Source organism: Frateuria defendens (assembly GCF_001182895.1).
GTDB lineage: Bacteria > Pseudomonadota > Gammaproteobacteria > Xanthomonadales > Rhodanobacteraceae > Frateuria_B > Frateuria_B defendens.
On the sequence record NZ_LFQR01000007.1, the window covers coordinates 1 to 112,630 of the forward strand.

The 112,630-nt window shown below is 70.0% G+C and carries 104 protein-coding genes, 1 tRNA gene and 1 pseudogene (1 of these 106 cut by a window edge); 71 read left to right on the plus strand and 35 right to left on the minus strand.

Going from position 1 to position 112,630, the window contains the following annotated elements; translation table 11 throughout:
• The 8 genes and pseudogenes from ACH65_RS20520 to recO form a co-directional block, all read left to right on the plus strand.
• A pseudogene (locus tag ACH65_RS20520) lies at positions 1-285 on the plus strand (sigma-E factor negative regulatory protein); the annotation flags it as partial.
• A 111-nt stretch (positions 286-396) separates the two neighbouring features.
• Positions 397-1,842, plus strand: coding sequence for a DegQ family serine endoprotease (locus ACH65_RS02060; protein WP_049620915.1), 1,446 nt, complete (start codon positions 397-399; stop codon positions 1,840-1,842).
• Positions 1,843-2,008: 166 nt separating this feature from the next.
• Positions 2,009-3,799 carry a translation elongation factor 4 gene (gene lepA, locus ACH65_RS02065; RefSeq protein WP_049620916.1) on the plus strand — a complete coding sequence of 597 codons (1,791 nt, stop codon included), beginning with the start codon at positions 2,009-2,011 and terminating at the stop codon, positions 3,797-3,799.
• Positions 3,800-3,913: 114 nt separating this feature from the next.
• Positions 3,914-4,804, plus strand: a complete 891-nt coding sequence (lepB, locus tag ACH65_RS02070; RefSeq protein WP_049620917.1) for a signal peptidase I — start codon at positions 3,914-3,916, stop codon at positions 4,802-4,804.
• Positions 4,805-4,934: 130 nt separating this feature from the next.
• On the plus strand, positions 4,935-5,315 hold the full coding sequence (locus ACH65_RS02075) for a DUF4845 domain-containing protein (protein ID WP_049620918.1): 381 nt from the start codon (positions 4,935-4,937) through the stop codon (positions 5,313-5,315).
• A 4-nt stretch (positions 5,316-5,319) separates the two neighbouring features.
• Positions 5,320-5,973 (plus strand): ribonuclease III, encoded by a 654-nt coding sequence (gene rnc, locus ACH65_RS02080; RefSeq protein WP_049620919.1) that lies wholly within the window; start codon positions 5,320-5,322, stop codon positions 5,971-5,973.
• A 96-nt stretch (positions 5,974-6,069) separates the two neighbouring features.
• A complete protein-coding gene (gene era / locus ACH65_RS02085; RefSeq protein WP_049620920.1) occupies positions 6,070-7,008 on the plus strand; it encodes a GTPase Era in 939 nt (312 codons plus the stop codon).
• Between the two features lie 93 nt (positions 7,009-7,101).
• Positions 7,102-7,812, plus strand: coding sequence for a DNA repair protein RecO (gene recO / locus ACH65_RS02090; RefSeq protein ID WP_049620921.1), 711 nt, complete (start codon positions 7,102-7,104; stop codon positions 7,810-7,812).
• A gap of 3 nt (positions 7,813-7,815) precedes the next feature.
• Here the strand turns inward: recO and ACH65_RS02095 are convergent, their stop codons facing one another.
• The gene (locus ACH65_RS02095; protein WP_049620922.1) at positions 7,816-8,562 is read right to left on the minus strand and encodes a response regulator; all 747 of its coding nucleotides are present in this window, start codon (positions 8,560-8,562) and stop codon (positions 7,816-7,818) included.
• 46 nt (positions 8,563-8,608) lie between these two features.
• Here ACH65_RS02095 and ACH65_RS02100 point away from each other — a divergent pair, with 46 nt between their 5' ends.
• From ACH65_RS02100 to ACH65_RS02140, 9 genes are all read left to right on the plus strand, one after another.
• Positions 8,609-10,630: a hypothetical protein gene (locus ACH65_RS02100; protein WP_049620923.1), complete on the plus strand. Its 2,022-nt coding sequence runs from the start codon at positions 8,609-8,611 to the stop codon at positions 10,628-10,630.
• 46 nt (positions 10,631-10,676) lie between these two features.
• Entirely contained in the window at positions 10,677-11,282 is a 606-nt protein-coding gene (locus ACH65_RS02105; RefSeq protein ID WP_049620924.1) for a YdbL family probable chaperone protein, read from the plus strand.
• 70 nt (positions 11,283-11,352) lie between these two features.
• Positions 11,353-12,663: a 23S rRNA (uracil(1939)-C(5))-methyltransferase RlmD gene (gene rlmD / locus ACH65_RS02110; RefSeq protein WP_049620925.1), complete on the plus strand. Its 1,311-nt coding sequence runs from the start codon at positions 11,353-11,355 to the stop codon at positions 12,661-12,663.
• Positions 12,664-12,721: 58 nt separating this feature from the next.
• Complete coding sequence (locus tag ACH65_RS02115) at positions 12,722-13,252, plus strand: CYTH domain-containing protein (protein ID WP_049620926.1); 531 nt, start codon at positions 12,722-12,724, stop codon at positions 13,250-13,252.
• On the plus strand, positions 13,252-14,271 hold the full coding sequence (gene nagZ / locus ACH65_RS02120) for a beta-N-acetylhexosaminidase (protein ID WP_049620927.1): 1,020 nt from the start codon (positions 13,252-13,254) through the stop codon (positions 14,269-14,271). The genes ACH65_RS02115 and nagZ overlap by 1 nt, the downstream gene beginning before the upstream one ends.
• Entirely contained in the window at positions 14,268-14,819 is a 552-nt protein-coding gene (locus tag ACH65_RS02125) for a hypoxanthine-guanine phosphoribosyltransferase (protein WP_049620928.1), read from the plus strand. Before nagZ ends, ACH65_RS02125 begins: the two co-directional genes overlap by 4 nt.
• A gap of 67 nt (positions 14,820-14,886) precedes the next feature.
• A complete protein-coding gene (locus ACH65_RS02130) occupies positions 14,887-15,441 on the plus strand; it encodes an NADPH-dependent FMN reductase (protein ID WP_049620929.1) in 555 nt (184 codons plus the stop codon).
• A gap of 26 nt (positions 15,442-15,467) precedes the next feature.
• Complete coding sequence (locus ACH65_RS02135) at positions 15,468-16,217, plus strand: S-methyl-5'-thioinosine phosphorylase (protein WP_049620930.1); 750 nt, start codon at positions 15,468-15,470, stop codon at positions 16,215-16,217.
• A gap of 155 nt (positions 16,218-16,372) precedes the next feature.
• Positions 16,373-16,579 (plus strand): cold-shock protein, encoded by a 207-nt coding sequence (locus ACH65_RS02140; protein WP_049620931.1) that lies wholly within the window; start codon positions 16,373-16,375, stop codon positions 16,577-16,579.
• 88 nt (positions 16,580-16,667) lie between these two features.
• Here ACH65_RS02140 and ACH65_RS02145 read toward each other — a convergent pair whose 3' ends face one another.
• From ACH65_RS02145 to ACH65_RS02155, 3 genes are all read right to left on the minus strand, one after another.
• Positions 16,668-18,428 carry an ABC transporter transmembrane domain-containing protein gene (locus tag ACH65_RS02145; protein WP_049620932.1) on the minus strand — a complete coding sequence of 587 codons (1,761 nt, stop codon included), beginning with the start codon at positions 18,426-18,428 and terminating at the stop codon, positions 16,668-16,670.
• A 200-nt stretch (positions 18,429-18,628) separates the two neighbouring features.
• Entirely contained in the window at positions 18,629-20,623 is a 1,995-nt protein-coding gene (locus tag ACH65_RS02150) for an OPT family oligopeptide transporter (protein WP_049620933.1), read from the minus strand.
• A 248-nt stretch (positions 20,624-20,871) separates the two neighbouring features.
• On the minus strand, positions 20,872-21,477 hold the full coding sequence (locus tag ACH65_RS02155; protein ID WP_049620934.1) for an IMPACT family protein: 606 nt from the start codon (positions 21,475-21,477) through the stop codon (positions 20,872-20,874).
• A 228-nt stretch (positions 21,478-21,705) separates the two neighbouring features.
• Between ACH65_RS02155 and ACH65_RS02160 the strand changes: the two genes are divergently transcribed.
• Both ACH65_RS02160 and tadA read left to right on the plus strand, forming a co-directional pair.
• The gene (locus tag ACH65_RS02160) at positions 21,706-22,329 is read left to right on the plus strand and encodes a cation efflux transmembrane domain-containing protein (RefSeq protein ID WP_049620935.1); all 624 of its coding nucleotides are present in this window, start codon (positions 21,706-21,708) and stop codon (positions 22,327-22,329) included.
• A gap of 487 nt (positions 22,330-22,816) precedes the next feature.
• On the plus strand, positions 22,817-23,290 hold the full coding sequence (gene tadA, locus ACH65_RS02165) for a tRNA adenosine(34) deaminase TadA (RefSeq protein ID WP_425478251.1): 474 nt from the start codon (positions 22,817-22,819) through the stop codon (positions 23,288-23,290).
• Between the two features lie 130 nt (positions 23,291-23,420).
• Here tadA and ACH65_RS02170 read toward each other — a convergent pair whose 3' ends face one another.
• The 3 genes from ACH65_RS02170 to ACH65_RS02180 form a co-directional block, all read right to left on the minus strand.
• Complete coding sequence (locus ACH65_RS02170; RefSeq protein WP_049620936.1) at positions 23,421-24,254, minus strand: NAD-dependent protein deacetylase; 834 nt, start codon at positions 24,252-24,254, stop codon at positions 23,421-23,423.
• Between the two features lie 91 nt (positions 24,255-24,345).
• The gene (locus ACH65_RS02175; protein WP_049620937.1) at positions 24,346-25,782 is read right to left on the minus strand and encodes a hypothetical protein; all 1,437 of its coding nucleotides are present in this window, start codon (positions 25,780-25,782) and stop codon (positions 24,346-24,348) included.
• A 230-nt stretch (positions 25,783-26,012) separates the two neighbouring features.
• Positions 26,013-26,483 carry a VOC family protein gene (locus ACH65_RS02180; protein ID WP_049620938.1) on the minus strand — a complete coding sequence of 157 codons (471 nt, stop codon included), beginning with the start codon at positions 26,481-26,483 and terminating at the stop codon, positions 26,013-26,015.
• Between the two features lie 255 nt (positions 26,484-26,738).
• Between ACH65_RS02180 and ACH65_RS02185 the strand changes: the two genes are divergently transcribed.
• Entirely contained in the window at positions 26,739-27,512 is a 774-nt protein-coding gene (locus ACH65_RS02185) for a YdcF family protein (protein ID WP_049620939.1), read from the plus strand.
• Positions 27,513-27,516: 4 nt separating this feature from the next.
• On the opposite strand, the gene ACH65_RS02190 is transcribed toward ACH65_RS02185, so the two are convergent.
• On the minus strand, positions 27,517-28,575 hold the full coding sequence (locus ACH65_RS02190; RefSeq protein WP_049620940.1) for an NAD(P)-dependent alcohol dehydrogenase: 1,059 nt from the start codon (positions 28,573-28,575) through the stop codon (positions 27,517-27,519).
• A 236-nt stretch (positions 28,576-28,811) separates the two neighbouring features.
• On the opposite strand from ACH65_RS02190, the gene ACH65_RS02195 reads away from it, so the two are divergent.
• Entirely contained in the window at positions 28,812-29,690 is an 879-nt protein-coding gene (locus ACH65_RS02195; protein WP_237561417.1) for an AraC family transcriptional regulator, read from the plus strand.
• A 147-nt stretch (positions 29,691-29,837) separates the two neighbouring features.
• Here the strand turns inward: ACH65_RS02195 and ACH65_RS02200 are convergent, their stop codons facing one another.
• Both ACH65_RS02200 and xseA read right to left on the minus strand, forming a co-directional pair.
• Entirely contained in the window at positions 29,838-31,268 is a 1,431-nt protein-coding gene (locus tag ACH65_RS02200; RefSeq protein ID WP_049620942.1) for an aldehyde dehydrogenase family protein, read from the minus strand.
• Between the two features lie 147 nt (positions 31,269-31,415).
• Positions 31,416-32,765 (minus strand): exodeoxyribonuclease VII large subunit, encoded by a 1,350-nt coding sequence (xseA, locus tag ACH65_RS02205; RefSeq protein ID WP_049620943.1) that lies wholly within the window; start codon positions 32,763-32,765, stop codon positions 31,416-31,418.
• 261 nt (positions 32,766-33,026) lie between these two features.
• Here xseA and ACH65_RS02210 point away from each other — a divergent pair, with 261 nt between their 5' ends.
• Entirely contained in the window at positions 33,027-33,506 is a 480-nt protein-coding gene (locus ACH65_RS02210) for a molybdopterin-binding protein (RefSeq protein WP_049620944.1), read from the plus strand.
• 70 nt (positions 33,507-33,576) lie between these two features.
• Here ACH65_RS02210 and ACH65_RS02215 read toward each other — a convergent pair whose 3' ends face one another.
• Positions 33,577-34,062: an Lrp/AsnC ligand binding domain-containing protein gene (locus ACH65_RS02215; protein WP_049620945.1), complete on the minus strand. Its 486-nt coding sequence runs from the start codon at positions 34,060-34,062 to the stop codon at positions 33,577-33,579.
• Positions 34,063-34,217: 155 nt separating this feature from the next.
• Here ACH65_RS02215 and ACH65_RS02220 point away from each other — a divergent pair, with 155 nt between their 5' ends.
• The 3 genes from ACH65_RS02220 to alr all read left to right on the plus strand — a co-directional run bounded on the left by ACH65_RS02220 (position 34,218) and on the right by alr (position 37,012).
• Entirely contained in the window at positions 34,218-35,471 is a 1,254-nt protein-coding gene (locus tag ACH65_RS02220; RefSeq protein WP_049620946.1) for a D-amino acid dehydrogenase, read from the plus strand.
• A gap of 39 nt (positions 35,472-35,510) precedes the next feature.
• Positions 35,511-35,864 carry a RidA family protein gene (locus tag ACH65_RS02225; protein ID WP_049620947.1) on the plus strand — a complete coding sequence of 118 codons (354 nt, stop codon included), beginning with the start codon at positions 35,511-35,513 and terminating at the stop codon, positions 35,862-35,864.
• Positions 35,865-35,941: 77 nt separating this feature from the next.
• Complete coding sequence (alr, locus tag ACH65_RS02230; protein WP_049620948.1) at positions 35,942-37,012, plus strand: alanine racemase; 1,071 nt, start codon at positions 35,942-35,944, stop codon at positions 37,010-37,012.
• 88 nt (positions 37,013-37,100) lie between these two features.
• Here the strand turns inward: alr and ACH65_RS02235 are convergent, their stop codons facing one another.
• A complete protein-coding gene (locus ACH65_RS02235; RefSeq protein ID WP_049620949.1) occupies positions 37,101-38,558 on the minus strand; it encodes a phospholipase D-like domain-containing protein in 1,458 nt (485 codons plus the stop codon).
• Between the two features lie 103 nt (positions 38,559-38,661).
• Here ACH65_RS02235 and ACH65_RS02240 point away from each other — a divergent pair, with 103 nt between their 5' ends.
• The 3 genes from ACH65_RS02240 to ACH65_RS02250 all read left to right on the plus strand — a co-directional run bounded on the left by ACH65_RS02240 (position 38,662) and on the right by ACH65_RS02250 (position 42,976).
• Positions 38,662-40,605: an acetyl-CoA hydrolase/transferase C-terminal domain-containing protein gene (locus tag ACH65_RS02240; protein ID WP_153242428.1), complete on the plus strand. Its 1,944-nt coding sequence runs from the start codon at positions 38,662-38,664 to the stop codon at positions 40,603-40,605.
• 130 nt (positions 40,606-40,735) lie between these two features.
• Entirely contained in the window at positions 40,736-41,995 is a 1,260-nt protein-coding gene (gene ispG / locus ACH65_RS02245; protein WP_049620951.1) for a flavodoxin-dependent (E)-4-hydroxy-3-methylbut-2-enyl-diphosphate synthase, read from the plus strand.
• A gap of 147 nt (positions 41,996-42,142) precedes the next feature.
• Positions 42,143-42,976, plus strand: a complete 834-nt coding sequence (locus ACH65_RS02250; protein WP_049620952.1) for an HD-GYP domain-containing protein — start codon at positions 42,143-42,145, stop codon at positions 42,974-42,976.
• A gap of 1 nt (position 42,977) precedes the next feature.
• Here the strand turns inward: ACH65_RS02250 and aat are convergent, their stop codons facing one another.
• From aat to trxB, 3 genes are all read right to left on the minus strand, one after another.
• A complete protein-coding gene (aat, locus tag ACH65_RS02255) occupies positions 42,978-43,709 on the minus strand; it encodes a leucyl/phenylalanyl-tRNA--protein transferase (protein ID WP_082190092.1) in 732 nt (243 codons plus the stop codon).
• Complete coding sequence (locus ACH65_RS02260; RefSeq protein WP_049620953.1) at positions 43,706-44,845, minus strand: GNAT family N-acetyltransferase; 1,140 nt, start codon at positions 44,843-44,845, stop codon at positions 43,706-43,708. The genes aat and ACH65_RS02260 overlap by 4 nt, the downstream gene beginning before the upstream one ends.
• 119 nt (positions 44,846-44,964) lie before the next feature.
• Positions 44,965-45,927, minus strand: a complete 963-nt coding sequence (trxB, locus tag ACH65_RS02265; protein ID WP_049620954.1) for a thioredoxin-disulfide reductase — start codon at positions 45,925-45,927, stop codon at positions 44,965-44,967.
• Between the two features lie 288 nt (positions 45,928-46,215).
• Between trxB and ACH65_RS02270 the strand changes: the two genes are divergently transcribed.
• Positions 46,216-48,540: a DNA translocase FtsK gene (locus ACH65_RS02270; RefSeq protein WP_049621000.1), complete on the plus strand. Its 2,325-nt coding sequence runs from the start codon at positions 46,216-46,218 to the stop codon at positions 48,538-48,540.
• A 57-nt stretch (positions 48,541-48,597) separates the two neighbouring features.
• Here ACH65_RS02270 and ACH65_RS02275 read toward each other — a convergent pair whose 3' ends face one another.
• The 3 genes from ACH65_RS02275 to ACH65_RS02285 form a co-directional block, all read right to left on the minus strand.
• Positions 48,598-49,347 carry an SDR family oxidoreductase gene (locus ACH65_RS02275; RefSeq protein WP_049620955.1) on the minus strand — a complete coding sequence of 250 codons (750 nt, stop codon included), beginning with the start codon at positions 49,345-49,347 and terminating at the stop codon, positions 48,598-48,600.
• Positions 49,348-49,411: 64 nt separating this feature from the next.
• Positions 49,412-49,993, minus strand: a complete 582-nt coding sequence (locus ACH65_RS02280; protein ID WP_049620956.1) for a TetR/AcrR family transcriptional regulator — start codon at positions 49,991-49,993, stop codon at positions 49,412-49,414.
• A gap of 117 nt (positions 49,994-50,110) precedes the next feature.
• Positions 50,111-50,701 carry a histidine phosphatase family protein gene (locus tag ACH65_RS02285; protein ID WP_049620957.1) on the minus strand — a complete coding sequence of 197 codons (591 nt, stop codon included), beginning with the start codon at positions 50,699-50,701 and terminating at the stop codon, positions 50,111-50,113.
• 247 nt (positions 50,702-50,948) lie between these two features.
• Here ACH65_RS02285 and lolA point away from each other — a divergent pair, with 247 nt between their 5' ends.
• From lolA to ACH65_RS02325, 8 genes are all read left to right on the plus strand, one after another.
• Positions 50,949-51,611, plus strand: coding sequence for an outer membrane lipoprotein periplasmic chaperone LolA (gene lolA, locus ACH65_RS02290; RefSeq protein ID WP_049620958.1), 663 nt, complete (start codon positions 50,949-50,951; stop codon positions 51,609-51,611).
• A gap of 55 nt (positions 51,612-51,666) precedes the next feature.
• Positions 51,667-52,341 carry a YoaK family protein gene (locus ACH65_RS02295; RefSeq protein WP_049620959.1) on the plus strand — a complete coding sequence of 225 codons (675 nt, stop codon included), beginning with the start codon at positions 51,667-51,669 and terminating at the stop codon, positions 52,339-52,341.
• A gap of 195 nt (positions 52,342-52,536) precedes the next feature.
• On the plus strand, positions 52,537-53,877 hold the full coding sequence (locus ACH65_RS02300; RefSeq protein ID WP_049620960.1) for a replication-associated recombination protein A: 1,341 nt from the start codon (positions 52,537-52,539) through the stop codon (positions 53,875-53,877).
• 179 nt (positions 53,878-54,056) lie between these two features.
• On the plus strand, positions 54,057-55,097 hold the full coding sequence (locus ACH65_RS02305) for a glycosylasparaginase (protein ID WP_049620961.1): 1,041 nt from the start codon (positions 54,057-54,059) through the stop codon (positions 55,095-55,097).
• Entirely contained in the window at positions 55,094-55,828 is a 735-nt protein-coding gene (locus ACH65_RS02310; RefSeq protein ID WP_049620962.1) for a copper homeostasis protein CutC, read from the plus strand. Before ACH65_RS02305 ends, ACH65_RS02310 begins: the two co-directional genes overlap by 4 nt.
• 108 nt (positions 55,829-55,936) lie before the next feature.
• Positions 55,937-56,515: a hypothetical protein gene (locus tag ACH65_RS02315; protein WP_049620963.1), complete on the plus strand. Its 579-nt coding sequence runs from the start codon at positions 55,937-55,939 to the stop codon at positions 56,513-56,515.
• A gap of 106 nt (positions 56,516-56,621) precedes the next feature.
• Positions 56,622-57,902: a serine--tRNA ligase gene (gene serS, locus ACH65_RS02320; RefSeq protein ID WP_049620964.1), complete on the plus strand. Its 1,281-nt coding sequence runs from the start codon at positions 56,622-56,624 to the stop codon at positions 57,900-57,902.
• A 91-nt stretch (positions 57,903-57,993) separates the two neighbouring features.
• A tRNA-Ser gene (locus ACH65_RS02325) sits at positions 57,994-58,083 on the plus strand.
• A 411-nt stretch (positions 58,084-58,494) separates the two neighbouring features.
• Here ACH65_RS02325 and ACH65_RS18700 read toward each other — a convergent pair.
• Complete coding sequence (locus tag ACH65_RS18700; protein ID WP_153242430.1) at positions 58,495-58,743, minus strand: transposase; 249 nt, start codon at positions 58,741-58,743, stop codon at positions 58,495-58,497.
• A gap of 99 nt (positions 58,744-58,842) precedes the next feature.
• Positions 58,843-59,040: a transposase gene (locus ACH65_RS21120; RefSeq protein ID WP_082190094.1), complete on the minus strand. Its 198-nt coding sequence runs from the start codon at positions 59,038-59,040 to the stop codon at positions 58,843-58,845.
• Positions 59,041-59,247: 207 nt separating this feature from the next.
• On the opposite strand from ACH65_RS21120, the gene ACH65_RS18710 reads away from it, so the two are divergent.
• Positions 59,248-61,149: an AAA family ATPase gene (locus tag ACH65_RS18710; protein ID WP_153242431.1), complete on the plus strand. Its 1,902-nt coding sequence runs from the start codon at positions 59,248-59,250 to the stop codon at positions 61,147-61,149.
• A gap of 153 nt (positions 61,150-61,302) precedes the next feature.
• On the opposite strand, the gene ACH65_RS19535 is transcribed toward ACH65_RS18710, so the two are convergent.
• A complete protein-coding gene (locus ACH65_RS19535) occupies positions 61,303-62,193 on the minus strand; it encodes a hypothetical protein (RefSeq protein ID WP_153242432.1) in 891 nt (296 codons plus the stop codon).
• Between the two features lie 290 nt (positions 62,194-62,483).
• On the opposite strand from ACH65_RS19535, the gene ACH65_RS02335 reads away from it, so the two are divergent.
• Positions 62,484-62,819, plus strand: coding sequence for a 2-hydroxyacyl-CoA dehydratase (locus tag ACH65_RS02335; protein ID WP_336884793.1), 336 nt, complete (start codon positions 62,484-62,486; stop codon positions 62,817-62,819).
• A 56-nt stretch (positions 62,820-62,875) separates the two neighbouring features.
• Here ACH65_RS02335 and ACH65_RS02340 read toward each other — a convergent pair whose 3' ends face one another.
• Positions 62,876-63,739 (minus strand): RluA family pseudouridine synthase, encoded by an 864-nt coding sequence (locus tag ACH65_RS02340; protein ID WP_049620966.1) that lies wholly within the window; start codon positions 63,737-63,739, stop codon positions 62,876-62,878.
• Between the two features lie 384 nt (positions 63,740-64,123).
• Between ACH65_RS02340 and ACH65_RS02345 the strand changes: the two genes are divergently transcribed.
• The 5 genes from ACH65_RS02345 (at position 64,124) to ACH65_RS02365 (ending at position 68,037) form a co-directional block, all read left to right on the plus strand.
• A complete protein-coding gene (locus ACH65_RS02345; RefSeq protein ID WP_082190096.1) occupies positions 64,124-64,537 on the plus strand; it encodes an OsmC family protein in 414 nt (137 codons plus the stop codon).
• A 19-nt stretch (positions 64,538-64,556) separates the two neighbouring features.
• A complete protein-coding gene (locus tag ACH65_RS02350; protein ID WP_082190097.1) occupies positions 64,557-64,970 on the plus strand; it encodes an OsmC family protein in 414 nt (137 codons plus the stop codon).
• Positions 64,971-65,053: 83 nt separating this feature from the next.
• Positions 65,054-65,395, plus strand: coding sequence for a putative periplasmic lipoprotein (locus ACH65_RS02355; protein ID WP_153242433.1), 342 nt, complete (start codon positions 65,054-65,056; stop codon positions 65,393-65,395).
• Between the two features lie 498 nt (positions 65,396-65,893).
• Entirely contained in the window at positions 65,894-67,237 is a 1,344-nt protein-coding gene (locus ACH65_RS02360) for an NfeD family protein (protein ID WP_336884794.1), read from the plus strand.
• A gap of 23 nt (positions 67,238-67,260) precedes the next feature.
• Positions 67,261-68,037, plus strand: a complete 777-nt coding sequence (locus tag ACH65_RS02365; protein ID WP_082190105.1) for a slipin family protein — start codon at positions 67,261-67,263, stop codon at positions 68,035-68,037.
• 112 nt (positions 68,038-68,149) lie between these two features.
• Here the strand turns inward: ACH65_RS02365 and ACH65_RS02370 are convergent, their stop codons facing one another.
• The 3 genes from ACH65_RS02370 to ACH65_RS02380 form a co-directional block, all read right to left on the minus strand.
• Complete coding sequence (locus ACH65_RS02370) at positions 68,150-69,322, minus strand: acetate/propionate family kinase (protein ID WP_082190106.1); 1,173 nt, start codon at positions 69,320-69,322, stop codon at positions 68,150-68,152.
• Positions 69,319-71,700, minus strand: a complete 2,382-nt coding sequence (locus ACH65_RS02375; RefSeq protein WP_049620970.1) for a phosphoketolase family protein — start codon at positions 71,698-71,700, stop codon at positions 69,319-69,321. The genes ACH65_RS02370 and ACH65_RS02375 overlap by 4 nt, the downstream gene beginning before the upstream one ends.
• Before the next feature lie 114 nt (positions 71,701-71,814).
• Positions 71,815-72,615 carry a universal stress protein gene (locus ACH65_RS02380; RefSeq protein WP_049620971.1) on the minus strand — a complete coding sequence of 267 codons (801 nt, stop codon included), beginning with the start codon at positions 72,613-72,615 and terminating at the stop codon, positions 71,815-71,817.
• Positions 72,616-72,739: 124 nt separating this feature from the next.
• On the opposite strand from ACH65_RS02380, the gene ACH65_RS02385 reads away from it, so the two are divergent.
• The 9 genes from ACH65_RS02385 (at position 72,740) to ACH65_RS02420 (ending at position 82,050) form a co-directional block, all read left to right on the plus strand.
• On the plus strand, positions 72,740-73,501 hold the full coding sequence (locus ACH65_RS02385; protein ID WP_049620972.1) for a glucose 1-dehydrogenase: 762 nt from the start codon (positions 72,740-72,742) through the stop codon (positions 73,499-73,501).
• A gap of 19 nt (positions 73,502-73,520) precedes the next feature.
• Positions 73,521-73,958 carry a universal stress protein gene (locus tag ACH65_RS02390; RefSeq protein ID WP_049620973.1) on the plus strand — a complete coding sequence of 146 codons (438 nt, stop codon included), beginning with the start codon at positions 73,521-73,523 and terminating at the stop codon, positions 73,956-73,958.
• Positions 73,949-76,231, plus strand: coding sequence for a heavy metal translocating P-type ATPase (locus ACH65_RS02395; RefSeq protein ID WP_202594122.1), 2,283 nt, complete (start codon positions 73,949-73,951; stop codon positions 76,229-76,231). The genes ACH65_RS02390 and ACH65_RS02395 overlap by 10 nt, the downstream gene beginning before the upstream one ends.
• Before the next feature lie 115 nt (positions 76,232-76,346).
• The gene (locus tag ACH65_RS19540) at positions 76,347-76,505 is read left to right on the plus strand and encodes a hypothetical protein (protein WP_153242434.1); all 159 of its coding nucleotides are present in this window, start codon (positions 76,347-76,349) and stop codon (positions 76,503-76,505) included.
• Positions 76,506-76,639: 134 nt separating this feature from the next.
• A complete protein-coding gene (locus ACH65_RS02400) occupies positions 76,640-77,206 on the plus strand; it encodes a GNAT family N-acetyltransferase (RefSeq protein WP_049620974.1) in 567 nt (188 codons plus the stop codon).
• Between the two features lie 13 nt (positions 77,207-77,219).
• Positions 77,220-78,116 (plus strand): universal stress protein, encoded by an 897-nt coding sequence (locus ACH65_RS02405; RefSeq protein ID WP_082190098.1) that lies wholly within the window; start codon positions 77,220-77,222, stop codon positions 78,114-78,116.
• A 13-nt stretch (positions 78,117-78,129) separates the two neighbouring features.
• Positions 78,130-79,680 carry a thymidine phosphorylase family protein gene (locus ACH65_RS02410; protein WP_053096115.1) on the plus strand — a complete coding sequence of 517 codons (1,551 nt, stop codon included), beginning with the start codon at positions 78,130-78,132 and terminating at the stop codon, positions 79,678-79,680.
• Positions 79,677-80,579 carry a ribose-phosphate diphosphokinase gene (locus tag ACH65_RS02415; RefSeq protein ID WP_049620975.1) on the plus strand — a complete coding sequence of 301 codons (903 nt, stop codon included), beginning with the start codon at positions 79,677-79,679 and terminating at the stop codon, positions 80,577-80,579. The genes ACH65_RS02410 and ACH65_RS02415 overlap by 4 nt, the downstream gene beginning before the upstream one ends.
• 76 nt (positions 80,580-80,655) lie before the next feature.
• A complete protein-coding gene (locus ACH65_RS02420) occupies positions 80,656-82,050 on the plus strand; it encodes an MBL fold metallo-hydrolase RNA specificity domain-containing protein (protein ID WP_049620976.1) in 1,395 nt (464 codons plus the stop codon).
• A gap of 104 nt (positions 82,051-82,154) precedes the next feature.
• On the opposite strand, the gene ACH65_RS02425 is transcribed toward ACH65_RS02420, so the two are convergent.
• A complete protein-coding gene (locus ACH65_RS02425) occupies positions 82,155-82,964 on the minus strand; it encodes a universal stress protein (RefSeq protein WP_049620977.1) in 810 nt (269 codons plus the stop codon).
• A gap of 634 nt (positions 82,965-83,598) precedes the next feature.
• Between ACH65_RS02425 and ACH65_RS02430 the strand changes: the two genes are divergently transcribed.
• Together ACH65_RS02430 and ACH65_RS02435 are read left to right on the plus strand one after the other, a co-directional pair.
• Positions 83,599-84,573 carry a hypothetical protein gene (locus ACH65_RS02430; protein ID WP_049620978.1) on the plus strand — a complete coding sequence of 325 codons (975 nt, stop codon included), beginning with the start codon at positions 83,599-83,601 and terminating at the stop codon, positions 84,571-84,573.
• A 332-nt stretch (positions 84,574-84,905) separates the two neighbouring features.
• On the plus strand, positions 84,906-86,213 hold the full coding sequence (locus ACH65_RS02435; protein ID WP_049620979.1) for an MFS transporter: 1,308 nt from the start codon (positions 84,906-84,908) through the stop codon (positions 86,211-86,213).
• On the opposite strand, the gene ACH65_RS02440 is transcribed toward ACH65_RS02435, so the two are convergent.
• Both ACH65_RS02440 and ACH65_RS02445 read right to left on the minus strand, forming a co-directional pair.
• A complete protein-coding gene (locus ACH65_RS02440; RefSeq protein ID WP_049620980.1) occupies positions 86,188-87,366 on the minus strand; it encodes a cation:proton antiporter in 1,179 nt (392 codons plus the stop codon). The genes ACH65_RS02435 and ACH65_RS02440 overlap by 26 nt on opposite strands.
• A gap of 55 nt (positions 87,367-87,421) precedes the next feature.
• Entirely contained in the window at positions 87,422-88,882 is a 1,461-nt protein-coding gene (locus ACH65_RS02445; protein WP_049620981.1) for an MFS transporter, read from the minus strand.
• A gap of 213 nt (positions 88,883-89,095) precedes the next feature.
• Between ACH65_RS02445 and ACH65_RS18430 the strand changes: the two genes are divergently transcribed.
• Together ACH65_RS18430 and ACH65_RS19545 are read left to right on the plus strand one after the other, a co-directional pair.
• A complete protein-coding gene (locus ACH65_RS18430; RefSeq protein WP_153242435.1) occupies positions 89,096-89,965 on the plus strand; it encodes a DUF4189 domain-containing protein in 870 nt (289 codons plus the stop codon).
• A 15-nt stretch (positions 89,966-89,980) separates the two neighbouring features.
• Positions 89,981-90,136 carry a hypothetical protein gene (locus ACH65_RS19545; RefSeq protein WP_153242436.1) on the plus strand — a complete coding sequence of 52 codons (156 nt, stop codon included), beginning with the start codon at positions 89,981-89,983 and terminating at the stop codon, positions 90,134-90,136.
• Between the two features lie 64 nt (positions 90,137-90,200).
• Here ACH65_RS19545 and ACH65_RS02450 read toward each other — a convergent pair whose 3' ends face one another.
• Positions 90,201-90,587, minus strand: coding sequence for a hypothetical protein (locus ACH65_RS02450; protein WP_053096120.1), 387 nt, complete (start codon positions 90,585-90,587; stop codon positions 90,201-90,203).
• A 122-nt stretch (positions 90,588-90,709) separates the two neighbouring features.
• Here ACH65_RS02450 and ligA point away from each other — a divergent pair, with 122 nt between their 5' ends.
• Positions 90,710-93,103: an NAD-dependent DNA ligase LigA gene (gene ligA / locus ACH65_RS02455; protein ID WP_049620982.1), complete on the plus strand. Its 2,394-nt coding sequence runs from the start codon at positions 90,710-90,712 to the stop codon at positions 93,101-93,103.
• A gap of 26 nt (positions 93,104-93,129) precedes the next feature.
• Positions 93,130-94,074 carry an EF-P lysine aminoacylase EpmA gene (gene epmA / locus ACH65_RS02460; protein WP_153242443.1) on the plus strand — a complete coding sequence of 315 codons (945 nt, stop codon included), beginning with the start codon at positions 93,130-93,132 and terminating at the stop codon, positions 94,072-94,074.
• A 23-nt stretch (positions 94,075-94,097) separates the two neighbouring features.
• On the opposite strand, the gene ACH65_RS02465 is transcribed toward epmA, so the two are convergent.
• The gene (locus ACH65_RS02465; RefSeq protein WP_049620984.1) at positions 94,098-98,384 is read right to left on the minus strand and encodes a transporter substrate-binding domain-containing protein; all 4,287 of its coding nucleotides are present in this window, start codon (positions 98,382-98,384) and stop codon (positions 94,098-94,100) included.
• A gap of 29 nt (positions 98,385-98,413) precedes the next feature.
• Here ACH65_RS02465 and ACH65_RS02470 point away from each other — a divergent pair, with 29 nt between their 5' ends.
• A complete protein-coding gene (locus ACH65_RS02470; RefSeq protein ID WP_049620985.1) occupies positions 98,414-99,055 on the plus strand; it encodes a response regulator in 642 nt (213 codons plus the stop codon).
• 38 nt (positions 99,056-99,093) lie between these two features.
• Here ACH65_RS02470 and ACH65_RS02475 read toward each other — a convergent pair whose 3' ends face one another.
• Entirely contained in the window at positions 99,094-99,282 is a 189-nt protein-coding gene (locus tag ACH65_RS02475; protein ID WP_049620986.1) for a hypothetical protein, read from the minus strand.
• 315 nt (positions 99,283-99,597) lie between these two features.
• Between ACH65_RS02475 and ACH65_RS02480 the strand changes: the two genes are divergently transcribed.
• From ACH65_RS02480 to ACH65_RS18715, 8 genes are all read left to right on the plus strand, one after another.
• Entirely contained in the window at positions 99,598-100,155 is a 558-nt protein-coding gene (locus tag ACH65_RS02480) for a fimbrial protein (protein ID WP_049620987.1), read from the plus strand.
• 68 nt (positions 100,156-100,223) lie between these two features.
• Positions 100,224-100,943, plus strand: a complete 720-nt coding sequence (locus ACH65_RS02485; RefSeq protein WP_049620988.1) for a fimbrial biogenesis chaperone — start codon at positions 100,224-100,226, stop codon at positions 100,941-100,943.
• Between the two features lie 272 nt (positions 100,944-101,215).
• Positions 101,216-103,807, plus strand: a complete 2,592-nt coding sequence (locus ACH65_RS02490; RefSeq protein ID WP_161805576.1) for a fimbria/pilus outer membrane usher protein — start codon at positions 101,216-101,218, stop codon at positions 103,805-103,807.
• A 290-nt stretch (positions 103,808-104,097) separates the two neighbouring features.
• Positions 104,098-104,610 (plus strand): Dps family protein, encoded by a 513-nt coding sequence (locus tag ACH65_RS02495; RefSeq protein WP_153242437.1) that lies wholly within the window; start codon positions 104,098-104,100, stop codon positions 104,608-104,610.
• A gap of 592 nt (positions 104,611-105,202) precedes the next feature.
• A complete protein-coding gene (locus ACH65_RS02500) occupies positions 105,203-105,517 on the plus strand; it encodes a YadA-like family protein (RefSeq protein ID WP_049620991.1) in 315 nt (104 codons plus the stop codon).
• A gap of 96 nt (positions 105,518-105,613) precedes the next feature.
• Positions 105,614-106,390, plus strand: coding sequence for an EAL domain-containing protein (locus tag ACH65_RS02505; protein ID WP_161805577.1), 777 nt, complete (start codon positions 105,614-105,616; stop codon positions 106,388-106,390).
• Positions 106,391-106,562: 172 nt separating this feature from the next.
• The gene (locus ACH65_RS02510; RefSeq protein WP_202594123.1) at positions 106,563-107,639 is read left to right on the plus strand and encodes an N-acetylmuramoyl-L-alanine amidase; all 1,077 of its coding nucleotides are present in this window, start codon (positions 106,563-106,565) and stop codon (positions 107,637-107,639) included.
• Between the two features lie 60 nt (positions 107,640-107,699).
• Positions 107,700-108,728 (plus strand): fimbrial protein, encoded by a 1,029-nt coding sequence (locus ACH65_RS18715; RefSeq protein WP_082190102.1) that lies wholly within the window; start codon positions 107,700-107,702, stop codon positions 108,726-108,728.
• 217 nt (positions 108,729-108,945) lie between these two features.
• Here the strand turns inward: ACH65_RS18715 and ACH65_RS02520 are convergent, their stop codons facing one another.
• The 4 genes from ACH65_RS02520 to ACH65_RS21125 all read right to left on the minus strand — a co-directional run bounded on the left by ACH65_RS02520 (position 108,946) and on the right by ACH65_RS21125 (position 111,327).
• Positions 108,946-109,374: a hypothetical protein gene (locus ACH65_RS02520; RefSeq protein ID WP_049620994.1), complete on the minus strand. Its 429-nt coding sequence runs from the start codon at positions 109,372-109,374 to the stop codon at positions 108,946-108,948.
• A gap of 150 nt (positions 109,375-109,524) precedes the next feature.
• The gene (locus ACH65_RS02525) at positions 109,525-109,770 is read right to left on the minus strand and encodes a hypothetical protein (protein WP_153242438.1); all 246 of its coding nucleotides are present in this window, start codon (positions 109,768-109,770) and stop codon (positions 109,525-109,527) included.
• Positions 109,767-110,549: a rolling circle replication-associated protein gene (locus ACH65_RS02530; RefSeq protein ID WP_049620996.1), complete on the minus strand. Its 783-nt coding sequence runs from the start codon at positions 110,547-110,549 to the stop codon at positions 109,767-109,769. Before ACH65_RS02530 ends, ACH65_RS02525 begins: the two co-directional genes overlap by 4 nt.
• Positions 110,539-111,327, minus strand: a complete 789-nt coding sequence (locus ACH65_RS21125; protein WP_082190103.1) for a VC1465 family Xer recombination activation factor — start codon at positions 111,325-111,327, stop codon at positions 110,539-110,541. The genes ACH65_RS02530 and ACH65_RS21125 overlap by 11 nt, the downstream gene beginning before the upstream one ends.
• A 94-nt stretch (positions 111,328-111,421) precedes the next feature.
• On the opposite strand from ACH65_RS21125, the gene ACH65_RS19550 reads away from it, so the two are divergent.
• The 3 genes from ACH65_RS19550 to ACH65_RS21130 form a co-directional block, all read left to right on the plus strand.
• Positions 111,422-111,724, plus strand: coding sequence for a hypothetical protein (locus tag ACH65_RS19550; protein ID WP_153242439.1), 303 nt, complete (start codon positions 111,422-111,424; stop codon positions 111,722-111,724).
• Positions 111,708-112,169, plus strand: coding sequence for a hypothetical protein (locus tag ACH65_RS19555; RefSeq protein ID WP_153242440.1), 462 nt, complete (start codon positions 111,708-111,710; stop codon positions 112,167-112,169). The genes ACH65_RS19550 and ACH65_RS19555 overlap by 17 nt, the downstream gene beginning before the upstream one ends.
• Positions 112,170-112,531: 362 nt before the next feature.
• Positions 112,532-112,630, plus strand: partial view of a transposase gene (locus ACH65_RS21130; protein ID WP_161805579.1) — the beginning only. The gene runs 129 nt beyond the window's last position; only the first 99 of its 228 coding nucleotides appear in the window; its start codon is at positions 112,532-112,534; the stop codon falls past the right edge of the window.

A 112,630-nucleotide genomic window follows, 5' to 3' on the forward strand; every position in this document is an offset into this window, starting at 1 on the left:
GGCGAGCGCGCGGCCGCCGAGTCGGTGGCGGCCGCGGCGCCGGCGGAGCAGGGCGCCTCGCCCGCGGCGGTGCCGTCCTGGCTACTGCTGGGCGGCAACAGCGCGTCGCGCTACAGCCAGCGGGCGTCCGCCACGCTGGGCGAAGGCAACAGCGCGCCTCCGCTCTCGGCCTACCAGTTGCACCGGCCTTACGCGCCCGGCAACGACGGCAGCTACCTGCTGCTGATCGACGCGCCGCGGGCGGCCGTGCGCCAGCCGCCGCGCCAGGCCGCTGCCGGCCAGTAACCCGGTGCCGCGTGAGGCTGCCGCGGTGCCTTTCCCCCGTTTTGTCTTCGCCGGCCCGCGTCTCGATCGCGGGCCGGCGCGTGTCAGCGCCATCGCACAAGGAGAACACCCATGACCCGTCCGAAACTGCGCTCGCTCGCCGCCGGCATGCTGGTTGGCCTGGCCCTGGCCGGCGGCGTCCAGGCGCAGACGGCGCCTGCCGCCGCCACGCTGCCGGACTTCACCGGCATCGTGCAGAAGAACGCGCCGGCCGTCGTGCACGTGGAGGCCAAGTACAGCGGCAAGCGTGCCAGCCGCGCGGCGACCACGCAGGACGACACGCCCGACGATCCGCAGGAGGAATTCTTCCGCCGCTTCTTCGGCATGCCGGCGCCGCCTTCGCCGGAAGACCAGCAGCGCACCTCGCTCGGCTCGGGCTTCATCATTTCCGGTGACGGCTACATTCTCACCAACAACCATGTGGTGGACGACGCGGACGAGGTGACCGTGCGCCTGCAGGACCGCCGCACGCTGACCGCCAAGGTGGTGGGCAGCGATTCGCAGTACGACATTGCCCTGCTCAAGGTGGACGCGGGCAACCTGCCGGCGGTGAGCCTCGGCGATTCGCGCACGCTCAAGCCCGGCCAGTGGGTGCTGGCGATCGGCTCGCCGTTCGGCTTCGATTACACGGTGACCCAGGGCATCGTGAGCGCGGTGGGCCGCAACCTCGGCAGCGGCGACCAGCCCTACACCTCCTTCATCCAGACCGACGTGCCGATCAACCGCGGCAATTCCGGCGGCCCGCTGTTCGACCTGCAGGGCCGGGTGGTCGGCGTCAACTCGCAGATCTATTCCAACACCGGCGGCTACCTCGGCGTGGCATTCTCGATCCCGATCGACGTGGCGATGAACGCGGTGCAGCAGATCAAGGCGCACGGCTACGTCACGCGCGGCCAGCTGGGCGTGCAGGTGCAGGCACTGACCGACGACGTGGCCAAGGGCTTCGGCCTGCGCGACGGCAACGGCGCCGTCGTCGCCAGGGTCGACGCGGGGAGCGCGGCCGACAAGGCGGGCCTGCGGGCCGGCGACATCATCCTTTCCTACAACGGCCAGTCGATCGGCCAGCCCGGCGACCTGCCGCCGCTGGTCGGCCTGACCAAGCCGGGCACCAAGGTGCCGGTGGCGATCCTGCGCGACGGCAAGCGCCAGACCGTGGAGGTCACCGTGGGCGAGGCGCCGCGCGACAAGAAAGCCGGCGGCGGCAGCCAGCCGGCGCCGGCCAAGGGCGGTGCCTCCGCGCTGGGCTTCGCGGTCGAGGCGATCGACGCCGACACGCGCCAGCAGCTCGGCCTCAAGGCCGGCGAGGGCGTGGTGATCGGCCGCATCACCGGCCAGGTGGCGGCGCGCCAGGGCCTGCAGCCGGGCGACGTGATCCTGATGGTGGGCCAAAAGCGCATCGGCAGCGTGGCCGACTTCGAGGCCGCCACCCGCGGCGTGAAGCCGGGCAGCACCGTGCTGCTGCTGGTGCGCCGCGGCGACCAGAGCCAGTTCATCGGCCTGACCGTGCCGGGCAAGTGAGCCCGGCCGTGCCGGTGGCCCGCAACGCAACGGCGGCCGCCGGCACGATACGGCCACGCATGCCGGCGGCCGCGATGACGCGGCGTTTCCATGCGATAATGCAGGGTTCGTGTCGCCATCCCGGCGATACGCTGCCTTCGCGGCAGCAACACGACCTGCGCATGCCATGGAACTGATTCGCAACTTCTCGATCATCGCCCACATCGACCACGGCAAATCCACGCTGGCGGACCGCATCATCCAGATCTGCGGCGGCCTGACCGAGCGCGAGATGGAAGCGCAGGTGCTCGACAACAATCCCATCGAGCGCGAGCGCGGCATCACCATCAAGGCGCAGTCCGTCTCGCTGCCGTACAAGGCGCGCGACGGCAAGACCTACCAGCTCAACTTCATCGACACGCCCGGCCACGTGGACTTCTCCTACGAGGTGTCCCGCTCGCTGGCCGCCTGCGAGGGCGCGCTGCTGGTGGTGGACGCCGCCCAGGGCGTGGAGGCGCAGTCGGTGGCCAACTGCTACACGGCGGTGGAGATGGGGCTGGAAGTGGTGCCGGTGCTCAACAAGATCGACCTGCCCACTGCCGACCCGGAGAAGGTGAAGGGCGAGATCGAGGCGGTGATCGGCATCGACGCCTCCGACGCGGTGGCGGTCAGCGCCAAGACCGGGCAGAACGTGGTCGAGGTGCTGGAGGCCATCGTCGCCCGCATCCCGCCGCCCAAGGTCCGCGACACCGACCGCCTGCAGGCGCTGATCATCGACTCCTGGTTCGACAACTACCTCGGCGTGGTGTCGCTGGTGCGCGTGATGCAGGGCGAGATCCGCCCCGGCGAGAAGCTGCTGGTGATGTCCACCGGCCGCACCCACGAGGTGGGCGACGTCGGTGTGTTCACGCCCAAGCGCAAGAAGCTGGAGAAACTCGGCGCCGGCGAGGTGGGCTGGATCAACGCCTCGATCAAGGACGTGCACGGCGCGCCGGTCGGTGACACCCTGACCCACGCGGGCAAGCCCGCCGAGCATCCGCTGCCGGGCTTCCAGACCATGCAGCCGCGCGTGTTCGCCGGCCTGTTCCCGGTCTCCGCCGACGACTACCCGGCGCTGCGCGAGGCGCTGGACAAGCTGCGCCTGAACGACGCGGCGCTGTTCTTCGAGCCCGAATCCTCCGAGGCGATGGGCTTCGGCTTTCGCTGCGGCTTTCTCGGCATGCTACACATGGAGATCGTGCAGGAGCGCCTGGAGCGCGAGTACGACCTCGACCTGGTCACCACTGCGCCCACCGTGGTCTACGAGATCTTAAAGACCGACGGTGAGGTGGTGGCCCTGGACAACCCGGCCAAGCTGCCGGCTTCGCCGCAGGTGCAGGAGATCCGCGAGCCGATCATCGTCGCCAACATCCTCACGCCGCCGGACTACATCGGCAACGTGATCACGCTGTGCGAGGAGAAGCGCGGCGTGCAGCGCGGCATCCAATACATGGCCACGCAGGTGCAGATCAGCTACGAGCTGCCGCTGGCCGAGGTGGTGCTGGACTTCTTCGACAAGCTGAAATCGGTCTCGCGCGGCTACGCCTCGATGGACTACAGCTTCGAGCGCTTCGACGCCGGCCCGTTCGTGCGCGTGGACGTGCTGATCAACGGCGACCGCGTGGACGCGCTCTCGCTGATCGTGCACCGCAGTCATGCCGACCGCCGTGGCCGCGACCTGGTCGAGCGCATGAAGGACCTGATCCCGCGCCAGCAGTTCGACGTGGCGATCCAGGCCGCCGTCGGCGCGCAGATCATCGCCCGCTCCACGGTGAAAGCATTGAGGAAGAACGTGCTGGCCAAATGCTACGGCGGCGACGTGAGCCGCAAGAAGAAGCTCTTGGAGAAGCAGAAGGAAGGCAAGAAGCGCATGAAGCAGGTGGGTCGGGTGGAGATCCCGCAGGAGGCCTTCCTGGCGGTGTTGCGGACGGATAAATAAGTGGAGCGGGGAACGGGGAGCGTGGCACGGGAAACAGGCGGCGCGAGGCGGATCGCCCGGCTCCTGTTCACCGTGCCCCGCTTCCCGTTCCCCGCCCTTCGATAGGAGCAAGGCATGGAATTCGATTTCTCGGCGATTCTGCTTGGCCTCACCGTGCTGTTCGGCGTGGTGTGGGGCCTCGATCGCCTGCTGCTGTACAAGAAGCGCAAGGCGCGGCTCGACGCCGAGGGCAAGGAATACCGCGACCCGGCGCCGGTGGACTGGGCGCGCTCGCTGTTCCCGGTGGTGCTGGTGGTGCTGGTGCTGCGCTCCTTCGTGGCCGAGCCGTTCCGCATCCCGTCCGGCTCGATGATGCCCACGCTGGACGTGGGTGATTTCATCCTGGTCAACAAGTTCGCCTACGGCCTGCGCCTGCCGGCCTTCAACAACAAGTTCCTCGATCTTGGCGAACCCAAGCGCGGCGACGTGGTGGTGTTCCGCTTCCCGGGCTACTGGTGCGAGGACGGCGGCAAGCTGGTGCGCAGCGGCGACCAGAGCTGCATGGACCCGCACGCGCCGGTGCCGAACCAGAACTGGATCAAGCGCGTGATCGGCCTGCCGGGCGACACCATCGAGTCGCACGGCGACGAGCTGCTGATCAACGGCAAGCCGGTGCAGGCGGACGAGGTGGGGCCGTACGAAGGCGATCCGCGGCGCGACGAGTCCAAGCTGATGATCGACTACGGCGCCACCGTGTGGAACGAGCACCTGATCCGTGAGGACGGCCAGGTGGTCAACCACCTCACCGCGCGCATGTCGGCCTACAGCACGCCGTTCCCGCTGCCCAACGCCAAGGTGCCCTCCAAGGTGCCGTCGGGCTGTTACATCGTGATGGGCGACAACCGCTACAACAGCACCGACAGCCGCTGGTGGGGCTGCCTGCCGGAGCAGAACCTGGCCGGCAAGGCCTTCCTGATCTGGCTTAACTTCTACAGCCTCAAGCGGATCGGCACGCTCATCCATTGAGCCGACTGCGATGCGGCGCACGTGACCGCGCGCCGCATCGCAGGCAGAATCCGCAGGGGCGCCGCCGCGGCGGCGCCGGTGGTAGCAGGCGGAGAGTGGCGTCGCGCGAGCGCGGCATAGCGAGGGGACTATGAAATCGAAGCAGACGGGCATTACCCTGATCGGGTTCCTGTTCATCCTGTTGGTCGTGGGCTTCTTCGGCTACATGGCGATGAAGCTGGTGCCGGCGTACACCGAATACATGGGCGTGACCAAGGCGATGAACCAGGTGGCCAGCGGCAGCATCGAAGGCCAGTCGCTCGAGACCATCCGCGCCGACCTGCTGCGCAAGATGGACTTCCAGTACGTCGACGACGCCACCATCCGGCCCAAGGACATCACCCTCTCGCGCGCCAACAACGCGGCGGTGCTGCAGGTGTCCTACGACAAGGTGATCCCCTTCATGTACAACATTTCCTTCCTGCTGCACTTCGAGAAGAGCGTGCCGCTGCAGGGCAACGTGGGCCAGTGATCCCTTGAAGCTGGACTACCGTTTCCGCGACCCCGCGCTGGCCGAGCTCGCGCTGACCCACCGCAGCATCGGCAAGCCGAACAACGAGCGGCTGGAGTTCCTGGGCGATGCGCTGCTCGGCGCGGTGGTCGCCGAGATGCTCTACGAGGCCCATCCGCGGGCCAGCGAGGGCGAGCTCTCGCGCCTGCGCGCGCAGCTGGTGAACGGCCAGGCGCTGGCGGTGATCGCCCGCGAGCTGGAGCTGGGCGAGGAGTTGAAGCTCGGTCCCGGCGAGCTCAAGAGCGGCGGCTTCCGCCGCGATTCCATCCTCGCCGACGCCTTCGAGGCGCTGGTCGCCGCGGTCTACCTGGACGGCGGCTTCGACGCCTGCCGCGGGACGGTGCGCGGCCTGTTCGAGGCGCGCGTGGCGGCCCTGCCGCAGTCCTCCAAGGACGCCAAGACGCGCCTGCAGGAATGGCTGCAGGGCCGCGGCCTGCCGCTGCCGAGCTACGAGCTGAAGGCCAGCCACGGCGAGGACCACGCCAAGGTCTTCGAAGTGGTCTGCGTGATCGCCGAGCCGGCCACGCTCCAGGCGGAGGCCAGCGGCCCCAGCCGCCGCGCGGCCGAGCAGGACGCGGCCGAGAGCGTGCTGGCCCAGCTGGCGGTCCTGCCGCGCTAGGACCCCGATCCGGCGCGACAACCCCGACGCGACGCCCCGCTGGCGTCCGCGCGGCCGTCGCGCCATGCTGTCACCCTGACCCCAAGAATCGCTTGCATGAATGACGAACTCGAAACCGGCGCCGACGCCGCCGCGCTGCCGCGCGAGGATTTCCGCTGCGGCCTGGTGGCGCTGGCCGGCCGCCCCAACGTGGGCAAGTCCACCCTGCTCAACGCGCTGATCGGCTTTCGCCTGTCCATCGTCAGCCCGCGGCCGCAGACCACGCGCCACCGCATCCTCGGCATCGCCACCAGCGAGGCGGGGCAGATCCTCTACGTGGACACGCCCGGCCTGCACCGCGGCGCCAAGCGGGCGATGAACCGCAGCCTCAACCGCGCCGCGCGCGCGGCGATCGGCGAGGTGGACCTGGCCGTGCAGGTGATCGAGGCCGGCCGCTGGACCGACGAGGACGAGGCGCTGTACGCCGCGCTCGACGAGCAGAAGGTGCCGCGCCTGCTGGCGATCAACAAGGTCGACCTGGCCAAGGACAAGGCGGCCCTGCTGCCGTTCGTGGCCGAGCTTTCCGCCACCCACGCCTTCGAGGCGGTGCACTACGTCAGCGCGCTCAAGCGCAAGGGCCTGGAGCAGCTGGAGCGGGACATCCTGGCGCGCCTGCCGGTGCAGCCGCCGGTGTTCGGCGAGGACGAGGTCACCGACCGCAGCGAGCGCTTCCTCGCCGCCGAGATGGTGCGCGAGCAGTTGATGCTGCGCCTCGACCAGGAGCTGCCCTACGCCACCACGGTGGAGATCGAGCAGTTCAGCGACCGCCCCGACGGCGTGGCCGAGATCCATGCCGTGATCTGGGTCGAGCGCGACGGCCAGAAGGCGATCGTGATCGGGCAGGGCGGCGCCCAGCTCAAGGCCATCGGCACCTCGGCCCGGCGCATCATGGAGAAGACCTTCGAGCGCAAGGTCTTCCTCAAGCTGTGGGTGAAGGTGCGCGAGGGCTGGGTGGACGACGAGACGGCGCTCAAGCGGTTCGGCTATACGGATTGAGGGGAAGGGTGAAGGGCGCTCGCGCCTGCTGCGCGCGCCCCATGCTCTTCACATTCCCCAATCCCGATTCCCCATTCCCTGCCTTGCAGCGCCATGCGCCTCGACCAGCAGCCCGCCTACGTCCTCCACGCGCGGCCCTACCGCGAGACCTCGCTGCTGCTCGAATGCCTGACCCGCGACCAGGGTCGCCTCGGCGTGGTCGCGCGCGGCGTGCGCCGCGAACGCGCGCGCACGCCGCGCTCGCAGCTGGAGCCGTTCCAGCCGCTGGCGCTGGATCTCCTGCTGCGCGGCGAGCTGGCCACCCTGGTGGCCGCGGAAAGCAGCGGCGCGCCGCTGCGGCTGACTGGCGACGCCGGGCTGGCCGGGCTCTACCTCAACGAACTGGTGGTGCGCCTGACCGGCCGCCAGGACCCGTACCCGGGCCTGTTCGACGCCTATGCGCGCACGCTGCCGCGCCTGGTGGAAACCGCCGAGCTCGGCTGGTCGCTGCGCCGTTTCGAGCGCGACCTGCTGGAACAGCTCGGCTATGGCCTGCAACTGGATGCCGAGGCGGACAGCGGCGAGCCGCTGGATACGGCGGGCTGGTACCGCTACGAAGTCGAGCGCGGCCCGGTGCGCTGCCCACCCGGCCGCGGCCACGCCCTGCGCGGCGAAGACCTGCTTGCACTGGCCGAAGACCGGCGCCCCAGCACGCAGGGCCTGGCCGCGCTGCGGATGACGATGCGCGAGGTGATCCGCTTCTACCTCGGCGGCGGCGAGCTGCGCGCGTGGCGCGTGCTGGCCGGGGCGATGACGCGCCGCTGAGCGCTATTCCGGCGCGCCCAGCGCTTGCAGCGTAGCCAGCAGCGTCTGGCGGAAGCGCGGCAGGCAGCCGTCGTCCTCCATGCCGCGCGCCAACTGGCGTTGCAGACGCATCGCCTGCACGGCCAGCGCGTCGGCGCCGCAGAAGCCGCAGGCGGAGCGCAGCCGGTGCAATCGTTCGGCGAAGCCGGTGGCATCGTCGCCGAGCCGGTCCAGCTCGCGGTGCAGCGTGGCCAGTTCCTCGCGCAGCAGGCCGCGCAGGGCGTGCAGGGTGGCGAGGTCGCCGCTGCTGGCCAGTGCCGCCTCATCGTCGAGCAGCGCCGCGTGCGGCCGCCCCTCGGGACGGACCAGGGCGACCACGTAGCGCAGGTCGTCCACCGTGCAGGGCTTGAGCAGCACCTCGCTGAAGCCGGCCTCGAGCAGTGCGCGGCGCTCGGCCTGCGAGCACTCCGCGCTGGTCGCCATGGCGAGGCTGGCGGTCGAGGCCGCGGCATCGTCGCCGCGCAGGCGGCCCAGCACCTCGCGGGCGCCGCCACCGGGCATGCGGCGGTCGAGCAGCAGCAGGTCGAAGCGCTCGCCGCGGGCCAGGGCCAGTGCGGCGCCGCCGTCGGCGCAGGTCTCGGCCGCGAGGCCGAGGTGGCGCAGCGCATCGCCGAGAAAGCGCCGGCTGGCCGGGTCGTCGTCGGCCACCAGTACGCGCAGTGCCGCGGCGGCTCCGGCCGCGAAGACGTCGCTGGAGGAGGGCGCTGGCATGACGTGGGTCCATGTCGTTCAGCCGAATTTGGCAGAATGGCCGGACATGCGCTCTACATCAAGTCTCCCGCTGCTTTGCCTGGGTCTGCTGCTCGGCCTGCTGCCGATCATGCCGGCACGCGCCGATATCCAGCTGACGGCCAAGGTCGTCGAGGTGCCGGGCGTGCGCCTGCAGGACGTGAACCTCCAAGTCGGCGACGACGGCCAGGGCGGCCTGCGCCTGCGGCTGCGCGCCGGCAAGGCCGACGTGCCGGCGATGGGCTGGCGGCGGCTGGCGCTCGGCCTGGACGGCACGCTGCAGCGCGACGCCGACCTGCGCTGGCTGCTCGATGGCGTCGTGCAGCTGAAGAACGCGCCGGGCGGGGCGCTGGGCAACACGCACCTCAGCCTGGCGGTGGACGAGTCGGCCAACACCCTGCAGCTGGACCTCGACCAGGACAAGGCCACCGCGAGCGTGGCCATCCCGCTGGACCAGCCCAGCCATGCCCAGATCAGCCTGCAGAGCCTGCCGGCCGGCTGGCTGCAGGGGCTGCTGGGCACGCTGTGGTCCGGGCGCGCCACCGGCGGCCGGCTCGACGCGAAGCTGGCGCTGGACACCAGCGAGGACGGCGTGCAGTCCTCCGGCGACTTCACCCTGCACGGCGTCGGGTTCGACACGCCCAACGGCAAGCTGGCCGGGCAGGGCCTGAGCGGCAGCGGGCGGCTGGACATCGACACCACCGGCGAGGGGGCGCGCATCGATTCGGATGCCCTGCTGCAGGGCGGCGAACTGCTGCTGGGGCCGCTCTACGCCCGGCTGCCCAACCATCCGGTGCAGCTCGGCCTGAGCGCCGGCGCCAAGGGCGGCGCGCTGGAACTGGACCGCCTGCGGGTGAGCGACGCCGACGCGCTGCAACTGGACGGCGCGCTGGCCTTCGATGCCCGCGGCGACCTCGCCAAGCTGCGCCTGGACCACTTCCACGCCGGCTTCCCCGCCGCCTACGAGCGCTATGGCCGCGGCTGGCTGGCCACGCTCGGCCTGCGCGACCTGCGCATCCGCGGCACCGTCGAAGGCGGCATCGACCTGCGCGCCGACGGCCCGCACAGCTTCGCCTTCAACACCGACGACCTCGACCTCGCCGCTGGCGACGGCCACCTGGCGGTGCAGGGCCTGCGCGGCGGGCTGGACTGGTCGGCGCGCGGCGAGCGGCCGGCCACCGGCCTGGCCTGGCAGCGGCTGCGGCTCTACCGTATCGAGCACAGCGGGGCGCAGTCGCGCTGGCAGAGCCGCAACGGCCGGCTGGACCTGCAGCGGCCGGTGGAGGTGGCGGTGCTCGGCGGGCGCCTGCACCTGAACGACCTCAAGTGGCAGCCGGCCGCCGCCAAGGGCGACCGCCTGACCGCCTCACTGGCCGTCACCGGCGTCGACATGGGCGCCTTCAGCAAGGCGATGGGCTGGCCGCCGTTCCCGGGCACGGTGGGTGGCGCGGTACCGGCCTTGCGCTGGGCGGACGATCGCCTGGAGCTGGACGGCGGGCTTTCGGTCAACGTCTTCGACGGCTTCGTCGACATCACCCGGCTCTCGCTGCAGCAGCCGTTCGGGTCGAGCCCGGTGCTGGCCGGCGACCTCAGCCTGCGCCAGCTCGACCTGGGCGCGATCACCAGCGTGTTCGACTTCGGCAGCATCACCGGGCGGCTGGACGGCTCGGTGGGCGCGCTGCGGCTGGTCGACTGGAACCCGGTCGCCTTCGACGCCCGGCTGCTCGCCGGCGGCGGCGGGCGGATCAGCCAGCGGGCGGTGAACAACCTCACCAGCGTGGGCGGGGGCGGCATCGCCGGCGGCCTGCAGGGCGCCGTGCTGCGCATGTTCAAGACCTTCGGCTACCGGCGCATCGGCCTCAACTGCGTGCTGCAGGGGGCGGTATGCCACATGAGCGGTCTACAGGGCGATGGGGACGGCTACACTATCGTCGAGGGCAGCGGCTTGCCGCACCTGCAGGTGATCGGCCACCAGCGCGAAGTGGACTGGCCCACCGTGGTGCGCCGGCTCAAGGCGGCCACGGAAGGGGCGGCGCCGGAGGTGCGCTGAGCGCCGACCGCCGCCGGCGCCCACCCGTCACGAAAGGAGTCCGCGTATGCGCAAGCCATTGCTCGTGGTGCTGTTCACGCTGGCCGCGATGCTGGCCGGCTGCGTCACCATCAACGTCTACTTTCCCGAGGCCGCGGCGCAGAAGGCCGCCGACCAGTTCATCGGCACCGTGATCGACCAGGACGCCGACAAGGCCGCCAAGCCGGCGCCGCCGGCGGCGAAGAAGAACGGCGGCGGGCCGAACCCGGCCGCGATGCTGCTCGACCTGCTGGTGCCGGCGGCGCAGGCCGCCGAGACGCCCGACATCCGCATCCAGACCGCCGCCACCGAGGCCATCCACGGCCGCATGCGCCAGCGCTTCCAGGACGTGCTCAAGCCCCTGCTGGACAGCGGCGCGGTGGGCTTCACCCGCGACGGCCTGGTGGCCGTGCACGACGCCGGCAAGGTGCCGCTCGCCAGCCGCGCCCAGGCCGGCGCCGCGGTGGCCGACGAGAACCGCGACCGCAGCGCGCTGTACCGCGAGGTGGCCAACGCCAACGGCCATCCGGAGTGGGAGGCACAGATCCGCAGCACCTTCGCGCAGGGATGGATCGAGCGGGCGCACGCCGGCTGGTATTATCAGGACGCTTCCGGACGCTGGACGCAGAAATAAGCCGCGCCGGTCACCCGTTTACCTCTGCGCCCGGGTCGCCCGATCCGGGCGCATCCGTTTTGCGAGTCGCATGAAAGCATTCGAAGCCACCATCACCGACCTCAGCCACGACGGCCGCGGCGTCGCGCGCATCGACGGCAAGGCCGTGTTCGTCAGCGGCGCCCTGCAGGGCGAAACGGTGCGGGCGAGCCTGCGCAAGCGCCACCGCAGCTTCGACGAGGCCGAGGTGGTGGAATTGCTGAGCCGCTCGCCGCACCGCGTCGAGCCGCGCTGCGAGCACTTCGGCACCTGCGGCGGCTGCGCGCTGCAGCACATGGACGCGACGGCGCAGATCGAGGCCAAGCAGCGCGTGCTGGCCGACAACTTCGCGCGTATCGGCAAGGTGGAGCCCGAAAGCTGGCTGCCGCCGCTGGTCGACGAGCCCTGGGGCTACCGCCGCAAGGGTCGCCTGTCGGTACGCGCGGTGGCGAAGAAGGGCCGCGTGCTGGTGGGCTTCCGCGAGGAAAGCAACCCGCGCTTCGTCGCCGACATCCGGCACTGCCACGTGGTGCACCCGGCGCTGGGGCCGAAGATCGGCCTGCTGGCCGAGCTGATCTCAGCCATGGATGCGGCGGCGGACATCCCGCAGGTCGAGTTCGCCGCCGGCGACGACACCTTCGCGCTGGTGTTCCGCCACCTGCAGCCCCTGAGCGAGCGCGACAGCGCCGCGCTGGCCGCCTTCGGCCGGGAGCACGGCTTTGCCATCTACCTGCAGCCCGGCGGCGTGAGCAGCGTGCATCCGCTGTGGCCGGAGGCGCCGCGGCTGGCCTTCCGGCTGTCGGCGGGCGAGGGCGTGGATGAGGTGGAACTGGAGTTCCAGCCGCTGGACTTCGTGCAGGTCAACGCCGGCCTCAACCGCCGCATGATGGCGCGCACGCTGGAACTGCTCGACCCGCAGCCCACCGACCGCGTGCTCGACCTCTTCTGCGGCCTGGGCAACTTCACCCTGCCGATCGCCCGCCGCGTGGCCGAGGTGGCGGGGGTGGAGGGCGAGCACGGCCTGGTGGCGCGCGCGGGCGAGAACGCGCAGCGCAACGGCCTCGCCAATGCGCGCTTCCACGTCGCCAACCTGTTCGAGGACCAGCGCCAGGCGAACTGGGCGCGCGAGCCGTGGGACAAGCTGTTGCTCGACCCGCCGCGCGCCGGCGCCGACCAGGTGCTGGCCTACCTGCCGCACAAGCAGACCCGGCGCATCGTCTACGTCTCCTGCCACCCGGCCTCGCTGGCGCGCGATGCCGGCATCCTAGTACACCAGCACGGCTTCCGGCTGGTGTCGGCGGGGGTGATGGACATGTTCCCGCATACCGCACACGTCGAATCCATCGCGCTGTTCGAACGGTAGCGGGGACTTCGGGCATGCACGTCAACATCCAGGCAGCGCGAGCGCCGCGCGGAGAACCATGGGCATAGAGATCGAACGGAAGTTCCTCCTCGCCGGCGAGAGCTGGCGCGACGCGGTGGAACACAGCGAGCCGATGGCGCAGGGCTACCTGGTGGGCGCGGCGGCGCTCGCCGCCGGCCATGCGCGCGCCTCGGTGCGCGTGCGCGTGGCGGGCGAGGCGGCCTGGCTCAACATCAAGTCGGCGCAGCTCGGCGTGGAGCGCGCGGAGTACGAGGTGCCGCTGCCGCTGGACGACGCGCAGGCGATGCTGGCCGCGCTGTGCGACGGCGTGCTGGAAAAGGTGCGCCACCACGTGCGCGTGGACGGCGCGCTGTTCGAGATCGACGAGTTCCTCGGCGCCAACGCCGGCCTGGTGGTGGCCGAGATCGAGCTGCCGGCGGCCGACGCGCCGTTCCCGCGGCCGGCCTGGCTGGGTCGCGAGGTGAGCGCGCTGGCGCGCTACTACAACGTCAACCTGATCGCGCATCCTTACGCGGCGTGGAGCGGGGCGGAGCGCCTCGCCGACGACGCCGGGAAGGAGGGCGCCTGATGCTGCTGATCGGCCTGGCCGGGCTGGAACTCGCCGAGCACGAGCGCGCCTGGCTGCGCGCGCCGGGCGTGGCCGGCGCGATCCTGTTCGCGCGCAACTTCGCCGACCGTGCCCAGCTGATGGCCCTGGTCGACGCCATCCGCGACGCCGGCGGCGAGGACATGCTGGTGGCAGTGGACCAGGAAGGCGGCCCGGTGCAGCGCTTCCGCGAGGGCTTCACCCGGCTGCCCGCCCTGGCGGCGATCGGCGCCGTCTACGAGCGCGACGCGGAGAACGCGATCCGCCTCGCCGAGGAACACGCCTGGATCATGGCGAGCGAGCTGCGCGCCAGCGGCATCGATTTCAGCTTCGCGCCGGTGGCCGACCTGGCGCGCGGCAGCGCGGCGATCGGCCCGCGCGCCTTCCACGCCGACCCCGCCATTGCCGGCGAACTGGTGCAGGCCTACGTGCGCGGCATGCACCTGGGCGGCATGGCGGCGGTGCTCAAGCACTTCCCCGGCCACGGCTCGGTGGCGGCCGACACCCATACCAGCCAGGCGATCGATCCACGCCCGCTGGCCGTGATCCGCGAGGCCGACCTGCGGCCATTTGCCGAGGCGCTGGCGGCCCATGCCGAGGCGGTGATGATGGCCCATGTGGTCTATCCTGCCGTGGACGCGCGGCCGGCCGGCTACTCGCGGGTGTGGATCGAGGACATCCTGCGCGGCGAACTGGGCTTCCGGGGCGTTGTCGTCAGCGACGACATCAGCATGGCGGCGGCCGGCAGCGCCGGCGGCGTGGCCGCGCGCGTGCAAGCGCACCTGGCGGCCGGCTGCGACCTGGTGCTGGCCTGTTTCCCCGAGGTGGTGGCCGAGGCCATCGCCGCGCTGCCGCCCGGCCTCGAAGCCGGCGGCGCCGACCGCGTGGCCGCGCTGCGCGGTGCCATCGGCTCCACCTGGGAGGGGCTCGAGGACAACCCGCAGCGCGACCGTTTCATCGCACGCATCACGGCACTCGATGCCATCAAGGACCAAGCATGAGCAGTACACAACTTCCTTCGTTGACCGAAGCGCTGGCCCAGTCGGACGTGTTGTTCGACCGCGCCGAGCTGGACACGGTGGTCGCCGACATGGGCCGCCGCATCGACGCGGCGCTGGACGGCGAGCGCGCGGTGTTCCTCACCGTGATGCACGGGGCGCTGATCTTCGCCGGCCAGCTGGCGCTGTCGCTGCGCACCGACGTCGAGTTCGACTACGTGCACGCCACCCGCTACCGCGGCGCCACCACCGGCAGCGAGCTGCACTGGCTGCGCGAGCCGCAGGCGGAGCTGGCCGGGCGCACCGTGCTGCTGGTGGACGACATTCTCGACGAAGGCCACACGCTCAAGGCCGTGCGCGAGGACTGCCTGCGCCGCGGCGCGCGCCGGGTGCTGATCGTCACCCTGTGCCGCAAGCGCCACGACCGTCTGGCCGAAGGCATCGACGCCGACTTCAACGGCGTGGACCTGCCCGACCGCTACGTGTACGGCTACGGCATGGACTACCACGAGCAGGGCCGCAACCTGCCGGCGATCTACGCGCTGAAATAAGCCCTCGAAGCCGGGCCGCGTAAGAGGCGGCCCGGTACGTGTCTGCCTCGCCCCACGGGAATCGCGCATGAAGATCCTCGGCATCTCCGGCAGCCTGCGCCGGGCCTCGTTCAACACCGCGCTGCTGCACGCGGCGCAGGAGCTGGCGCCGGAAGGCGTGAGCATCGCCATCCACGACCTGCATGGCCTGCCGCTGTTCGACCAGGACGTGGAAGAGCAGGGCGACCCGGCCCCGGTGGCCGCGCTCAAGCAGGCCATCGAGGAGGCCGACGGCGTGCTGCTGGCCTCGCCCGAGTACAACGGCGGCATCACCGGCGTGCTGAAGAACGCGATCGACTGGGCCTCGCGCCCCGGCCTCGGCCGGCCGGCATCGGTGCTGGCGGGGCGGCGCATCTGCATCGTCGGCGCCAGCCCCGGCATCACCGGCACCGTGCGCGCGCAGGACCAGCTGCGCCAGGTGCTGCGCCGCGCCGGCGCCGCGGCCGAGCCGCAGAGCGAGGTGCTGGTGTTCCAGGCACATACCAAGATCCTCGACGGCAAGCTGGTGGACGAGCGCACGCGCGAGGCGCTGGCGCGCCATTTGAAGAGCTACGTCGCCCTGCTGCAGGCGGGCGTGCGCTGATTACCCCTCGAACGGAACGACACGACGTGACTATCGACCTGGCCGTCATCGGCGGCAGCGGGCTGTACAAATTCCCCGGCCTCGAAAACGCCGCGCGCCAGCGCGTGCAGACGCCCTACGGGCCGGCCTCGGGCGACGTGGTGCTCGGCGACTTCGCCGGCTGCCGGGTGGCCTTCCTCGCCCGCCATGGCGAGGGGCACACGGTGCCGCCGCATCGCGTCAATTACCGCGCCAACGTCTGGGCGTTGCACAGCCTGGGCGCGCGGCGGGTGATCGGCGTCAACGCGGTGGGCGGCATCCGCGACGACATGGGCCCGCGCACCGTGGTGGTGCCGGACCAGGTCATCGACTACACCCACGGCCGCTACACCAGCTTCTGCGACGTGGAAGGCGCCGAGGTGAAGCACATCGACTTCAGCGAGCCCTACACCGCCGCGCTGCGCCGCGCGTTGCTGGACGCGGCGGCCAGGGCGGGCGTGAAGGCACTGGACGGCGGCTGCTACGGCGCCACCCAGGGGCCGCGGCTGGAGACCCGCGCGGAGATCGCCCGCATGAAGCGCGACGGCTGCGACCTGGTCGGCATGACCGGCATGCCCGAGGCGGTGCTCGCGCGCGAGCTCGACCTCGACTACGCCTGCCTGGCCCTGGTCGCCAACTTCGCCGCCGGCTGCGGCGACGAGGCGGAAATCAGCATCGAGGAAATCTTCGCCCACCTGGCCGCCGCCACCGCCGAAGTGCCGCGGATCGTGGCGGCTTTGCTCGAGGCGCAGGCCTAAATCGTCGGTCGTCGCGCATTACCCGGTTTTTCATATTGCGCTTTACCCGTGAACATGCTGATACTCTCCCCCGTGCCAGGGAGGCGGACCAAGGAGAGTACGGGGTCGGCCCGGGGCCTTGGTGCATCCAATTCCATGATTCAGAGGTTCACGCAATGCGTTTCGGTACGGTCAAGTGGTTCAACGACGCCAAGGGTTTCGGCTTCATCGCGCCCGAAGACGGTGGGGAGGATGTGTTCGTGCACTTCTCCGCGATCAACTCCAAGGGCTTTCGCAGCCTGCAGGAAGGTCAGCGTGTGAAGTTCGAGGTCACCCAGGGCCCGAAGGGCGCCCAGGCCTCTGGCGTCGAGATCGCGGGCTGATCGCCCGGGCTTCTTCGTAGTCGCACTGGGAAAACCCCGCCTTGGCGGGGTTTTCTTTTGGGCGATGCCCGGCCGGGCGAAGGGCCGGTCAGGCCACGAACTGCAGGCGCGCCAGCTCCGCGTAGAGCCCGCCCTCGGCGAGCAGCGAGTCGTGCGTGCCCTGCGCCACGATGCGGCCGCCGTCCATCACCACGATGCGGTCGGCGCGCTGCACGGTGGCGAGGCGGTGGGCGATGACCAGCGTGGTGCGGCCCTTTTCCAGCCGCTCCAGCGCCTGCTGGATGGCGGCCTCCGACTGCGCGTCGAGCGCCGAGGTGGCCTCGTCGAGCAGCAGCAGCGGCGCGTCGCGCAGGATCGCGCGGGCGATGGCGATGCGCTGGCGCTGGCCGCCGGAGAGGCGCACGCCGCGCTCGCCAAGCTCGGAGTCGTAGCCCGCGTCCAGCGCGCGGATAAAGTCGTTGGCCTCGGCCGCCCGGGCGGCGGCGTGCACATCCGCGTCGTCGGCATCCTGGCGGCCGAAGCGGATGTTGTCGGCGGCGGTACCGGCGAAGATCGCCGTCTCCTGCGGCACCAGCGCGATGGCACCGCGCAGCTCCGGCAGGGTGAGCGCGCGCAGGTCCACGCCGTCCAGCGTGATGCGGCCGCGCTGCGGGTCGTAGAAGCGCAGCAGCAGTGCCAGCACGGTGCTCTTGCCGGCGCCGGAAGGGCCGACCAGGGCCACCGTCTCGCCGGGGCGGATGTCCAGGTCGAAGTCGGCCAGTGCCGGCGCATCCGGCCGGGTCGGGTAATGGAAGGCGACGTGCTCGAAGCGCAGCGCGCCGTGCACCGGGCGCGGCAGCGGCACGGGCTGCGGCGGGTCGGTGATCGCGGCGCGCTCGGCGAACAGCTCGCCGATACGCTCCATCGCGCCGGCCGCGCGCAGCACGTCGCCCCACACTTCCGACAGCCCCATCAGCGAGCCGGCCGAGAGGATCGCGTACACCACGAACTGCGCCAGCACGCCGGCGTCCAGCGAGCCTTCCAGCACGTCGCGCGCGCCGGCCCACAGCACCAGGGTGATGGCGCCGAAGAACAGCGTGATGACGATGGCGGTGAGCGTGCCGCGCGTGGCGATGCGCCGGCGCGCGGTGGCCAGCGCGTTGGCGATGGCGCGGCCGTAGCGGGTGCTCTCGATGTCCTCGCGCGCGTAGGCCTTCACCGCCGGCGCGGCGTTGAGCGTTTCGTTGGCGATCGCCGCGGCGTCGGCCAGGCGGTCCTGGCTGGCGCGCGAGAGCTTCTGCACGCGGCGGCCGAAGATCAGGATCGGCAGCACCACGGCCGGGATCACCAGCGCGGTGAGGCCCGCCAGGCGCGGGCTGGTCCAGATCATCATCGCCGTGGCGCCGAGCAGCATCACCACGCTGCGCAGCGCCACCGAGATGCCGGAGCCGACCAGCGCCTGCACCACTTCCGTGTCGCTGCCCAGGCGCGAGATCAGCTCGCCCACGCGGCTGCGCTCGAAGAAGCCGACATCGAGGCGGATCACGTGGGCGTAGAGTCTGGCGCGCAGGTCCGCCAGCGCCCGTTCGCCGAGCAGGGTGATGCAGTAGTAGCGCGCGGCGGTGGCGAAGGCGAGCACCAGCGCCACCGCGAACAGGCCGAGGAAGCTGGCGTTGATCGCCGCGACGCTGGAGTTGCGGAAGCCCTGGTCGATCATGTGCCGTACCGCCGCCGGCAGCACCAGGGTGGCGGCGGAGGAGATGGCGAGGAACACCAGCCAGCCCACGGCCAGGGTGCGGTGCGGCTTGAGGAACGGCCACAGGTGGCGGAGGGCGCCGATGCGGCGCTGCGGTGCGGCGGATTCGCTCATGATCGGATGATTGGGGTAACTCTGCAGAGATTGGGATGGCGCGCGGCGGTTCAACCGCCGCGCGCCGCGGACGCGGCCCATGGCCGGGCCCAGCGCGGTGTCCGTTTCGGCGTCCCTTGCGCACGCGGTGGCGGGGCGGCCCTGCGGCAGCGGCAGCGGCCGCGATGCGCGCCGCCGCCGCCCGGCCGGGCGCTCGGCGGTCAGCCGCCCGCGTGGCCCGTCTTCGCCGCCCAGCGGTAGAGCACGGCGATCACCGCGGCGAAGGCGATGCCGCCGATCCAGATCGCCGCCTCGGCAAAGCCGGGCCCGACCAGTGCCAGCGGCGCGCTCTTGCCGGAGAAGGCCACCAGCGCGGCGATCACCACGCCGATCACGCTCTCGCCCACGATCAGGCCCGAGGCGAGCAGCACGCCGAGCTGCTTGGTGGCCTCGGGCCTCGCCCCCCGCCCGGCGCGGCGGTCGTAGAACCAGCCGACGATGGAGCCGACCACCACCATCAGCGTGCTGGTGGTGGGCAGGTAGATGCCCAGGCCCACGGCCAGCGGCGGGATGCGCATGGCGCGCGTGAAACGCCCCAGCAGCGCGTCCAGCACGATGATGCCCACGCCGATGCAGGCGCCCACCTGGATCAGGCTCCAGTCGATGTTGCCCTGGATCACGCCCTGCGCCAGCGCCGAGATCAGGCCCGCCTGCGGCGCGGGCAGGGCGGCGGGGCCGGCGCCCGGTACGCCGGCGAAGCCGTAGGCGCGGTTGAGCAGGTCCAGCACCGGCGGGATCACTGCCGCGCCGGCGATCACGCCGATCACCAGCGCCACCTGCTGGCGCCACGGCGTGGCGTCCACCAGCTGGCCGGTCTTCAAGTCCTGCAGGTTGTTGTTGGCGATGGCCGCCACGGTGAACACCACCGCGGTGACGAACAGCGAGAACGCCACCAGCGCCTTGCCGGTCTCCGGCGGCAGGTAGGGCTTCACGCCCGCCACCAGCAGCAGGGCCGCGCAGATCACCACCAAGATGCCCACGCCCGACAGCGGGCTGTTGGAGGAGCCGATCAGGCCGGCCATGTAGCCGCACACGGTGGAGACGAAGAAGCCCATCAGCACCACGAAGGTCACGCCGCCGATGGCGAGCACGGCGACGCGATCGCCCAGGCCGCTGATCGAGCCGAAATAGCCGAGCAGCCAGGCGATCGGCACGAAGCAGGCCAGGGTGACCAGGCCGACGATGCCGATCGGGATGTCGCGCTCGGTGCGCGGCAGGGACGCGGCCTGGCCGGCCTTGCGCACGCGCGAGGCGGCCATCGCCGAGGCGAGGCCGCTGATCACCGGCTTGACCAGCTTGGCCAGCGTCCAGATCGCCGACACGCCGATCGCGCCGGCACCGACGAAGCGTACCTTGTGGCTCCAGGTCGACAGGGCCAGGTCGGAGGCCGCGCTGCCGAGGTCGCCCGCCAGCAGCGAGTAGTGCGGCACGCCCCAGCCCCAGCCGATCACCGCGCCCACCAGCATGGCGATGCCCACCGACAGGCCCACCAGGTGGCCGATGGCGAACAGCGCGAAGGAGAGGTTGAAGTCGAAGCCGCTCACCGCGCCCTTGTCGCCGACGCGGAAATACTTCACCACGTCGCTGGCGAACACCTGCGTCGCCACCACCACCGCGAACAGCGCGGACACCACCGAGCCCCAGATCACCGCCAGCAGGCCGGCGCGGCTTTCCCCGGTCTCGCTGCCGGCGTCGTCGCCACCGCTGCCCACCTTGAGCACCTCGGCGCAGGCCACGCCTTCCGGATAGGGCAGGTCGGAGGTGGTCACCAGCGCGCGGCGCAGCGGGATGGAATACATCACGCCGAGGATGCCGCCCAGCGCGCACACGGCGAAGGAGATCCAGAACGGGAAGCCGGTCCACCAGCCGATCATGATCATGCCGGGCAGCACGAAGATGATCGAGGACAGCGTGCCGGCCGCCGAGGCGATCGTCTGCACGATGTTGTTTTCCTGGATGGTGGAGTCCTTGAAGCCACGCAGCAGCGCCATCGAGATCACCGCGGCAGGGATCGAGGTGGCGAAGGTGAGGCCGGCCTTGAGGCCGAAGAACACGTTGGCGGCGGTGAAAACCAGGGTGATCACGACGCCGATGACCAGGCCGCGGAAAGTGAGTTCGGTGCGCGAATCCGTCGCGCGCAATGCTTTGTCGTTCACGTCTGCCTTCCGATGAGGGGTTCCCCGCGCCACGCATGGCGCCCCGCGTGGCGCGTCTTCGCGCGCCGACGCGGGAGGATAGCGTGGAACGGCGGGCGGCCACGATCCCTCGGCGGCCTCGCGCGCCGCCGGCGGGGCGTCGGGGGGAGCGGGCCGGAGCGTCGAAACGGCGGTGTCGGGGCGGCTGGCACGTCAGGCGGACATCGCGGACGCCGGCCCGCCGGGCGGGTTTTTCGCCTTGCCCGTCGTCAGTCGTCCAGGTCCAGCCGCCTCGCCACGCTGCGGCCGCGGCTGAGATCGACGATGCGCGCCTCGGCCTCCGCCGCGTGCCGTGCGGGCAGCCGCAGCGCGAGGGTGGCGCCCTCGGCGTCGAAGTCCTCGCGCTCGATATGGGCGTCGAACTCCTTGAGGCGCGCCTTGAGCAGGGCCAGTTCGCCGAAATCGCAGTGCACGCCGAGCCGCGCCATCGGCACGATCGGCCGCCGCGCGGCGCGGCGCAGGCATTCGGCCGCGGTGCCGCCGTAGGCGCGCACCAGCCCGCCGGCGCCCAGCTTCACGCCGCCGAACCAGCGCGTGACCAGCACCACCGCCTGGTCGATGCCCTGGCCTTCGATCGCCTGCAGGATCGGCCGGCCGGCGGTGCCGCCCGGCTCGCCGTCGTCGTTGAAGCGGTAGTCCTGGCCGATACGGTAGGCCCAGCAGTTGTGGGTGGCGGCGCTGTCGCTCGCTTCCCGCACGAAGGCCAGCGCCTGCTCGGGCGTCTCCACCGGCGCGGCCAGGGCGAGGAAGCGGCTCTTCTTGATCTCTTCCTGGTGCCGGCAGGGTTCGGCCAGGGTGGACAGGGTGTCGCTCATCGGTCGGGACGGGGACGGATACCGGGGGCATCCAGCACGGGAGGGCGGGGCAGCGATCGTATCGCATGCGCCGGCTGAGCGCCGCGCCCCGTCGGTCGTGCGGCGCGGCATGCGCGCATCGGCGACAGCGCTGGACCGGTTGGCGGAACGCCGCGCCCTGGGGCGCACGCCGTCGCCGCCGGCAGAAATCGTATGCTTGGGCGTCATGTCCTGATCCGGAGAGCAGCCATGCGCGCAGCGGCCGGCCCGAACACCCCCGTTGGCCTGCGCCGCACCGTGCTGGTGGTGGCCCTGCTCAACCTGGGCTACTTCGGCGTCGAGTTCTCGGTGGCGCTGGCGATCGGCTCGGTGTCGCTGTTCGCCGACAGCGTCGATTTCCTGGAGGACACCTCGGTCAACCTGCTGATCCTGCTCGCGCTGGGCTGGAGCCTGAAGGCGCGGGCACGGGTCGGCATGGCGCTGGCCGGCATCCTGCTGGTGCCGGCGCTGGCCACGCTGTGGTCGATCTGGAACAAGCTGCACGCGCCGCTGCCGCCGGCGCCGCTGCCGCTGGGCCTGACCGGCCTGGGCGCGCTGGCCGTCAACCTCGCTTGCGCGCTGATCCTCGTCCGCTACCGGCGCCATCGCGGCAGCCTGACCCGGGCCGCCTTCCTGTCGGCGCGCAACGACGCCTACGCCAACCTCGCCATCATCGCGGCCGGCGGCGTCACCGCGGCCACGCTCTCGGTCTGGCCCGACCTCGTCGTCGGCCTCGGCATCATGGCGATGAATGCGGACGCCGCCCGCGCCGTCTGGCGCGCCGCGCACGCGGAGCATCGCCGTGCGCGCTCGGCGGATTCGCCGCAGCCTTAGAGCCTGTTCGCGATCTCCCGGATGGTGTCAGCGAGGGAAGGCGTGTTGTGTTGTTGAAGCCCGATCGCAGGCTGGCTGGCCGTTGGCTGGTGTTTCGTCCTCTTGCCGGCGCCCGCGAGAGAGTAGACCAAAGATGAAGAGCACCCGAGAGCGCTTCTCGCAGGGTCGCGGTCTGGCCGGCCCTTTGGGCCGGTGTCTCGCTCATCGGCCGATGAGCGAGTTACTTTCTCTTGCTTGCCGCAGGACACGCTCCATGGCCCCAGCCCGTCAGCGACAAGATCATGAACAGGCTCTCAGCGCGCGCGCGACGAGCGAGCCGGGCAATGCGCCGTGACGCGGAGTGGGCCGGCTCGGTATCCTTGGCGGTCCGTATGCCGGCGGCATCCGAGGGGATCATCATGGGTGGCGCGCCGCTCCCGGCGAACCACTCGCGACGGCCACCGGGCTGCGCCGGCTTTTCCACATGTGCGTCGAGATGAGCGAAGAAATGTCCCCGGCGGCCGCGTTCTCGGCCGACGACGAACGGTACATGCGGCATGCGCTGCAACTGGCGGCGCATGCGCGCGATGCCGAGAACGAGGTGCCGGTGGGCGCAGTGCTGGTGCTGGACGGCGAGATCGTCGGGCTGGGCTGGAACCGCAACATCACTCTCAACGACCCCACCGCGCACGCCGAGGTGATGGCGATGCGCGCCGCCGGCGAGAAGCTCGCCAACCATCGCCTGGTCGGCGCCACGCTGTACGTGACGCTGGAGCCCTGCGCGATGTGCGCGATGGCGCTGGTGCACGCGCGCGTGGCCCGCGTGGTGTACGCCGCGACCGACCCCAAGACAGGCGCGGCCGGCAGCGTGTTCGACACCCTGATCTCCGAGCACCACAACCACCGCATCGCGGTGCAGGGCGGCCTGCTGGCGGAGGAAGCCTCGACGATGCTGCGCGAGTTTTTCCGCGCGCGGCGCTAGCGCTCGGCGCGCGCCGGCGATCCTGCTGCCGTGCAGGAGCGCGTCTTGCGCGCGACGGTGACGCGCGGCCGCCTCGCCCTGTGCAGGTTTTTCGCGCGCGCGGCGCGCTCCCGTCCTGCAAGGCCTTCCCTCAAAGCAGGAAGGCGAGGGCCTCGTCGCAGCGCCGTTCGAGCTTGAGGCTGAGCAGCGGGTCGGCGCGGGTGCGGCCGAGGTTGACCGCGGCGACCGGCTTGCCGGCGCGGGACGCGGCGTGCGCGAAGCGGTAGCCGGAGAACACCATCAGCGAGGAGCCGACCACCAGCATGGCGTCGGCGGCGTCCAGCGCCCGCATGGCCTCGCCCACGCGCTCGCGCGGCACGTTCTCGCCGAAGAACACCACGTCCGGTTTCAGGAGGCCACCGCAGTGCGGGCAGGGCGGCACGGCGAAGCGCTCGAAGTCGTGGCCGTCCAGGTCGGCGTCGCCGTCCGGCGCATCGGCGGCGTCGAGCGCCGCCCAGGCGGGGTTGAGGCGCAGCAGTTCGTCCTGCAGGGCGGCGCGCGGCAGGCGGCGCTCGCAGGCCATGCAGCGCACCTGGTCCAGCCGGCCGTGCAGGTCCACCACGCGGCGGTTGCCGGCGCGCTGGTGCAGGCCGTCCACGTTCTGCGTCAGCAGCAGCTCGACCTTGCCCAGCTCCTCGAGGCGATGCAGCGCGCGGTGGGTGGCGTTGGGCTCGGCGCGGCCGAAGCGGCGCCAGCCCACCAGGCTGCGCGCCCAGTAGCGGCGGCGCGTGTGCGCGTCGCCCATGAAGGCCTGGTAGGTCACCGGCTGCGCGCGCTTCCATTCGCCGTTGGCGTCGCGGTAGTCGGGAATGCCCGAGTCCGTGCTGCAACCGGCGCCGGTGAGCACGAACAGCCGGCGGTGCGCCGCGATGAAGGCGGGCAGGTCCTCGTCGGCCGTGACGGCGGGCAGGGAGGAGTCGGTCATCGACATGAGCAGGCGAGCGGATTCCAAGGCATGGTCAGCGCGAGGCCTGATGATGGGCCAGCGCGGCCGCAAGCGCCACCGTGGGCGGCGGCTACGGGACGACCGCCCCCGGCTGCGGCCGGCTGAAGTCTTCCGGCGCCAGCTGGCGTGTCAGGCGGAATACGCCTTCGTGGACCTTGCGCGGCAGCACCACGTCGAGCACGGTGGTCTCGTGCGGGCCGAACAGGGCGATGAGGTCTTCGCCGGCCGCGCTGTCGGCCAGCCCGTGGTGCACCAGGCCGCCGAGGTCGCCGGGCTGCACGCGGGCCCCGTAGGGGCGGTGGTCGGCCGCGGCGGCGCGCAGCGTCTTGCGCGTGTTGCGCGGGTCGGGCACGCGGGCGTCGCCGGCCAGCAGGGCCCGGTTGAGGAACAGCGAAATAGTGGCCGCGCTGCGCGCGTTGGCCTGGCGGTCGAGCAGGAAGCCCTGCGGCATCAGGTCGGGATCGGCCGCGGCGCCGGCGGTGAGCAGGAAGCCGGCGCCCCGCAGCGGTTCGCCCGCCTCGTCGGCGAGCCGCACGATCAGCAGGCTGCGCGGGTCGTGGATGTGCACGCGCGGCGCGAACGGGCCGGCCGGCTCCAGCTCCACCTTGCCCGCGTCGCGCTCGGCGTTCTCCGCCGCGAAGGCATCGCACAGCGCGGTGTAGTCGCCGGCGCTGCGCACCGCGAGGCAGCGCAGGATCGTCTCCACCGTGGCCGCCGCCGCGCTGGCCAGGATGCCGTGCTGCTCGCCCGAGTGCGCCGCGCTGGCAACGAGCTTGAAGGCGCTGCGCGGCGCGCGCATCAGGTTGAGCGCCAGCGTGTCCGCCGCGGCGGCGCTTTGTGGGGCGGCCAGCACCGCATGGCTGGCGTTGAGGTTGGCGGCGGCGATGCGCACCACGCCGTCGGAGCCGTCCTCGCCGGTGTAGCTGTTGAGGTGGTCGTACAGCTTGCGGTCCGGGCGGTCGCCGGCGAGCACGAACAGGTACTGGCCATGCCGGGCGGGATCGTCGCCGTGGATGTGGTCGAGGTTGAGCGAGAGCGACTCGGGGCTGCCCAGTTCGAGCCAGTCGAGGATGCGCTCGCCCGGCTCCACGCCGTCGAACCAGGCCTTGAAGCGGCCCAGCATGCCTTTGCCGAGCTGGGCCAGCGCCGAGCCGAAGTTGGCTGGCGCCAGCATCACCAGGTGGCTGAGCCGGATGGTGCTGTAGCGGCCGGGCCGGTCGCGCTGTGCGCGCAGCCACTCGCGCACCAGCGGGCCGCCGGTGGAGTGGGTGATGCAGGCGAAGCTGGCGTCGGTGAGGTGCAGGTCGCGCAGGGCGTGGTCGAAGGCGCGCACCAGGTCGCCCATGGTCACGCGGTCGTCGAAGCTCACGTATTCGGAGAGCCACAGGTCGCGCAGCTCGATCGGCAGGCCGGCGGCGGCCGCGCGCTGTTGCAGCGCCTGCGGCATGCGGCCATAGGTGGCAGTGCTGGTGACGCTCCAGCCATGCACGAAAACCAGCGTGGTCATGATCCGCTTCCTCCCCCGAAGCAGGTCTGTCGCACCCTTGCACATCGGGTGATGCGCCGGGGCGCGGCATGCCGTGACGCCAGTGTCGCAAGCCTACGCCGTGAAGGGTGAGAACGGTGGCGGGATTCGGACGATGCGACGCTTGCCGTCGCGGCGAGTGCCGCGGATGCGGCGCGGCGGCTGCCGGCCCTGCGCGAGGCTGTGCCCGCGCGACGTTGTGCGGCGTGTTACTACTGCGCGGCCAGCTGCCCGGCGGACTCGCGTGCCGGTGTGCTGTCGTAGCCGACCACTTCCAGCGGCAGGCCCCAGGGCGTGAGGAAGTCGACCGTGACCACCCGGCCCGGCGTCGCCGGCCGCGAATGCTCGATCGCCATCAGGTGGCGGCTGCGCAGCCAGGCCGCCATCGAACGGGCGTCGTCGGTGCGGAAGCGGACGCGCCCGCCGGTTTCGTCGCCGTTCGCGGCGGCGGTCTCGGCCAGTTCGAGCACCATGCCGTGCGCGCACTCCAGCAGCGCCGAGCCGGCAGGGCCGGCCTCGAGCGGCTCGCAGCCCATGACCTCGTGGAAGAACGTCACCGCCTGCTGCAGCTGCGGCACGTCGAGCCGCACGTAATCGTCGTCGCCGGCGTGCGCGGCGGGGGCCGCGGCGCCCAGCGCCAGCAGCAGGAAGAGAGCGAGTTTCAGTGATCCGTTCCGGAACATGATCCGGCACCTCGTTGAGCGGTGGCGCTAGAGTGGGCGCGCAAGGGGCGCTTTCCAATGGCCGCCCGGTGATTGATGTGTTTCCCGGTGGAAACGATGCTCCCGCGCCGTAGGTTCCGCGCCCGGAGTCGTTCCGGTTTGCCGCCGTGGAGCCGGCGTGGGCGAAGGCGAATCGCGGCGGCCGTCGCCTGCGCTGGCGATCGCCGCAGGCATCGGCGACCATCCACCGTTGCCCTCGCTCACCGGACGTGCGCCATGACCTTGTTCGTGATCCTGCTGCTGGCCGTTGCCGCGCTGGTGCTGGCGCGCTGGCGCCGCCTGCGCGCCGCGGCCCCCGTGCCGGCGATCCTCGCCGCGCTGGGCCTGTTCGGCATCGGCTGCGGCCCCGGTGCGAACTGGCTGGCGGAGAGCCTGCAGGTGCCCTATGCCCGCGACATACCGCCAGTCTGGGCGGCGCGCAACGCCATCGTCGTGCTCGGCGCCGGCACGGTGCGGGCGGGCGGCGAGATGGAGCCGGCCTTCTTCATGCAGGGCCGCCTGCTGCGCGCGGCGGTGCTGTACCGGGACTGCAAGCACAGCGGGGGCGACTGCAAGCTGCTGCTGAGCGGCGGCGATGCGCAAGGCCACCACGTCGCCGAGGCGGTCGTCTATGCCGGAGCGCTGCGCGCGCTGGGCGTGCCTGGGCACGATTTGCTGCTGGAGCCGCGCAGCACCAGCACCTGGCAGAACGCGCAGTTCAGCCGGCCGCTGCTGGCGGCCTATGCGCCGCAGCGCATCGTGCTGGTCAGTTCGGCCATTCACCTGCGCCGCAGCCTGCTGTACTTCGCCCATTTCGGCGTCGTGCCGCAGCCGGTGCACGGCGACTACGTGAAAGCGCTGTATTCGCCGCTCCCGCTGGGCTGGAACTTCTCCCTGGCCGACGCGGCGTTGCATGAATACATCGGCCTGCTGCGCTACCGCTACTACGGCTGGCGGGGCCTGAACGCGCCGAAGGCGCCGCCGCTGGCGACGCCTCCGGTTGAACGCTAACCGCTCAGGCGGCCTGCTTGAGCGAGGCGATGTCCACCACGAAGCGGTAGCGCACGTCGCTCTTGAGCATGCGCTCGTAGGCCTCGTTGATCTGCGCCATGTCGATCGTCTCGATGTCGCTGACGATGTCGTGCTCGGCGCAGAAATCCAGCATCTCCTGCGTCTCGGCGATGCCGCCGATCAGCGAGCCGGCCAGCGAGCGGCGCTTGAAGATCAGGTTGAACACGGTGGGCGACGGATGCGGGTATTCCGGCGCGCCGACCAGGCACATGGTGCCGTCGCGCTTGAGCAGGTTGAGGAACGGGTCCAGGTCGTGCTGCGCGGCCACCGTGTTGACGATGAGGTCGAGGCTGCCGGCGTGCGCGGCCATCTGGGCCGGGTCCTTCGACACCACCACCTCGTGCGCACCCAGGCGCTTGGCGTCGGCCTCCTTGCCGGGCGAGGTGGTGAACAGCACCACGTGGGCGCCGAGCGCGCTGGCCAGCTTCACGCCCATGTGGCCCAGGCCGCCCAGGCCCACGATGCCCACCTTCTTGCCCGGGCCGGCGCCCCAGTGGCGCAGCGGCGACCAGGTGGTGATGCCGGCGCACAGCAGCGGCGCCACCGCGGCGAGGTTGCTCTGGTGGGAGACGCGCAGCACGAAGTCCTGCTTCACCACGATCTTGTCGGAGTAGCCGCCGAAAGTGTTCTCGCCGCCGAACACGGGGCCGTTATAGGTGCCGGTGAAGCCGTTCTCGCAGTACTGCTCCAGCCCCTCGTCGCAGGAGGCGCAGTGCTGGCAGCTGTCCACCATGCAGCCGACGCCCACGGTGTCGCCCACCTTGAACTTGGTCACCTTGTCGCCGACGGCGGACACGGTACCCACGATCTCGTGGCCGGGCACGCAGGGGTAGAGGGTGTTCTTCCACTCGTTGCGGGCGGTGTGCAGGTCGGAGTGGCAGACGCCGCAGTAGAGGATGTCGATCACCACGTCGTCCGGCAGCGGATCGCGGCGCTCGAAGCGGTGCGGGGCGAGCGGCGAAGCGGCGGACTGGGCGGCGTAACCGTGGGTGGCGATGGCCATGGAGGCTCCTTCGGTCAGGGGGAGGAACGAACGGCTGTCAGTATGGGCGGCGCCTGTCGAACGCCGGTAGCCGGATCCTGCGGGATCATTGCCCGATCCTGCAAAGCCGCCGAGCGGGGCTCGCCAGGCGGCGCAGGAATAGGCAAGCTTGCCGTATCGAGAACGAGCAAAAAGCCATGGAACACAAGCCATTCCGAGACGGCGACCCCTCCCGCCTTACACGGCGCCGCGAGGAATTGACAGCCCTGATTGAACGATTGGCGCCGACGGAGGGCAGCCACTCCACGGCCTGGGGCGCGCTGAGCTGCTTCCGCGCCGACTCGCCCAGCGTGCCCATCTGCACCCTGTACGAGCCGGGCCTGGGCGTGATGCTGAAGGGCGCCAAGCAGATCCTGCTGGGGCCGGAGGCCTTCCTGTACGAGCCGGGGAGTTACCTGCTGACCTCGGTGGACGTGCCGGTGTCCGCACAGGTGCTGCGCGCCAGCCGGGCCGAGCCTTGCCTGTGCCTGACCTACCGCTTCGACCTGCAGCGCATCCACGAATTGCTGCCGGATGCCTTGCCGCCGCCCGCCGCCGCCTCGGCCAGCGTGCGCGGCATCGCGATGAGCCCGCTGGAGGGCGACCTGCTCGATCCGCTGCTGCGCCTCGTGCGTCTGCTCGACGCGCCGCGCGACCTCGCCGTGCTGGGGCCGCTGATCGAGCGCGAACTGATCTACCGCCTGCTGACCGGCGAGCAGGGCGCACGGCTGGCGCAGATCGCGACCTCGAGCAGCCAGAGCCACCAGATCGCGCGGGCGGTGGAATGGCTGCGCCGGCATTACAACGAGCCGCTGCGCATCGAGGAGCTGGCCGGGCGCGTCAACATGGGGCCGTCCTCGCTGCATCACCATTTCCGCGCGATCACCGCGATGAGTCCGCTGCAATACCAGAAGCAGCTGCGCCTGCAGGAGGCGCGCCGCCTGCTGCTGGGCGGCGAGTGCGACGTCGCCACCGCCGCGCACCGCGTCGGCTACGAAAGCCCCTCGCAGTTCAGCCGCGAATACAGCCGCCAGTTCGGCGCGCCGCCGCTGCGCGACGTGAGCCGGCTGCGGCTGGCGGGCGATGCGGTGGCCTGAGAGCGGCCGATTGCCGGGTGCAGGAGCGCGCTTGGCGCGCGACCGCCACCTCGCGCTAAGGCCGCACCGTTCCGCGTTCTGCTAGAGCGTCGCGCGCAAGGCGCGCTCCTGCAGGCGGGGCCGTTCCAGGCATGGAGGGCACGGCGGCTAGACGTCGTACACCACCAGCAGCCGCAGCTCGGTCATGTCCTCGATGGCGTAGCGCACGCCTTCGCGGCCGAGGCCGGAGCGCTTGCTGCCGCCGTAGGGCATGTTGTCCACGCGGAAGCTGGGCACGTCGTTGACGATCACGCCGCCTTGCTCCAGCTCGTCCCAGGCGCGCATCGCGTGGCCCAGGCTGTCGGTGAAGAACCCCGCCTGCAGGCCGTAGTCCGAATCGTTGACCTGCGCGAACGCCTCGTCGAGGGTCTCGAAGGGGGCGAGCAGGGCGAACGGGCCGAACGCCTCCTGCCGGTTGAGCTTCGCTTCGCGCGGCACCTCTTCCATCAGCGTGGCTTCCAGCATGTTGCCTTTTCGCCCGCCGCCGCAGAGCAGGCGGGCGCCGGCCTGGCGCGCTTCGCCGATCCAGCCGTGCAGGCGCTCGGCGGCGGCCTCGTCGATCATCGGCCCGAGGAAGGTTTCCTTCTTCTTCGGATCGCCGGCCTTGAGCTGTTTCACGCGCGCGACCAGCCGCTTCTTGAGTTCGTCGTAGAGCGCGGCGTGCGCGTAGATGCGCTGCACGCTGATGCAGCTCTGGCCGGACTGGTAGAAGGCGCCGAACACCAGCCGCTCGATCACCCGGTCGAGCTGCGGCGCCTGGTCGGCGTCGACGATGCAGGCCGCGTTGCCGCCCAGCTCCAGCGTGACCTTCTTGCGGCCCGCCTTGGCCTTGAGCGTCCAGCCGACCTGGCCGCCGGTAAAGGAGAGCAGCTTCAGGCGCTCGTCCTCCACCAGCGGCGCGGCGTGCTCGCCATCCACCGGCAGGATGGAGAAGGCGCCGCGGGGCAGGTCGGTCTCGGCCAGCACCTCGCCGATGATCAGCGCGCCGATGGGCGTCTTCTCGGACGGTTTCAGCACGAACGGGCAGCCGGCGGCGATCGCCGGCGCCACCTTGTGCGCCACCAGGTTGAGCGGGAAGTTGAACGGCGTGATGAAGGCCACCGGGCCGAGCGGCACGCGCCGGGTGTAGCCGCGGTAGCCGTCCAGCCGCGGCGCGATCTCCAGGTTCAGCGTCTCGCCGTTGACGCGCACGGCTTCCTCGGCGGCGATGCGGAAGGTCTCGATCAGTCGGGTGACTTCGCCGGCCGCGTCCTTGATCGGCTTGCCGGCCTCGATGCACAGCGCCTTGGCCAGTTCGTCACGGCGTTCCTCGAAGCGCGCGGCGCAGTGTTGCAGCACGCGCTGGCGCGCCCAGGGCTTGAGCGCACGCATGGGCCCGACGGCCGCCACAGCGGCGGCGAGGGCTTTCTCCACCGCGCGCGCATCGGGCACCGCCACGCGCGCGGCGAGGCGGCCGCTGTACTTGTCGCGCACATCCAGCTGCGCTTTCGCGGTGTGCGCCTTGTTGGCGAGGTAGTAGGGGTAGCTCTGCTTCAGCATGGATCGCTCCTGGTCGATCCGACGCGGTGGCGAAGGCATCGCGGCAGCGCGTTCGGTAGCGACCGGCGAGCATGCGGCCGGGCGTGTTCAGGTGCCGTGAGAGCACGCGCGCGCCGAGAGCCGGCACGCAACGGCGAAGGCCGCGGCCTATTCGTCGTCGGTGACGCGCAAGGACAGCTCGCCGTCGGCGAGACGCGCGCGCAGCGGGGTGCCGGCCGGCACGTGCTGCGCCGAGCGCAGCACCTTGCCCTGGCTGTCGAACACGATGGCGTAGCCGCGCTCCAGCGTGGCCAGCGGGCTGATCGCGTGCAGCGCGCGGCCACTGCGGTCGAGCGCGTGCCGCTGGCGTTCCAGGCGGTGCAGCATGGCCTGTTGCAGGCGCCGTTCCAGCGCCACGAGGTGCTGGCGCAGGCCGGCGAGGCGCAGGCCGGGCTGCCGCGCGAGCAGGCGGGCCTGCGCGCGTTCGAGCCGCAGGCTGCGCGCCTTCAGCTGCTCGAGGGCGATGGCGCGCAGGCGGCGTTCGAGATGGGCGAGCCGCTCGCGGTCGCGCTGCAGCCGCGCCTGCGGGCGCTGCGCCTGCAGGCGGGCGAACAGGTGATCCAGCCGCTGGCCCTGCGCCTGCCGGCGCCGCTCGAACAGCAGGCGCAGCCGGCTTTCCAGCTGGCGAAGGTGGCGACTCACCGCCTGCGCGTCGGGCACCAGCAGCTCGGCCGCGGCGGAGGGCGTCGGCGCGCGCAGGTCGGCCACGAAGTCGGCGATGGAGAAGTCGATCTCGTGGCCCACCGCGCTCACCACCGGCACCGCGCTGGCGTGGATGGCGCGCGCCACGGCCTCGTCGTTGAAGGCCATCAGGTCTTCCAGCGAGCCGCCGCCGCGGGTGAGCAGCAACACGTCGTAGCGGCCGCTGGCGGAGGCGCGCCGCAGCGTCGCCGCGATCGCCGGCGGCGCCTCACGGCCCTGCACCGGCACCGGCAGTACTTCCACATCGGCCAGCGGCCAGCGCCGCGCCATCACGCTCAAGACGTCGCGGACGGCCGCGCCGGTGGCGGAGGTGATCACGCCGATGCGTCGCGCATGGCGGGGCAGGGGGCGCTTGCGGGCGGGGTCGAACAGGCCCTCGGCGTCGAGCCGGGCCTTGAGCTGTTCGAAGGCGCGCTGGAGGGCGCCTTCGCCGGCTTCCTCCATGTGCTCGGCCACCAGCTGGAACTCGCCGCGCGGCTCGTACAGCCCCACCCGCGCACGCACCAGCACGTGCATGCCGTCCACCGGGCGAAAGCGCAGCCAGGTGCTCTTGGGCTTGAACATCGCGCAGCGCACCTGCGCGCCGCTGTCCTTCAGGGTGAAGTAGAGGTGCCCGGACGCGGGCCGCGCCACGTTGGACAGCTCGCCCTCGATCCACACCAGCGGCAGCGCATCCTCCAGCAGGTCGCGCACCAGCCGGTTGAGCGTGCTGGGCGTGAGGACATGGCGGGGCGGGGCGTCGTCGGGAGCGTGCATGAGTCGGTCAGACTAGCACGCAAGCCCGGGCGCGAACCATTGGCAGAACATTCGCTTGCGAGGTTTTTCGAAGGCGGATTCTCTGGCGGGCGAGACGGTCCACCGCATGAAGGAGGGCGTCCGTATCCGCAGGTCTTCGCAGCTGGCATAGTTGCGTGGCTCGCGGCAACTTCGATCAATGCCGCGAGGCTTGTCCACGCTCCGATCCTTCAACAAGCGGTCGCGCCGATGCGCGTCACCCTAACTTTGGCATCAGCGCCCATGTACATGTCCCTTCGTCTTCTCGTCGCCATGGCTCTCCTGGTTGCATGTGGGCACCTATGCGCTGCTGCGCCGACGGTCACCCTTGCAAGTGGCGCCAAGGTCCAGCTGACCGACAACGCGTTGGCGCCGCTGCAAAAGCGATCCGTGACCGCTACGTCCCACGGCAAGACGGCGAGCTACGAGGGCTACGACCTGCTCGCCGTGCTCCGCGCAGCCGGGGTGGAGCCTGTCGAGTCGCTGCGAGGCAAGCACCTCGGCGCCACCGTCGCCGTGTCGGCGGCGGACGGATATCGGGTCGTGTTTTCCCTGGCGGAACTCGATCCCACGCTGGGCAACAAGCAGGTTTTCCTGGTGGATCGGGAGAATGGGCAGGCGCTGCCTTCGGGGGACGGCCCGTGGCGGCTTGTCGTGCCTTCGGATCGGCGGCCGGCGCGCTGGGTCAGGCAGGTCGTCTCGATGGTGATGTCCGGCCCTTGAGTCCCTCGGGAGGGGCCGGCCATCCATGCAGGCCAGGGCTGCCCCGCGGCGCGGGCCATGAGCCCGGCCCTCAATCGGCAATCGGCAGGCTCAACGTCTCCTTCACCTCCTCCATCACGATGTAGCTCTTGGACTCGCGCACGTGCGGCAGGGTGAGCAGGGTGCTGCCGAGCAGCTTGCGGTAGGAGGCCATCTCGGAGATGCGGGCCTTGATGAGGTAGTCGAAGTCGCCCGACACCAGGTGGCATTCCAGCACGTTGGGCAGGCGCAGGGCGGCGCGGCGGAATTCCTCGAAGATGTCGCCGGACTTGTAGGCGAGGCTGATCTCCACGAATACCAGCAGGCTCGCCTTGACGTATTGCGGGTCCAGCCTTGCGTAGTAGCCGGTGATCACCCCTTCGCGCTCGAGGCGGCGCACGCGCTCGGTGCAGGGGGTGGTGGAGAGGCCCACGCGCTCGCCGAGTTCGGTCATGGCGATGCGGCCTTCCTGTTGCAGGATGCGCAGGATGTGGCGGTCGATCTTGTCGAGTTCGCGGCGACGGTTGGGCGTGGCCATGCAAAAGCTCCCGTGAAACGGATGTGCATTGGTGTTTTTGCCTGAAATTTGATGGTATATCGGGCCTAAAAACCATACTTGTCACCATATACTCGATAAAACATGCGGCACCGGCAACGGTGGCGGGTAAATACTCTTTCGGGGGAATCGAGGTGATGCGGGTCCTGGTGCTGGGCAGTGGCGTGGTGGGCGTGAGCAGTGCCTGGTATCTGGCACAGGCCGGCTTCGAGGTGACCGTGGTGGACCGCGAGTCCGGCCCGGCGCTGGAGACGAGCTACGCCAACGCCGGCCAGATCTCGCCCGGCTACGCCTCGCCGTGGGCGGCGCCGGGCGTGCCGCTGAAGGCGGTCAAGTGGCTGTTCCAGCGTCATGCGCCGCTGGCGATCAAGCCAACCTTGAACCTCGAACAGTACCGCTGGCTGGCGCAGATGCTCGGCCAGTGCACCGCCGAGCGCTACGCGGTGAACAAGGAGCGCATGGTGCGCCTGTCCGAGTACAGCCGCGATTGCCTGGACGCGCTGCGCGCGGAAACCGGCATCGACTACGAAGGCCGCCAGCTCGGCACCACCCAGCTCTTCCGCACCCAGCAACAGCTCGACGCCGCGGCCAAGGACATCGCCGTGCTCGAGGAGTCGGGCGTGCCCTACGAGCTGCTGGACCGCGCCGGCATCGTGCGCGTGGAGCCCGCGCTGGCCGGCGTGATCGACACCCTGGCCGGCGCGCTGCGCCTGCCCAACGACCAGACCGGCGACTGCCAGCTGTTCACCACCCGCCTCGCCGCGATGGCCGCCGAACGTGGCGTGCGCTTCGAGTACGGCCGGCGCATCGAGCGCCTGCAGGTGGACGGCGGCGCGGTAAGCGGCGCGTGGATCGACGGCAAGCTGGAAACCGCCGACCGCTACGTGGTGGCGCTGGGCAGCTACTCGCCGCTGCTGCTCAAGCCGCACGGCATCCGCCTGCCGGTGTACCCGCTCAAGGGTTACTCGCTGACCCTGCCGATCACCGATCCGGCGATGGCGCCGACCTCGACCATCCTGGACGAGACCTACAAGGTGGCGATCACCCGCTTCGACCGGCGCATCCGCGTGGGCGGCATGGCCGAGGTGGCCGGCTTCGATCTCTCGCTGCCGGCGCGCCGGCGTGCCACGCTCGACAAGGTGGTGGGCGACCTCTACCCGCGCGGCGGCGACCTGGCGCAGGCCAGCTTCTGGTGCGGCCTGCGCCCGGCCACGCCGGACGGCACGCCGGTGCTCGGCGCCGCGCCGCTCGAGGGCCTCTACCTCAACACCGGCCACGGCACGCTGGGCTGGACCATGGCCTGCGGCTCGGGCCGCTACCTCGCCGACGTGATGGCCGGGCGCAAGCCCGACATCAGCGGCGAGGGCCTGGACCTGTCGCGCTACGGCTGAAAACGCTTCACCCGCACCAACCGCAACACGAGGAAAGCCATGACCATCCAACGCCTGCACAGCGATGCCCGCTACAGCCAGATCGTGATCCACCGCGGCGTCGTCTACCTGGCCGGCCAGGTGGCCGAGAACCTCGACGGCGGCATCGAGCAGCAGACCCGCGAAACCCTGGCCGCGATCGAGCAGCTGCTGGCCGAGGCCGGCACCGAGGCCGCGCGCATCCTCTCCGTCACCGTCTACCTCAAGGACATCGACGCCCATTTCGAGGGCATGAACAAGGTGTGGGACCAGTGGCTGCCGGCCGGCAGCACGCCCGCGCGCGCCACGGTCGAGGCCAGGCTGTGCGAGCCGGAGATCCTGGTCGAGATGTCGGTGGTCGCCGCGCTGCCCTGATCGCGTCATGGCCCGGCCATGCGCCGGGCGCCTTGCCCGGACACTCTTTGAAACCCTCATTGCCATACCTCTCCGCCATGCGTCCTGCCCGTGCCCTGATCGACCTCGATGCCCTGCGCCACAACTACTGCCTGGCGCGCGAACTGGACGGCGGCAAGGCGTTGGCGGTGGTCAAGGCCGATGCCTACGGCCACGGCGCGGTAGCCTGCGCTCGGGCGCTGGAAGGCGAGGCCGACGGCTTCGCGGTGGCCTGCATCGAGGAGGCGCTGGAACTGCGCCGGGCCGGCATCGAGGCACCGATCCTGCTGCTCGAAGGCTTCTTCGAGGCCGACGAGCTGGCGCTGATCCAGGCCCACGGCCTGTGGACCGCGGTGGCCTCGTGGTGGCAGCTCGAAGCCATCGAGCGGGCGGCGCTTGAGCGCCCGCTGCAATGCTGGCTCAAGCTCGACTCGGGCATGCACCGGCTGGGCTTCGACCCGCGCGACTACGCCGCCGCCTTCGCCCGCCTGAGCGCCGTGCCGCAGGTGGACAAGGTGGTGCTGATGACTCATTTCGCCCGCGCGGACGAACTGGACAGCCCGCGCAGCGCCGAGCAGGGCGCGGTGTTCGCGCAGGCCGCGGCCGGGCTGCCGGCCGAGAGCAGCCTGTGCAACTCGCCCGCGCTGCTGGGCTGGCCGCAGCTGTGCAGCGACTGGGTGCGTCCCGGCCTGATGCTCTACGGCGCCACGCCGTTCGACCGCACCCAGCCCCAGGCACAGCGCCTGCGGCCGGTGATGGCTGCGGAGTCGAAGATCATCAGCGTGCGCGAGCTGGGCGCCGGCGAGCCGGTGGGCTACGGCGGGCGCTTCGTCACCGCGCGGCCCACGCGGGTGGGCGTGGTGGCCTTCGGCTATGCCGACGGCTATCCGCAGCAGGCGCCGGACGGCACGCCGGTGAGCATCGACGGCCGTCCCGGCCGGCTGATCGGCCGCGTCTCGATGGACATGCTGACGGTGGACCTCACCGACCACCCCGAGGCCGGGCTCGGCAGCCGTGTGCAGCTGTGGGGCGACGAGGTGGACGTGGCCGCGCTGGCCACGCATTGCGGCACCAGCGCCTACGAGCTGCTATGCCATCTCAAGCGGGTACCGCGCGTCTACAAGGGCTGAGCCTGCTTCGCATGCCGATCGTCCGGCGATCGTCGGGCTGTGGGTAAGCGGCCACGCGGGACACCGGCCGCGCGAGCGGCGCGGTGGGTCAGTCGGCGGCCTGCTCCGACGCCGCCCGGGCACGTCGCCGGCGCCGCAGCCGCCAGGTGCGGATGCCGAGGTTGAGCGCGAACCACGCGCACAGCACGGCCAGCGGCCAGGCCAGCACCGCCGGCCACAGGATGGCGATCGCCGCGAGCGCGGCCAGCACCAGCGTGCCGGTCAGCAGCGGGCCGGTCTCGGTGTCGCCGAGCACGCGGCGGTCGGTGAGCGCGGCGCCCACGGTGTTGGCCAGGCGCAGCGCACCGGCCGCGGCGCGGCTGGAACTGCCGCCGATGGGATGGAAGCGGGGCGGGCGCGCCGCGCTGCGCTGCACGCGCTCGCGCTGCGGATGCCGTCGCCGCGGTGCCAGCACGATCTCGGTGGCGTTGCCGAGGTCGCGCTCGTATTGCGCGGCGAGGCCGGAGGCGAAGCCGGCATCCTCGATCGCCACGTCGATCTCGTAGTTGTTCAGCCAGCTGGCGATGTTGAGGTTGGAGGAACCCACCCGCGCCCACTGCCCGTCGGCCACCGCCGTCTTGGCGTGCAGCATCGAGCCGTTCCACTCGAACACGCGGATGCCGGCCTTGAGCAGCGGCCGGTAGCCCGAGCGCGAGAAGCCGGCCACCAGCGGGATGTCGCTGCTGCCCGGCACCAGCAGGCGCACGTCCACACCGTCGCGTGCGGCGGCGGCCAGCGCCTGCACGTAGGGCGCCACGCCGACGAAATAGGCGTCGGTGAGCCACAGCGTCTTGCGCGCCATGGTCGCGATGGTCTGGTCCAGGCGGTACATGCCGGCGCTCGAGGGCTGCGTGGCGATCACCCGCAGCGCCACCTCGCCGGCCGCGGCGGGCGGCGCCGCGTCGAAGGCCGGCAGCGGCGTGCCGCAGGCGGCCCAACTCTGGGCGAAGGCGTGTTCCAGCTCGGCCACCGCCGGGCCGCGCAGGCCCACGCCGGTGTCGCGCCACGGCGGCACGTGGCGTTTGGGGTCGCCCAGCCATTTGGCGCTGAGGCAGACGCCGGAGAGAAAGCCCAGCTTGCCGTCGACCACCAGCAGCTTGCGGTGGTCGCGGCTGATCCAGCCGAAGGGCCGGCCGAGCTGCGGCGGGTTGAACACCCGCACCTCGCCGCCGGCCGCGCGCAGCGGGCGCCAGAAGGCGCGGCCGGACTGGCCGAGGCAGCCCATCCAGTCGCCGATCACCGCCACCCGCACGCCGGCCGCGGCGCGTTCGGCGAGCGCGTCGCGGAAAGCGCGGCCGACCTCGTCGTCGCGGATGATGTAGTTCTCCAGCAGCACCCGCCGCGTGGCGCCGCGGATCGCCGCGAGCCAGGCCTCGAAGTGGGCGGCGGCGTCGATCAGCAGCTGCGCCGCATTGCCGCCGATCAGCGGCGCACCGGCCGCGCGCACCAGCGCCCGCTCGGCGAGCAGGCGGCTATGTGTGCGCGGATTGAACGGGGCGGGGTGCATGCGAGGGAGTGTAGAGCCTGGCCGCGGCCTGCGCGTGCCCGAGCCCGCCTGCGGCAGCCGCGGCGGATGCACGTCGCGCAGGGCTTCTGCGATGATCGGGGGCATGAGCGCCCAGCCACGCTTCACTTCCGCCGACGACTGCGCGCGCTACCTCGCCGAGAAGCTGGGGTCCCACCTGCGCGTGGCCGCGCCGCTCGGGCTGGGCAAGCCGCACGGCTTGCTCAACGCGCTCTACTACCTCACCGCCGCGGACGCGACGCGCTCGCTGACGCTCTACACCGCGCTGTCGCTGGTGCGGCCGCGCCCACGCCCGGGGCTGGAGGCGCGCTTCCTGCAACCCTTCCTCGACCGCCATTTCGGCAGCGAGGCCGAGGACCCCGAATACGCCGTGGACCAGCAGCGCAACGCGCTGCCCGGCAACGTGGCGGTGCACGAGTTTTATCTGCAATCCGGCGCGCTGCTGCATGCGGCCCGCGCCCAGCGCGACTACATCAGCCAGAACTACACCCACGTGGCGCGCGACCTCGCCGGGCAAGGCATCAATCTGCTGGTACAGCTGGTGGCGCGCCGCGAGACGGCCGCGGGCGTGCGCTACAGCCTCTCGTGCAACCCCGACCTCACGCTGGATTTCCTCGAAGAGTCGAAGCGCGCCGGCCAGGCCCGGCCGCTGTGCGTGGCGGTGGTGCATCCGGCGCTGCCCTACCTCACCGGCCACGCCGAGGTGGCGGCGGATTTCTTCGACGTCGAGCTCGCGCCCTCGCAGTCCCCGCGCCTGTTCGCCGTGCCGCGCCAGCCGGTGCGCCTGGCCGAGCATGCGCTGGGCCTGCATGCCAGCGCGCTGGTGCGCGACGGCGGCTGCCTGCAGGTCGGCATCGGCGCGCTGTCGGACGCGCTGGTGCACGCGCTCGGCCTGCGCCAGCAGGACAACGCGGCCTGGCGCCGTGGGCTGGAAGCGCTGGACGGGGAAGGGCGCACTCGTGCGCTGGCCGGGCGCCTGGGCGGCCTCGACCCTTTCCGGGTTGGCCTCTACGGCGCCAGCGAAATGGTGATGGACGGCTTCGTGCACCTGGCCCGCGCCGGCATCCTCAAGCGGCGCAGCTGGGACAACCTGGCGCTGGAACGCGCCGCCGCCGAGGGCCGGCTGCATCCGGACACGCCGGGCGGGCACTACCTGCGCGGCGCCTTCTTCCTCGGCTCGCGCGAGCTCTACGAGTGGATCGCCGCCACCGAGGCGACCGATCCCGACGCCATCGACATGGGCCCGGTGTCCAACGTCAACCAGCTCTACGGCGACCACCAGGCGCTGGCCGCGCTGCAGCGGCGCGGCGCGCGCTTCTTCAACACCTGCATGATGGCGACCCTGCTCGGCGCGGCGGTATCCGACGGCCTGGAAGACGGGCAGGTGGTGAGCGGAGTGGGCGGCCAGTACAACTTCGTGGCGATGGCCCACGAGCTGCCGGACGGGCGCTCGGTGCTGATGCTGCGCGCCACCCGCGAGGCGGGCGGCGCCACGCACACCAACATCCGCTGGAGCTACGGCCACGTCACCATCCCGCGCCATCTGCGCGACCTGGTGGTGACGGAATACGGCGTGGCCGACCTGCGCGGCAAGAGCGACAGCGAGTGCATCGAGGCGATGCTCGCGATCTGCGACGCGCGCTTCCTCGACGCGCTGGCGGCCGAGGCCAAGGCGCACGGCAAGCTGGCGCCGGGCTTCGCCATTCCCGAGGCCTGGCGCCGCCATCGCCCCGAATATTTGCGCGAGGCGCTGCGCCCATTGCGCGACGAAGGGCGGCTGCCGGACTTCCCGCTGGGTAGCGACTTCACCGCCGTGGAGCAGCGCCTGCTGCCGGCGCTGGAATGGCTCAAGACCTCCGCCTCGCACTGGCGCGGCCGCCTCACCCTGCTGCGCGCGCTGTACCGGCCCGGCGCCGAGCGGGACGGCGAGGCGGAGGCGCTGGATCGCATGGCGCTCGCCGCGCCCGGCAACCTCGCCGAGCGCCTGCAGCGCCGCCTGCTGCAGGCGGCGTTGCGCCGCGCCGTGTAAGGAGCGCGCCTCGCGCGCGACCGCGGCGCATGCAGGCATGTCGCGCGCAAGGGGCGCCGACATGCGGGGTCGGGTATCCTAGATAGCTGCGGCGGCCCTCGGCGCGCCTTCTCTTCGATCGACCCCTGCCATGAACGACATCTCCTCTCCCTCCCCGCGGCCGGCCGAGCCGGCGCTCCGGCGCGCGAGCGTCGGCGTGCGCATCGGCAAGGTGCAGGTCGGCGGCGGCGCCCCGGTGGTGGTGCAGTCGATGACCAACACCGACACCGAGGACCCCGCCGGCACGGCCAGGCAGATCGCCGAGCTGGCCCGCGCCGGCTCCGAGTTGGTGCGCATCACGGTGAACACGCCGGCCGCCGCCGCCGCGGTGCCGCGCATCCGCGAGCGCCTGGACATGATGGGCGTGGAGGTGCCGATCATCGGCGACTTCCACTACAACGGCCACCAGCTGCTGGAAGCCGAGCCCGCCTGCGCCGAGGCGCTGGCCAAGTACCGCATCAACCCCGGCAACGTCGGCTTCGGCAAGAAGAAGGACAGCCAGTTCGCGGCCATCATCGAGAAGGCCCTCGAATACGGCAAGCCGGTGCGCATCGGCGCCAACTGGGGCTCGCTGGACCAGAGCATGGTGGCCGCGCTGATGGACGAGAACGCCCGCCGCGCCGAGCCGTGGGACGCCTCGCACGTGGCGCGCGAGGCGCTGATCCGCTCGGCGCTGGATTCGGCCGCGCGCGCCGAGGCACTGGGCCTGCCGCGCGAGCGCATCATCCTCTCGTGCAAGGTCTCCGGCGTGCAGGAGCTGATCGCGGTGTACCGCGACCTCGGCGAGCGCTGCGACTACGCACTGCACCTGGGGCTCACCGAGGCCGGCATGGGTTCCAAGGGCATCGTCGCCTCGTCCGCCGCGCTGGCGGTGCTGCTGCAGGAAGGGCTGGGCGACACCATCCGCATCTCGCTCACGCCCGAGCCCGGCCAGCCGCGCACCGGCGAGGTGGTGGTGGCGCAGGAGCTGCTGCAGACCATGGGCCTGCGCGCCTTCACGCCGATGGTCACCGCGTGCCCCGGCTGCGGGCGCACCACCAGCACCTTCTTCCAGGAGCTGGCCAAGACCGTGCAGGAGCACGTGCGCGCCAAGATGCCCGAGTGGCGGGTGAAATACGACGGCGTGGAGAACATGACCCTGGCCGTGATGGGCTGCGTGGTGAACGGTCCGGGCGAATCCAAGCACGCCAACATCGGCATCTCGCTGCCGGGCAACGGCGAGGCGCCCTCGGCGCCGGTGTTCATCGACGGCGAGAAGGCGATGACCCTGCGCGGCGACAACATCGCCAGCGAGTTCGTGGGCATCGTCGAGGGCTACATCGACGCGCACTACGCCAGCCGCGGGGCGTGACAAAAACCGCCTGGAGGCGCGGGGCGGGGGGCGCTACCCTGTCGGCCGCGCCGGCGCATGCCGGTGCCGGCGAGGTACGGTAGCGAGTCGAGCGGAGAGGTGAGCGGTGCAAAGAAGGGATGCGGCGGCAGGCCGGCAGGGGCAGCCATGACGTTCGGGTCGCCGGGACGCATCGCGCTCGCCTACGTGGTCGTCGCCGCACTGTGGATCGGGCTGTCCGACCGCCTGCTGGACAGGTCGCTGCTCGACGCCGATGCCCTGTCGATCGCGCACAGCGTGAAGGGCTGGCTGTTCGTGCTGTTCACCGGCGCGCTGCTGTACGCGCTGGCCGCCCGCCACGCGCGCCGTCTCGCCCGGGCCCGGCAGGGCGAGGCCCCGCGCTTCGCGTCCGCGGATTCACCCGCGGAGCAGGCCCTGCTGGCACTACGGACGACCCTCGGCGCGCGCCACCGCGACACCTTGCTGCATACCGACCGCGTGGCGCGGGTGACGGTGGGGCTGGCGCGCCGGGCCGGCGTGCAGGCGCAGGAGCTCGAACGCATCCGCATCGGCGCGGTGCTGCACGACGTCGGCAAGATCGCCGTCCCCGACCACATCCTGATGAAGCCCGGCCGGCTGGACGCGGAGGAGCTGGCCCAGATGCGCCGGCATCCGGAACTCGGCCGCGAGCTGCTGCTGCAGATCGACGCTCTGCGCGACTTCACCGATATCGCCTATTGCCACCACGAGCGCTGGGACGGCAGCGGCTATCCACGCGGGCTCCGCGGCCACGCGATCCCGATGGGGGCGCGCCTGCTCAGCGTGGTGGACGTATGGGATTCGCTGGTCTCCCGGCGCCCCTACAAGATGCCGTGGACGGAGCGCCGCGCGCTGGCCTACCTGCGCGACGGCGTGGGCAGCCAGTTCGACCCCCAGGCCGTGGCGCTGTTCCTGGCCCATTACACGGAGCTGAAGACGCTCGCGTTCGGCGCGCCGGACTGACTCACGTCTCCCGCAGCAGGTCCGCCAGCGCCATCGCCGGCACGCCGCGCCAGCCCGCCGCGTCGGACGATGCGGCGGCCAGCCGCACGGCCTCGTCGAGGAAGGCGCGGCGCGGCACTTCTTCGGCGCCCAGCATCAGCAGGTGCGGGTTGCTTACCTGGGCGTCGATCAGCGGGAAGCCCCAGCGGCGCAGCAGGGCGGCCAGCGCGCAGAGCGCGAGCTTCGAGCCGCCGCTCTCGTGGCTGAACATCGACTCGCCGCAAAACAGCCGGCCGACCGCGACGCCATAGATGCCGCCGACCAGGCGCGTGCCGTCCCACACCTCCACGCTGTGCGCGTGGCCGAGCTCGTGCAGGGCGGCGTAGGCCTCCAGCATCGACGGCACGATCCAGGTGCCAGCCTGGCCCGGCCGCGGCGCGGCGCAGGCCTCCACCACCGCGCGGAAGGCGCGGTCCACGGTGATCGACCAGGGCTTGCCGGCCAGCCGGCGGCGCAGGCTGCGGTTGGGGCGCAGGCGGTCAGTGCGGAACACGCAGCGCGGGTCGGGCGACCACCACAGCAGCGGCTCGTGCTCGCCGAACCACGGGAAGATGCCGCGCCGGTAGGCAGCCAGCAGCCGGCGCGGCGAGAGGTCGCCGCCGAAGGCGAGCAGGCCGTTGGGATCGTCCAGCGCCTGCTCGGGATCGGGAAAGCGCTCCGGCGCGTCGTCGTCGAGCAGGGCGAGGCGGATCATCGCCCGGCGACCGCATAGGGGCTGTGCGCGGCGAGGTCCTCCGCGTACTCGTCGACCGCCACGGCCTCGCGGGCCAGCGCATCGCGCACCGCCTGGCGGAAACGTTCGTCCACCAGGTAGTGGCGCGAATGCGTGCGCGTCGGCAGGAAGCCGCGCGCCAGCTTGTGCTCGCCCTGCGCGCCCGGCTCGAAGCGTTGCAGCCCCTCGGCGATGGCGTAGTCGATGCCGCGGTAGTAGCACAGCTCGAAGTGCAGGCCGGGCACTTCCGCCTCGGCGCCCCAGTAGCGCCCGTACAGCGCCTCGCCGCCGCGCAGGAACAGGGCCATCGCCACGATGCGCCCGCTGTCCTCGCGCGCCAGCGCCACCTGCGCCGCCTCGCCCAGCGTGCCCAGGCGGGTGAAGAAGGCGGCGGTGAGCGCGGCGTGGTTGCCCTTGGCGTCAAAGGTGGCGGCATAGAGCGCATGCACGCGGCGCCACTCCTCCAGCGAGAGCGTGCGGCCCGCGCGCCATTCCAGCGCGAGGCCGCTGGCGGCGACCTGCCTGCGCTCGTGGCGGATGTTCTTGCGCTTCTTGTGGTTGAGCGCGGCGAGAAAGTCGTCGAAATCGCGGTAGCCGCGGTTGTGCCAGTGGAACTGTACGTCCGAGCGCGCCAGCCAGTCGTCGTCGAAGGCTTCCGCCTCGTCCGGCAGCAGGAAGTTGGCGTGCACCGAGGACAGGCCGAGCCGCTCGGCCTCCCCGCGCATCGCCTCCGCCAGCGCCCGTTGCAGCAGCGGCGTGCGTACGTCGCGGCCGGCGAGCAGGCGCGGCCCCGGCACGGGCGAATAGGGCACCGCGTTGAGCAGCTTGGGGTAGTACTCGCCGCCGGCGCGCTCCCACGCGCTGGCCCAGCTCCAGTCGAACACGAACTCGCCGTGCGAGTTGCCCTTGAGGTAGAGCGGCGCCGCGGCGATCAGCCGGCCCCGCTCGTACAGGCCCAGATGGTGCGGCTGCCAGCCCCAGTCGGGACGGATAGAGCCGCTGCGCTCCAGCGCGTGCAGGAAGGCATGGGCGAGGAAAGGGTTGCCGTCGGCCCGCAGCGCATCCCAGTCGGAGGCGGGGATGTCTTCGATCCGGGGATGGAAACGGGCCTCGATCACGCGCTGGACTGGCCTCAAGCGATGCGTGGGAACGACTTCGAGTCATCCTACTACCGCGCCGCATGGACGCATGCGGCGCATAACTATAGAGGAGAGCGGCCGGGCCGCCCTCCCGTGGCTCAGGCGGCCTTGGGCTGCTGGTCCAGCCAGCGCTCCGCGTCCAGCGCCGCCATGCAGCCGAAGCCGGCCGAGGTCACGGCCTGGCGGTAGACCTGGTCGGCCACGTCGCCGGCGGCGAACACGCCGGGCACCGAGGTCATGGTGGCGAGACCCTCGAGGCCGCTGCGGATCGTGATGTAGCCGTTCTTCATCTCCAGCTGGCCCTCGAAGATGCCGGTGTTGGGCGTGTGGCCGATGGCGACGAAGAAGCCGGTGGCCGCGATGTCGCGGGTGGCGCCGCTGTCGACGTCCTTCACGCGCACGCCGGTGACGCCCTGCTCGTCGCCCAGCACCTCGTCCACGCCGTGGTTCCACACCAGCTCGATCTTGCCGGCCGCTTCCTTCTCGAACAGCTTGTCCTGCAGGATCTTCTCCGCGCGCAGCTTGTCGCGCCGGTGCACCAGGTACACCTTGCGGCAGATGTTGGCGAGGTAGAGCGCCTCTTCCACCGCGGTGTTGCCGCCGCCGATCACCACCACGTCCTGCTCGCGGAAGAAGAAGCCGTCGCAGGTGGCGCAGGCGGACACGCCCTTGCCCTTGTAGCGCTCCTCGCTGGCGATGCCGAGGTACTTGGCGGTGGCGCCGGTGGTGATGATCAGCGCGTCGGCGGTGTATTCGCCCGAGTCGCCCTTGAGCTTGAACGGCCGCTGCGAGAGGTCGGCGCTGTGGATGTGGTCGAACACCATCTCGGTGTTGAAGCGCTCGGCATGCTCGGCCATGCGCTGCATCAGCTCCGGACCCTGCACGCCCTTCTCGTCGCCCGGCCAGTTGTCCACGTCGGTGGTGGTCATCAGCTGGCCGCCTTGCTGCAGGCCGGTGATCAGCGTCGGCTTGAGGTTGGCGCGGGCCGCATACACCGCGGCGGTGTAGCCGGCAGGGCCGGAGCCGAGGATCAGCAGTCGGCTGTGCTTGGGGGTGCTCATGTCTATAATCCTTGGGTTTACTGGCGACTCGGGCGGCTTCTCGCCCCGTGCCGCGGAAGTTTCCGCATCGCGGCGCGGTGAACGGCTGAACCGCAAGAATGGGGAACCCCGCCACGCGATTCAAGGCGCCGCGGCGGGCGACGAGGCCGCGGCCCGCCCCGCGCATCGGCGCCTGGCGTGCCGGAAGGCGGCTGAAGCAGGGCTGTGGGCCGGACGCGGGCCGGGCCCCGCGCCTGCGCGCCGTAGTTTAAAGTCACGTCCACACGACATCCCGAGGAAGAGCGATTGGTGGCGCGCAGCGCGAACGTCAAGAACGATAAGGCCAAGCCGGGGCTGAGCGAGGAGCTCAAGCGCCGGCTGCGCGAAGCCGGCGCGCTGCTGCTGCTGCCGCTGGCCCTGTACCTGCTGGTGTGCCTGTTCAGCTACAACGACCAGGACCCGAGCTGGGGCCATGCCGGCGCCACCGACCACGTGCGCAACTTCGGCGGCGCGGTGGGGGCCAACATTGCCAACCTGCTGCGCTACATCTTCGGGCTGGTGTCGTACTGCTTCCCGCTGCTCTTGATCCTGCTCGGCGTGCAGGTGCTGCGCCAGCGCGGCGAGCGCAGCGTGCAGCCGTGGGAGCCGTCGCTGCGGCTGATCGGCTTCGTGTTCTTCTTCATCACCGCGCCGGCGCTGCTGTACCTTGAGTTCAACCGCACCCCGGTGCTGCCGCAGGGCGTGGGCGGCATCGTGGGGCAGTGGGTGGGCCACGGCGTGCTGCACGCCTTCGGCGATACCGGCGCGCCGCTGCTGCTGCTGGCGATCTTCCTGGTCGCGGTGACCCTGGCCACCGGCCTGTCCTGGTTCAAGGTGATGGACTGGACCGGCATGGGCGTGCTGTGGCTGGCCGCCTGGCTGCGCGGCAAGCTGCGGCAGGCGCCCGAAGCGCTCAAGGCGCAGCAGGCGCGCGCCGAGCGCGAGGTGGTCAAGAAATCCGAGGCGGTGCGCCAGGCCAAGCGCGAGCCGGTGCGCATCGAGGCCCCGGCGGCGCCGGTGGCCAAGAGCGAGCGGGCCAAGGTGGAGACGCAGATCCCGCTGTTCACCGGCGCCTCGCAGCCGGGCGAGCTGCCGCCGCTGTCGCTACTGGACGAGGCGCCGGAGCAGGGCCCGGGCTATTCGGAAGAGACGCTGGAGGTGCTCTCGCGCCAGGTGGAGTTGAAGCTCAAGGACTTCCGCATCGAGGCCAAGGTGGTGGGCGTCTACCCCGGCCCCGTCATCACCCGCTTCGAGCTGGAGCCCGCCGCCGGCGTGCGCGGCTCGCAGGTGTCCAGCCTCGACAAGGACATCGCGCGCGGCCTCTCGGTGGTGAGCGTGCGCGTGGTGGACGTGATCCCGGGCAAGAACGTGATCGGCCTGGAGATCCCCAACGCCAAGAAGCAGATCGTCTACCTCTCCGAGATCCTGCGATCGGACAAGTACGACCAGATGAAGTCCCCGCTCACCCTCGCGCTCGGCAAGGACATCGGCGGCCGCCCCACGGTGGCGGACCTGGCCAAGATGCCGCACCTGCTGGTGGCCGGCACCACCGGCTCGGGCAAGTCGGTGGCGGTGAACGCCATGGTGCTTTCGCTGCTCTACAAGGCCAGCCCGAAAGACGTGCGGATGATCATGATCGACCCGAAGATGCTGGAGCTTTCGGTGTACGAGGGCATCCCGCACCTGCTGGCGCCGGTGGTCACCGACATGAAGGAGGCCGCCAACGCGCTGCGCTGGTGCGTGGCCGAGATGGAGCGCCGCTACAAGCTGATGGCCGCGGTGGGCGTGAGGAACCTCGCCGGCTTCAACAAGAAGGTGCGCGACGCGGAGAACGCTGGCCAGCCGTTGCTGGACCCGCTGTTCCGCCCCAGCCCCGAGATGCCCAACCTCGCCGCCGAGCCGCTGGAGCCCTTGCCCTACATCGTGGTGATCATCGACGAGTTCGCCGACATGATGATGATCGTCGGCAAGAAGGTGGAAGAACTCATCGCCCGCCTGGCGCAGAAGGCGCGCGCCGCCGGTGTGCATCTGGTGCTGGCCACGCAGCGCCCGTCGGTGGACGTGATCACCGGCCTGATCAAGGCCAACATCCCCACCCGCATCGCCTTCCAGGTGTCCAGCAAGATCGACTCGCGCACCATCCTCGACCAGTCGGGCGCGGAGACCTTGCTCGGCCACGGCGACATGCTCTACCTGCCGCCCGGCACCGCCACGCCCGACCGCGTGCACGGCGCCTTCGTGGACGACCACGAGGTGCACAACGTGGTCAACTGGCTCAAGGCCCAGGGCGCGCCGCAGTACATCGAGGGCGTGCTGGAGGAGGTGCAGGCCACCGCCGACGGCAAGTTCATCAACGACTCGGGCCTGCCGCAGGACGGCGAGGAAGGCGGCGACGGCGATACGCAGCTCTACGACAAGGCCGTGGCCATCGTCACCCAGACGCGCCGCGCCTCGATCTCGGGCGTGCAGCGCCACCTGCGCATCGGCTACAACCGCGCCGCGCGGCTGATCGAGCAGATGGAGCAGGACGGCGTGGTCAGCGCGCCCCAGCACAACGGCAACCGCGAGGTGTTGGCCCCGCCGCCGCCGAAATGACGACGGCGCGGGGCAGGGGGCATCGCCCTGGCCGCCGCGCCGCCGATGTGTCCCGCGTCAGACCTGGGCGATGCCGCCGTCGATGAACAGCTCGCCGCCCGCCATGAAGCTGCTGTCCTCGCTGGCGAGGAACAGCACGCCGCGGGCCACCTCGTCGGCCTGCGCCATGCGCCCCAGCGGAATGGCCTGCGCCAGGTGGTCCTTGGCCTGGCTGACCTGTTCGGCCGTATAGCCGCTGGCCTGCAGCACGTTCGTCTCGGTGGGGCCGGGGCTGACCACGTTGACGCGGATGCCGCGCCCCTTGAGATCCAGCGTCCACGAGCGGGCGAACGAGCGCACCGCCGCCTTCGAGGCGCTGTACAGGCTGCTGGCCGGAAAAGCCTTGATGCCGGCGATGGAGCCGTTGAGCACCACCGTGCCCCCGGGCCCCATCAGCGGCAGTGCCAGCTGCACGGTGAACAGCACGCCTTTGACGTTGACGTCGAACTGCCGCTGGTACTGCTCGTCGGTCAGATCCTCCAGCATGCCGTTGACGACCAGGCCGGCGTTGGCGAACACCACGTCGACGCGGCCGTGGGCCGCCTGCACGGTCCGGTAGAGGCGTTGCAGGTCGTCGATCCTGGCGACGTCGGCCTGCACGGCGGTGGCGCGGTCGCCGATAGCCGCCACGGCCTCGTCCAGCTCCGCGGTGCGTCGGCCCGCGATGTAGACATGGGCGCCCTCGGCGGCGAACTGCCGGGCTGCGGCCAGGCCGATGCCGGAGCTGCCGCCGGTAATCACCACCACCTTGTCGATGAAGCGTTGCATGTTGCTTTCTCCTTATTTGACTGATCGTTCAATAAAAGGGTAAATAAAAAGCGCCGGACGGCGCTCAGCGGGCCAGGCTGCGCAAGGCCAGCTCGGCGATGCCGCGCAGTTCGCCGGCACTGGCGCCGCCGCGCGCGGCCACCTTCATGCCCATCAGCGTGGTGGCGATGAAGCGCGCCGACGCCTTGATGTCCAGCGCGGCGTCGATCTCGCCGAGCGCCTGTGCCTCGCCGAGGGTGCGTTCGAGGAAACGGCCGAGCACCAGCCCGCTTTCGTGGGTGATCTGGCGGACCTGCGCGTCCGCGGTACCGAATTCGCAGATGGCCCCGACGCCCAGGCAGGCGGCGGTTTCGGCCCTGGCATGGTGCTCGGTGAAATAGCGCAGCATCGCCTCGATCGCCTGCAGCGGCGAGCCGCTGCCGCGCCCCGCGCCGATCAGGTCCGCCACGCTGTGGGCGCTGTAGCGCCGCAGCGCTTCGAGATAGAGCGAGCGCTTGTCGCCGAAGGCGCCGTACAGGCTTTGCCGGCCAATGCCCATCGCCGCCACGAGTTCCTCCGTCGAGGTGCCCTCGAAGCCATGTTCGCGGAAGACATGGATGGCGGTGTCGAGGACCTGGTCCCGGTCGAAGTTGCGTGGGCGTGCCATGGCGTCATGCTGGCAGTTAAGGATAGATCAGTCAATAACTATGGCGGCATGGCCGGTGCGCTTCATGCTGCGCCTCTCGCCGCGGCCACGACGGGCCGCGGCGAGAGGCGCGCCCGCTCAGTGGTGGATCGCGTTCCACTGCAGGATCGCGCGGTTCTCGCGGTCGAAGCCCAGCTTGCTCACCGAAGCGGTGCCCAGCACCAGGTGCGCGCCCATCTGCGCGGAACCCGCGATCCAGCAGCTGGCCAGCACGCGCAGGATGTGCGCGTGGGCGAACAGCGCGATGCGGCCGCGCGTTCCCAGCAGGCGCTCGATCAAGGATTCGGCGCGCGCCTGGATCGTGGCGGCGTCCTCGCCCTGGGGGATCGGGGAGCTCCACACCGACCAGCCGGGCGTCTCCTTGCGGATGTCCAGCGTCTTGCGGCCCTCGTAGATGCCGTAGTTCCACTCCAGCAGGCGCGGCTCCAGCTCGGCGCGGTCGCCCAGCCCCGCCAGGCGGCAGGTCTCCCGGGCGCGGCCGAGCGGGCTGCACAGCACCAGGTCGAAGGGCTGGCGTTCCAGCAGCGGCTTGAGCGCCTCGGCCTGGCGGCGGCCGTTGTCGGTCAGCGGGATGTCGGTGCGGCCGGTGTGCTGGCCGGACAGGCTCCACGCGGTTTCGCCATGGCGGATCAGCCAGATTTCGGGACGGTTGTCGGAAGGTAAGCTCATTGCTGGGATGCGGGTCCGGATCGGTGGATGGAAAGCCCTGTCGCCGCCGTGCAGGCGGCTCGTGTCGCGGCAGGCGCGAAGAGGGCAGGCGTGAGGTACGCCGCCCGTCAAACTAGCACGCGGCGGGCGCACGGCTCACCGGCGCGGAGGGATGCTCGGCGCCGCGCCGCGCGCTTACACTAGCCGCCATTAAGCCCGCGCCGCGCACACTGCGCGGGCCATGACCCGCCTTCGCACAGGGAATCCGATGAAGCGTCTGTTGCTCGTTCTCGCCACCGCCATGCTGGCACTGGGCCTCTCCGCGCACGCGCAGACCGCCGGGCCGGCGCGGGCGCGGCTCAACGCCTTCGCCAGGGACCTGCACTCGCTCAGCGGCCGCTTCCAGCAGGCCCTGAGCGGCGGCGAGGGCCAGCCGCCCAAGGCCAGCTCCGGCACGCTGGCCCTGCAGGCGCCGCGGCAGTTCCGCTGGGAAACCACGGCGCCCTACAAGCAGACCATCGTGGCCGACGGCAGCCGCGTGTGGCTGTACGACCCGGAGCTGGAGCAAGTCACCGTGCGCGTGCAGAGCACCGAGGAATCGCATAGCCCGCTCACCGTGCTCACGGACTTGAAGCAGATGGACCGCGACTTCAAGGTGAGCGAGCAGGGCGAGCACGACGGCCTGGTGTGGCTGCGCCTCACCTCCGCCGCCAAGGACCCGCAGTTCGACTACGCCGACCTGGGCTTCGACGCCAGTGGCCTGGCCCGCATGCGCTTCCGCGACCAGCTCGGCGCCGTCACCGACATCCGCTTCAGCGGCTGGCAGCGCAACATCGAGATCCCGCCGGCCAGCTTCAACTTCGTGCCGCCCAAGGGCGCCGACGTGATCGGCGACCTGCCGGTGATCACCACCCAGCCGATCAAGGACTAGGGGAAGCCCGCCCCATGCGCCCTGCCGGCAGCCCGCGCCCGAGCAGGCCCTAGCCATGCTGCGCCAGCTGCCGCGCTGGGCCTGGATCGGCGGCGGCCTGCTGGCCTTCGTCGCCGGCGGCATCAACACGGTCGGCTACCTGTGCTTCCGCCACCAGCCGATCACCCACCTGACCGGCACCAGCACGGAGATCGGCATCGCCCTGGCCCGCGGCGACGGCGGCGAGGCGTTGCACTGGGTGCTGGCGCTCGGCGCCTTCCTGGCCGGGGCGGTGACGAGCGGCTTCATCGTGCAGCAGCACACGCTCAAGCTCGGGCGCCGCTACGGCGTGGTGCTGATGATCGAGTCGCTGGCGCTGTTCCTCGCCACGCCGCTGATCCACCAGGGCCGCGACCTCGGCATCTACTTCGCCTCCGCCGCCTGTGGGCTGCAGAACGCGATGGTGAGCACCTACAGCGGCGCCACCTTCCGCACCACCCACCTCACCGGCATCTTCACCGACCTCGGCATCTACCTCGGCCAGCGCCTGCGCGGGCTGGAGGTGGACATGCTGCGCATCCACGTCTGCCTGCTGGTGGCGGGGCACTTCATCGCCGGCGCCGCGGCCGGCGCACTGGGCTTCGCGCTGTGGCGCGAGCGCGTGCTGCTGGTGCCGGCGGTGCTCACGGGCGTGGTGGGGCTGGGCTACGCGGTCTACCGCCATTACCGCCTGCCCGGCAACGGGGCTTAGCGCCGGCGATCGAAGACAGGCCGAGGCACCACTTCGTGCCCCGCCATGTAGGAGCGCGCCTTGCGCGCGACCGCGATGCTGCAGCGTTGCCGCTGCGCTGTCTTGTCGCGCGCAAGGCTCACTCCTACAACAGCGCAGTCGCGTTTCATGCGTGGGGTGCTTAGGCATGCGCGGGCGTCGAGCTATCATCGGCGCATGGCTTCCTCCCATCCCCAATTATTCGCCGAGCCCGAGGACCTGAAGCCGCTGGCCGAGCGCATGCGGCCGCGCACCCTGGACGAGATCGTCGGCCAGCAGCGCGTGCTGGCGCCCGGCAAGGCGCTGCGCCGCGCGCTGGAAGCCGGGCGCGTGCATTCGATGGTGCTGTGGGGGCCGCCGGGCTGCGGCAAGACCACGCTGGCGCTGCTGGTGGCGCACTATGCCGATGCCGACTTCCGCGCCATCTCCGCCGTGCTTTCGGGCCTGCCCGAGGTGCGCAAGGCGCTGGCCGAGGCGGAGGCGAACTTCGCCCAGGGGCGGCGCACCGTGCTGTTCGTGGACGAGGTGCACCGCTTCAACAAGGCGCAGCAGGATGCCTTCCTGCCGCACATCGAGAAGGGCGTGATCATCTTCATCGGCGCCACCACCGAGAACCCTTCCTTCGAGCTGAACTCGGCGCTGCTCTCGCGCTGCCGCGTGCACGTGCTCGAGGCCGTATCGGCGGAGGACATCGTGGCGGCGCTCCGGCGCGCGCTGGCCGACCGCGAACGCGGCCTCGGCAACCTCAAGCTCGAGGTGGGCGACGAAGCCCTGCACCTGATCGCCCGCGCTGCCGACGGCGACGTGCGCCGCGGCCTCACCCTGCTGGAGATCGCCGGCGAACTGGCCGAGCAGGATACCGAAGGGCGCGGCCACATCGGCGAGGCCACCCTGGAACAGGTGCTGGCCGACCGCACGCGCCGCTTCGACAAGGGCGGCGAGCAGTTCTACGACCAGATCTCGGCGCTGCACAAATCCGTGCGCTCCTCCGACCCGGACGCCGCGGTGTATTGGCTGGCCCGCATGCTCGACGGCGGCTGCGACCCGCTCTACATCGCCCGGCGCCTCACGCGCATGGCGGTGGAGGACGTCGGCCTGGCCGAGCCGCGCGCCTGGCGCATGGCGCTGGACGCCTGGGACACCTACGAGCGCCTGGGCAGCCCCGAGGGCGAGCTGGGCCTCGCGCAGCTCGCCATCTGGCTGGCCGTGGCGCCCAAGAGCAACGCCGCCTACATGGCCTACAACCAGGCCCGCGCGGTGGTGGGCCAGAGCGGCACGCTGGAGGTGCCCATGCACCTGCGCAACGCGCCCACCAAATTGATGAAGGACCTCGGCTACAAGAAGGGCTACCAGTACGACCACGACGTCGAGGGCGGCATCGCGCTGGACCAGCAATGCCTGCCCGACGCGCTGGACGGCCTGGTGCTCTACGAGCCGGTGGAGCGCGGGCTGGAACTGAAGCTGCGCGAGAAACTGCAGGCCCTTCGCGAGGCGCGGCGGGAAGCGCGGCGCAAATGAGCGCGCGGGACGACCTGGCGAGGGCTTGCGGCGGCGGCAGGGCGCCTGGGCTCTTCGCCACGCGCGCCGCGCCTCCCGCAGACGCCGCGCCGGCGTTGCGCGCAGCGGCGTGCATGTCGCGCCGCGGCGCACGATGATCGCCATCGCCCGCTTCGCCCAGGCTTTCCAAGGAGACTTTCGTGGTCGACCGCCGTGACTTCCTCAAGCTCGCCGGGCTCGGCGCCGCCGCCTCGGGCCTGCGCCTCGGGCCGGCGCAGGCCGAGGGAGTGGAGGTGCCCAGACCACCCGGCGCGCGGGTGATTTCCACCTGGGATTTCGGCGTGGCCGCCAACCAGGCGGCGTGGAAGGTGCTGCTCGCCGCGGGCGGCGCGGCGCTGGATGCGGTGGAAGCGGGCGTGCGCGTGCCCGAGGCCGCCCCGGACAACCCCACCGTAGGCCTGGGGGGCTACCCGGACCGCGACGGCCGCGTCACGCTGGACGCCTGCATCATGGATCACCAGGGCAACTGCGGCGCGGTGGCCGCCATGGAGCACGTGGTGCATGCGGTGTCGGTGGCACGCCGGGTGATGGAGAAGACGCCGCACGTGATGCTGGTGGGCGACGGCGCCCTGCAGTTCGCGCTGGCGCAGGGCTTTGAGAAGACCAACCTGCTCACGCCCGCCTCGGAGAAGGCCTGGCGCGAGTGGCTGAAACAATCGCACTACGCGCCCGAGGCCAACATCGAGAACCGCGCCTACCGCGCGGCGCACGGGCCGGGCGGCGCGGCCAACCACGACACCATCGGCATGCTGGCGCTGGACGCGCACGGCAACCTCTCCGGCGCCTGCACCACCAGCGGCATGGCGTGGAAGATGCACGGGCGCGTCGGCGACAGCCCGATCATCGGCGCCGGCCTCTATGTCGACAACGAGGTCGGCGGCGCCACCTCTACCGGCGTGGGCGAGGAGGTGATCCGCAACGTGGGCAGCTTCGCCGTGGTCGAGCTGATGCGCCAGGGCCGCACGCCGGCGGAAGCCTGTCGCGAGGTGGTGATGCGCATCGTGCGGCGCAAGCCCGAGCGCGCCCGCAGCCTGCAGGTGGGCTTCCTGGCGATGAGCAAGCGCGGCGAGGTCGGCGCCTTCGCGATCCAGCAGGGTTTCAGCTACGCCGTATGCGATGCGGCCCGGCAGGACCGCCTGCTGCCCGGCGCCAGCCTGTACCGCGACGAGCCGCCGGCATGACCCCGCGCGCCGCCCCGGCAGGCCTGGAAGTCGCGGCCGATTCGCTGACCTCGGCACTGGCCGCGCAAGAGGGCGGGGCGATGCGGGTGGAGCTGTGCGGCGGGCTGGACAACGGCGGGCTGACGCCCTCGTTCGGCAGCATCGCGCTGGCGCGTGAGCATCTGCGCATCCCGCTGCACGTGCTGATCCGGCCGCGCGCCGGCGACTTCGTCTACAGCCCGCTGGAGATCGAGGCGATGCGCCGCGACATCGAGCAGTGCGTGCGGCTGGAGTGCGACGGCATCGTCGTCGGCGCGCTCACGCCGTCCGGCGAGGTGGACCTGGTAACGATGCGTGCGCTGATCGAGGCCGCCGGGAGCTTGAGCGTCACCTTCCACCGTGCCATCGACGTCAGCCGCGACCCGCTGTGCGCGCTGGAAGACGTCGCCGCGCTCGGCTGCGCCCGCGTGCTCACCTCGGGCGCCAGCGCCACGGCGATCGAAGGCGCCGGGCTGATCGCCGAACTGGTGTACCGCGCCGGCGAACGGCTGGTGGTGATGCCGGGCGCGGGTATCGACGAGCACAACCTGGGGCCGCTGCGCGCCGCCACCGGTGCGCGCGAATTCCACGCCTCCGCCCGCTCGCCGGCGCAGGGCGCGGCGCCGTTCCTGCCGGGCCTGGACGCCGCAGTGCCGCGCACCGACGCGGCCCGCGTGCGGCGCATGGCGGCCATGCTCCACGGCGGCGGTTGAAGCCGCCCCGCGCCGCCGCCACGGCCGGCGGCGCCATGCCGCGGCCGCCCTTGCCGTTGCCGCCGCCGCAGGCATAGATTCGCCGCACCACACGGGGAGGGACGTGTCATGCGCGTGATCGTGGCTGCACTGATCGGCGGCATCGTGATGTTCATCTGGGGCGCCCTGGCGCATACGGTGCTGGGGCTGGGCGAGACCGGCCTGCGGGCGCCGGCGGACGAGGACAAGGTGCTGTCCGTGCTGCGCGAGGGCCTGGGCGGCGAGGCGGGCGTCTACGTCCTGCCGTGGCTGGGGCCGGAGGGCATGCACGACGAGGCCAAGGTAAAGGCCTACGGCGCCAAGGCCGAAGCTTCGCCGTATGCGTTCGTGGTGTATTCGCCCCAGGGCAGGGACATGACGAAGATGGGGCCGCAACTGTTCCACCAGTGGCTGTCGGACACGCTGGCCGCGCTGGCGCTGGCCTTCGTGCTGGCGCTCTCCGCGTTCGGCTTCCGGCGGCGGCTGGCCATCTCGGCGGCGGCGGCGGTGTTCGCCTGGCTCAGCCTGCTGGTGCCGTACTGGACCTGGTACCGCTTCCCCGGCAACTTCACCGTCGCGGCCCTGGTGGAGGAACTGGTGGGCTGGCTGCTGGCCGGCGCGGCGATGGCCTGGTGGCTGGGCCGCAGCGAGCGCCTGCGGGCGGTCTGACGCGGCAGGCCGGCACGGCGCAACGCGGTGGCGGGCCGCGTTGCGTTGCAGCGCCCGTCGGCGGGCGGCGATAATCCCGATCTCACGCTTTCACTGGACGCCTCCCATGCTGGATCCCGCCCTGCTGCGCGTGCGGCTGGCCGAAACCGCCGCACGCCTCAAGGAAACCCGCGGCTACGACCTGGACGTCGCCGCCGTCGAGGCGCTCGAAAGCGAGCGCAAGCGGCTGGCCACCGAGACGCAAGAATGGCAGAACCTGCGCAACACCCGCTCCAAGGCGATCGGCCAGGCCAAGGCCAAGGGCGAGGACGCGGCCCCGCTGCTGGCCGAGGTCGCGGGCCTGGGCGACAAGCTCAAGGCCAACGAGCAGGCGCTGGCCGAGGTGCAGGCCAAGCTCGCCGCCATGGCCCTGGGCATCCCGAACCTGCCGCACCCCTCCGTACCGCTGGGCCAGGACGAGAGCGAGAACCAGGAAGTGCTGCGCTGGGGCACGCCGCGCGATTTCGCATTCGCGGTGAAGGACCACGTGGAACTCGGCGAGCACCGCGGCTGGCTCGACGGCGAGGCCGGCGCCAAGCTCTCCGGCGCGCGCTTCACCGTGCTGCGCGGCCAGCTGGCGCGCCTGCACCGCGCGCTTGCCCAGTTCATGCTCGACCTGCACACCGGCGAGCACGGCTACCTGGAATGCAACGTGCCGCTGCTGGTGAACGCCGAGACCATGCAGGGCACCGGCCAGCTGCCCAAGTTCGAGGACGACCTCTTCGCCACCACCGTGGGCGAGGCGCGCCGCTACCTCATCCCCACCGCCGAGGTCTCGCTCACCAACCTGGTGCGCGACACCATCCAGGACGCCGACGCACTGCCGCTGCGCCTCACCGCGCACACGCCGTGCTTCCGCGCCGAGGCCGGCAGCTACGGCCGCGACGTGCGCGGCATGATCCGCCAGCACCAGTTCGAGAAGGTGGAGATGGTGCAAGTTGCCCGCGCCGCCGACTCCTACGACCAGCTGGAGGAAATGGTGGGCCACGCCGAAACCGTGCTGCAAAAGCTCGGCCTGCCGTACCGCAAGGTGCTGCTGTGCACCGGCGACATGGGCTTCGCCGCCGCCAAGACCTACGACCTGGAAGTGTGGCTGCCCTCGCAGGCCACCTACCGCGAGATCTCCAGCTGCTCCAACTGCGAAGACTTCCAGGCCCGCCGCATGCAGGCCCGCGTGCGCAACCCCGAAACCAACAAGCCCGAGCTGGTGCACACCTTGAACGGCTCCGGCCTCGCCGTCGGCCGCACCCTCATCGCGGTGATGGAGAACTACCAGAACGCCGACGGCTCGATCACCGTACCCGAGGTGCTGCGCCCGTACATGAGCGGCATGGACAGCATCGCCTGACCCCGGCCGCATCGGCGCGCCCGGGCATTCCTGCTAGCATGGCCCGCGCACGCCGCCCCGCGGCCTGCCTTTGGGGATATGCAAAGACCACGGAGAGATGGCCGAGTGGTTTAAGGCAGCAGTCTTGAAAACTGCCGTAGGTGCAAGCCTACCGTGGGTTCGAATCCCACTCTCTCCGCCAAAACGGCAAAAAAGCCCTATTTCTAGGGCTTTTTGTTGCCTGAGGACAGGCGCGTCACCCCACATATCGCTCCACAAATGAGCCAATATGCGCATCCTGAATTACCTGCGCCTTGCCCCATCTCGCCAGCGACTGCCTTCCTGGCAGGCCCGTGAGACGGGTAGGACCGAAATCACCAGAAGCCTTGGGACAAGAGACATCCTGATTCCCCCACCTCACGCATCTAAGGTTGCGAGGCTATAGGACAGGGGGGCGTACGCGATAGGTGCCATGCAGGGCGTTCTTGATGTTGCCCAACACCGTATTGACCCACCAGAAGATGGGGCCTCGCTGGGTGGGCCGCCGCCGGTGACCAGCGGGACGTGGGTGCAGTCCGCTTCAAGCACGCCGGGAAGCCGTTCAACCCGTCGCTCACCACCGCCGCGCCAGGCACAGATGATGCCTCGCCCGCGACGCCAGTACCGTCTTGCGGAATCCCGGTATCGCGTCCATCCGCATGGCGATGGGATGACCCTCCCGATTGCATTGCACGGCCGCCACAAACGGCGTCTTGCCGGGACTGCCGCGCCCGGTGCCGCCGCCGTGGCGTTCCCCACCCCAGTAGGCATCGTCCACCTGCACGATCCCGCCCAGCGCCTGGTCGCTGTCACGTTTGACCATGGCCTGCCTCAACTTGTGCTTGAGCGGCCAGGCTGTGTTGTACGACACCCAGTTGCCGGCGCAGGGCCAGCGCCGAGATGACGTTCTTGTGCTGGGTCATCAGGTAGATCGCCAGGAACCATGTGCCAGGGGCAGCCGGGTCCGTGCGAACAGGGTGCCGCTGGTCAGCGATACCTGGCGCTTGCAGCGGTTGCACTGGTACGCATCCCGCTGCGCGAGGTGGCAGTGCCCCGTGTGGCCACAGTCCGGGCAGTGGAATTCACCGGGCCAGCGTGCCTTCGCCACGTTTCGCGGCACTGCGCTTCGGTACCGTAACGATCAAGAAAGGTCATCAAGCTCATGCCCGCCTGAAATTGCACCCGATTCTTCTTCACGACGCTTCCTCCGCCTGTTCAGACGGTTGCAGCGTCTACGCTTGCCGTATCACAGGCTGCAACAAGTGGGGGAATCCGGTCGGCCGTTGCGAAGCAGCCATGACGTGGCTTTGGTGTCACAGCAGCGGGCGTGGCGGATACCAGCTACGATTGGAGCAATTCGCTGTTCCTGAAAAGGAAAAACATGAGATTCCGGTTGGACAAGATTACGATTAATAACTTCAAACGTATCGAGACGCTAGAAGTCGATCTCCAGCCCATCACTGCTCTTGTGGGTGGTAACACCAGCGGCAAAAGCAGTGCACTCCAAGCGGCGCAGCTCGGCGTGTCAATTCTGCAATCCGCGTTCCGTGGAAGGAAGGTGAACGGAGCCTTCGACTTCGTGAGTACCGTTGCGAACGATTCAATCGTCTTCAGACCAACTGCTCGACTGCTCGACTTGCGACGCGGCGAACCCGCAACGCAAAGCCTTGGCTTTTCAATAGACTATCGCGGCGTGGATCTGGATGCGAACACTGACAAGCAGCTGACCATCGAGGTCCACCGCGGAAAGAATGCCAACATCGCCATTACTCGTACTGGCGATAATGACTTAGCGGGGGCGCTCGCAGACCTTGATCATCCCTTTTCGATACTCACTCCAGGCCTGTCAGGCATCCCGCTGCGAGAAGAATGGCGAACCAAGGGTGCAATAGATGCCGCCGTCATGCACGGCGACGCAAATCTCTACCTCCGAACCGTGCTCGATCACCTGTTCACTCGTGACTTGGACGAGATGGCGAGGACAGCTTGGCGCCGAGGTAAGGACATCGCTATTCTTCCCGCAGACAGTGGCTGGAAGACGTTTTCCACACTCCTAGATCGCTGCTATCCGGGCAGCCGGGTTATCGTTGACCATAACCCGCAGCACGATAGGCATGTCAAGGTTGAAGTTGAGTTTGGGGGAGTATGTGTCACCCTCGATATGGCCTCAACGGGGATGCTTCAGGTCATCCAGATCATCGCCTACACCTGCTTTTATGCGCCGCCTCTCCTCCTTCTTGATGAACCTGACGCGCATTTACATGCAGATAGCCAAGGACGCCTTTACGAAGCGCTCAAAGGGGTAGCTGCCCTAACGCAGACACGCATCCTCTTTGCAAGCCACTCGCCTCAGCTGATCCAGCGCCTCATGTACGACCCGAATGCGGCAGTTGTCTGGATGAGCGATGGTGCGAAAGTCCCGGTTGACGTTGCCCAGCGTCCAGCCATCCCAATTTTGATGGCGCTGGGCGCGCTCTCTGCCGGTGCCGATGCGTTCGATCCGGCGCGGCCGATGATCCTCATGACAGAGGACAAGCTGACGAAGCCGGTGACCATACTGGCAAAAGCTAACGGAGCGCCGGACAACCTAGCTGTCCTCTCTTACAACGGCTGCGGGAATCTTCCCGCGGCCAGGCTGCTGGCGAGCATAATTACCGACATGCGGCCAGATGCGCGAATCATCATTCACCGGGATCGCGACTTTCGGACGGAACAGGAAATGCAGTTCGAGCTGTCTACCGCCGTAGCCGAACGACAGCGCAATGGCGTCGCACGAGTTGAAGAGGTCTTTACGCCGCTCAATGACGTAGAACATTCGTTTGCCCAACCAGCTCATCTCAAGGCCGTATTCCAAGAGATCGATCCCGAGCTGATTGACGCTGCTATCACAGATGTCGTTGAACTTAGGCGCGACGATCTGGTCAACGCTGCGCGGATTGCCCGCGAGCAGATTCGCTCGACACTCTATGACGTTCCGCGAAAGCGCGGAAAGCCTGAATGGGCAGGATCGGGAATGCCGGACAACCCGCCGCAGATCAATAGCTTCCTTCCTGCGAATGGTCTAATACCCGTGTCGTTCGCACACGCTCACGGCAAGATGCTTATGGACGGACTGCGCCCTAAAATTCATCACCACGTTGGAGGAGCGTCGCAGACATCGGACTCGCGGATATACACGGGCACGGATCACCTTCGTACGCCGACTTGGACGGATATATTTCAGCCGTAGGTGGTTGGAAGACCTTTTGACGTGAAGGTTTTGACTTTCTGCACTGCTGCGGCCGCAGCCTATCACCCATGAACCGCCCCGGCTTTCTCGGAGGCTCCATACTTTGAGAGGATGGAGTGATGAGTATCGTAGCGTTGCGGTAAGGCTGATGTTTTACCGACTTGGCGTTGAGCCTCGGCGAGCTTCCACGATCGCTTTGCTTGCCTGAATCTGCCCGAGCGGGAACCAGTATCGCCCATCCGGCGTATCAAGCGAACGATAGTCCGCACAAACCAGGTAGTCCGTATAGGACTTCCTTGCGTGTTCGAGATAGCCAAGTTTCGCGTAAAGCAACTTATACATGCTGTCCAGGCCTGCGCATCCATCTGCCGGCAACACGTCATAGTTCAGATGGAAATGCTTTCGAGGCACGCCATCCGCTTCTACTAGTACTTCCAGTGCGATCTGATTGGCTCCAAAAGCGAAGGTGTCAGACTTCGAGTCGACTTCGTAGGCTTGTAGGCCATACGAAATCGACTTCGTGCCCTTGATGTTCAGTTTGGTCAAATTGAAATTGGTATAGACACGCCCGTCACTGCCACTGGCGTTCGTTACCTCCTCCATGTCTCCCGGCATCAAGGTGCCGTTCGACTCGAGATACTTATTCATGTTGTCAATCTTGAACTGAGCGTGCTTGTCATAGACAAGTGTAAGGCGAACGTTCGTGAGGACGGTTTCGCCCATATTCGTCAAGGACATCTGTACGGGGATGAGAATCTTGTCCTTGATGTTGATTTTCGACCCTGCGGCAACGAAAACCTGAGAGGTTTCGTCTTGTTCAAGCCGGTCGTTGCCAAACTTTAGTGCCACTTCGGCAGATTTTAGGGACCCACCAGATCTTAGGCTCCAGGATGTGGTGGCCCAAGTGACTCCGGCGCCCACAACGATACCTATGACAGTGATAATGGCACCCACAAGCCCCCAGTTTGTCTGGCTCTGGGCGGATGATGCGTATTGCGCGTGTTTAGCGCTCGTATTCTTCTTTCGTTTGTTCTTTCTGCTCATACACTCCCCCAAGTGCTGCTGAAAGTTCGACACCCTCCCCGCTTTCAGTAGCGGTCGGGTTTAGAGTCCAGGGTTGATCATAGCTAGGTTTGACGTCGCCCGTCGTGCCGCCGTGTCTTGTTTGCTCGCCGCTGGCCAGGAATGAAGAGGCATTGCGGCGTCGATGGCCGCCTATCGGGTGAGCGGGATTGCAACCCCCAGCCCAGTCCCACAGAATGCGTGCTGGAGTGCCGGCCCAGCGCGGACAGCGCGGCGCAGCGAGGCATCCGTATCCCGATCATTGCGGCCCCGTGTTCCAGCCGGACGCGGCCGGGGCTGCGTCGCCCAAGAGCTCATCTGATTCCATGGCCCTACCTCATGACCCATTCCGGCGCTTCCAGGAAGAGCTTGCCGCCCTCGACAAGGAAATCGCCAAGCGCTCCGACAAGACGCCCGAAGAGATCCGCATGGAGGGCGCGAAGGCCGAGTTCCTGGCCTTGAAGCAACGCCACAAGCTGACCATTGCCGACGTGGTGGCCTTTTTCCCGGAGGAGGAGGGCATTGCCTACCTACAGTCGCTGATCGCGGCGGCGGAGGCCAAGCCCAAGCGGGGGCGCAAGCCGAAGCAGGCGGACGAGGGCGAGTGAGGCGTTGGCGTTTCGGCTGAGGCTGAGGTTGGGGCGGTCGCGCGCGAGGCGCGCTCCTACAACGCCAGCTGGCTGGTGAAGGTTCTGGCTTCGCCGGTGAGGGGGTCGAGGAAGGCCAGCTCCTGCGCCAGTAGTTTCAACGGCCGGGCGTAGTCGTCGGGCGCCTCGTCTTGCAGCGAGGGGTAGAAAGGATCGTTGAGGATGGGGGCGCCCAGCGCCGCCATGTGCACGCGCAGCTGGTGCTTGCGGCCGGTGTGCGGGTGCAGGGCGTAGCGCCAGTGCGAAGTGCCGCGCTCGATCACGTCGAGGCGGGTTTCGCTGTTGGTCGCGCCGGGCGCTTCGCGCATGCGGAAGAACGGCTCGCCCGGCTCGATGCGGCTGCGGCGCACCAGCGGGAACGCCTGCTGCGGCAGCGGCGGCGCCAGGGCCTCGTAGCGCTTGCGGATGCGCCGTTCGGGGAACAGCGCCTGGTAGGCGGCGCGCGTGGCGGGGTTGGCGGAGAACAACACCAGGCCGGCGGTGGCGCGGTCGATGCGGTGCAGCGGCACCAACTGCGGGTTGTCGAGCTGGCGGATGAGTCGCGCCAGCAGGGTTTCGCGCACGTAGCCGCCGGCCGGCGTCACCGGGAGGAAATGCGGCTTGTCGGCCACCACCAGGTGCGCGTCGGCATGCAGCACCGTGGCCTCGAACGGGATCTCCGGCTCGTCGGCCACTTCGCGGAAGTAGCGGATGCGCGCGCCTTCGCGGTAGGGCGTATGCGGCGCGATGGGCTGGCCCGCGCCGTCGAGCACGCGGCCGCGCGCGATGCGGTCCAGCCATTGCTCGCGGCCGATGGCGGGGAAGTGCGCGGCCAGGCCGTCGAGCACCGTGGCCCACGGGCCGGGCGGCAGGTGCAGGGTGCTGGCGATGGGCTGGGTCACGGCGGGGCGGGCGGCGAGGCAGGCGGCGGGGAAGGGCGATTGTAGTGCGGCGGGTCGTCCGGCATGGGCGGCCGATTGAGCACAGGCTCGCACGAAGCCTTCGTGCGGGCTGGATATTTCGCCATGGGCCTTGCACGGAACCGTGGCGAGGCTGTCGTGTGTTGGGCAGCGTGATGAAGTTTGCCTCCATCCGTCGCGTCTGGGTGATCCACCCGCCGGACGTGCTGTCCGCCTCGCTGCTCATGCCCCGTATCCGGCCACTGGCGCATGGGCGATCTCCGCCAGCGTGCCCTCCCCGCGATCGCAGCGTTTCTCCCGTGCCGCCTGATCGGCGCCGCGCGGCTGCTATAGCATCGTGCCACCCATTTCCAGGAGGCCTGCACCGTGAGCGATATTCCCACCGTCAAGGCAAGCAGCCGCGGCACGCCGTATACCGTCGACCTCAGCGACGACCTGGGCCACCAGTGGCTGGCCGACGAGCCGCCGGATACGCCGGCCGCCAACGCTGGCCCGTCGCCGCACCGCCTGCTGCTGTCGGCGCTCGGCGCCTGCACCACGATCACGCTGGAGATGTACGCCGCGCGCAAGAAGTGGCCGCTGGCCGGCGTGGAGGTGGAGCTGAAGTTCAACCCCGACGGCCCGCCGGCCGGCGGCGCCAGCGCCATCAGCCGCCGCATCACCCTGCACGGGGCGCTGAGCGCCGAGCAGCGCGAGCGCCTGTTGCAGGTGGCCAATGCCTGCCCCATCCACAAGGTGCTGACGGGCGAGATCCGCATCGCCAGCACGCTTGTCGACTGACACCTCCCAAGGACCCGCCATGAAACCGGCTACCCGCGCCATCGCCCACGCCAGCGTGCATTCCACCGCCGTGCACTACCGCCACGACATCGCCACCGGCCGCCATGCGCTGGTGGCGGACGAGCCGGCCGCCGCCGGCGGCCAGGACGCCGGCCCCGCGCCCTACGACTACGTGCTGGCCGGCCTCGGCGCCTGCACCGCGATCACCCTGCGCATGTACGCAGAGAAGAAGGGCTGGGAATTGGGCGAGTTGCAGGTGGAACTGGCCCTGTCCAAGGACCGCGAGGGCAACACCTACATCGCGCGCGAGCTGAGCAGCACGGCGGCGCTGGGCGAGGAGCAGTGGAGTCGCCTGCTGGAGATCGCGGCCCGCACGCCGGTGACGCTGACCTTGCAGCAAGGCGCCGCCATCACCACCACGCGCAAGCCCTGAGTGCGCCGGTTGCCGTAGGCGTGGCGCCCCAAGCCCTGCCGGAGCCGGGTACACTTCGCTTTTCGCCATGCCGGATGGAAACCATGAAGCTGATTCTTCCCATCGCCGTCGCCGCCGTGCTGCTGGCGGGCTGCTCGATCAGGAAGGGTATTTCGGACCAGCTGCCGCGCCTGAGCTCGCAGTCCACCAAGAGCGTGGAGGCCTATGTGCAGTGTGTGCAGCCGAAGTGGACGGCGCTGACGCAGGACGTGAGCGTGTCGAACAAGGACGGCGACGCCCGCATCGACGCCCACGACGGCAAGGCGAAGATCACCGAGCGCCTGGTGATCACCAACAACGCCGGCGCCGCGCAGGTGGTGCTGTACGAAGTGCAGAAGAAGACCTACGACGTGCATTACCGCGACGAGGCGGTGTCCTGCCTCTGACCGCGTGACCCGGCGCCCGCCAGCGCCGAGGCGCTGCGCCTCGTTCAACCCCATCGCGCGAACCTATTCCGCATGCCGAAGGGCCTGTGGACGGCCCCCCCTGCGAGGGCTATGTCGTCGTTGCAGGAGCGCGCCTTGCGCGCGAAAACCCGCACGGCGCCGATGCCGCCGCGTTGCCGCCGCGCGCAGGGCGCGCTCCTGCATGCCGGCCCGACGCGCCGGCGGAAGGATCACGGGCAGTTCCAAGGCCAACGAGAGCGGCCATGCCCTCGCCGCGCCGGGCAGCAGGCGGGCCGCTGCCCCGCACGCGAGGCCGGGGCCGTCGCGGCCGTGCAGACCCCGGAGGTGGAAAGGCCACCGGCCCTCCACCGCCGGCCGGGCCGCCGAGGCGCGGCGATCTAACGCAGCCTCAACATAGATCGGCGCACAGTGGAGCCGTCCCACCGGCCCACCGGAGGCCGCGTCATGAGGCGGTGGAGTGGAGTCCTCTGCAGTGCCGTGGCGATCCTGCTGCTCGGCATGGCGGCGTTTGCGGCCGGGCCGCCGGCGCGCGGCGGCTTCGTGGCCCGCATCGAGCTGGATGGGCCGATCGGCCCCGCGGCGGCCGAGTACGTGGACGATGCGATGCAGCGGGCGACCGACGAGGGCGCCGCCGCGATCGTGCTGCAGATGGACACGCCGGGCGGCCTGGCCGAGTCGATGCGCCTGGTGATCGCCGACATCCTCGCCGCGAAGGTGCCGGTGCTCGGCTACGTGGCGCCGGGCGGCGCGCGCGCCGCCTCTGCCGGCACCTACATCCTCTATGCCTGCCACCTCGCGGCGATGGCGCCGGCCACGCACCTGGGCGCGGCCACGCCGGTGTCGTTCGGCGGCAAGACACCGATGCCCTCGCCGCTGGGGGACGAACAGCCCGCCTCGTCGAAGAGTGCCGCCCCGGCCGCCGACACGCCGCTGAAGAACGCCGAGGAGAACAAGGTGCTCAACGACGCCATCGCCTACCTGCGCTCCCTGGCGCAACTGCGCGGGCGCAATGCGGCGTGGGCGGAGCAGGCGGTGCGCGGCGCCGCCACGCTGACCGCCGGCGAGGCGGCGGACAAGCACGTGATCGACTTCGTGGCGGCCGACACCGCCGCGCTGCTGGCGCAGGCCGACGGCCGCACGGTGCGCCTGGGCGAGCGCACGCTGACGCTCGCGCTCGCCGGCCTGCCGCTGCGCGACTACGCGCCGAACTGGCGCACGCGCTTCCTGGCCATCGTCACCAATCCCACTCTGGCCTATTTGCTGCTGCTCGCCGGCATCTATGGGCTAATCCTGGAAGCGCTGCACCCGGGCGCCTTCCTGCCCGGCATCGTCGGCGGCATCTGCCTGCTGATCGGCCTGTACGCCTTGCAATTGCTGCCGGTGAACTACGCCGGGCTGGCCCTGATGGCGCTGGGCGTGGGGCTGCTGCTGGCCGAGGCATTCATGCCCAGCGTGGGCGCGTTGGGCATCGGCGGCGTGATCGCCTTCGTGGTCGGCTCGATCATGCTGTTCCGCACGGGCGTGCCCGGCTACGCGGTGAACCTGGGCGTGATCGCTGGCATCGCAGTGAGCGCCATGATCGTGCTCGGCGCGCTGCTGCGCCTGGTGATGCGCGCGCGCACCGCGCCGCGCTTCACCGGCGAGAGCGCCATGCAACAGGTGACCGGCGAGCTGCTGCAACCACTGAATGCGGACGGTGAAGCCTGGGCGCGCATCCAGGGCGAGGAATGGCGCGTGCGCTGCGCCGTGGCCTTGCCCGCCGGCGCGCGCGTACGCGTGCTGCGCCGCGAAGGGCTGCTGCTATGGGTGGAGCCCACATGATCGACACGACCGGAGACATGGCCATGTTCGGATTCCTCGGTGTACTGGTGGTATTCGCCGTCGCGCTGCTGTTCATGGCGATCAAGGTGCTGCCGGAGTACCAGCGCGGCGTGGTGCTCACGCTCGGCCGCTATACCGGCATCAAGGGGCCGGGGCTGGTGCTGCTGGTGCCGGTGGTGCAGCGGATGACGCGGGTGGACCTGCGGGTGACGGTGATGGATGTGCCGCCGCAGGACGTGATCTCGCGCGACAACGTGTCGGTGCGGGTCAACGCCGTGGTGTATTTCCGCGTGGTGGAGGCGGACAAGTCGATCCTGCAGGTGGCCGATTTCTACCAGGCCACCATGCAGCTGGCGCAGACGCGGCTGCGCTCGGTGCTCGGCCAGCACGAGCTGGACGAGATCCTCTCCCAGCGCGACTCGATCAACCGCAGCCTGCAGCAGATCCTGGACGAGGCCACCGACCCGTGGGGCATCAAGGTCACCAACGTCGAGATCAAGGACGTGGACCTCAACGAGACCATGGTGCGTGCCATCGCCCGCCAGGCCGAGGCCGAGCGCGAGCGGCGCGCCAAGGTGATCCACGCCGAGGGCGAATTGCAGGCCGCCGAGAAGCTGCGCGACGCCGCCGCGCTGCTGTCGCAGCAGCCGCAGGCGCTGAGCCTGCGCTACCTGCAGACGCTGGCCGACATGGCCAGCGGCGGCAAATCCTCCACCATCGTGTTCCCGTTGCCACTGGAGCTGGTCAAGCCGCTGATGGAGGGGCTGCCGCGCCGGCCGGAGCCGCCGGCGGCTGGCTGAGCGGGCGGCGTGGATGGCTTTCGTATGGACGTCTATATGTCCATGAGCTAGAGGGGCGCGCTCTCCTCACGCACGGTCTCCACGCCTATTCGAGAGGAGGCCCGCGGCCGATTCAGGCCATGCTCTGCCACACCTGCCGGCAAATCTGGCGCTCCTCCTGCGCGGGCAGCACGCGGACCAGGCAGGGCGAGGCGTCCGTGCTCACCGGGTCGGCCCGGTTGCGGTTGCGCCCGGGATCGAGCACGACGCCGGCCCACGCCAGGCCATCGCAGACCGCCTCGCGCGTGTCGGCGTCGTGCTCGCCGATGCCGCCGGTGAACACCAGGGCGTCCACGCCGCCGAGCACGGCGATCATCGCCGCGATCTGCTTGCGCAGCGTGTGGACGAACAGGTCGATGGCGAGCCGGGCGGAAGGGTGCGACGCGGCGGCCCGGCGCAGGGCGCGCATGTCGCCACTGAGCCCGGATACGCCGAGCAGGCCGGAACGGTGGTCGACCAGTTGCTCGATGGCGGCGGCATCCATGTGCTTCTCGCGGGCGAGGTAGGCCAGCACGCCAGGGTCGAGGTCGCCGCAGCGCGTGGCCATCATCACGCCGCCCGAGGGCGTCATGCCCATGCTGGTGTCCACCGAGCGGCCCTCGCGCACCGCCGTCACGCTGGCGCCGCTGCCCAGGTGCGCGATCACCAGCCGCGAGGGCAGGGCCTGCGTCCACTGGGCGAGGATGGAGGCGCACGAGAGCCCGTGGAAGCCGTAGCGCCGCACGCCTGCCTCGTACAGCGCGCGATCCAGCGGCAGGGTGCGCGCCACCGTGGGCAGGTCGGCGTGGAAGCCGGTGTCCAGGCAGGCGACCTGGGGCAGGCCGGGGAAGTGTTCCGCGGCGGCACGGATAACCGCCAGCGCGGCCGGCACGTGCAGCGGCGCGAAGGCGGCGGCGCGTTCGAGCCGGGCCAGCACGGCCGCGTCGAGGCGCACGTCACGGCAGAGTTCGGGGCCGCCGTGGACGAGGCGGTGGCCGATCGCCTCGGGCGGCGGGGTCGCCCGTTCCTCGATGAGGCGGCGCAGGCGGGCGATCACCGCCTGCGCGTCGGCGCCGGGCATGGCCTCGTCCCGTAGCGCCTCGCCCTGCGCGCCGCGCACGCGCAACCTGCCTTGCTCGCCGCCCAGCCCCTCGACCTCGCCGGCGAGCAGCGCCGGCAGGCCGGGCTCGCCGGTCCGGTGCAGGGCGAACTTCAGCGAGGAGGAGCCGAGGTTGAGGGCCAGCACGGCGCGCGGCTGCCGCGTCATGGCGCCGCCGGCCATGGCGTCCAGCGCCAGTCGCGCACCTCGGGCAAGTCCTCCCCGTGCTCGCTGACGTACAGCTTGTGGCGCTCCATGGTGGTCCAGTAGCGGTCGGTGGCCACCTGGGCCAGGCCGGCCAGCCGCGGTACGCGCAGGATGGCGTCCAGCGCGAGCTGGTAGCGGTCGAGGTTGTTCATCACCGCCATGTCGAACGGCGTGGTGGTGGTGCCTTCCTCCTTGTAGCCGCGCACGTGGAAGTTGTCGTGGTTGTGCCGGCGGTAGGCCAGGCGGTGGATCAGGCCGGGGTAGCCGTGGAAGGCGAAGATCACCGGCCGGTCGCGGGTGAAGAGTTCGTCGAAGTCGTGGTCGCTCAGGCCGTGCGGGTGCTCGCCCGGCGGTTGCAATGCCATCAGGTCGACCACGTTGACCACGCGGATGCGCAGGTCCGGCACGTATTCGCGCAGCAGCGTCACCGCGGCCAGCGTTTCCAGCGTGGGCACGTCGCCGGCGCAGGCCATCACCACGTCCGGCTCGCCGCCGCCCTCGTTGCCGGCCCACGCCCAGGTGCCCGCGCCGGCGCTGCAATGACGGGCGGCCGATTCGACGTCCAGCCACTGCCAGGCCGGCTGCTTGCCGGCCACGATCAGGTTGACGTAGTGGCGGCTGCGCAGGCAGTGGTCGGCCACCGACAGCAGGCAGTTGGCGTCGGGCGGCAGGTAGATGCGCACCACGCCAGCCTTCTTGTTGGCGACGTGGTCGAGGAAGCCCGGGTCCTGGTGCGAGAAACCGTTGTGGTCCTGCCGCCACACGTGCGAGGTGAGCAGGTAGTTGAGCGAGGCGATCGGCGCGCGCCAGGGAATCTGCCGGGTGGTCTTCAGCCACTTCGCGTGCTGGTTGAACATCGAGTCGATGATGTGGATGAAGGCCTCGTAGCAGGAGAACAGGCCGTGGCGGCCGGTGAGCAGGTAACCCTCCAGCCAGCCCTGGCAGAGGTGCTCGCTGAGCACCTCCATCACCCGGCCGTCCGGGGAGAGGTTCACGTCCACCGGCTCGATCTGTGCCATCCAGGTCTTGGGCGAGGCCGCGAACACGTCCTGCAGGCGGTTGGAGGCGGTCTCGTCGGGGCCGAACAGGCGGAAGTTGCGCGCCTCGGCGTTGAGCTTCATCACCTCGCGCAGGAAGGTGCCCAGCACCTGGGTGGACTCCGCCTCGGCGGCGCCCGGCGCCGGCACCTCGACGGCGTGGTCGCGGAAATGCGGCAGGGTGAGCGGCTTGAGCAGCGCGCCGCCGTTGGCGTGCGGGTTGCAGCCCATGCGCCGCAGGCCGGTGGGCGCCAGTTCGGCCAGCTCGGCGCGGAAGCGTCCGTCCCCGTCGAACAGCTCGCGCGGCCGGTAGCTTTGCAGCCAGTCTTCGAGCAGTGTGACGTGGGCCGGGTCGTCGAAGTCCTTGATCGGCACCTGGTGCGCGCGCCAGGTGCCTTCCACCGGCAGGCCGTCGACCACTTTCGGCCCGGTCCAGCCCTTGGGCGTGCGCAGCACGATCAGCGGCCAGCGCGGGCGGGGCGGCGGCGTCTTCGCGGAGGCCGCGCGTGCGTTGTGCTGGATCTCGCGGATCCGCGCCAACGCGGCGTCCAGCGCCGCGGCCAGCTGCTGGTGCATGCGCAGCGGCTCGTCGCCCTCGACCACTATGGGAACGTAGCCGTAGCCGCGGAAGAGTTCGTTCAACTCGTCCGGGTGGATGCGCGCCAGCAGGGTGGGGTTGGCGATCTTGTAGCCGTTCAAGTGCAGGATGGGCAGCACCGCGCCGTCGCGCGCGGGGTTGAGGAACTTGTTGGAGTGCCAGCTGGTGGCGAGCGCGCCGGTTTCCGCCTCGCCGTCGCCCACCACGCAGGCCACGACCAGGTCCGGGTTGTCGAAGGCCGCGCCGTAGGCATGCGCCAGCGAGTAGCCCAACTCGCCGCCCTCGTGGATGGAGCCGGGCGTTTCCGGCGCCACGTGGCTGGGGATGCCGTAGGGCCAGGAGAACTGGCGGAACAGCCGGCGCATACCGTTCCTGTCGCGCTCGATATCGGGATAGACCTCGGTATAGGAGCCTTCCAGGTAGGCATGCGCGACCAGGCCGGGCCCGCCGTGGCCCGGGCCGATCACGTAGATCATGTCGAGGTTGTGCGCCTTGATCAGGCGGTTGAGATGCACGTAGAGGAAGTTCAGCCCCGAGGTGGTGCCCCAGTGGCCGAGCAGGCGCGGCTTGATGTGCCGCCGCTCCAGCGGCACCTCCAGCAGCGGGTTGTCCTGCAGATAGATCTGGCCCACGGTGAGGTAGTTCGCCGCGCGCCAGTAGGCGTGCATGCGTTGCAGGAGGTCCTCGGACAAGGGCTCGGGCATGGCGGGCTCCACGGCAGGGCTTGGGAAAGCGCCCCACACTATGGGGCGAAGGCGGGACGCGATGTCCTTTTGGGGTGAACGCGGCGCGAGGACGGGGCCGCTGCCGCACGGGCGTCAGTGCGTCAGCAGCAGCGGCAGCGAGGCGTGGTCGAGCATCCAGCGCGTGGCGCCGCCGAGGATCAGCTCGCTCATCCGCGAGCGTCCCCAGGCGCCCATCACCAGCAGGTCGGCCTGCATCCCCCGGGCTTCCGCCAGCAGGGCGCGGCCGGTGTCGCGCTCGGCCTCGAAGTGCTGCCATTGCGCCCGGATGCCATGGCGCTCCAGCCACTCGCGCAGCGGTGGCGGTGGCGGGCCGATGCCGGGCAGGGCGACGCGGGTGCCGTCCAGCACGCGCACCGCGGTGGCGTGCTCCAGCAGCGGCAGCGCCGCCTTGGCCGCGCGCGCCGCCTCGCCGCTGCCGTTCCAGGCGATCAGCACGCGCTGCGCCGACAGCGTGCCGGTCCAGGTATCGGGCACCAGCAGCATCGGCGAGGTGTCGGCGAACAGCACGCGAGTCAACTCGTCGAAGCCCGCCGGCGCCTCGGGGGCACGTACCGGCAGCTCGCAGACCAGGAGGTCCGCCAGCTGCGAGCGCTTGGCGAGCGAGGTGACGTAGATGCCGCGCAGCACTTCCCAGGCCCCCTCGACGCCGGCCTTGCGGCACAGTTCGAGCCACCATTCCTGGCGCATCCGCGCATCGCGCTCCTCGGCGGCGATCAGGGCGGCGACTTCGGCCTGGCCCAGCAGCGAGGGGTACACCGCCACCACCTGCAGCCCGGTGACGAAGGCCCGCTCGCGCCTGGCCAGCTCCAGCGCGCCGGGGATGAAGGGCGAGTCGGCGCGCGCCTTGCCGACGTTGACGACCATATCGAGCATCGCAATCTCCCGTCCGCGGCGTGGGCTCCATCATCGCGCCATGCCCCGACGTGGCGCTTGATCGACGTCAAGACGACCGCGCCGGAGGCGTCGCAAGCTGGTGCCGTGCTGGGAGGGTACGGCGATGAGCAGACTCGACGGCAAGGTGGCCTTGGTCACAGGCGGCGCACTGGGCATTGGCGCGGCCTGCGTGAACCGGCTGGTGGAGGCGGGCGCGAGGGTGGCGGTGGCCGATGTGCTCGACGGGCCGGGGCGGCAGCTGGCGGAACGGTTTGGCGACCGCGCGCGCTACTTCCACGCGGACGTCGCCGTCGAGGCCGAGGTGCAGCGCCTGCTGGCGGACATGCTGGCCGCCTTCGGCCGGCTGGACGTGCTGGTCAACAACGCCGGCATCGCCGGCGCCAACAAGCCCACCCACGAGATCACCGAGGCCGAGTGGGACCGCGTGCAGGCGGTGAACGTGAAGGGCGTGTTCTTCTGCACCAAGCACGCCATCGCCCCGCTGCGCGCCGCGGGCGGCGGCAGCATCATCAACCTGTCCTCGATCTACGGCCTGGTCGGCGCGCCGGACGTGCCGCCGTACCACGCCTCCAAGGGTGCGGTGCGGCTGATGAGCAAGACCGACGCGCTGCTCTATGCCGCCGACCGCATCCGGGTGAACTCGATCCACCCCGGCTACATCTGGACGCCGATGGTGGAGCACCACCTCGCCGCGACCGGCGGCGACCTGGAACAGCTGCGCCGCGAGGTCGGCGCGCTGCATCCGTTGGGGCACATGGGCGAACCCGACGACATCGCCTGGGGCGTGGTCTACCTCGCCTCGGACGAGTCGAAGTTCGTGACCGGCAGCGAGCTGGTCATCGATGGCGGCTACAGCTGCCGCTGAGCGGCATGAGGAGGGCGTCATGTTCCAGCACATCCTGCTTCCCACCGACGGTTCCGAGCTGTCCCTGCGGGCGGTGGACATGGGCATCAAGCTGGCGAAGCTGTGCGGTGCACGGCTCTATGCCATCCACGTGGCCAAGCCCTTCGTCGCCATCACCTACCAGGTCGAGATGATCGAGGCGCCCGAGGCGCTCTACACACAGGAGGCGATCGCCCGCGCCGAGTCCTATCTGGACGAGGTGCGCCGGCGCGCCGAGGCCGCCGGCATGGCCTGCGAGGGCGAATACGCCTTCGACCACGCCCCCCACGAGGCCATCATCGCGTCGGCGGCGGCGCACCACTGCGACCTGATCGTGATGGCCTCGCACGGCCGCACCGGCGTGCGCCGGCTGCTGCTGGGCAGCGAGACGCACAAGGTGCTGCTGGGCTGCGACGTGCCGGTGCTGGTGTGCCACTGAAACCGCCGCGCGCATGGCTCGACGCCGCCTTGCTGGGCATCACGCTGCTGGCGCTGGCGGGTGGCGGCCTGGCCCGCTGGCTGGGCCTCGCCGAAACGGCTCGACTGGCCTGGAACGCCAGCGCCCTGCTGCTGGCGGCCTGGCTGGCGGCGGAAAGCGCGGCCCGGCTGTGGCGCCGCCAGGTGGGGGTGGATCTGATCGCCCTGCTGGCGATCGTGGGGGCGGTGTCGCTCGGCCAGGCGCTGGTGGCGGCGGTGATCGCCCTGATGCTGGCCGGGGGACGCGCGCTTGAGCGCTATACCGAGCGCCGCGCCGAGCGGGAGCTGCGTCGGCTGATCGACCGCGCCCCCCGCTTCGCCTGGTGCTACCGGGGCGGCCTCCTTGAACAGGTCGCGGTGGAGCGGGTGCGTCCGGGCGACCGCCTGCTGGTGAGGACGGGCGACGTGCTGCCGGTCGATGGCGAGGTGATCGACGCGATGGCGCTGCTGGACGAGGCGGCACTCACCGGCGAACCGTTGCCGGTGAATCGTGGCGCCGGCGATGCCGTGCGCAGCGGCGGGGTGAACGCCGGCCCGCCGTTCGACCTGCGCGCCACCGCGACCGCCGCGCAAAGCACCTATGCCGGCATCGTGAAGCTGGCCGAGGCGGCGCGGCAGTCGCGGGCGCCGTCCGCGCGGCTGGCCGACCGCTACGCGCTGGCGCTGATCCCGCTCACGCTGGCGGTGGCCGGCGTGGCGTGGCTGCTCAGTGGCGATCCGTTGCGGGTGCTGGCGGTGCTGGTGGTCGCCACGCCGTGCCCGCTGATCCTGGCCGTGCCGGTGGCGATCGTAGGCGGCATCTCGCGCTGCGCGCGCCGCGGCATCCTGGTCAAGGACGGCGCCACGCTGGAGGCGCTGGCGCGCGTGCAGCAGCTGTTCCTCGACAAGACCGGCACGCTGACGGCGGGCAGGATCGGCGTGCGCACGGTGGAGAGCGCGGGCACGTATGCGCCCGCGCAACTGCTGCACCTGGCCGGATCGCTGGCGCAGGCCTCGCCGCATCCGGTGGCGCAGGCGATCGCCCAGGCCGCGCGCGAGCGGGCGCCGCTGGAGCCGCCGCAAGCGGTGCGGGAGAGCGCGGGCGCCGGCCTTTGCGGCACCGTGGCCGGCCGCGAGGTGTGGCTGGGCGAACACGGCTACGTGGCGGCGGCGGTGCCGGCGGAGCCGTGGTCCGGTGCGATGCTGCGCCGCATGAACCACGAGCTGCTGGACGGCAGCTTCGTCGCCGTCGATGGCGCCATGGCCGGCGCGGTGCTGTTCGACGACCGCCTCCGGCAGGAGTCGCCCGGCGCCCTGCGGCGGCTGCGCCAGGCCGGCATCCGGCGGATCGTGATGCTGACCGGCGACCGCGCCGAGGCGGCGCAGTTGGTCGGCGTGGCCGCCGGCGTGGACGAGGTGCGGGCCGGCCTCACCCCGGCCGCCAAGCTGGCGGCGATCGCCGAGGGTCGCCGCCAAGGCGTCACGATGATGATCGGCGACGGCATCAACGACGCGCCGGCGCTGGCCGCGGCCGACGTGGGCGTGGCGCTGGGCGCGCGGGGGGCGTCCGCCTCGTCCGAGGCGGCCGGCGTCGTGCTGCTGGTCGATCGCCTGGACCGCGTCGCGGAGGCCCTGTGCATCGCGCGCCGCGCACGGCGCATCGCGGTGCAGGGCGTGCTGGCCGGGATGGGGCTGTCGCTGCTGGCGATGCTGTGGGCGGCGGCCGGCCTGCTGCCGGCGCTGGCCGGCGCGGTGCTGCAGGAGGCGATCGACGTGGCCGTGATCGCCAATGCCTTGCGCGTGCTGGGCGGCCGGGCGCCGCCGGCGCTGGGCGGCGCCGTCATCGACCGCCTGCGCGAAGAGCATGCGGCGCTGGCGCCCGTGCTGCAGCAGGTGCGCCGCGCCGCCGAGCGGGTTGCCAGCGACCCGCCCGCGCAGGCGCGCAGCGAGCTGGACGCATTGCTGCGGGGGCTCGAACGGCAGCTCGTGCCGCACGAGCAGGCCGACGAGGCGCAGCTGTATCCGCAGCTCGCGCGCAGGCTGCATGGCGAGGACCCGCTCGCCGCGATGAGCCATACGCACCGCGAGATCTTCAGGCTGATCCATCTCCTGCAGCGCATGGTCGCCGACCTCGCCGGCGGCGTGACCGTTGCCTCGCTGGAGGAGATCCAGCGCACCCTGCTGCGACTGGACACCGTGCTCGGGCTGCATTTCGCCCAGGAGGAGGAGCTCTACCACAGTCTCGACGACCGCTGAGCCGGCATGGTTTCGAGCCCGCGTGCCCGGCATGTCCGGGTGGCGCAAGGTGTAACGATGCCCATCGTAGGCTGCATCCGTACGGGCTGATCGCACCCGCTGGAGTGATGCCAAGATGGCCGGCGCCGTCGTTCTCGACCTGGTCCAGCTGCGCAGGCGCTGCAGCGCCTGCGCGCTGCACGAGGTGAACCGGAAAGTGGTGCGCATCCTTCGCCCCGACCGGCTGGCCGCGCTGTGCAGCAGTCCCGCCTCGCATGGCAGCAAGACGGGCTGAGCGTTGGCCTGGCAGGCGGGAGCGATTCTGTTTGACCTGGGTCAAGCGGAAGCGCCGGTTTCGGCGTAGTAATGGCCACAGGGCCGTCGGCATGCGCCGGCGGCGAGCGCGTCGCCACCCGCGGGAGGTCGTCCATGTCCACCCCATCCACCGGCTCCCCCCCCATCGATGCCAGCCCGCCCCTGCTGTCGGGCGACCACTGGATCGAGACGCTGAACGACGGCAGCCACGTGCTGGTGCGTCCGCTGCGCGAGGAGGACCGCGAGCGCGAGAAGCGCTTCATCGAAAGGCTGTCGGCGAACGCGCGCCATTTCCGTTTCCTGGGCGAGATCCGCGAGGCGAGCCCCGCGCTGCTCGACCAGCTGATGAAAGTCGACTACCGCTGGAACATGGCCTTCGTGGCGCTGGTGCACGACAACGGCGAATTGCGCGAGGTGGGCGTGAGCCGCTACAGCGCCTCGGACGACCACCTGCATTGCGAATGCGCGGTAACGGTGGCCGACGACTGGCGGCATCGCGGCCTCGGCGTGACGTTGATGCGCCATCTCATCAACGTGGCACGCAAGAACGGATTCCGCCAGATGTTCTCGATCGACGCCGCCGCCAACGAGCCGATGCACGAGTTGGCCGAATTCCTGGGCTTTCGCTGTCGCCGCGATCCGCAGGACGCGACCCAGGTCATCCATAGCCTGGATCTGTAGAGGGGAGGCAGCCATGCGTAGCTCGTCAGGACGGATCTCGCGCCGCCCGCCGTCGGCGTTGCCGGTCGCCCCGGTGCTGCTGCCGCGCATCGGCGACGTGCTGGCCCTGGTCACCGCCACCACGCCGTGGAGCGCGTCCGCGACGGTCGGCGCGCAGCTGGCCGCGCACTGGGGCGGCACACTGACCGGCTGCTTCATCGACCCGGTGCTGCGGGCATTGCGCGGCGCGGATGCCGAGCCCACCGTGATGGCGTTGCTCAACGAGCCCCACGCCGAACCGGCGACCGATCCGGCCAGGGCCGACTTCGCCGGCTTCGCGCGGCGCCACGGCGTGGCCCATGCGAGCTGGACGTTGGCGCAAGCCGGCCTGGCGCCCACCCTGCGGCAGCTGTGCGCCTGGCACGACCTGGCGGTGATCGAGCGCGACATCGTCGAACCGGGCGACCTGCTCGACGTGCTGGGCGAGGCGCTGCTGGGGTGCCGCATGCCGTGCCTGATCCTGCCGCCCGACTACGCGGCCGAGCCTCGCTTCAATCGCGTCGTCGTGGGCTGGAACGGCAGCCTGGAGGCCGCGCGCGCGGTCCATGCGGCGCTGCCGATGCTGGCCGAGGCGAAGGAGGTCGGCGTGCTCGACGGCATGACCGCCGGCGCGGGCGACGACGACGATGGCCTGCCGCATTTCGATCCGTTCGAATACCTGGAGCGGCACGGCATCGCGGCAAAGCGGCATGCCTTCCACGCCGATGGGGCGGCAGCCGGGGCCGCCTTGCTGGAGGAGGCCCGCCGCATGCGCGCCGACCTGCTGGTGATGGGGGCCTACAGCCACTCGCGCCTGCGCGAGCGGGTGCTGGGCGGCGCCACGCGCTACGTGCTGGTGCATGCGAACCTCCCCGTGTTGATGCAGCACTGAACGTGTTGCATCGATGCCTGCGCCATCCACTGCCGCCGCGGTTCCCGAGATTCCCCGCCTGGCCTTGCCGGGCAGCCGGTTGCGCCGGCTCGGCATCGACACCGGCGACGAGCTGGTGGCGTACCTGCGCAGCGATTCGCCGATCTGCCGGGCCGAGGGCTTCAGCGCGCACAGCCGGATCGAGCTGCGGATAGGCGAGCGGCGCATCGAGGCCATGCTCAACGTGGTGCATGGCGAGCTGCTGGCGGCGGACGAGGCCGGCCTGTCCGAATCGGCGTGGCTGCGGCTGCGGCCGGGCCCGGACGAGCGCGTGGTGTTCGCGCACGCGCCGAGCGTGGAGTCGCTGGCCCATGTGCGCGCCAAGATCTACGGCCATGCGCTGGAGAGCGGGCAGATCCGCGCCGTGATGCGCGACGTCGCCGCGCGCCGCTACTCGGGCATGGAGCTGGCGGCCTTCATCACCGCCTGCTCGGACGGGCACCTGAGTTTCGAGGAGATCATGGCGCTCACCGAGGCCATGGTCGACAGCGGCAACCACCTGCACTGGCCGAACCCGGTCGTGGTCGACAAGCACTGCATCGGCGGCCTCGCCGGCAACCGCACCACGCCGATCGTGGTGGCCATCGTCACCGCGCTCGGACTGGTGATGCCCAAGACCTCCTCGCGCGCGATCACCTCGCCGGCCGGCACCGCCGACACCATGGCCGTGCTGGCGCCGGTCGAGCTGGATCTCGGCCAGATGCGTAGCGTGGTCGAGCGCACCGGCGGCTGCATCGTATGGGGCGGGGCGATGAACCTGAGCCCGGCCGACGATGTGCTGATCCGGGTCGAGCGCGCGCTGGACATCGACAGCGAAGGCCAGCTGGTGGCCTCGGTGCTGTCGAAGAAGATCGCCGCTGGCTCCACCCACGTGCTGATCGACATTCCGATGGGGCCCACGGCCAAGGTGCGCGACGCGCAGCAGGGCCGGTCGCTGTCGCAGCTGTTGCAGCGTGTGGCGGCGGGGTTCGGCTTGCAGCTGCAGGCCCTGCTCACCGATGGCGGCCAGCCGGTCGGGCGCGGCATCGGCCCGGCGCTGGAAGCGCACGACGTGCTGGCGGTGTTGCAGTGCCGGCCCGAAGCGCCGGCGGACTTGCGCGATCGCGCCTTGCTGCTGGCCGCGGCGCTGCTGCGGCAGGGCGGCCTGCTGCACGACGAGGCCGATGCGTACCTGCTGGCCGCCCGCACGCTGGCCAGCGGCCGGGCGTGGACGCAGTTCCAGGCGATCTGCGCGGCCCAGGGCGGCCTGCGCGAGCCGGGCAGGGCGGCGCAGCAATACCCCGTCGCCAGCACGCTGGCCGGCCGCGTGGCCGCCATCGACAACCGCCAGCTCTCGCGCACGGCCAAGCTGGCCGGCGCACCGTTGGCGCCGCTGGCGGGGCTCAGCCTGGACGTACGCCTGGGCGACCGGGTCGACGTCGGGCAGCCGCTGTTCACCGTGCATGCGCAGAGCCGCGGCGAACTGGCCTACGCGCTGGAATACGTTTCGCGTCATCCCCGCATCGTCGAGGTGGTCCCGCCATGAACCGCGTGCTCTACGCCCTGCCGGGCAACGAGGATTTCACCGGGCGGCTGGCCCGGCACGCTGGCCTGCCGGTGCGGGCGCTCGATCTGCACCGCTTTCCCGATGGCGAATCGCTGGTGCGGCTGGAGCCGCCGCCACCGGGCGAGGAGGCGGTCCTGGTCTGCACCCTCGACCGGCCCGATCCGAAGCTGTGGCCGCTGCTGGCGGCAGCGGACACCTTGCGCGAACTGGGCGCGGCACGGGTCGGGCTGGTCGCGCCCTACCTGGCCTACATGCGCCAGGATGCGCGCTTCCATGCCGGCGAGGCGGTGTCCTCGCGGATCTTCGGCCGGCTGCTCGGCCAGACGTTCGACTGGCTGCTGACGGTGGACCCGCACCTGCACCGCCACCGCTCGCTGGCCGACGCCGGCCTGCCGCAGGGTGAGGTGATCCATGCGGCACCGCGGCTGGCGGAGTGGGTCCGCGCCAACGTGCGCCAGCCGCTGATCGTGGGGCCCGACGGGGAGAGCGAACAGTGGGCATGCCAGGTCGCCGTGCTGGCCGGTGCGCCGGCACTGATCGCCAGCAAGCAGCGCGACGGCGACCGGGCCGTGCGCGTCCACCTGCCCGCGCTGCACACCTGGCGCAGCCGCACGCCGGTGCTGCTGGACGATCTCATCGCCAGCGGCCACACCATGCTCGAAACGGTGGGGCAGCTGCGCGCGGCCGGGTTGCCGCCGCCGCTGTGCGTCGCCGTGCACGGCGTGTTCGCCGACGACGCGCTGGCGGCCCTGCGGCGCGCCGGCGTCGCCGACGTGGTCACCAGCAACACCATTCCCGGTCCCGCCGCCGCGATCGATCTCAGCGCCGACATCGCGGCGGCGCTGCCGGTGCTACGCACGCGCCGTTCGGCCGGCTGACCGTGGGCAAGGCGACGGCCGCGCCGGCTGCGGCGGGCCTCATGCATGCCGGTGCAGGCCGGCGAAGGGACGAACGATGATCGTCTACAGTTGCCACGGCGCGGCCAAGGAAGTCACCGGCTCGTGCCACCTGGTCCGCTGCGGCGGCCGCAGCGTGCTGATCGACTGTGGCCTGTTCCAGGGCGGCCACGAGCTGGAGCAGGCCAATGCCGGGCCGTTCGGCTTCGACCCGGCGGGCATCGACGCCCTACTGCTCACGCATGCCCATCTCGACCATTGCGGGCGCATCCCGCGGCTGGTGCGCGAGGGGTTCCGCGGCCGCATCCTCGCCACCGCGGCGACCCGCGAGCTGGCCCGGGTGGTGCTCGTCGACGCGGCGGGTTTGCAGGAGGAGGAGGCCCGCCGCCAGCAACGCATCGGGCGCCGCCGCGACGAGGCGCCGGCCGAGCCGCTGTACACGCTCGACGATGCCTTCCATGCCTTCGAGTTCTTCGACGACGACGTGCGCTACGGCGAGCCGGTGGCGGTGGCCGAGGGCATCGGCGCGCGCTTCCTCGACGCCGGCCACATCCTCGGCTCGGCCTCCATCCTGCTCGAGCTGGACGATGGCGGCACGCGGCGCAGCGTGCTGTTCTCCGGCGACCTGGGCAGCCCCGGGCGGCCGATCCTGCGCGATCCGCTGCCCGCGCCGGAGGCCGACTACGTGGTGATGGAAACCACGTATGGCGACCGCCGGCACCGCTCCTTGCCCGACTCCGTCGCCGAGCTGCACCAGGCCGTGCGCGAAACCGTCGGGCGGCACGGCAACGTGATCGTGCCCACCTTCGCGCTGGAGCGGGCGCAGGAGGTGCTCTACCACCTGCACCGCGGCATGCTCGACGGTGCCATCCCGCCGCACGTGCAGGTCTTCCTCGATTCGCCGATGGCGATCTCGGCCACCGAGATCTTCCGCCGCCATCCGGAGTGCTTCGACCAGGCGCTGCTCGACGAGCTGCATCGCGGCGACCCGTTCGCGATGCCGGGCCTGCACATGACGCGGGAGACGGCCGAATCGATGGCGATCAACGGCGTGGAAGGGGGCGCGGTGATCCTGGCCGGCTCGGGCATGTGCAACGGCGGGCGTATCCGCCACCACCTCAAGCACAACCTGTGGCGCGAGCGCAGCAGCGTGGTGTTCGTGGGCTATGCCGCCGAGGGGACGCTGGCACGGCGCATCATCGACGGCGCCGACAACGTGCGCATCTTCAACGAGGACATCCGGGTGCGCGCGCAGGTGTGGACCATCAACGGCTTCTCCGCCCATGCGGACCAGCAGGCGCTGCTCGACTGGCTCGGGCCGCAGCAGCGGCGCAAGGTGTTCCTGGTCCATGGCGAGTACGAGCGGGGCCTGCAGGCGATGGCGCAATGCCTCGCCCAGCGCGGCATCGCCACCCACATGCCCGGCATGCACGAGCCGATCCTGCTGGATTGAACGCCGGCCCCGCGAGGGGCAGGCTCCCGGGCCTGGCCACGTCCGCGCGGCACGCAGCATGGGCCAACGCGCACCGGCACGGCCCGGCGACGAACCGGGACGCCTCAATGGGCGAGCAGCAGCGGCAGGCGGCTATGCTGCAGGGCGTAGCGGGTAACGCCGCCGAGCAGCAGCTCGCTCATGCGCGAGTGCCCCCATGCTCCCATGACGAGCAGGTCGGCCTTCGCCTCGGCCGCCTTCGCGAGGATCGCCTCGCCCTTGTCCCCGGCCGCGGCCAGCGGCAGCCACTGCGATGCCAAACCTTGCCGGGCCAGCCAGGCGCGCAGCGGCAGAGCGGGGTGGTGTTCGTCCGCCTGCGCAGGTTGTTCGCCATCCAGGACCACGATTTCTTTCGCCGCGGCCAGCAACGGCAGCGCCGCCCGGACCGCGCGGGCCGCTTCCGCCGATCCGTTCCATGCGATCGCGATCTTCTCTACGCCGCCGTGGCCGCCCTCCCAGGTATCGGGCACCAGAAGCAAGGGCGCGGAGTCGATGACGATCGTCCGGCCGAGCAGGCCCAGGCCCAGGCCGGGCAGGACATTCGCATCGCGGGCGGAGAGCGAGCCGAGGATCAGGTCCGACAGGCTTGCCCGACGCGCCAGGACATTCGGATAGAAGCCACGGTGCACCTCCCAGTCGCCTTCCACGCCGTGGCGCCGGCATTGCTCCAGCCACCAGTCGTGCCTCGACCGGGCGATACGCTCTTCGTCCTCCAGCACGGTCAGGGCATCGGGCAGGGCGATCAGCATGGCGTCCAGGGCCACGATACGGATGCCCGTGAGATGGGCGCGATGCCGGCGCGCCAGGCCGAACGCGAAACGGAGCAGCGCCGCTTCGTCCCGCTGCGCCTCGATATGGACGATCAATTCGAGCATGCGACCCGACCCCGGCGGGATGCAGGAACCCCAGGCAGGTACCGATGGTAGCTCGGGCAGGCGGGTGGGTCTGTCGTCCGGCGGTGCGGCCGAATAGCCGGCCAAGCGTCGCCGGCACGCGCCCATCCCATCCCACCCCATCCGGGCGGGGCGATGAGCGGCGGAGCATGCGCTCGGCAAACAACCCCGGCCTTTGCACAAAACGCCCATGCCGTCGTTAAATCATTGCTAAGGCTTGATTTTTTGGTTGGCTTTCAGTTAACGGTAGCGTGATAGCTTGCGATCGCCAGCGACATTTCACGCGTCCTAGATCCCCGTGAACAGTCGGCTCCCAGCCTGCCAGGCATGCGCGAGTCGAACGATGAGGCGACGGACGCTCGGCCTCGCGCCCGGTGCCCACTGCTCGTCGTTCCCGCTGGCTGATTGGCGTCCCCGTTCCCAGTTCCGTCCGCAACGCCGGCGGGCCGGGAAGCGTTTCTATGGACGATCGTCACCTTGTGCTCGGAGAGAGCACGACCCGAGCCCGGTCCCGCCAACTTTTCCTGCGGGGCTTCCGTTCCGGGCCGTGGCCGATGTGTTGTCGCCACCGCTCACAACCGGGGCCAGGATTGCCCAAGAAAACGAAATCCTTGTCATGAAAAAAACCGCAAGCGCCGCAAGAACCCTGCTCGTACCCCTCGCCGTCGCCACCGCCCTCTACACCGCCACGGCCGCGCTCCCGCAAAATGCCAAGGCCCAGGCGGCCACGCCCAAGGCGCCGATCTACGGCGTCACCATCGACGATCCCTCGCGCATCAATGCGATCGTCACCTCGCTCGCCAAGCTGCCCTACAAGCCGACCGTGCGCGTCGTGTTCGACCCGGACATGAGCGCCAGCGAGTACTACCCCTACCTGGTCAAGCTGCACCAGGTCGCCTACGTGATGGGCGAGATCCTGGACTCGGACTACTTTCCGACCACGCTCGACGCCTACAAGGCGCGCACCAAGGAACTGGTGTACGGCCTCGACGGCGTGGTCGACATCTGGGAGATCGCCAACGAGATCAACGGCGAATGGCTGCGGCCGCATCCCAGCGGCGGCAGCACCACCGTCAACGCCGAGGAGGCGGCCATCGGCCAGATGGTGGCGGCCGCCCATGCGATCGTGAAGGGCGTGGGCGGCAAGACCGCCGTCACGCTCTACTACAACGACGACAGCAAGGGCACCAACTGCTGGGAGAAGCCACAGGACTACTGGAAGACCTGGCCCACCAGCTTCCTCTCCTCCACCGTCCGGCAGGGCACGGACTACGCCTTCTTCAGCTACTACCCGTACCAGGACTGCCCGGGGCTGTCGCCCTCGTGGGGCAGCGACTTCGCGGCACTGGAGAGCCTCTTCCCCAACGCCGAGGTGGGCTTCGGCGAGATCGGCACCTCCAGCCTGTCCGCGCCGTGGTCGGTGCAATCGGGCCTGATCAAGGCCTACTACCCGATGGTGAACACGTTCACCGACCCGAAGTTCGTCGGCGGCTTCTTCTGGTGGAACTACGCCGAGCAGATGGTGCCGTACACCACCACCTACTGGTCGCTGCTGGACCAGACCATCGCGCCGCTGAAGGCGCCGCAGTAAGCGCGCGGCGGGGCGCCTTGCCGTCCCGCCGCCCTCCCCAAGGCCGGGCGTCCCGTGCGGGGCGTCCGCCTCTTGCGCCGAGACGGCGGGGCCCGGGACCGGCGACGGAACCGGGCCGTTCTTCGCCTCGCCGGCGCATCCGGGCGCCGGCGCACGCAAGGTTCCGGCACGCACCGCATGGGCGCTGTCCGGCGGGCCAGGAAAGGGCGGCGGCGGCCGCCGTTCCTGCCGTGCAGCCACCGGTTTGGCCGTCTGGCCGCTTAGCCGTCCGTGCTGCGGAGCAGCATTTGCGGTATCGTGGCGCACTTCGCCAACGATCCTGCCGGTAATCCATGACCTCTTCAGTCGCCACGCGCAACGACGCCCGCGTCCTCACCCTGTCCGGGCTGGGCGGTGCGCTGGAGTTCTACGACTTCGTCGTGTTCGTGTTCTTCACCAAGGTGCTCGGGCAGCTGTTCTTTCCGGCCGACATGCCGGCCTGGCTGGCGCAGCTGCAGGTGTTCGGCATCTTCGCCGCCGGCTACCTGGTGCGGCCGCTGGGCGGCGTGGTGATGGCGCACTTCGGCGACCGCACCGGGCGCAAGCGCATGTTCGCGCTGAGCGTGTTCCTGATGGCGCTGCCCACCTTCTGCATCGGCCTGCTGCCGACCTATGCCCAGCTCGGCGCGCTGGCGCCGATCCTGCTACTGCTGCTGCGCATGCTGCAGGGCCTGGCGATCGGCGGCGAGATGCCTGGCGCCTGGGTGTTCGTGGCCGAGCACGCGCCGCCGGGGCGCATGGGCTTCGCAGTGGGCAGCCTGAGCGGCGGCATCAACGCCGGCACGCTGATGGGCGCGCTGATGGCGGCCGGCCTCCACCAGTACTTCAGCGCGGCGGAGATCCTCGACCACGCCTGGCGCATCCCCTTCCTGGTGGGCGGCGTGTTCGGCTTCATCTCGGTGTGGCTGCGCCGCTGGCTGGAGGAGACGCCGGTGTTCGCGGCGATGCGCGCCAACCGCCAGCTGGCCGGCGAGCTGCCGATCAAGCTGGTGCTGACCCGCCACGGCGGTGGCGTGCTCGCCTCGATGCTGGCCACCTGGATCCTCACCGCCGGCATCGTGGTGGTGATCCTGATGACGCCCACGCTGATCCAGAGCGCGTTCCACCTGCCGGCCGAGCTGGCTTTCCGCGGCAACGTGCTGGCGGCGTTCTGCCTGATCGCCGGCTGCTTCGCCAGCGGCTGGGCGAGCGACCGCCTCGGCATCGGCCGCACCCTACTGGCGTGGTCGGCGGGGCTGGCAGCGGCGGTGTACGCGCTGTACGTGGACCTCGCCGCCGGCGGCGCGCACTTCCTGCCGCTGTACGCGCTGGCCGGTTTCGGCGCGGGCGTGGCGGGCGTGGTGCCGGCGGTGATGGTGGCCTCGTTCCCGGCGGCCATCCGCTATTCCGGCCTGGCGCTGTCCTACAACCTGGCCTATGCGCTGGCGGGGGCGATCACGCCGCCGCTGATCGGCTACCTCGCCGCGCGCCTGGGCGCGATGGCGCCGGCGTACTACGTGATGGCCGTGGCCGGCGTCAGCGTGCTCAACGCGCTCTACCTGCTCGGGTCGTGGCGCAAGGCCGCGGCGGCGCGCCTCAGCCGGCCGACGCCGAGCGCCTGAGCAGCCAGGCCAGCACCGGCGGCGTGACCATCGCGGTGAGCAGCGACATCGCCACGATGATGGCGTAGGTGCGGTCGCTGAACACGCCGGCGGCGAGGCCGAGGCTGGCGATCACCACGCCCACTTCGCCGCGCGGCACCATGCCGAAGCCGACGATGAGGGCGCCGCGGCGCCCCAGCGGCAGCGCGCCGAGAAAGCCGCCGACCAGCTTGGAGACGATGGCTATGGCGGTAACCACGGCCAGCGTCAGCAGCGCCTCGGCGTTGCCGAGCTGGGCGAGGTCGATCTTGCTGCCGGTGATGACGAAGAAGAAGGGCGTGAGCAGGGCCAGCAGCGGCTGCACCTGCTGCTCCAGCAGATGCTGCTGGCGCGTCTCCGAGGCGATCATGCCGGCGAGGAAGGCACCGATGATCGCGGCCAGCCCGAACAGCGTGGAGACGTAGGCCAGCCCCAGGCACAGCGCCAGCACGATCAGCAGCGGCGAGAGCGGGTTGCGCGGGCGGTCGAGCCAGGTGGAGTTCCAGCGCATCATGCGCGCGCCGCCCAGGCCGATCACCGCGATGAAACCCACCGCGCCGGCCAGCACCAGCAGCAGGTGTACCGGGTCGAAGCCGTCGCCGGCCTGCAGCGAGGCCACCACGCCGAGCAGCAGCATGGCGAGGATGTCGTCGATCACCGCCGCGCCCAGGATCACCTTGCTCTCCACCCGCTGCAGCGCGCCCAGCTCCTGCAGCACGCGCGCGGTGATGCCGGCCGAGGTGGCGACGAAGGCGGCGGCGATGAACAGCGACTTGCCCCAGTCATAGCCGTTGGCGTGCGCCCACAGGCCGCCCAGACCGAACGGCACCAGCACGCCGAACATGCCGACCAGGAACGCCGTGAGGCCCACGCGCTTCAGGTCCTCCAGCCGCGTCTCCAGGCCCACCGCGAACAGCAGCAGCACCACGCCGATTTCGGCCAGCACGTCCAGCGGCGTGCCGGCGGCGATCTGCGCGGGGGTGATCCAGCCGAGCACGGAAGGGCCGATCACCGCGCCGGCGGCGATCTCGCCGACCACGCCGGGCAGTTTCAGGCGCTGGGCGATCTCGCCGCCGATCTGCGCGGCGAGGAAGACGACGAACAAGGTCAGCAGGATGTCGCTGGCATGATGCATGGGCGGTGCCGTCCGAAAGGGATGCGCCGATGCTACACGCTCGGCCGTGGTGCCCTCAGGCGGCGCCCGCCCCCAGCGGCTGCCCCGGCGGCTCCGGCCCCAGCCGGCTGAAGACGCGGCTGGCCAGTGCGGTGATCGCGGCCAGCAGCAGCACCGTCCAGCGGAACGCCACCACGTAGTCGGACTGCGCATGGCCCTGCAGCAGCGCCTCCATCAGCACGGTGGAGAGCGCGATGCCGAAGCTCATGGAGAGGTACTGCATGGTGGAGGCCATCGACGAGGCCATCGAGGCGTGGCGCACGTCGAGGTCCTGGTACACCAGGGCGTTCATCGCCGTGTACTGCATGCCCATGAAGCTGCCGTAGAGGAACACCATCAGCGCGATCGCCCACATCGGCGTGCTGCGGCCGAACAGGGCGAAGGAAGCCAGCAGCGCGGCCACGATCAGGGTGTTGCCGAACAGCAGCCGGCGGTAGCCGAAGCGCTGCAGCAGCCGGTTGACCAGCCACTTGGCGCTGATCGAGCCCAGCGCCTGCGGCACCATCATCAGGCCGGCCAGCAGCGGCGGCCAGCCGCAGCCCACCTGCAGGAACAGCACCAGCAGCAGGAACATGCCCGACACGCCCAGCCGCGTGAACAGGTTGCCGGCCAGCGCCACCCACACGCTGCGCACGCGCAACAGGGTGAGGTCCGCCACGGGGTAGGCCGTGCGCCGGCTGTGCCACACGTAGGCGGCGCCGGAGAGCAGCGCCAGCGCGGCGCAGCCGCCCACGCGCGCCCAGTCCACGGCCGGGTCGGCAGCGCGCTCGGCGGCCACCAGCAGCAGGGCGGAGGCCGCCGCGAACAGCACGAAGCCGGCGAGGTCGAAGCGCTGCGCCTGCTCCAGGCGGTAATCGGGCATGTGCAGCCGGTTGAGCCACAGGCCCACGGCGACCATCGGCACATTGATGAGGAAGATCAGCCGCCAGTTGGTGAACTGCGTGAGCGCGCCGCCCAGCAGCGGGCCCAGCACCGAGCCGAGCAGGCCGAAGGTGGCGATAGTGGCCATCACGCGCACGAACTCGCGCTTGTCGAAGCTGCGCACCACCACGTAGCGGCCCAACGGCATCAGCACTGCGCCGCCGATGCCCTGGATCACCCGCGCCATCACCAGCTGCGGCAGCGTCTGCGCGATGCCGCAGAGCAGGGAGCCGATGCCGAATATCGCGATCGCCGCGCCGAACACGCGCCGGGTGCCGAAGCGGTCGCTCAGCCACGGGCTGGCCGGGATCAGGATGGCCAGGGTCAGCACATAGCTGGTCAGCGCACTGCGCATGCTGAGCGGCGTCACCGCCAGCGCCTCGGCCATCGCTGGCACCGCCGTGTTGACGATGGTGGAGTCCAGCGCCTGCATGAAGAACGCCGCGGCTACCAGCCAGATCAGGCGGCGGTGGCTCTCGCCGTAGGGCGGGGCAGGCGCCGGGACGGCGGCGAGGTCCTCCCCGGTGGGCGCAAGGCTGGCGTTGTCGTTGGGCATGGGCCGGCCATGATAACCGCATGGCCCGTTATACGAGGCGCATGCGGCGGCGCGAGGCCTGCCGCGTTTCATCCGCAGTGCGCCGGTGTGTGCGCCGCGCGAACGCAGCGCCCTCATCCGACGGAGATGCCGGAGTGAGCGGGTTCGCAGTTGGTGCGAGGCCAACTTCACTAGACTGAAACCTCCGCTCCGACAGCAACAGAAAGGAATTCTGTGGAAGCAGCCCGCGTGCTCCTGGCCTTTCTCGCCGTCCCAGTCATCGCGCTGGCGTCGCCATCATCAGAGGTCCCGCCGGAGGTCAAGGTCGCCGCACCGTCCGGAACCTCACTTCTCGCCTACACCGCCAGTGGCAGCCAACCCGACGCTGATGCAGCGGCGGTGTTCGATACCGTCCCCGACAAGGCAGGGGTTCGCCACCGGACCCTCGTGGTGTTCGGGGAAAAAAACGGAAAGTTCCGCCCTGATTTTTCGAGCGAGAAGCTTATTGCCTGCTCAAAGTGCAGCCAGTTCCATGATGACCCCTTCGACGGCGATTATCTCAAGGTCACTCCCGGTCACATCCACATCGACCAGATGGATGGCGGGGAAAAGCCTTCAACCTCCACACTCGATTTCGTGCGCAAGGCGGGTACGTGGCATGTCACCACCGCAACGCGGCTGACCGTATCGGAAGGGCGCTACGACCAGAAGATTGAGCGCCTGCCCCTGCCTGCCAGCGGCCTTGCTGCGGACCTGGATGCTCGCTGGACTGTCCCAGAGTATGTCAACACCCTGCTTTCGAATCAGCGAACCGGCAAGTTCATTTTTGCCCATGGAGACCGTTCGCCGGAAGCGATGTGGGCGAATCAGAAGGCTGACTGCAATGAGAAAGACTGCGCCGTGCTCGTGCAGCAGGGGGATGGCTGCATGGCATTGGTCCGAGACGAATCCGGGCACTTCTTTGGCGGCGGCAGCCTGGACCCTGAAGCCCAGAGTCAGGCGCAGTCCAGGGCGATGGAAGCCTGCCACCGTTCCAATGGCAAGGGGTGCAAGCCGGTGAGGACCGATTGCAGCGTGGGCATCCGAACCCGTATGGCTGATTGATAACAGGAGAGCGATATGGACGTCTTATCCGACAAGAAAGTGACCCGCCTCATCGCAACCCAGGGGATGACGCGAGTGTACGAAATGGATGATGGGACATGGCTGACGGCACGGGAAGGAACCGTTGCGTGGCGAAACAACAATCCCGGCATGCGCGCCACCGCGTCGTAGGCCGGCAGCAGGGCCAGCGCGTAGACGGCCGGGTGCTCGTCGCCGTAGCGCACGATCACCGGCGTCACCGCCGCGGCCAGCGTGGCGACTTCGCCGCTGGGGAAGCTTTGGCCGTGGCCCTTGAAGAAACGGTTGGGGGGTCGTCGGTCTGCGAGGGGCGTTCGCGGCGGAAGCCGTATTTGAGCGCGGTGGTACCCACGCCGGTCACCAGCATGGCGTCCACCGAGCGCCACAGGGTGTCGCCGAACTCGTCCTGGTCGCCCAGCGCCACCGCGCCGGCACCGGCGGCCACGATGGCACCGTACAGCAGCGCCTGCTGGTTGCGGCGCGCCCAGATGCCGCGGTTGTCGTAATGCAGGCGGTGATCGATGCCGAGCGGGCCGCCGCCGGCGCAGGCCGAGCCCGTGGCCGCCAGCATCGCCAGACCCGCCAGCCACTGTCGCGTGCGCATGGCCGACCCTCCCCACAGCGGGTCGCCTTTATCACCCCGATGGCGAACGCTAGGCCAGCTGCCTTTCGTTCCGCTTAATCCGGGAGCCGCCCGGCGGCAGGGGCTGCCGCTACACTTTCCGGATGAACCAGGCTTCCGCATCCGCATCCCCCGAAGCGCGCGCCGCCGTGCTGCGCGCGCAGCTCGACCAGGCCAACTACCGCTATTACGTCCTCGACGACCCGGACATCACCGACGCCGCCTACGACGCGATGATGCGGGAGCTGGAGGCCATCGAGGCCGCGCATCCCGAGCTGGCCGTGCCCGATTCGCCGACCCGCCGCGTCGGCGCCCGCGCCGCCGGCGGCTTTGCCGAGGTGCGCCACGCCGTGCCCATGCTCTCGCTGAGCAACGCCTTCGAGCAGGAGGGCGAGGACGACCGCGAGCGCTTCCGCGAGGTGGCCGAGTTCGAGCGACGCATCGAGCAGACGCTGGACCGGCGCGCGCCGGTGTTCTCGGTGGAACCGAAGCTGGACGGGCTGGCGATCAGCCTGCGCTACGAGGACGGCGCCTTCGTGCAGGGCGCCACCCGCGGCGACGGCGCCAGCGGCGAGGACGTCACCGCCAACCTGCGCACGGTGCGCGCCATTCCGCTGCGCCTGCGCGGCGAAGGCTGGCCGCGGGTGCTGGAGGTGCGTGGCGAGGTGATCATGCTGCACAAGGATTTCGAGGCCTTCAACGCGCAGGCCCGCGCGCACGGCGAGAAGCCGCTGGCCAACCCGCGCAACGGCGCGGCCGGCTCGCTGCGCCAGCTCGACCCGGCGATCACCGCCAGGCGGCGGCTGAGCTTCTTCGCCTACGCGGTGGGCGCGGTGGAGGGCGGCGAGCTGCCGCCCACGCACTCGGCCACGCTGCGCAGGCTGCGCGAGTGGGGCTTCCCGGTGTCCGCCGAGGTGGACGTGGCCAAGGGTTTCGAGGGGCTGATCGCCTACTACCGCCGCGTCGGCGCGCGCCGCGACGCGCTGCCCTATGACATCGACGGCGTGGTCTACAAGCTCGACGACTACGCCGGCCAGCGCGAGATGGGCTTCGTGGCGCGCGCGCCGCGCTGGGCCATCGCGCACAAGTACCCGGCGCAGGAGCAGACCACCACGGTGGAGGCGATCGAGATCCAGATCGGCCGCACCGGCGCGGCCACGCCGGTGGCGCGCCTGGCGCCGGTGCAGGTGGCGGGCGTCACCGTCACCAACGCCACCCTGCACAACGCCGACCAGATCGCGCGGCTGGACGTGCGCGTGGGCGACACGGTGATCGTGCGCCGCGCCGGCGACGTGATCCCCGAGGTGGTGCGGGTGATGCCCGAGTCGCGCCCGCCGCACGCGATGCCGTGGCAGATGCCGGCGCGGTGCCCGGTATGCGGCTCCGCGCTGCTGCGCGAGGAAGGCGAGGCGGCCTGGCGCTGCTCCGGCGGCCTGGTCTGCGCGGCGCAGCGCAAGGAGGCCCTGCTGCATTTCGCCTCGCGCCGCGCGATGGACATCGAAGGCGTCGGCACGCGCTTCGTCGACGCGCTGGTGGACTTCGGCTACGTGCACACGCCGGCCGACCTCTACCGGCTCACGCTGGAGGATTTCCTCGCCATGAAGCGCCGCGCCGACGAGCGCGACGGCACCACGCCGGAGACGGTGAAGCAGGGCAAGATCGCCACCAAGTGGGCCGAGAACCTGATCGAGGGCATCGATGCCAGCCGCCGCACCACGCTGGCGCGCTTCCTCTACGCGCTCGGCATCATGCACATCGGCGAGAGCACGGCGAAGACGCTGGCGCTCTGGCTCGGCCGGCTCGAAATCGTGCGCAGCATGCCTGCGCCCATCTTGCGCGTGCTGCCCGACATCGGCGACGAGGTGGCCGCCTCCATCGCCGGCTTCTTCGCCCAGGAGGGCAACCAGCAGGTGGTGGATGCGCTGCTCGCCGACGGCATCGCCTTTGCCGACGAGACCGACCCCGACCCGCGCCTGCGCGAGCGCCTGAACCTCGCCACCCTGCTGGACACGGCCAAAGTGCTCCACCTCGGCCCCAAGCGCACCGCGCTGCTTGCGCAGCACTTCCCCACGCTGGACAGGCTGCTCGCCGGCGGCGCCGCGCACTGGATCACCGCGGGCCTGCCGCAGGCCGCCGCGGGCAGCCTCGAGGCGCATCTCGCCGAACCCACCGCCGTGGCCGCGCTGCGCGAGGCCGAGGCCGCCATGCAGCGGCTGCTGGCCGCGACCCCGGCCAGCGCCACGGCGGAGGCCGCGCCACTGGCCGGGCAGACCGCCGTGCTCACCGGCACGCTCGCCGGCCTGACCCGCGAGGAGGCCAAGGCGCGGCTGGAGGCACTGGGCGCCAAGGTGGCCGGCTCGGTGTCGAAGAAGACCAGCTTCGTGGTGGCCGGCGAGGCGGCCGGCTCCAAGCTCGACAAGGCGCGGGAATTGGGCGTGCCGGTGTGGGAGGAGGCGCAGCTGCTGGCGCTGCTGGCCGAGCACGAGGGCAGGGCGTGAACGAAACGGCGATGGACCAGGCCGGCATGCACGAGGCGCTGCGCCGGCGCGCCGGGCTCTATGCGCTGGTGCGCGGCTTCTTCGCCGAGCGCGGCGTGCTGGAAGTGGAAACGCCCATCCTCTCCGCCGCCGGCAACACCGACCCCAACATCGAGAGCTTCAGCACCGTCTTCAGCGGCCACGTGGACGCCGGCGCGCGCGAGCGCTGGCTGCGCACCTCGCCGGAGTTCCCGCTCAAGCGCCTGCTGGCCGGCGGGCTGGGCGACTGCTACGAGCTGGGGCGGGTGTTCCGCAACGGCGAGGCCGGCGGCCGCCACAACCCCGAGTTCAGCATGCTCGAGTGGTACCGCGTGGGCTGGGACCACCGCCGCCTGATGCACGAGGCCATCGAGCTGGTGCAGGCCGCGCTCGCGCTGCACGGGCGCCGTGCCGAGGTGCTGGTGCAGAGCTATCGCCAGCTGTTCCTGGACGAGCTGGGCCTGGACCCGATCCACGCGCCGCCCGAGGCGCTGCGCGCGCCGCTGGCCGGCTACGGCATCGGGCCCGAGGGCCTAGGCCGCGACGACTGGCTGGACCTCCTGCTCACCCATTGCCTGCAGCCGAACTTCCCGCGCGATCGCATCACGGTGATCCACGACTACCCGGCCAGCCAGTGCGCGCTGGCGCGCATCCGCCCCGGCGACCCGCCGCTGGCCGAGCGCTTCGAGCTGTACCTGGGCCCCTACGAACTCGCCAACGGCTACCACGAGCTCAACGACGCGGCCGAGCAGCGCGCGCGCTTTACGCGCGACAACGCCGTGCGCCGCGCCCGCGGCCTGCGCGAGGTGCCGCTGGACGAGGCCCTGCTCGCCGTGCTCGACGCACTGCCCGACTGCGCCGGCGTGGCGCTGGGCATGGAGCGCCTGCTGATGGGCCTGGCCGGCACCGACGCCATCGCCGAGGTGCTGGCGTTCCCGTTCGCGCAGGCTTGAACGGCCCCCGGGCACAGGAACGCTCAAACGGGCCCCACGGGGGCGCACAGCGACTCGGCCAGCGCCAGCACGGCGGACCGGAAGTCCGCCAGCGCCGCGTCCTGTCCGGCCAGGCCGGCTTGGAGCAGCGCCAGCCGTAGCTGCTCGCCCTGCCGGGCCAGGGCGTCCGCCCCGAAGATCTTGATGGCGCCGCTGATGCGATGAAGGCCGGCCGCGGCCTCGGCCGCATCGCGGCGGTGGACGGCGCCCTCGATCGCGGCCAGGTCGTCCCGCGTGCTGGTGATGAAGCCGGCGATCAGCTCGGCGCGGCGGGCATCGTTGCCGAACAGCCGGTCCAGCGTGGCTTCGACCGCCGACAGTGCGGCCTTCGACGGCACGCCGCCGGGCGCGGCCGCCTCCGGTTCCCCGGCGGGCATCCACCGGAGCAGCGCCTCGTGCAGCGTGCTCATGCTGGTGGGCTTGAGGACCAGGGCATCCATGCCGGCCTTGGCGCAGCGCTCGGCCTCGTCGGGCAGGGCGCTGGCGGTCAGCGCGAGGATGGGCAGGCGGCGGCCCGCCGCCTCGGTGCCGCGGATGGCGGTGGCGAGCGTATAGCCGTCCATGCGCGGCATGTTGCAGTCGGTGATCAGCAGCGCGAAGTCCGCTTCGCGCTCCAGCGCTTCCAGGGCCTCCACGCCGTCGTTCACGATCAGATGCCGGTAGCCCAGGCGGTCGAGCTGCTCGTGCAGCAGCGCGCGGTTGGTGGGGTGATCCTCGGCCACCAGCACCAGGCCCTGCTGCGCGCTGCGCCGCGCCGGCAGGGGCGGGGCGGCCGGCACGGCCGGCGCGTCGAGTTCCAGCGTCAGCCGGCAGCAGGTGGCTACCGCCGCCCACGACAGGGGGTTGCGGCTCAGCATGCAGGTGCCGTCGGGCTCCACCGTGTAGCCGAGCGGGCTGGGCTCTTCGGTGACGATGACGGTGGGCGGCGTGCCTTCGCGCTGCATCGTTTCACTGTCCATTTCGTCGATGAAGCGCAGCGAGGCGTGCCCGGGGCGGTATTCCCGCGCCACGCCGAGCGGGATCAGCATGCCGGCCAGCGCATCGGCGTCCCTGTTCGAAAGCTCCAGCACGGCGCGGTAGCCCTCCAGCGGCGCCGGAAGGCTCATGCGGTGCACCGGCAGGCCCAGTTCGATGGCGATGGCCGTGCCGGCGCCGGGCGTGCTTTGCATGGTCAGCATGCCGTGCATCATGTTCACCAGCCGCTGGCAGATGGTCAGGCCCAGGCCGGTTCCGCCGAAGCGGCGGGTGATGCTGGCGTCCGCCTGCACGAAGGGCTCGAACAGCCGGCGCTGCTGCGCGGGCGTCATGCCGATGCCGGTGTCGTGCACGGTCAGGCGCAGGTTTTGCCGGCCCGGCACGGAGGGCAGCACTTCCAGGCGCACGCCGATCTCGCCTTCCTCGGTGAACTTGGTGGCGTTGCTGAGCAGGTTGAACAGGATCTGCCGCAGGCGCACGCCATCGACCATCAGCTCCGCCGCGAGCGCCGCGTCGACGACGTTGCGCACGTACAGCCCTTTCTCGTGCGCCAGGGTGGAGGCGACGCCCAGCACGTTGTCGATCAGCGCGCGCAGGTCGGTCGGCACCGGCGCGAGCATCAGCTGGCCGGCGTCGATCTTGGAGAAATCCAGCACGTCGTCGAGGATCTGCATCAAGGCCTGGGCCGAGTCGTCCATCATGCCCAGGATGCGTTGCTGGTCGGCCGTCAGCGGGCCCTGGCCGAGCAGTTCCAGCAGGCCGAGCACGCCGTTCATCGGCGTGCGGATCTCGTGGCTCATGGTGGCGAGGAAGCTGGCCTTGGCGGCCGCCGCGGCCTCGGCTTCCTCCTTGGCGACGGCCAGCGCCTCGGCCTGGTCGCGCAACTCGGTGATGTCCGACCACATGCCGCTCCAGAACACGTCGCCGCCTTCCTCGTAGGGCGTGGCCTTGGCGCGGATCCAGCGCACGCGGTCGTGGGCGATGCTGCGGTACACGATCGAGTACGGCTCGCGGGTGCGGGCCGATTCCTCGACCGTCTGCAGGACGAGGGTGCGGTCGTCCGGGTGCACGCGCGCCAGGCTCGCCAGGGCGTCGGCCTCCATGTCCTCCGGGGTCATGCCCCAGATGCCCAGAGTGTTGCCGGCCACGTAGGGAAAACTCACCTCGCCCTCCGCGGTGCGGCGCAATTCGTACACCACCGCGGGCAGGTTGGTGGTGATGCGCTTGAGGCGCTGTTCGAGCGCGCTGGCGCGCCGCTCGGCGTCGCGGATGTCGCTGACGTCCACCATCACGCCGAGGAGGCCGCCGGTGCGCCCGGTGGACAGCTTGAACGGGCGCAGCCAGTACAGCCACGAGCGCGTCCTGCCGGAGTTGTCCGGCAGGCGCAGTTCGCAGTGATAGGGGCTGTCGGTGTGCAGGGCCTCCGCGCCCAGGCGGTGGAAGCGTACGCTCCACTCGTCGTCGTACTGGGCCATTTCCAGCGTGGTGTGCCCGATCATCGCCTCGCGCTTCAGGCCGAAGCTCTGCTCGTAGGCCTTGTTCACCGCGATGTAGCGGTTCTCGCTGTCCTTGGCCATCAGGGGGAAGGGAATCGACGCCATCAGGGCTTCGCGGAAGCTGAGCTGGTCGGCCAGCTCGCGTTCGACGTTCACGCGCCGGCGGATCTCGCGGCGCAGGCGCAGGTGGGCGGCCAGGAGCACGCCGATCACGATCAAGGCGCCCAGGCTGATCCACAAGGCGGTCTTCCACAGCGTGCGCCACGACAGCCCGCTGTTGTAGACGGACCAGAGCCAGGTGCTGCGGATGCGCTGCCGCTCCTTTTCCGGAATGCTGGCGAGGGCGCGGTTGATGTAGGGCACCAGGCGTGCGTAGGGGCGGCCGACGCCGATGGTCTGCTCGCTGACGATCTGCGCCGGTGCGGCGATCTTCAGCGAGCCGGCGTAGCTGCCGCGGATCAGCAGGTCCACCACCGCCGCGTTGCCGATGTAGGCGTCCGCCTGGTGCTCCGCCACCATCGCCAGGGCCTGCTGCGTGCTGTCGGCCAGGGTCACGCTGGCGCCGCGCATGCGCCGCTTGATGGACTCGGGGATCTCCGAGGTGTCGGAGACGACCACCCGCTGGCCGGCCAGGTCGTCCATCGCCAGGGGCGGCGCGCGGTTCTGCGCCACCACGATCACGTCCGGCAGGGTGATGAACGACTGGGTGTGGATCAGGTTGTCGCGCGCGTCGGGCCGTGCGTTGAGGGGCGCGATCAGGTCCACCTTGCCGTTGCGCGCCAGTTCGAGCGTGTCGTTCCAGCTTGTGCTGGTCACGTAGGTGAAGCGGAGGCCGAGTGCATCGGCCACCTGGTCCAGATAATCCGAGGCGATGCCGCTGGGCCGCCCGTTCGCGTCCACGTAGGCGATGGGCGCCCAGCTCGTGTCGAAACCCACGCGCAGCGGGGGCAGCGAGGCGAGCCAGCGGCGCTCCTCCTGGGTCAGGTTCAGGGCGCTGCTGTGCTTGCCCATGTCCACCGCGGTGTTCAGCCAGCGGGACTGGATCGCCTGTTTCTGCTTGGGCGGCATCTGCGCCAGCGCCGCGTCCAGCGCGCCCAGCAGGGGCAGGCGGTCGCGCGGCACCGCGAAGTGCAGGGTCTCGGCGGCGATCAGGCTCTGCGCGTAGATGCCAAGGCCGCTGTCCCCCCGGCCCCGCAGCACGGACGCGACCGCGTAAGGGTCGCCCAGGAACACGTCCGCGCGGCCTTGCGTCACCTCCTGCAGGCCCGCGGCCACGTCCGCCACCGGGATGCCGGCGGCGCTGGGTATGCGCCGGCGGACCCCGTTCTCGGTCCGCCCGCCTTCCTCGTAGGCGATGTGCGCCTGGGGCAGGGCGTTGTCGTAGTGGTAGCGCAGGTCGTCCCTGGGCGCCACGATCACCGGCTCCACGTCCACATAGGGCAGGGTGAACGCCATGCACTGGGTGTGCTCCGGCGTCATGGCGACGTTCATCGCCAGGTCCACCTCGCCGCGGCACATGGCGGCCATCAGGGCGGGACGGTTGGTGTAGAGTTTCGGGCGCACGTTCACGCCGAGGGCGTTGGCCAGCGCGCCGAGGTATTCAGGGCCGAGCCCTTGCAGTTGTCCGTTCCAGTACGCTTCGTAGGGCAGGCGGTTTTCCGTGGAGATGCCGACCGTGAGGGTCTTGTGCCCGTCCAGCCAGCCGCGCTGCTCGGGCGTGAGCGTGACCGACCTGGCCGTACCGGGGCCGACGATGCCCGCTGCAAGCAGGGCGAAACCAACAAGCCAACGCCTTAACATGGCCCATCCTATGCCGTGAAGGACAACGCATGACCTTACGTATCGTGATTGCCGACGATCACCCCATCGTCCTGCTGGGCTGCCGCATGATGATCGAACAGGGCGGTGCGGTGGTGGCGGGCGAAGCACGCAATCCTCAGGAACTGTTCCGGACTTTAGCCGAAACACCCTGTGATGCGCTGGTCACGGATTTCGCCATGCCCGGCGGCGGCCAGGCCGACGGCCTGGCCATGCTCGGCCTGATACGGCGCAGGTACCCGGAACTGCCCATCGTCGTGCTCACCAACATGAGCAACCCGGGCCTGTTGCGCACCATCCTGGGCGACGGCGTGCGCGGCATCGTGGAGAAAGGCGCGGAAATGGGCGAGCTCATGGCGGCCGTGCGAACCGCCATGAAGGGCAAGGCCTATCTCAGCAGCAAATTGCGCACCGCGCTGGAAGAGCAGGGCCTTACCGCCCAGCAAAGCGAGCATGCGCCCCAGCTCAGCCCGCGCGAGAAGGAGGTGCTGCGACTGCTGGCCAGCGGCATGACCCCCACCGAAGTGGGCCAGCTGCTTCATCGCACCGTGAAGGCCGTGAGTTTCGCCAAGGTGTCCGCCAAGCGGAAGCTGGGCCTCAAGAGCGATGCCGAGTTGTACGAGTACGCGCGCAGTCATCACTTGGCATCTTGAAGGTGGTCGCCGGGGGGCGGCCCGTTCCTCGGTGGCGGTCAGGCGGCAACGTGCTTGTCTTGGCGCATGGCACGGACCAACTGCTGGTGCAGGTCGCGGGCTTCGCAAACCATACCGATCGCCAGGTCGTCGCATTGCAGCACGCGGGCGACGCGGGCGGCCTTCATGCAACGGTCGCGCTGCTGGCGGAAATCGGCGATACGGACTTCGTGGCGGGTGGTGTACATCGTGTTTCTCCGAGTGGTGGCGGTGAGCGAAGCGTAGGCTCCGGAGGCCGCGGCACGTAGCGGGAAAATTCCAGCGTGCAGGTCCATACGAGCACCATCACAAAACGGCCGGAGCCTGCGCTCCGGCCGTTTTGTTTTTTGCGCGGCCGCGCACCTGGAATTTTCCAGAAGTCGCATGCCCGGGGGCCTCTTGGAAATTTCCAGTACCGCGCGGCAGGGGGACTCCCGATGCTGTCCACCGCTCCGATACCGCCGGCACGGAGCGCCCCCATCAGATGTCAGTCCGGCTATGTATTTCGAAACGGGAATTTCGTCATGAAGCACTTTGTGCAAGCTGCCCTGGTCGGTGCGGTTGCGCTGGCGCTGGTTCCGGTGGCCCAGGCCTCCGACGGCACCATCACGATCACGGGCAATGTGGTGGGCACCACCTGCACCATTACCGGCAACGACCTCGGCGGCAACGTCAAAGTGGCGCTGTCTCCGGTCAGTGCCACCCAGCTCAAGAGCGCCGGCGTCACCGCTGGCGATACGCCCTTCACGGTCACCCTCACCAACTGCAAGGCGGGCAGCGGCAGCTCCGCCGATACCGCCAAGGGCGCCGTGAAGATGTATTTCGAGGCAGGCCCCAACGTCGACATGGCTACCGGCCGACTGAACGTCACCGGCACCAACCACGCCAGTAACGTGCAGCTGCAGCTCCTGAATGCCGACGGCACGGTGGTCAAGATCGGCGACGCCAGCACGATCAACAGCGTGCAGCTCAATAGCGAAGGCGGGGCCAGCCTGACCCATGTCGTGCGCTATTACGCCACGGGGGCGGTATCGGCGGGTGCGGCCGACTCGTCGCTGACCTACAGCGTGGTGTACCAGTAAACGGGCGCTTGCCGGCAGAAAGGGGGCGTGCCGTGCGGACGCCTCCTTGTCGGTCGGCGGACACGACCATGAAGAAGATTATCCGCTTTCTGTGCTTCGGAGCCCTGGCGCTGGCGGCCACCAGCCATGCCTCCGTGGTGATCGATGGCACGCGCGTGATCTATCCCGCTCAGCAGAAGGAAGTCGACGTACGGCTGCACAACACCGCGAAGGAGCCGGTGGTGGTCCAGGCCTGGCTGGACGACGGCAACCCCCGGAAACCGCCGGACGCGATCCACGTGCCGTTCGTGCTGATGCCGCCGATGGCGCGGCTCGACGGCGGGCGCAGCCAGGTGCTGCGCCTGGTGTACACCGGCGAGCCGCTGCCCGGCGACAAGGAGTCGGTGTTCTGGCTCAACGTGCTGGAGATCCCCCCCAAGTCCAAGCCCGCGCCGGGCACCAACACGCTGCAGTTCGCCTTTCGCACGCGCATCAAGCTGTTCTTCCGGCCGGACGAGCTGCCGGGCACGCCCGCCGAGGCCATGGAGCACTTGAGCTGGCAATGGCTGCCCGATGGCGGGCATTACGTGCTCGAAGCCAGGAACGCCAGCGTGTACCACGTCTCCCTGGGCGGGGTGGAGCTGCTGCTGGGGGACAAGGTGATGAACGTCGGCGACGGCATGCTGGCGCCGGGCGGCAGCCTGCGCTTCACGCTGCAGGAGCTGCACCGGCCGCCGCCGCAATCGAGCGTCCACTACGTCGCCATCGACGACTACGGCGCGCATCGCGAGTTCGACAAGACCTTGTAGGCGGTGCGCCGCGCGCCCACGGCAGGGATGCCTTTCTCAACTTCCAGCTTCGCCAATGAGGGCCGACATGTTCGCGGCGACATCCGGCCTCCCAGGGGGCGGGCGGGACGGACTCAACCCCAAAAAACTTTAGGCGGTGCGCCGCGCGCCCACGGCAGGGATGCCTTTCTCAACTTCCAGCTTCGCCAATGAGGGCCGACATGTTCGCGGCGACATCCGGCCTCCCAGGGGGCGGGCGGGACGGACTCAACCCCAAAAAACTTCATGTCTGGATGATGTGCGCGCTGGCCGGCGTGTCGCCGCTGTCCGGTCACGCCTCGGACCATTCGGAGACTTCGACCGACCCGGACGCGCAGGACGGGCAGGCCGGGGTCGAGTTCGATCCCGTCTTCCTGCCCGGCGGCGCGGGCTCGGCCGACCTGGCGCGCTTCAATGCCGGCAGCCGCGTGACGCCGGGTACCTACGAGGCAGGCATCTACGTCAACGGGCTGCTGTCCGGCCATGAAACGCTGCGCTTCGATCTGCCGCCGCACGGCGGCGACGCGGTGCCTTGCCTCGGCGGCGAGCTGCTGTCGCGGCTCGGCATCGCCCTGCCGGACAAGACGCCGGACGAAAAGGCGTGCGTGGATCTGTCCGCGCGAGTGCGCGCGGCCACGGTACGTTTCGATCCGGGCGAACAGCGCCTGGACATCGGCGTGCCGCAGGCGTTCATGCGCCGGCATGCGCGGGGCTACGTGGACCCCGCGCGCTGGGATCGGGGCATCACCGCCGGCGTGCTGAGCTACAACCTCAACCTCTCGCGACAACGGAGCCGCGGCCGCGACAGCACGCAGGGCTATCTCGGGCTCACCGGCGGCGTCAACCTGGGCGGCTGGCAGTTCCGCCACCAGTCCTCGCTGCAATGGCGGGAGGGCGGCCGCGGCGGCGTGGCGTGGCAGAACCTGCGCAACTACGCCCAGCACGACCTGACCGCGCTGCGCGCGCAGCTGCTGCTGGGCGACTTCACCACTACCGGCGAGCTGTTCGACTCGGTGGCGCTGCGCGGCGTGCAGGTCGCCAGCGACAGCCGCATGCTGCCCGATTCGCAGCAGGGCTACGCCCCGGTGGTGCAGGGCATCGCCGCCTCCAACGCCACGGTGATGATCCGGCAGAACGGCTACGCGATCTACGAAACCACCGTGGCCGCGGGGCCGTTCCGCATCGATGACCTCTACCCCTCCGGCTACGGCGGCGACCTGGAAGTCACCGTGCGCGAAGCGAACGGCCGCGAGCAGAAATTCACCGTGCCCTATGCCGCGGTGACCCGCATGCTGCGCCCCGGCATCACGCGCTACGGCGTCGCCGCCGGCCAGTTCCGCAGCGCGCACGGCAGGCACGGGCATCCGCCGGTGGTGCAGGCCACCTGGCAGCGCGGCCTGTCCAACCGCGTCACCGCGTACGGCGGCATCTCGCTGTCCAACGGCTATCGGGCCGTGCAGCTCGGCTCCGCCCTCAACACCCGGCTGGGCGCGTTCGGCCTGGACGCGACGCACGCGCGCACCTGGCTGCCGGCGCGTTCGGCCAACGACGCCGGCGCGCCGTCTTCCGCGGCCCGGCCGAGCCGTCGCACCATGCAGGGCCAGAGCCTGCGCCTGACCTACAGCAAGGCCATCACCGCCACCGGCACCCATGTCTCGGTGGCCGCCTACCGGTATTCCACCGACGGCCATCTGGGCCTGGCCGATGCGATATGGGCCCGGGCGCACGGCTACGCGGACCCATGGCGCCAGCGCAGCGCCGCCCAGCTCACCGTGAGCCAGCCGGTGGGGCCCGGCGCGCTGTACCTCACCGCCTCGGCCCAGAACTACTGGGGCCGCCACGGCGTGGACAGCCAGTACCAGTTCGGCTACACCGGCGCGACCCGCTGGTTCAACTATGCCATCTCCGCCTCGCGCTCGCGCGACGGCTACGGGCGCATGGACAGCCGCGCCTTCGTCTCGCTGTCCATTCCCCTCGGCAACGGCACGCTCAATGTCGGCAGCGGCATCGGGCGCCGCGGCGGCGATGCCCAGCTCGCCTACAACCGCCCCGTGGGCGATGCGTTCGCCTACGGCGTGTCGTTGACGCGCGACGCCGCCGGCTCCACCGCGTGGAATACCAGCGGCACCTACCGCAGCCCGTTCGCCGTCATGAACGGCTCGGCGTCGGCCGGCGGCGGCTATCGCCAGTTCGCCTTCGGCGCGAGCGGCGCGCTGGTCGCGCATGCCGGCGGGCTCACCTTCGGGCAAGGGCTGGGCGACACCATCGTCCTGGTGAAGGCGCTCGACGCGGCCGGCGCCAGCGTCGCCACATCGCCCGGCGTGAAGGTGGACGGCCGCGGCTACGCCATCGTGCCGTACGTGGCGCCCTATCGCCGCAACGACATCGAGCTCAATCCACAGGGCCTCTCGACCGACGTGGATCTGCTCGAAGCCAGCCGCGAAGTCGTGCCGCGCAACGGCGCCGTGGTGGTGGCCGCCTTCACCACCCGCAAGGGGCGCGTGGCGGTGATCGACCTCAAGCCGGCGGCAGGCGTCACGATCCCTTTCGGCTCGGACATCCTCAACAGCCAGGGGCAGCCGGTGGGCGTGGTGTCCCAGGGCGGGCGCGCCCTCGTGCGCGGCATCGCCGACGAAGGACGCCTGACCGTGCTGCTCGAGGGAGGACGGACCTGCAGCTTCCACTATCGCCTGCCGCCGCAGGCCAAGACGAAGCGGGCAGGGGCTCGCGACTACGCCTACCTGCAAGTCGCGTGCGACGCCGGGACCCGCCATGGCGAGGCATCCGTCACGCAGGCGGCGGCCTTGCCGCCGGCCAGCGCCGTTGCGGCGGAGAAGGCGCAATGAACAGGCCCGCCTTGGCCTTCGTGGCATCCCGTGTCCGGCGCATTCCGACAACACACAAGCCGCGCGCCGCATCCCTCCACCAGCGCCTGCGATTCGCCGCAAGGAACCGGCATGTCGCGTCCCGGCAAAAAAACCGATCCGGTGCCGCCTGCCGGGCATGCCGGGCGAACGCCTGTTCACTGCGCGACCTCACGGTGACGCCTGGCACCTGGCCATGCGCCGCTACATCGTCTTCCACGACGCCAACCCGCTAGACCCTTGTCCGCCATCCTCTTTCAAACGGAGCCATCATGAACAAACAAAGCCTAACGACGCAGCGCAAGGCGCCGCTGCACACGCGCAGCAATTTCTCCGACGAGACGGTCGTGACCCTGAGTTGCGAACTCAACGCCTTGCTGGCGGACATCTTCGCGCTCTACCTGAAGACCAAGAACTTCCACTGGCATATGTCCGGCCCGCACTTCCGCGACTTCCACCTGCTGCTGGACGAGCAGGGGGCGGAGATCATCGGCATGGTCGATGCGATCGCCGAGCGCGTGCGCAAGCTGGGCGGCACCACCCTGCGCTCGGTGGGCCACGCCTCGCTGCTGCAGCGCCTCTCGGACAACGACGCCGATTTCGTCACGCCCTCGGACATGCTGGCCGAACTGCGCGAGGACAACCTGCGCCTCGCGGCCTACATGCAGGAGACGCACGCCCTGTGCGACGAGAGCGGCGACGTGGCGAGCGCGAGCCTGCTGGAGCACTGGATCGACCGGGCCGAGCGGCGCATCTGGTTCCTGTTCGAGGCGACCCGGCGCTAGGGAGGAGGGAGGCGGTACACGGGGCAAGGTTCCCACCAGCCTTGCCCGCCCCGTCCGGCCGGTTCCTATGGACACCCGCAGCACACTGCTGCGGGGCTGCGCAGCGAAGATGAAGGAGGAATCCCATGGGTTCAGAACACAATGGAAAGGATCTCGGAAAGAACGCCATCCACCGCATCGAAAGGCGAGGGCCATCGCGGTGGATGGCCGCCATGGGCATGGCGCTGGCCTTGCCGATGGGTGCGAGCGCGCAATCGTTTCGGCAAGGCGAAGCCGAAGGCGCCGCAAGGTACGACAGCGCCGCGCGCGAGACGGTGCGCCCTGGTGCCCCCTCCGCGTCCGGGTCCGCGATCTCGAGCCGCATAGCCAATGGCGCCGCCGCCACCGATGCGGCGAACGTGAGCCAGCTCACGGTGCTGCATGACCACCTGCAAGACCAGATCGCCGGCATCGGCTCCCTGGCGGCGGCGTCCGGCACGGCCATCGGCCAGGGCGCAGCGGTGACGGGTGCGGCAAGCAACGCCGTGCGCTCGGGCAGGGCACGGTGGCCGACCGTGCCGACGCGGCCAACGTCGCCCAAATGCGAGGCGGCATGGAGCAGGCGTTGGGGCAGGCCAATCGCTACACCGACCAGCGCACCGAGCAGCTGTGGACCCGCGTCGACCAGTTCCGCCGCGAAGCCAACCAGGGCATCGCATCGGCCGCCGCCCTGGCCGGCAACATGCCCTCCGTGCCGGGCAAGGTGGCGGTGAGCGCCGGCGTGGCGACCTATCGCGGCCAGGGCGCGGTGGCCGTGAGCGTGTCGCGCTGGTCCGGGGACGGCCGGATCAATCTCAACGCGGGCGTGTCTTCCAGCGGCAGCGCGCCGGTGATCCGTTTCGGCGTCGGCCTGATCCTGGGCGACTGAACCTGGCGTCAACGGGCCCGAAGACGAGATATTTCTCGTTGGAGCCCCCGCACAGGGCCAGGACAATGAGCGCCTACTGATCGAGCAGGAATGGTCATGTACATGGGTCGTAACCAGGCGTTGAGCGACGTAATGAACGCCGGCGTGCTTGAAGCGCATTTCCAGCCCAAGTTCACCTGGTCGGGACACATCGTCGGAGCGGAGGCCTTGGCTCGCTGGAAGCATCCGAGCCAAGGCATGCTGGCGCCCAGGGATTTTCTGCCCCGCTGCGAGCAGGCCGGCGCAAGCTGCGAACTCGCCTGCCAGATGGCCTGGCAGGCGATGAAGTTCGCCGCCGAATGGAGGGCACTGACCGGCTGCGAGCGCTCCGTCGCCATCAATGTCCATCCGGGCACCCTCCTGGAACCGGTTTTTACGTACAACCTGGAGGCGGCCGTGGACACCTACGCGCTCCGCCCTCGCGACGTCATCGTCGAGATCATCGAGGAAGCCTTCGAGGATGTTACCCATCAATTCGACAGGGCGTTGTGCGGCCTGAAAAGGCAGGGGTTTCGGCTGTCGATCGACGATTTCGGCACGGGCGCCGCCGGTCTACGGCGTCTTGCCTCGATGCCCGCCGATGAAGTCAAGCTGGCGGGCTGCCTGGTCAACGGCGTCAGCCGGGTCGAACGCAAAGCCACCATCCTGGAAAGCGTTGTCATGCTGGCCGAGCGGTTGAAAATCACCGTCGTGCTCGAAGGCGTGGAACACGTCGACGATCTTCAATGGCTCGGGCGATACCAGTTGCCGCATATCCAATTGCAGGGCTTCAGCCTGGGAAGGCCCATGTCTTCGGAATGCCTGAAGCAATGGAGCATCGCAAGCGCGCTGTAACGGGCCAGGCCGTCCAGATGAGTTCTGGGCGTGGATGAAAATCGAGAATTTTCCAGTTCTCTCATTCAGGGGCAATCCCTAGGCTTGGGTCGCCAGGTCCAGGCGTTTCCGGTTTTATCCGTCATGGCCCAGCCATTCCCCGATCCATAACGGCGGCACCGGTTGCGATGCCATGGATTGCCGGCAGGCAAATGCAGTCCATGGCTGGAATTACCGGCGCGAATCCGCCGCCGAAGCTGTCGATGCCCCCCTCGATCGCGAGCCGATGGGTCAGTTTGGTGCCAGCCACGCCTGGCAAAGGATGCCCAAAATGGTAGTGACTGATGGATTCAAGAAACGCCTGTTCCGCCGGCCACGCATCGCATTAATCGCAACAGTCTTGCCCCTTGCGGCCACTGCCGCCGTCGCCGCAGAAGGGCAGGTGAAGCCTTTCCCGTCCTACTGCATTGACAGCAGCATACAATCCCAGAACCAGGACTCGCGCGTACGCACCCTGGTGTTCCACTACACGGCCGAGGACCTGCCGTCCTCGCTCGTTCACCTGACCGAGGCGAAGTATCAAACCAGCGCCCACTACCTGATACCCCAGCAGCCGGCCGCAGGGCACGTGTACAGCCTGGTGCCGGAGCGTGAGCGCGCGTGGCATGCCGGGGTCAGCCAGTGGCAGGGCGTGAACAATCTCAACTTCAGCTCCGTCGGTATCGAGATCGTCAATCTGGGATTTCCTCCCGAGGACGAGAACGTGCCGCTCATGGAGCGACATTGGTATCCGTACGACGAGCAACAGATCGCCGTGATGGGGCGCCTGGCGAGGTCCATCATCGACCGCTACCAGATCAAGCCGCATCGCGTGATCGGGCACTCGGACATCAGTTTCGGCAGGAAAACCGACCCCGGCCCGCTGTTCCCCTGGGAGTATCTCTACAGCCGCTACGGTATCGGCGCGTGGCCCGACGCGGACGCGGTCGCGTATTTCAAGCGGACGCAACCCTATGACAACAACGTCGCGGACTTGCAGGGCAAGCTCAATCGCTACGGCTATGGCGTCCCCTTGAGCGGCGCCCTCGACAAGGCGACCGAGGAGGCCGTGGCCGCCTTCCAGATGCACTTTCGCGCCACCCGCTACGACGGCGTGCCCGACGTAGAAACCGTCGCGATCCTGGATGCGCTGTTGCAGAAATACTTTACTCGCGAGCTTCCCGAAACCCCGCCCACCTCGTTGTCGGTCATGCAATCCAATTGTCCCTGATCGCGCGAGTGCGAGTCGCAGCCATGCCAGCGGACGCGCGTCGGAAGAAAGAAAACAGCGATGGAGTCCAAAAACCGCATGCTCAAAGCGTTGCGTACCATGTTCATCGCCGCAGTTTCGTGGAGCAGCGTGAACGCGATGGCGGCCACCCTCTCCATAAGAGATGGCTCCATCCAGTTCAAGTCAAGCATTGCCGTGCCCGCCAATGTCCAGATCTACCAGGAAATAGGTGTATCCACGACTTCCATCTCTTACTTCAACTTCAGGCGCCCTGATTGGTTGCTCGGAGGCTGCAAGATAAATCAGGTAACATCCGTGATGGGTGGCGTTCCCGTACCCAATATGGCAGGCACCTATAAAACCGGCGTCCCAGGTGTCGCGGTGCAGATTTTTTCGGATTATTCGGTAGGGCAAGGAAGCGGCTGGAATCCCCGCCTGGCCCCGCACTTGTCTTCTTTCGACTCCCCTGATTTCACCTACCCGCCGCCTACCTGGCATGCCTATGCCAAGTTGATTTACATAGGCGGCGCTACCGGCAGCGGGCCTGTCGGCGCACTGCCACGGCTGAGTGTCCGTTTCAGCTCACCTTACGTATGGTTTCACCGGTGTCATTTCTCTCCGGTCAGCATCACTATTTCGGCTTTGTCCTCGCCAAGTGTGGTTTTTTCCGCCTGTACCGTTACCACCAGATCGCCGTCGGTGGCATTGCCGAACATTAGTGCGAGCGATCTGCCCGGAGTCGGCTCGACCCGAGGCGATACCCGTTTCAGAATCGGCTTGCAATGCAAATCGGGATCGAAGGTGTATGTCACCCTGACCGACGCCAACAATCCAGGCAACAGGTCGGACGCGCTGACGCTCTCATCGGACTCCACCGCCGGGGGCGTAGGGCTGCGCCTGCTGCGCGACGACGGATCGGCAGTCAAGTACGGCCCGGAATCGTCCGCCGCGGGCACCGAGAACCAGTGGCTGGTAGGGGCGTCGTCGGAGGTGACGGACATCAGCCTGACGGCGCAGTACACGAGGACCGGGATGGTCAAGGCTGGCACCGTGAAAGGCCATGCGTTATTCACCATGAGTTATCAATGAAGACCGGCACGGTACGCGACAGCGGCCGGCGTCCCAACAATACTGGACTGTGCGCGGCGAGCAGCTGTACCGCAGCTCGCGGAAGCCCTCGGGGCTGATGTGCCAGAGACGGCGGCGTGGACGGCGAAGGCCAGCGCGAGCAGTGCGAACGCGAGGACTTCCAGGCTCCCCAGCCCCGGCCCTTGACTTCGCATAATGTATAGGCTCTTCCGTTGCGTCACGCATAATCGCCGACCTCCGTTTCTGCATTATGCGTGTGATTATCAGCGGGTGGCAAATGGTTCATTTCGAGGCCTGAAAATTCGGCATTGATCGCCGCAACTTCGGCCTCATGCTTGGCGAGTAATGGGGAGATTTTCTCCGGTTCGATATCGCAGGCGATCTTGAGCAGGTGCCACTGCACGCTCACCGGGTAGAACTCGCCGAGGCGGTCCAAGGCCAGCAGCGCCAAGCGCGCCTGCAGCTCGCCGTTGAAGGCTTCGGCGAAGTCCGTCGCGCTGGCCCACGGTGCGCCGTCCTCGGTGTACCAAGGTTCCCCAGGTGGCGGAGTGATGTGGCGAGTAGCGGAGTAGTAGGCCTGCAGGGCGATGCGGCAGGCGTCCTCGGCGGAGAAGAAACGGCATTGCGCCGCGTAATCCGGATTCATGCGAACATTCCTTTGGGGCGCGAGCCCCTGTTGTGGTTGAGGCCCCCGTTCATGCTTGCCGGCTGGCGGGGGCCTCGCTTTGTGTGCGCCGTGCTGCCTTCGGCGGCGGCTGACGCCTGATCCGCCGAAGAAGGCCAGCACGGCGCGCCCTCAATCGTCCTCGAACAGCTGCAAGCGGTCGCGCATAAGCCCTTCCAGTTCCATCACGACCTCGGCGCACCAGCGCGATTGCAACCCCTTGCAGGGCTTACCGTCGCGCACCTTGCTCCACGCATAGGCGTAGGCCTCGACCGCCAGAGAAGCCACCTCGGCCTCACTCACCCCCACGGCAGCGGCGGCCGCAGGATCGGCGCTTCCGCCCACCATCCAGTCATCGTGTTCAAGTTGTGCGCTCATGCCAGGTACTCCGGTTTCTTCGAGAGAGTAAGCACGCCGTGCCGGAACTCGACGCACCATGGGGTAGGGACGTACTCACCAGTCCGCAGATCGACCAAGCCGCCCGAGCACCGCAACACTGCCGGCGCCGTGATCGCGTCACATGCATCGTCGTCGGGGTCGTAGTCGCCAGATTCGATCAGCGCATTTCGCATGGCACTGGCAGCAAGGAAGCGTGAGACGAAGGCCTGATCACGCGCCCAGCCCGGCAGCAACGTCTCGCGCAGTGCGATGCGGGCGGAGTCGTCGTGACCGCCGTTGCCGTGCAGGCGCACGCCCTTCGGCAGGCGCTTGAGGTCTTCCGGCCGGGTCTTGGTGGCGTACTTGACCATGTAGCCGATGGGGTTGCGGGCCGTCTCGATCTTGCTCGAACCGTGCGGCCACCAGCCGCACACGTCAGGCCTGGGCAGCCGCAACCGGCGCGGCACCCAGACGACAACGTGGTAATGCAGCGCGCCGCGCTTTTGCAGTTCCGCGACCCAGACGAAGCGGCAGGCCGCGCCACGGCGCTGGAACCACTGGCGCATGAGGCGGATGAAGCGCGAGACGTGGCAGCGCTCCCACTCGCCCCGATGGCGATAGGTGAGGGTAATGAAGGTCTTGCGGTAGGCCGAGCGGCCAAGCCCCTGCGAGTCGTAATCCGCGCGCATCTCATGAAGCTTGGCCGCCTGGGTGATCGTCCGGCGCAGCCGGCGGCAACGCATCTGGCGCGGCTCGAGAACGATGGCCTCAGCGTCCATGCATCCTCCCGAAGCCTTGTGCGAAGCGGCTTCGGGCGAAGCGCGTTCCACTTGTTGAAGAGATGACAAGCCCCGCCGAGCTTGCCGGCAAAGCGCTACGCGCTTCACCGGCAACCCCGGCCATCGCATGGACAGGAGAGTGGGGGAAGCATGACTGCGGTTCCCCCGGGAAAGTGCCTTGCACTTCCCCGGGGGAATCCTCGTTGAGGTGGCGAGAAAAAGCGGTTGGCGTGGATGCGGCTTCGATGGGAGTAGGGGCCGCGCGTCCTGCGGACGGCGCGGCCTCCCCGGCTTCGGGTTGAAGCGTGACGGCCTCCCGGCCTCGCGGGGGCGGTGCCCCCACACCCCCAATATCGCCCCGGTCGTAGGCCTCGCGCCAGAGACGGGCCAGCTGAACGATGCTCCACCATCGGCGCATGTCCTCGGCACGGAACTCCCGGCCTTCGGGCGAACACAGGCCGGAGTGCCCGAGCGTCCAGCCAGACCAAGCGTCGTTGAGTGCGCCGAGGTCGCCCAGACGGCGAAGGCGGAGCAGGCGCACCGCGGACCACGGTACGCGACAGCGGCCGGCGTCCCAATACTGGACCGTGCGCAGCGACACGCCGAGGAACTCGGCGCATCGGCGGCGGCTCAGAAAGCAGCTGTGCCGCAGCTCGCGGAAGCCCTCGGGGCTGATGTGCCAGAGACGGCGGCGTGGACGGCGAAGGCCAGCGCGAGCAGTGCGAACGCGAGGACTTCCAGGCTCCCCAGCCCCGGCCCTTGACTTCGCATAATGTATATTATGTCAAATATCGTCGCCGCCATGGCACGCTGGCTGCATGGCTTCGCGCTTTGCTGCACGGACCGCGCGCATGCCTCGCCCTCACCACCGCTTGAACTGGCTCTACGACGAACGCACACAGACGTTCTCAACCCCGGCCGGCACTGTCTCGCTTCGCGAACTCGCGCAGTGCCGCGTCGCCCTCAACAACGGACACCTCGACCTAACCGGACCCTGGGCCGGCTGGCGCCTGCGCGCCGACGTGATGCCGCAGTTCCTAAGGTGGCTTGACGAGTGCGCGCGACGCGACGCCGCCGCCTGCGGGCTGAACCACCGGCCGCCGCGCCGGCTGTTCGTCGTCACTACCGAAGCGGCCGATCCGCAAGCACGCCGGCGCAATGAACCGGGCGACTGATCGTGCCGACCTGCGCATAGCTATTTCCGTCAGCCTGAATCACGACGCCACCAACACAACGCTGATCCGATGCAAGAACACGGTGGCGATATTCGTCCTGCCGCCGCCTAACTTCGTCATCTTTGATCGAATCAGCGACGCCCTGACCAATCGCCCCAACATAAGCGCTCGCCGACTTTACAGCCCTCGATTCAACAAACGAACGAGTAGCCGCACGCACGCGATCCGGGCCGCGATCATCAGCATCACCACACGCAACGAGCAACGCAGCAGCCGACACACACACCAGGCGCACCAGCTCGGCAGTAAACCTCGACGAAGTGTCCATACTTTCCCCTATATCCGTGACGGGGAATTGTGCACCTTCGGTGCGGGTCAATGCCAACTGACAGCCCAGCTGTCAGTCGGCATCGACCGGGACTTTGCACAACGATTTTTTGCATGACGTGACGAAAAGCAGCGCGTGATGACCGCCCCCGCCTGCCGACCCGCCCGAACAAGTCCTGCGGACTTGCCCGTTCGGCTCGCCCCGACTGCCCCGCCTTGACAGGCTGAAAAGCGGGTTTTGCGGGAATGGGTGGAGGATCACCCTGGACGAGGCAACGCAGCCCCCAGGAGGGGGCTGGATGACCGCCCCGCTTCCTCGACAGCAAAAGAGCGTGTCCGTCTGGCGGATGCGGGAACGTGGAGTGCACGGGCCGCCGACGGCGGCATGTTGATTCCCGTGACGTGACGAAAGATCGCGCATAGTGGCCGCCCCCGCCTGCCGACCCGCCCGAACAAGTCCTGCGGACTTGCCCGTTCGGCTTGCCCCGACTGCCCCGCCTTCCGCCCTACAGCCCGGAACTCAATCCGGCCGAACATCTCTGGAAGGCGATTCGTGGGGACTGCTTTGCCAACGCGGTC

Bases quoted from the DNA above. Each gene is read 5' to 3' on its own strand.
- serS (WP_049620964.1), top strand. From the start codon at position 56,622: ATGCTGGATCCCGCCCTGCTGCGCGTGCGGCTGGCCGAAACCGCCGCA.
- ACH65_RS02210 (WP_049620944.1), top strand. From the start codon at position 33,027: ATGTACATGTCCCTTCGTCTTCTCGTCGCCATGGCTCTCCTGGTTGCA.
- ACH65_RS02405 (WP_082190098.1), top strand. From the start codon at position 77,220: ATGCGTAGCTCGTCAGGACGGATCTCGCGCCGCCCGCCGTCGGCGTTG.
- ACH65_RS02100 (WP_049620923.1), top strand. From the start codon at position 8,609: ATGCGCTCTACATCAAGTCTCCCGCTGCTTTGCCTGGGTCTGCTGCTC.
- ACH65_RS02060 (WP_049620915.1), top strand. From the start codon at position 397: ATGACCCGTCCGAAACTGCGCTCGCTCGCCGCCGGCATGCTGGTTGGC.
- ACH65_RS02140 (WP_049620931.1), top strand. From the start codon at position 16,373: ATGCGTTTCGGTACGGTCAAGTGGTTCAACGACGCCAAGGGTTTCGGC.
- ACH65_RS02415 (WP_049620975.1), top strand. From the start codon at position 79,677: ATGAACCGCGTGCTCTACGCCCTGCCGGGCAACGAGGATTTCACCGGG.
- ACH65_RS02275 (WP_049620955.1), bottom strand. From the start codon at position 49,347: ATGCAACGCTTCATCGACAAGGTGGTGGTGATTACCGGCGGCAGCTCC.
- ACH65_RS02285 (WP_049620957.1), bottom strand. From the start codon at position 50,701: ATGAGCTTACCTTCCGACAACCGTCCCGAAATCTGGCTGATCCGCCAT.
- era (WP_049620920.1), top strand. From the start codon at position 6,070: ATGAATGACGAACTCGAAACCGGCGCCGACGCCGCCGCGCTGCCGCGC.
- ACH65_RS02350 (WP_082190097.1), top strand. From the start codon at position 64,557: ATGAAACCGGCTACCCGCGCCATCGCCCACGCCAGCGTGCATTCCACC.
- xseA (WP_049620943.1), bottom strand. From the start codon at position 32,765: ATGCACGCTCCCGACGACGCCCCGCCCCGCCATGTCCTCACGCCCAGC.
- rlmD (WP_049620925.1), top strand. From the start codon at position 11,353: ATGAAAGCATTCGAAGCCACCATCACCGACCTCAGCCACGACGGCCGC.
- ACH65_RS02495 (WP_153242437.1), top strand. From the start codon at position 104,098: ATGAACAAACAAAGCCTAACGACGCAGCGCAAGGCGCCGCTGCACACG.
- ACH65_RS02310 (WP_049620962.1), top strand. From the start codon at position 55,094: ATGACCCCGCGCGCCGCCCCGGCAGGCCTGGAAGTCGCGGCCGATTCG.
- lepA (WP_049620916.1), top strand. From the start codon at position 2,009: ATGGAACTGATTCGCAACTTCTCGATCATCGCCCACATCGACCACGGC.
- ACH65_RS02145 (WP_049620932.1), bottom strand. From the start codon at position 18,428: ATGAGCGAATCCGCCGCACCGCAGCGCCGCATCGGCGCCCTCCGCCAC.
- ACH65_RS02235 (WP_049620949.1), bottom strand. From the start codon at position 38,558: ATGCACCCCGCCCCGTTCAATCCGCGCACACATAGCCGCCTGCTCGCC.
- ACH65_RS02430 (WP_049620978.1), top strand. From the start codon at position 83,599: ATGAAAAAAACCGCAAGCGCCGCAAGAACCCTGCTCGTACCCCTCGCC.
- ACH65_RS02440 (WP_049620980.1), bottom strand. From the start codon at position 87,366: ATGCATCATGCCAGCGACATCCTGCTGACCTTGTTCGTCGTCTTCCTC.
- ACH65_RS02280 (WP_049620956.1), bottom strand. From the start codon at position 49,993: ATGGCACGCCCACGCAACTTCGACCGGGACCAGGTCCTCGACACCGCC.
- tadA (WP_425478251.1), top strand. From the start codon at position 22,817: ATGTCCCCGGCGGCCGCGTTCTCGGCCGACGACGAACGGTACATGCGG.
- epmA (WP_153242443.1), top strand. From the start codon at position 93,130: ATGCACGAGGCGCTGCGCCGGCGCGCCGGGCTCTATGCGCTGGTGCGC.
- ACH65_RS02225 (WP_049620947.1), top strand. From the start codon at position 35,511: ATGACCATCCAACGCCTGCACAGCGATGCCCGCTACAGCCAGATCGTG.
- ACH65_RS19540 (WP_153242434.1), top strand. From the start codon at position 76,347: ATGGCCGGCGCCGTCGTTCTCGACCTGGTCCAGCTGCGCAGGCGCTGC.
- ACH65_RS02315 (WP_049620963.1), top strand. From the start codon at position 55,937: ATGCGCGTGATCGTGGCTGCACTGATCGGCGGCATCGTGATGTTCATC.
- ACH65_RS02240 (WP_153242428.1), top strand. From the start codon at position 38,662: ATGAGCGCCCAGCCACGCTTCACTTCCGCCGACGACTGCGCGCGCTAC.
- ACH65_RS02480 (WP_049620987.1), top strand. From the start codon at position 99,598: ATGAAGCACTTTGTGCAAGCTGCCCTGGTCGGTGCGGTTGCGCTGGCG.
- ACH65_RS02450 (WP_053096120.1), bottom strand. From the start codon at position 90,587: ATGCGCACGCGACAGTGGCTGGCGGGTCTGGCGATGCTGGCGGCCACG.
- ACH65_RS02095 (WP_049620922.1), bottom strand. From the start codon at position 8,562: ATGCCAGCGCCCTCCTCCAGCGACGTCTTCGCGGCCGGAGCCGCCGCG.
- ACH65_RS02185 (WP_049620939.1), top strand. From the start codon at position 26,739: ATGACCTTGTTCGTGATCCTGCTGCTGGCCGTTGCCGCGCTGGTGCTG.
- ACH65_RS02170 (WP_049620936.1), bottom strand. From the start codon at position 24,254: ATGACCGACTCCTCCCTGCCCGCCGTCACGGCCGACGAGGACCTGCCC.
- ACH65_RS02400 (WP_049620974.1), top strand. From the start codon at position 76,640: ATGTCCACCCCATCCACCGGCTCCCCCCCCATCGATGCCAGCCCGCCC.
- ACH65_RS18700 (WP_153242430.1), bottom strand. From the start codon at position 58,743: ATGGTCAAACGTGACAGCGACCAGGCGCTGGGCGGGATCGTGCAGGTG.
- ACH65_RS02465 (WP_049620984.1), bottom strand. From the start codon at position 98,384: ATGTTAAGGCGTTGGCTTGTTGGTTTCGCCCTGCTTGCAGCGGGCATC.
- ACH65_RS02250 (WP_049620952.1), top strand. From the start codon at position 42,143: ATGACGTTCGGGTCGCCGGGACGCATCGCGCTCGCCTACGTGGTCGTC.
- ACH65_RS02365 (WP_082190105.1), top strand. From the start codon at position 67,261: ATGTTCGGATTCCTCGGTGTACTGGTGGTATTCGCCGTCGCGCTGCTG.
- ACH65_RS02160 (WP_049620935.1), top strand. From the start codon at position 21,706: ATGCGCGCAGCGGCCGGCCCGAACACCCCCGTTGGCCTGCGCCGCACC.
- ACH65_RS02385 (WP_049620972.1), top strand. From the start codon at position 72,740: ATGAGCAGACTCGACGGCAAGGTGGCCTTGGTCACAGGCGGCGCACTG.
- ACH65_RS02390 (WP_049620973.1), top strand. From the start codon at position 73,521: ATGTTCCAGCACATCCTGCTTCCCACCGACGGTTCCGAGCTGTCCCTG.
- ACH65_RS02420 (WP_049620976.1), top strand. From the start codon at position 80,656: ATGATCGTCTACAGTTGCCACGGCGCGGCCAAGGAAGTCACCGGCTCG.
- ACH65_RS02530 (WP_049620996.1), bottom strand. From the start codon at position 110,549: ATGGACGCTGAGGCCATCGTTCTCGAGCCGCGCCAGATGCGTTGCCGC.
- ACH65_RS02115 (WP_049620926.1), top strand. From the start codon at position 12,722: ATGGGCATAGAGATCGAACGGAAGTTCCTCCTCGCCGGCGAGAGCTGG.
- ACH65_RS02370 (WP_082190106.1), bottom strand. From the start codon at position 69,322: ATGACGCGGCAGCCGCGCGCCGTGCTGGCCCTCAACCTCGGCTCCTCC.
- ACH65_RS02505 (WP_161805577.1), top strand. From the start codon at position 105,614: ATGTACATGGGTCGTAACCAGGCGTTGAGCGACGTAATGAACGCCGGC.
- ACH65_RS02175 (WP_049620937.1), bottom strand. From the start codon at position 25,782: ATGACCACGCTGGTTTTCGTGCATGGCTGGAGCGTCACCAGCACTGCC.
- ACH65_RS02410 (WP_053096115.1), top strand. From the start codon at position 78,130: ATGCCTGCGCCATCCACTGCCGCCGCGGTTCCCGAGATTCCCCGCCTG.
- ACH65_RS02445 (WP_049620981.1), bottom strand. From the start codon at position 88,882: ATGCCCAACGACAACGCCAGCCTTGCGCCCACCGGGGAGGACCTCGCC.
- ACH65_RS02375 (WP_049620970.1), bottom strand. From the start codon at position 71,700: ATGCCCGAGCCCTTGTCCGAGGACCTCCTGCAACGCATGCACGCCTAC.
- ACH65_RS02500 (WP_049620991.1), top strand. From the start codon at position 105,203: ATGGAGCAGGCGTTGGGGCAGGCCAATCGCTACACCGACCAGCGCACC.
- ACH65_RS02525 (WP_153242438.1), bottom strand. From the start codon at position 109,770: ATGAGCGCACAACTTGAACACGATGACTGGATGGTGGGCGGAAGCGCC.
- ACH65_RS02300 (WP_049620960.1), top strand. From the start codon at position 52,537: ATGGCTTCCTCCCATCCCCAATTATTCGCCGAGCCCGAGGACCTGAAG.
- lepB (WP_049620917.1), top strand. From the start codon at position 3,914: ATGGAATTCGATTTCTCGGCGATTCTGCTTGGCCTCACCGTGCTGTTC.
- ligA (WP_049620982.1), top strand. From the start codon at position 90,710: ATGAACCAGGCTTCCGCATCCGCATCCCCCGAAGCGCGCGCCGCCGTG.
- ACH65_RS02220 (WP_049620946.1), top strand. From the start codon at position 34,218: ATGCGGGTCCTGGTGCTGGGCAGTGGCGTGGTGGGCGTGAGCAGTGCC.
- ACH65_RS02470 (WP_049620985.1), top strand. From the start codon at position 98,414: ATGACCTTACGTATCGTGATTGCCGACGATCACCCCATCGTCCTGCTG.
- ACH65_RS02075 (WP_049620918.1), top strand. From the start codon at position 4,935: ATGAAATCGAAGCAGACGGGCATTACCCTGATCGGGTTCCTGTTCATC.
- alr (WP_049620948.1), top strand. From the start codon at position 35,942: ATGCGTCCTGCCCGTGCCCTGATCGACCTCGATGCCCTGCGCCACAAC.
- aat (WP_082190092.1), bottom strand. From the start codon at position 43,709: ATGATCCGCCTCGCCCTGCTCGACGACGACGCGCCGGAGCGCTTTCCC.
- ACH65_RS02490 (WP_161805576.1), top strand. From the start codon at position 101,216: ATGATGTGCGCGCTGGCCGGCGTGTCGCCGCTGTCCGGTCACGCCTCG.
- ispG (WP_049620951.1), top strand. From the start codon at position 40,736: ATGAACGACATCTCCTCTCCCTCCCCGCGGCCGGCCGAGCCGGCGCTC.
- ACH65_RS02130 (WP_049620929.1), top strand. From the start codon at position 14,887: ATGAAGATCCTCGGCATCTCCGGCAGCCTGCGCCGGGCCTCGTTCAAC.
- ACH65_RS02125 (WP_049620928.1), top strand. From the start codon at position 14,268: ATGAGCAGTACACAACTTCCTTCGTTGACCGAAGCGCTGGCCCAGTCG.
- trxB (WP_049620954.1), bottom strand. From the start codon at position 45,927: ATGAGCACCCCCAAGCACAGCCGACTGCTGATCCTCGGCTCCGGCCCT.
- ACH65_RS02520 (WP_049620994.1), bottom strand. From the start codon at position 109,374: ATGAATCCGGATTACGCGGCGCAATGCCGTTTCTTCTCCGCCGAGGAC.
- ACH65_RS19535 (WP_153242432.1), bottom strand. From the start codon at position 62,193: ATGAGCAGAAAGAACAAACGAAAGAAGAATACGAGCGCTAAACACGCG.
- ACH65_RS02510 (WP_202594123.1), top strand. From the start codon at position 106,563: ATGGATTGCCGGCAGGCAAATGCAGTCCATGGCTGGAATTACCGGCGC.
- ACH65_RS18715 (WP_082190102.1), top strand. From the start codon at position 107,700: ATGGAGTCCAAAAACCGCATGCTCAAAGCGTTGCGTACCATGTTCATC.
- ACH65_RS02475 (WP_049620986.1), bottom strand. From the start codon at position 99,282: ATGTACACCACCCGCCACGAAGTCCGTATCGCCGATTTCCGCCAGCAG.
- ACH65_RS02215 (WP_049620945.1), bottom strand. From the start codon at position 34,062: ATGGCCACGCCCAACCGTCGCCGCGAACTCGACAAGATCGACCGCCAC.
- ACH65_RS02380 (WP_049620971.1), bottom strand. From the start codon at position 72,615: ATGCTCGATATGGTCGTCAACGTCGGCAAGGCGCGCGCCGACTCGCCC.
- ACH65_RS19555 (WP_153242440.1), top strand. From the start codon at position 111,708: ATGAACCGGGCGACTGATCGTGCCGACCTGCGCATAGCTATTTCCGTC.
- recO (WP_049620921.1), top strand. From the start codon at position 7,102: ATGCGCCTCGACCAGCAGCCCGCCTACGTCCTCCACGCGCGGCCCTAC.
- ACH65_RS02435 (WP_049620979.1), top strand. From the start codon at position 84,906: ATGACCTCTTCAGTCGCCACGCGCAACGACGCCCGCGTCCTCACCCTG.
- nagZ (WP_049620927.1), top strand. From the start codon at position 13,252: ATGCTGCTGATCGGCCTGGCCGGGCTGGAACTCGCCGAGCACGAGCGC.
- ACH65_RS02295 (WP_049620959.1), top strand. From the start codon at position 51,667: ATGCTGCGCCAGCTGCCGCGCTGGGCCTGGATCGGCGGCGGCCTGCTG.
- ACH65_RS02190 (WP_049620940.1), bottom strand. From the start codon at position 28,575: ATGGCCATCGCCACCCACGGTTACGCCGCCCAGTCCGCCGCTTCGCCG.
- ACH65_RS02485 (WP_049620988.1), top strand. From the start codon at position 100,224: ATGAAGAAGATTATCCGCTTTCTGTGCTTCGGAGCCCTGGCGCTGGCG.
- ACH65_RS02200 (WP_049620942.1), bottom strand. From the start codon at position 31,268: ATGCTGAAGCAGAGCTACCCCTACTACCTCGCCAACAAGGCGCACACC.
- ACH65_RS02180 (WP_049620938.1), bottom strand. From the start codon at position 26,483: ATGTTCCGGAACGGATCACTGAAACTCGCTCTCTTCCTGCTGCTGGCG.
- ACH65_RS02155 (WP_049620934.1), bottom strand. From the start codon at position 21,477: ATGAGCGACACCCTGTCCACCCTGGCCGAACCCTGCCGGCACCAGGAA.
- ACH65_RS02355 (WP_153242433.1), top strand. From the start codon at position 65,054: ATGAAGCTGATTCTTCCCATCGCCGTCGCCGCCGTGCTGCTGGCGGGC.
- ACH65_RS02105 (WP_049620924.1), top strand. From the start codon at position 10,677: ATGCGCAAGCCATTGCTCGTGGTGCTGTTCACGCTGGCCGCGATGCTG.
- ACH65_RS19545 (WP_153242436.1), top strand. From the start codon at position 89,981: ATGGACGTCTTATCCGACAAGAAAGTGACCCGCCTCATCGCAACCCAG.
- ACH65_RS02425 (WP_049620977.1), bottom strand. From the start codon at position 82,964: ATGCTCGAATTGATCGTCCATATCGAGGCGCAGCGGGACGAAGCGGCG.
- lolA (WP_049620958.1), top strand. From the start codon at position 50,949: ATGAAGCGTCTGTTGCTCGTTCTCGCCACCGCCATGCTGGCACTGGGC.